Genomic DNA, 84,860 nt, shown 5'->3' with positions numbered 1-84,860 from the left:
GCAGAGCGTCTCGAATGACCTCGTTTTCCAAAAGCTGCTCGGCCAGCAGCTTCTTCAGCCGACCGTTCTCGGTCTCAAGGTCCTTCAGTCGCTTGGCCTCCGGCACGCTCATGCCACCGAACTTGCTCCGCCACAGGTAGTTAAGAGGCCTCGCTGAAACCGTGCTTGCGGCACAGGTCCTTGACCGGCATGCCGGCCTCGAACTCACGCAGGAAGCCAATGATCTGTCCTTCGGAAAAACGCTTCTTCACGTCCAATCTCCTTCTCGTGGGGGATTGGACTCGAAACCGGGCCGCTACTCAAATCTGGGGGGACGTCGACCATACGCAGGTTCACTTAGAGGCGATGGGACCAATGGTGCCGCGCGACGGGTAACGTGTCTGTAGGAGAGTTCCTGCGACGAGCTGTCAGACGTGCGATGGCTAGCCGACCTCAATGGTTTGGCGGAAGCAAAGGAACCCGTGCCTACGATGCGAACTGTGCGCTGACCGATATCACGCTACGGCCTTCCAGCTCCACCTGAAACGCGACGCCAGCGGGCGCGTCTCAGCCATCGGTCCTGCCGCCGCCGTTCCGGTAGCAACCGAAACCCGACTGTCGCTTTTTAAGCGACACAGCATCGCGGATCTCGGGGTTGGTCGGTAGACGCCAGGGGCCGATAGTCGCCGGCCTCATTCTCATGTTGGTCGCTTTCATGAAACCGAAGGAAATCGTTCCCGTCCGCGGGGGTGCAACCTCGTCCGGCGGGAGCCCACTTATCCTTGCAGCCATCTGTCTCTCGGCGTTGGTGCTCCCGCTGAGTTTCACGGGAGGAGCCGTCGCAACGCCTGCGATCGGCCGTGAGCTGGGCGGCAGCCCGACGGGCCTGACGTGGATCACGAACGCCTTCATGCTTACCTTCGGCAGCCTCCTCATGGCTGCTGGTGCTCTCGCCGATCAGTTCGGCCGCAAGCGAATGTTCGCGGCAGGTATTTCGCTCTACAGCCTGCTCTCGCTTGCGCTTGCGTTCGCGCCTACGGTCGGCTGGCTGGACATCCTGCGGGCGGTGCAGGGCATTGCCGCCGCTGCAGCGCTGGCAAGCGGCACAGCCGCACTGGCGCAGGAGTTCGATGGGCATGCGCGGACGCGCGCATTCAGCATGCTTGGCACGACGTTCGGGATCGGTCTGGCATTCGGTCCGCTCATCGCCGGCACCTTGATCGATGCATTCGGTTGGCGGTCCGTTTTTGTGCTGACGGCGGTACTTGGTGCGATTGCGATGGTGTTTGGTGTGCCGCGCATGCGCGAAACGCGCGATCCGGGCGCGAAGGGGCTCGACTGGCCAGGTGCCCTGTCGTTCACGGCGACGCTGGTCCTGTTCACGTCCGCGGTGATCCAGGCGCCGGAGAGCGGTTGGTCGAGCGCATACGTCGTCCTCATGCTCGCGGGCTCGGTCATCAGCCTCATTGCGTTCGTTGTAATCGAGAATCGCGTCGAACGACCCATGCTGGATTTGAGCCTGTTTCGCGTTCCGCGCTTCGTCGGCGTGCAGATCCTGCCGATCGGGACCTGCTACTGCTACATCGTCCTGGTGGTGATGTTGCCGCTACGCTTCATCGGCGTCGAGGGCGTGAGCGAGATCCAGGCGGGCATGCTGATGATTGCGCTCTCGGCTCCGATGCTCGTCGTTCCGATCACGGTCGCGTCGCTCACGCGCTGGATTCCCGCGGGGATCCTCTCCGGCATTGGGTTCCTCATCGCAGCCGTCGGCCTGCACTGGCTGAGCCTCTACACGGTTGGCGACTCGATGTTCTCGTTGCTGGCTCCGATGGTGCTGACAGGCATCGGTGCCGGGATGCCGTGGGGTCTGATGGACGGCCTTTCGATCAGCGTTGTTCCGAAGGAGCGCGCCGGCATGGCTGCCGGCATCTTCAACACGGCGCGAGTTGCCGGCGAAGGCATCACCCTTGCCATCGTTAGTGCCGTGCTGGCGGGCCTTGCTGCAGCTAATCTTGGCCATCTCTTGCCCGACGGTGGGCGCGACGTTGCGGAAGCCGCCCAGCGTCTGGCGACCGGCGACATCACGCGTGCCGTTGCGACGCTGCCAGCTGTAACGCATGAGCAGTTACAGAGCAGCTATGAGGAGGCATTCCGCGCCCTGCTGCATATCCTCACTGGCATAACGGTGCTCTCTGCTGTCACGGTTTTTGCCTTCCTAAGCCGAACGCCGATAGTTGAAGAAGCGGATGGCGCAAGCGTCAACGTCGCGACGTAAGCGATCGACGAAGCGTTCCATGCAGCCGAGGCCCACATGGGCCTCGGTTGCTGTCAGGCGGTTGGATCCTGACATTGTCGCCAGATCAGCTACAGACATGATCTTTTATGTTGGTTTATCTCTCAATCGGCGATCTTCAAACTGTGCTTGACGGTTCAAACAGGACCGCACCCACCCTTTCACCGTTGAGGAAAGCGCCATGTCCAAGCTTTACATTGCTAACCAGACCTGCTCGCAGGCCGTCCAGATTACGGCGAACGAGCTTGGCCTCACGCCGGAACTCATTCACTACAACGTGTTCGACAAGAGCACCTCGAACGGCGACGACTTCGGGCGCGTTAATCCGCTCGGTTACGTTCCGGTCCTCGTCCTCGACAATCCCGCCCGGGACCAGCTTTCCGAAACCATTGTGGTGGTGTCCTACCTCGCGGACCAGCACCCAGGGTCGGGCCTTATTCCGGCGCCCGGTACGTTCGAGCGCGTCCGTTTCGATCAGCTCCTGACCTTTACCGCGACCGAAATCGCGCAGAAGCACATTCCGCTCATGCGCAAGTTGATGACTACCGAAGGGACGGAGTGGACCCGTAACAAGATCGTCAGCGCCTACGCCGTTCTTGACAAGCAACTCGCCGATGGCAGGCCCTGGCTCACCGGCGACAACTTCACCGTGGCGGACGCCTACGTCTGGGCAACCATGTGGCACGAGCGCAGCGGTGCACGTATCGAGCACCTCGAGCACCTCATGGCATGGAAGGCGCGCGTCGACGCGCGGCCCTCAGTGCGCAAGGCGCTGCAGGACGAAGCTGACGTGGTGGCTCTCCACGAGTCGCTGGCGGCTGCTTAAGCACCGCGACGCGAAAGCCCCCGGCGGCTAAGGGCCGCCGGGGGCTTTTTTCGCTTGCGCAAAGGTAACGCTAGAACTGGAAATGGCGGGACAGACGCAACGCCAGCGAATCCCAAGCAAGGGCGACGCCAACGAGGATCGACGAACTCAGCAGCACATTGGCAAGCAAGAAGCGAAGCGCGTCGGCCCACGGCTGCGTTCCCGCGAGCGCGGCCACGAGCGCGATACCCGCGCCGGGTGGATGCACGGCGCGCAACAGGGTCATGACAAGGACGGCGGTGGCCAGCGCCAGAGCAACGGCGAGCATGCCCGTAGATGCCAACTGCGCAAAGAGCAAGCCCGTTAGTGCGCCGGCGGTATTTCCGACAAGCACGACATAGGGGCGTGCCGCTGGCCGACCGGGTTTTGCAAACAGGATCATCGCCGTTGCACCGAGCGGCGCGATGAGCAATGGCGAGGTGCCGGCATCGGGCCCAAGCGTCGCGGAAACGGCTCCTAGCGACGCGATGCCAACAAAGGCGCCGACAGCGGTACGCAGCGACCCAGGCAAGTGTTTGCCGAGGGCCCCCCGTAATTTCCTGCGGTTCATCGCGCGTCTTCCACGGCAACAGCGAGTAGGCGCACAGTCTGGTCGCGCGCGCTGCCGGGATAAACGGTCTGCCTCGCTACAGCGCGTCTCTGGTGGAGCGACAATCGGTGGGCGCGAATCAACAAGCCGACGCATCGCCGTTCTGCTTACCTTCTCAGACCGCTCCGATCATGTGTCGAGGCCGCGATGAAGCTCTATTACACACCTGATGCGTGCTCCCTCGCTCCGCACATCGTGCTGCGCGAACTCGGCCTCCCGTTCGCGCTGGCCAAGGTCGACCAGCCTACGAAGACAACGTCGGATGGCGAGGACTATATGGCGGTCAATCCGCATGGATACGTCGCCGCGCTGAAACTCGACAACGGTGAGGTCCTGACCGAAACCTCGGTTATCCTGGAATTTCTCGCCGACCTGAAGCCAGACGCCGGTCTCGCTCCACCCCAGGGAAGCTGGGAGCGTGTGCGCATGCGCGAAAGGTTGAGCTTCCTCTCGTGCGAACTCAACTGCGCCATGAGCCCGCTGTTCAACAAGGCCGTGCCCGAAGAAGCTAAAGCGGTCGCCCGGGCGCGTCTTTTTCGGCGCCTGGGTTCGCTCGAAGCCATCCTGAGTGTCCAGGACTATCTCGCGACCGCGGGCTATAGCGTTGCCGATGAGTACCTGTTCAACCTGCTTCGCTGGCCCCACCGGTTTGCCATCGACCTTTCGGAGTGGCCAGCCCTCCCGCGTTTCCAGGCGCGCATCGCCGAACGTCCCGCAGTCCGTGCAGCGCTGGAAGCCGAGACGGCCTAACGAAGGAACTCCGCAAGCGCTTCGAGCACGATCCGCGTGCGCGACGGCATGCGGTGGCCCAGCGGGATAAGCGCATGGACCGGCGGACCAGGAATGTCGGCTTCCGGAAGCACGTGGACGAGCGCGCCGGATGCGACAAGCGGTCGAGCGACACGATCGAACAACTGCGAGATGCCAAACCCATGAACCGTCGCATCGATGAGCGCCTGTCCGTCGGATAAGACGAGCACAGGCGCAGGCACGATGTCCCGCGTCGCGTCCCCGTCCTGCACCGTCCAGGGCCGCAAGCGACCGGACGACGCGCGGAAGATCGCGGCATCGTGGACACTGAGGTCTGCGATCGAGGCAATGGTCGGTTTGCGCGCGAGGTACCCCGGCGAGGCATAGAGCCCATTCCGCAGCGTGCACAGTTTGCGTACCGACATGTCGCTATCCGGAGGCAACTCACCGATACGCACGACTAGGTCCCATCCCTCCACGACCGGATCGGAGATGCGATCGACGAAGGCAAGCTCGAGCGCGATTTTCGGATACGTATCGCGTAGGGCAGCAAGCGTCGGCAGGAACAGCCGGCCAAAGCCTGCTGGAAGATCGATGCGCACCTTGCCGATGGGTTCGGCACGCCTGGCGGCCAGCGCCTGCTCGGCATCACGCAATCCCGCCAGGGCGGCTTGCGAAGCCTGGAGGTAGATTTCCCCGTCTTCGGTAAGGCGCACGGCGCGTGTCGTGCGCTGGAACAACTTGGTACCGAGACGGCTCTCGAGCCGTTGGACCGCCTTGCCGACGTTGGATTTGCTTGTCCCAAGGTTCTCTGCCGCCCGCGTGAAGCTGCCCGTCTGGGCAACAGCCGTGAAGGCCACGATCTCGGGTACGGATGCATCGGCGCGCTCGGTCATTGTGTCCCCCTGGGCGCCAAAGAGTATTCGCTTGCCGGATTTATCCGTCAATCGGCGCAGATCAAAATTTCTCAATGCTGACGAGAAAGCTCATTGAATCCGGTGCGTACCTTGATCACTTTCGCGGCCTCGACCCCGCGATCTGTTGGGACGACGAACGGCAGGCGCGCTCGATTGCCGAGACGATGGCAGCCGCGCCCGCGCGGGACGCCGATATCTGGGTCTTCGGCTACGGCTCGCTGATCTGGAATCCCATGCTGTGTTTCGACGAGCGCCACTGGGCCACACTGCCCGGGTGGCGCCGCAGCTTCAGCCTCGGCATGGTGGCGGGGAGGGGATCGCCGGAGCATCCGGGCCGAATGCTTGGCGTCCAGCCTGGCGGCTCCCTCCGCGGTGTCGCGCTGCGCGTATCCGGTACCCATGTCCAGGACGAGCTACGCCTGCTGTGGCGTCGCGAAATGCCGACCGGCGCCTATCTGCCTACGTGGGAGAAAGCCGTACTCGATGATGGCAGGCAGGTTACATCTCTCGTATTTGCCGCCAACGCAAACCACCCGATGCACGCGCAGGATTCCTCCGTCGCAACCGTCGCACCCCTCGTTGCAATGGCCAGCGGTCCATACGGCAGCAACGCCGAGTACGTACTCCGCCTCGATGACGAACTGGCTGCGGCCAAGGCGGCGGACGCCTATGTCCACGCGCTCGCCTCAGCCGTAAAGACGCTGCTGCGCTGAGGGGCCACGCAGGCGATTGTCGCCGGCGTGGCGCCAAAGAAACGCAATTAGCCGGATTTATTCCGCAAGCGGCGAAAGCCAATCTATGCACCGTGAGTCATGAACGTCATGCCCGCGCGCTTCCCGCGCCCCCCTCCGGCCCTGACCGACACGAGCTCCCCCCTCTTTCAAACACGCTTCAGGAGACATTTCATGACCACTACCCGCAAACGACTTTCCGTTGCGCTCGGCGCCCTGCTTGTCGTCGGCGGCGCCGCCGGCATTGCCACCTACCACGGCCACGAGGCTGTCGCTGTCGCTCACGCGGACACGGTGGCGCCGGCGACCGAGGTCGATGTTGCGCCCGTCATAGCGCGCAGCATTACTCAGTGGCAAGGCTACTCGGGCCGACTGCAGGCGGTCGACCGCGTCGACATTCGTCCCCTGGTCTCCGGCAAGATCGTTGCGGTCAACTTCCGCGATGGGTCGCTCGTAAAGAAGGGCGACAAGCTGCTTACGATCGACCCGCAGCCCTATCAGGCAGAAGTCGAGCGTGCCGCGGCGCAGGTTGCCGCCGCCGAAGCGCGGGCCGCATACGCGACGTCGGACGCGGCCCGCGCCGACCGCTTGATCGGGAGCAACGCCATTGCGCGTCGCGACTATGACGAGAAGATGAATGCGTCGCGCGAAGCACTGGCCAATCTCAAGGGGGCACGCGCCGCCTTATCGGCAGCGCGGATCAACCTCGCTTACACCGACGTCGTCGCTCCGGTGTCCGGCCGCGTATCGCGCGCCGAGTTGACGGTGGGCAACGTCGTCAATGCCGGCGCAAGCGGCCCGGTCCTTACCACGATCGTCTCCGTGTCGCCGATCTACGCGACGTTCGAAGTGGATGAGCAGACGTACCTGAGCAACCTTCGCGGCCGTGACGGCACTAAAATCCCCGTCGCGCTCGGCCTCGCCAATGAAGCGGGCTACTCGCAGCGTGGAGTGATCGATTCGATCGATAACCAGCTCGACACCACGTCCGGCACGATCCGTGTTCGCGCCCGTTTCGACAATGTCGACGGCTCGCTGGTGCCCGGCCTGTACGCGCGCCTGAAAGTCGGAGCCGGCACGCCACACGACGCTGTCCTCATCGAAGATGCCGCCATCGGCACGGACCAGTCGAAGAAGTACGTCCTGGTCGTCGGAACCGACAACAAGGTGCAGTACCGCGAAGTGAAAATCGGCGACCTGCACGACGGCCTGCGCATCGTGACCGCCGGTCTGAATGCCGGCGACCGAATCGTCGTACATGGCGTACAGCGCGTGCACCCCAGCGATGTCGTCAAGCCCACCCCCGTCGACATGGGCGCCGCACTAGCGACGGCCCAGGCTGCCGACTAACCGGAGCCTCTCCCCATGAACATCTCGAAATTTTTCATCGACCGGCCGATCTTCGCGGGCGTGCTGAGTGCGGTGATCCTGCTCGCAGGCATCATCTCGCTCACCAAGCTTCCGACGGCGGAATACCCCGAAGTGGCGCCGCCCTCCGTCGTCGTTCGCGCGCAGTACCCCGGCGCGAACCCCAAGGTCATCGCGGAGACCGTCTCCGCGCCGATCGAGGAGCAGATCAACGGCGTGGAGGACATGCTGTACATGCAGTCGCAGGCGAATGCCGACGGCAATACCGCGACCACTGTGACCTTCAAGCTGGGTACCGATCCAGACAAGGCTGCACAACTTGTCCAGAACCGCGTGGCGCAGGCATTGCCCCGCCTGCCCGAGGACGTGCAGCGCCTCGGCGTGACGACGGTGAAGTCGTCGCCCACGCTGACGATGGGCGTGAGCGTCACGTCGCCTAGCGGGAAGTACGACCTTACCTACCTCCGTAACTACGCGCTGATCAACGTCAAGGACCGCCTCGCACGCGTGCCCGGCGTCGGCGAGGTGGTGATGTGGGGTGCAGGCGACTACGCCATGCGCGTGTGGCTTGATCCGCAGAAAGTCGCCGGCAAGAACATGACGGCGTCCGACGTGGTCGCTGCCATCCGCGAGCAGAACGTGCAGGTGGCGGCGGGCATTGTCGGCGGAGCACCCATGTCGAAGGACGTGCCGCTCCAGCTCTCGGTCAACGCGCAGGGCCGCCTGAAGACCGAGCAGCAGTTCCGCGACATTATCGTCAAGAAGAACGCTGACGGCGGCATCACCCATCTATCCGACGTTGCCCGCGTTTCGCTGGAATCCTCGGAGTTCGCCCTGCGTGCGCGCCTCGATAACAAGGAAGCCGTGCAGCTGATCATCTTCCAGCAGCCCGGCGCAAATTCGCTTCAGATCTCGGATGACGTCCGTGCCGTCATGGCCGACATCAAGAAGGATATGCCTGAGGGTGTGGATTACGCAGTGAAATACGATCCCACACAGTTCGTCCGTGAGAGCATCGACGCCGTCATCCACACGCTGTTCGAGGCCATCATTCTCGTGGTACTCGTGGTGATCGTCTTCCTGCAGACCTGGCGCGCGTCGCTTATCCCCCTGCTTGCCGTACCCGTTTCCATTGTCGGCACGTTCTCGCTGATGCTCGCCTTCGGCTACACCATTAACGCGCTTTCGTTGTTCGGCATGGTGCTGGCCATTGGTATCGTCGTCGACGATGCGATCGTTGTTGTGGAAAATGTCGAGCGAAACATCGCCGCAGGTTTGAGTCCACGGGATGCCACCTACCAAGCCATGCGCGAGGTGAGCGGGCCGATCGTCGCCATTGCCTTGACCCTCGTTGCTGTTTTCGTGCCGCTGGCCTTCATGTCCGGCCTCACCGGTCAGTTCTACCAGCAGTTCGCCATGACCATCGCTATCTCGACGGTGATCTCGGCCTTTAATTCGCTGACCCTGTCGCCGGCACTTGCAGCCATTCTCCTCAAGGGCCACGACGCTCCCAAGGACTGGCTGACCCGCGGCATGGATCGCGTGTTCGGACGATTCTTCGCCAGCTTCAATCGACTCTTCAGCCGCGGCTCGGATGCCTATGGCAAGGGCGTACGTCGTGCAGTGGGCCGCAAGGCCCTCATGATCGGCGTCTATGTGGTGTTGCTCGCCGCCGCCGGCGTGCTGGGCAAGGTCGTACCGGGCGGCTTCGTTCCGGCACAAGACAAGGACTACCTGGTGAGTATTGCCCAGCTGCCCGCCGGCTCCTCGCTGGAGCGGACCGACGAAGTCATCGAACAGATGACTGCCATCGCCCTGAAGGAACCCGGTGTCGTCGCCGTCCCGTCGTTCCCCGGTCTGTCGGTGGCAGGCTTCGCGAACTCGTCATCCGCCGGCCTGGTGTTTCCAGTGCTCGCTCCGTCGAAGGAGCGTGGGGAGGCCCTCTCTGCCGACAAGATCGCCGCATCGCTGAATGCGAAGTACGCGAAGATCAAAGGCACGCAGATCGCCACCTTCCCGCCGCCGCCGGTGTCGGGCCTGGGTGCATTGGGTGGCTTCAAGCTGCAGATCGAAGACCGTGGTGCTCTCGGCTATGAGGCTCTGAACGATGCCGTGCAGGCGTTCATGAAGAGGGCATCGGAGGCTCCCGAGCTCGGCCCCATGTTCAGCAGCTACCAGATTAATGTTCCGCAGCTCGACGTCGACCTCGATCGCGTCAAGGCCAAGCAACTCGATGTGTCCGTGACGGACGTGTTCGACACGATGCAGATTTACCTTGGCTCGCTATACGTCAACGACTTCAACCAGTTCGGCCGCGTCTACCAGGTTCGTGCGCAAGCGGACGCGCCCTTCCGCATGAACGCCGATGCCATTGGCCAGCTCAAGACGCGCAACGCGAACGGCCAGATGATTCCGCTGTCGTCGTTGGTGACGGTCAAACCCACCTACGGTCCGGACACCGTCGTGCGCTACAACGGGTTCACGGCGGCTGACATCAACGGTGGTCCTGCGCCGGGGTATTCCTCTGGCCAGGCACAGGCTGCGATCGAGCGGATCGCCGCCGAAACGCTGCCGCGCGGCATTCGCTTCGAATGGACCGATCTGACCTACCAGCAGATCATTGCCGGCAACTCGGCCATGTGGGTCTTCCCGATCAGCATCCTGCTCGTGTTCCTCGTGCTGGCCGCGATGTACGAAAGCCTCACCCTGCCGCTGGCGATCCTGCTCATCGTTCCCATGAGCATCCTGTCTGCACTGTTCGGTGTGTGGCTGACCGGAGGCGACAACAACATCTTCACCCAGATCGGGTTGATGGTGCTGGTCGGGCTTTCGGCGAAGAACGCGATTCTGATCGTCGAGTTCGCCCGAGAGCTAGAGATGGATGGCCGCGGCATCGTCGAGGCAGCCATCGAAGCGAGCCGGCTGCGCCTGCGTCCGATCCTCATGACCTCGTTCGCTTTCATCATGGGTGTGATTCCCCTGGTGACCTCAAGCGGTGCCGGCGCGGAGATGCGCCACGCCATGGGTATCGCGGTGTTCTTCGGCATGCTCGGCGTCACCCTGTTCGGCCTGATGCTCACGCCCGTCTTCTACGTGCTGTTGCGCAAGCTTGCCGGTAGCAAGCCGCTGGTCGACAAGCACGGCACCCATACGCACATGCAGCTCGATGCTGCGTCAGAACATTGAGGAGTACGTCATGAAAACCGTTTTCATGGGCCGTCTGTTCAAAGGTGCCGCCGCGGTGGCAGCCACCCTGATCCTCGCTGCCTGCTCATTGGCCCCCGCATACAAGGTGCCGGCTGCTCCCGAGGATGCAGCCTTCAAAGAGGCGTCTCCCTCCTGGTCGCAGGAGACCGCCACGGCACTCGACGGAAGCACTTGGAAGGCGGCCACGCCTTCCGAGGAGTCGGCACGCGGGGAATGGTGGAAGATTTTCAACGACGCTGTCCTGGACAACTTCGAGCGCCAAGCACTCGAGGCGAACCAGGACCTGAAGGCCGCGGCAGCGCGCGTGAAGGAGGCACGCGCGCTCAACCAGGTCGCCCGGTCGGCCTTCTTCCCGAACGTCGATGCGGGTCTCGGTGCCACGCGTCAGCAGCCGTCGGCAGCTTCACAAGGCCTGCCGGACGGTGCGCGGGTCCAGCCGTCCACCGTTTACCGCGCGCAATCGAGCGTTTCCTATGAGGTCGACCTCTTTGGCCGCGTTGCTTCGGGTGTAGATGTCGCAAAGGCAAACACGCAGCGCAGTGAAGCGCTCTTTCGCTCGGTGCAGCTCGCGCTCCAGGCGGATGTCGCGCAGAACTACTTTGCCCTGCGCGAGCTGGACGCGGAGGCTGAGGTCTACGCGCATGCCGTGGCCCTGCGCGAGGACGGCCTGAAGCTGCTCAAGAGCCGATACGCCGAAGGCGACATCTCGGAAGTCGATGTACTCCGTGCCGAGACGGAGCTCTCGACGGCACGATCCGCGGCGATGACGGCACAGCGGCTGCGTGCCGCGTCCGAGCATAGCCTCGCCATCCTTCTCGGCAAGACGCCGGCGGAGTTTTCCATGCCTGCATCACCATTGCAGGCTGTCAACCTGCGAATCCCCGCCGGATTGCCGTCGTCGCTCCTCGAACGCCGGCCAGACATCGCTGCTGCGGAGCGCGCCATGGCGGCGGCCAATGCGCAGATTGGCGTGGCGCGGTCCGCATTCTTCCCGTCGCTGTCCCTGACCGGGACGGGTGGGTTCGAGTCCTCGTCATTCGGCAACCTGTTCAGGTGGAGTAGCCGATCTTTCCTGCTCGGGCCATTGACGGGAACCGCCCTCAGCCTGCCGATCTTCGACGGCGGGAAGCGCCGGGGCGACCTTGCCAACGCGAAGGCAACGCTCGAGGAGCAGGCGGCTACTTACCAGCAGCAGGTACTTTCGGCGTTCCGTGAAGTGGAAGACAACCTGTCCACGTTACGCATCCTCGAAAACCAGACGCAGACCCAGGATAAGGCGGTGGCATCTGCTTCGAAGGCTGCGTCGCTCTTGCGGATCCAGTACGACGAGGGTCAGACGAACTACCTCGACGTGCTCGACGCCCAGCGGACCGTTCTCAACGCGCGTCGTGACGCTGTGCAGTTGCAAGGGCTTCAAGCCATCGCCACGGTGAACCTGATTCGCGCACTTGGCGGCGGTTGGGACGACACGGCGAACGTCAAACCGGTCGCGACCCGTTGAGGAGCGAGTGATGGAACAATTCGCCGCGCTCGAGACGTTTGTACGGATCGTGGATTCGGGGTCGTTCTCGGCGGCCGCCAGACGTCTGGGGATGAGTCAATCTGGGGCATCCAAGGCAATGGCTCGTCTGGAAGCCGACTTGGGCGTCAGGCTCCTGCACCGGTCGACTAGGAGCCTGAGCACAACAGATGCTGGGCGGCGACTGTACGAGCACGCCAAGTCGGCGCTCGCGCAACTCGACATGGCCTTGGGCGCCGCGCGATCCGAAGCAAAACAGCTGACCGGAAAGATCAGGATTGCGGCCCCAGTTGGCTTTGCGCGCCAACACGTCGTGTCGGAGCTGCCCCGGTTCCTCGATCGACATCCTGGACTGGAAGTCGAGGTCGTCATGGACGATGCAGTCATTGATCGAGTTGAGGCCCGTATTGACCTCTGCCTCCGCCACGGTGAGCCCGTGACGAAGATCCCTGGAAGCAGGCGCATCGGTATGGCACGTCGCCTGCTTGTGGGATCTCCCGAGTACTTCGAGCGCCACGGCGAACCCGAATCACCCCGTGACATATCGGCGCACCAGGTGGTCACATGGTCTGTCGACCGGGATTCGAACGCTTGGTCGTTCCGCCAAGCTGATGCCGTGCATCGCGTCGAACTCAAGGGGCGGCTGAGAGTCGACTCGCGCGAAGGTATGCGCGATGCTTTACTCGCCCAGGCCGGGATTGCCGTTGTCTCCGAGTGGGACGTTGCACCGGAGCTGGCGAATGGATCGCTTCGTCCCACCCTTGCGGGCTGGAAGTTACCCACCGACGAGATATGGGCGGTTCCCACTGGGGGGCGCCTTGTCAGCCCGGCAGCAAGCGCGATCATGTCCTTTATCGAAGACTCGATTCAGAGGTCCACTCCGGAATCCGGCAACAGAGAGGGACGGTGATGGCCGTGAGGCATACCCCATTAGGTGGCGCTCTGTCCTCCCTCGCTGCGGGCAAGGACGACGAGGCGCGGCATGCGCTGTCGCGCATGAAGGATGAATCGGTTATGGCTCGGGCTCTTGCACTCGCTTTAAGCAGCGGCTCACTAGCCAATGCTTATGATGCGCCGTCGGCCTTCGAGGCGTTTATCCGAAGCCGCGGAAACATCGCCTTGTACGGCGCGGTTAGTTCGACGCTGGCTCGCCTGTATGACCACTATCGACCTCACAGGCTTCTGGACATTGGCACGGGTGACGGCATGGCGCTCTTGCCGGCCATAGCCGAGGCGACGCACGTACCGCGAGAGATCGATGTTATTGAGCCCAGCGAGCAGATGTTCGAAAAGCTGATTGGATCACTGTCGGTCCATGCCGGCTACACCCAAGGTTTTGAGGCCTTCGCCGAGGACCTAGCTCAGAAGAATCATTGGGATATGGCGCAATCGAGCTTCGCGTTGCAATCGATACCTCCTAGCGCCAGGACCAAAGCCCTCCGCAGGCTTGCACGCCATGTCGATAGGCTGGTTGTCATAGAGTTCGATGTGCCGGACCTCCCCCTTGGTAGTCGCGACCTCCATGAATCGCTTGCCACGAGGTACGAATGTGCCGCGAGCGAACAGGAAGAGAATGCCGACCTGGTTGCATCGGGCTTTCTTGTGCCGATGTTGCTCGGACAGCTTCGTGCCGCGACGCCGTCCAACTGGGAGCAGCCAGCAAGTGCGTGGCTTGACGAACTCACGTCAGCGGGCTTTCGTGCAGTCAAAGTCGAACACGTGCACGACTATAGTTGGGCGTCCGCGATGTGCCTCGTCGCAGATGCCTGAGAGTTTCATGGTCATCCGAAGGTATGGCCGTTCGTCAGGGCGCCATCATGGAATGTCGGCATAATAGGGGCCGATGCGAGTCTGCATAAGCGGTAGACCGGGCACCAACTATCTCGGCATTTCCAAATTGGCGCCTCTAATGGCGAAGTGTTGGCCTAAAGGGTTGGCACAGGTGCCTCTGTTTGTCACCAAAGGTTCCAAAAAGCAGGGGCGACGAATAAGCCGGACATGCCGGCCCACTCGAAAGAGGGATTAGACGCGATCGCAGCCAGCGCCGTGTCGCATGAGCGGGGCGGCGCCATCCCTGCGAATCCTTCAAATGACGGATTTTACACGCCGCTGAATGGTGCTCTGTGGCGACCCGCGTGGATTCGCTCATAGTTTGCGCATCCGTGACGAATGCATCAATTTAGTGATAGATATCAATAGTATAGATGGCTTTGTCGCCACCGGGGCGCCAAACTTCGCGCCAATTCATCCATAGTGTGGCGGCGCCGCCAAACTATGGATCAATGCATAGTTCCCGCATCGCGACGCCACAGGAAGTCGCAGGAACTTTCGAAGGCAAACTTGCAAGTTTGCCTTGTAAGTTGGTGCAAGCGCCCTTAGCGTATGGGCATGCCCAAGCCACCTTCCGATTTCCCTGGCGTCGACATCGCTGCCGCGGATCTGCTGACCGCCTGCGGCCAACTTGTTCGACGGCTCAGGGCCGAGACAAACAATCAGGAATTGAGCTGGTCGCAGATGGCCGTGCTGGCGCGCCTCGAGTCCGCCGGCCCGATGTCGATCGCGGATATGGCGCGTGCCGAGTCGGTCAAGCCGCAGTCAATGGGCGTGACGCTTTCGGTGATGGAAGATGAGGGTTTGCTCGAGCGCAGGCCGCATCCGACGGATGGCCGCCAGTTCCTCTTCGCCTTGACCGTTGCCGGCGTCGAAGCGCGTCGGCGCGTCCGTGCGGCTAAGCAGACGTGGCTGGCCGGCGCCGTTGCCACACTCACCGCGGACGAGCAGCGTGACCTTCTCACGGCCGCCGCCGTGATCCGTCGCCTTGCCGATTCGAGCACGCGCGACACCCAATGAATCATCCTTGAGGATTGCACCATGCCGCTCAGCCAACTCGATGCGAATGCCGCCCTGATCGTCGTCGACCTGCAAAAGGGCATCGTCGCGCTGCCGACGGCGCACGACACGGCGGATATCGTCGCGCGTTCCGCGGCGATCGCCCGCGCCTTCCGTGCCTCGGCTCGCCCTGTGGTTCTCGTCCATGTCACGGGCGCCGCGCCTGGTCGCACGGATGCCGGATCGCGCGCGATGCCGACCGATCCATCGTTCTTCGAATTCGTGCCCGAGATCGAGCAGGCACCCTCCGATCACGTCGTCGAGAAGAAGCGATGGGGTGCGTTTCACGGCACCGACCTCGACAGCTGGCTGCGCGGGAAAGGCGTCGAGCAGGTGGTGCTGGTCGGTGTGGCGACCAGCATCGGCGTCGAGTCCACCGCGCGCTTCGCCAGCGAGCACGGTTATCACGTCGTGATCGTGTCCGACGCGATGACCGACATGGTCGCCAGCGCCCACGACAACAGCGTCAACACGATCTTCCCGCGCATCGCCGAAACGACGACGACGGCGGACCTGCTCAAGGCGATCGGCTGACGATCAGCCTTCCTCCGCCGCCCTGTCGAGATTGGCGCTGAGCCGCTCGAGCAGGGCGACGAGGGTGTTCTTCTCCGCGTCGCTGAAACCGGCGAGTGCGACGGCCTCGCCAGAGAACAGGATCTTCTTCGCCGCCGGCATGCGTTTTTCCGCATCGGCGGTGAGGGAGATAAGCTTGCTGCGACCGTCTTGCGGATCCGCCGTGCGTACGATGTTGCCGTCGCGTTCCATGCGGGCCAGCAGTTGGGCCATGGTCGGTTGCTCCACGCGAACGAGCCGGGCGAGATCGCTCTGCGACATCGCCTTGCCGCCCTTGAGCATGACGAAAACCGGCACCTGGCCAAGGGACAACCCCTGTTCGCGTAACTTCGGCTCATACAGTCGGGCGAAGCCGCGGCTTATCCGCCCGACCAGGGCGAGCGCGCCAGTGGGTGCGCCGGACGCATCGATGGCTTGACGATTCATAGGTGGCTATGTTTAATGGATAGGCACCTATGTTAATCCATCGAGGCCATCATGAGCACCCCTCCACGCATCGCCATCGTCGGCGCCGGTCCTGGTGGGCTGACGCTGGCCCGGATCCTTCACGTGCATGGCATCCGCGCCACCGTCTACGAGCGCGAGCGGCACGCGCTCGAGCGCCCGCAGGGTGGAACGCTGGATCTTCACGCCGAGTCCGGTCAGTACGCCCTGGCGCAAGCCCGACTTGGCGAGGCCTTTCGTCGCATCGCGCGGTATGAAGACCAAGGCACCCGGGTGCTCGATCGCGATGGACGCGTGCTGTTCGAAGACGCGGACCCGACCGATGGCGATCGGCCGGAGGTCGATCGCACCGCCTTGCGTGACATGTTGCTTGGGTCGCTACCGGCCGATGCGGTTCGCTGGGGTCACGCTGTGGAGAGCGCAAGCCCACGCGACGATCTCACCTGGGACCTGCATTTCGACGATGGCTCGGTCGCCAATCACGACCTCGTCGTCGGCGCGGATGGCACATGGTCGCGCGTGCGTCCGCTGCTGTCGTCGTATCGGCCGGAGTACATCGGCCTGACCTTCATCGAATTCGGTATCGACGACATCGACCGGTCGCATCCGGCATTGGCGACGCTGGTCGGAGCGGGGAAGGTCGATATCGTGGGCGAGGGCAGGCTCATCGTCGCCCAGCGCAACGCGAATTCCCATGTTCGCGGGTACGCCATTTTCCGCGTACCGATGGACTGGGTGGAGCGGCGCTTCGACATGTCGTCGCCGGCATCGTTTCGCGATGCCCTGGTCGCAGAGTTCGCCGGGTGGAGTGAAGACGTGCTCGAGCTGATTCGCGCCGGCAACGACCGTCTCGTCGCCCGGCCGCTGTTCGCCTTGCCGGTGGGACACCGCTGGGTGCATCGACGCGGCCTGACGCTATTGGGCGATGCCGCCCATGCGATGTCGCCGTTCGGCGGCGAAGGCGTCAATACCGCCATGCGCGATGCGGCGGAACTGGCCGCTCGCCTGGTCGGCACGCTCGACTGGGATGACGCCGTCGCGGCGTTCGAGAACGACATGTTCGAACGTGTGGTCGAGGCGGCCCGTGGCGCGGCGGAAGGTGCGGCGATGCAGGGCTCGCACGATGCGCTCGCGCTGACGCTCGACCACCTGCGTAGCGTGCTGGGTGAAGTCGGCGCCTGGTAGCTGGAGGTGGTGGTCGTGAGTGTTCGGGCTATGACAAATCGGGCGCCCCGACATACACGTTGCGTCCCCGGTAAGGGAGATCCTTGTCAGTGGAATCCGACACCGGAACTCGACGTTCGCCAAGCGACCAGCACCAGTGGCAAACGGTGTTCCAAACGACACGATCGCAACGGGATCGTCCGTTAGGTTTGTTGGCCGACACATCATTGCTTAACGTAGACGTCTGACTTGCGGTGCACGTCGATCTGGCTGCGGCGTCCACTTCGGCTTGCTGGTGAGTCGTAGCGCGTTGCGCCTTGATCCGTGCATCGTTAACCCAGACAGTCAATGTATTACTACGAATCGCCTCTAGGGGAATTTCGTCTCCAGGCTTTATTGAAGCGACACGAAGGACGCTAGATGAGCGTAATATCCGAATGTTTTTGACATAAGTGATCTTGTAGGCGCCACCCTCCGCAATACCATACTCTTTTACGATATCGACGTTCTTTCTCACAGTCTCGTGCGGCTCGAGCATCAGAAATGATGACGAATCGGGCGGTCCGAAATACACGTTGCGCCCTCGATAAGGGAGATCTTTGTTGGTCGAATCCGACACCTGGAACTCGACGTTCGCCAGGCGATCACCGTCAGTAGCAAACGGTGTTTCAAACGAGACAATCGCAACGCGATCGTCGGTCGGGTTGGTTATCGACAGCGTGATGACGCCCCGTTCCGCCAGACCCGGATCCGCTGGCTTCGATAGGACGACTTGCGGTGAATCCTGAGCCGTGACGATGTGGCTATATGTCAGAACACTGGCACATAGGATGATTAGGTATTTCGCGCGTGCCTTCCGATTCATATGAAGCTCCTATGTCGAGTTCCCCTTGATTTGATCCTGAATCAGTCGCCGCGTCGACGTCGTGCCACTTGGCCCGCACACCCGTGTACGCGTCTCGCTTCGCCTGGTGATAGCGATGGCGGTCGCCGGTCGCACGAACGAGGCGGATCTTCGCCAGCGCCTTCCCGCTCACCGTCGATGGGGCCGACGACCGGGTTCCCCGCCTTCACCGTTGCGACCGCACCCCCCATCCTGCCGATCCGCTTTAACAGGGCGATATCGCTCTTGGCCTGGTCGATCTGCATGACTTCGGTCGCGGCGAGCTTCCGCGACACGCGCGGCGTCAATCCATTTTCGCTCGCAATGACGTTCACGACGTGGCCGACCGTGGTCTTGCTCCAGCAGCGTTCCTTTCGCGTGTTGCCTGCGGCCGGCGTGGGTGTGGGGCGAGGCAGGCGCGCGCACGCGCGCTCCTGCGAGGCGTGGCGCGGGTGGTCAGAAAGCGACCACTTCGGCGCCTGTCAGACGTCTGCGCGCGCGGTCGTCCCCCCACCTCGCCTACGCGCTTGTCCCCCGGTTCCTGATGCAGGTGATGCATGACCTCAAAGCCAGGCACGCCAAGGGCTATAACAAGATGACCTATGGAGCATGGCTGACGCACTTTGATGCACCCAGGCGGCCGTTCTACGGTCTTGTCGGCATGGTAGGCTCCTCGTTCCACAGGAGGGCGTCAGGGATGCTTGAACTTAACTCGCAGCCAACATCGGTCCAGTCGTTGTACGCGTGGTTTCGCGACAACAAGTTGTTCGTCAATCGTCGCTACCAGCGAAAGCTGGTTTGGACGCTTGACGAGAAACAACGGCTGATCGAATCCATATTAAACAAGTTTCCTATTCCGGCAATTATCGTGGCTGAAAGGGAAGAGTCGCCGGGAACATACGAAATAATTGACGGTCTGCAAAGACTTCATGCGATTGTTTCATTTATTGAGACGGCATTTCCTACCCTGGAGGATGAAGTGTTCGCCCTGAAGCACTATCCGTCCGCGCAGAGCCGCGCAGACGAGGGGCGTTTCATTCCACAAGAGGGGAATGCGCTCAGCCAAAAGGATGTCTCGACCTTTCTAGACTATACGTTTGCTCTCTCGATCATGCGTAATGCCTCTGAGGCGGAGGTCAACGACGTATTTAGCCGGATTAATACCTACGGGCATCGCCTCAGCGACCAGGAGCGACGCCAGGCGGGCGTGCGAAACGAATTCTCAGACATGGTTCGACGCATTGCGTGCACGGTGCGGGGCGACGTTTCGTCCGACGTGCTCGGTCTTGAGGATATGCCGTCGATCAGCATTGACCTGCCGATGTCGAAGCACGGCTACGAGGTCCAGGCAGACGAAGTGTTCTGGGTCGTAGAGGGTGTCCTTCGGTCGACGGACCTGCGCGATAGCATGGATGAGCAGTGCATAGCCGACATTGCAGCTTGCATCGTTGGAGGGACAATAATTGAGAGGTCAAAGGACGCGCTCGACTTAATTTTCAGCGATAGCGTCGAGGGCGACCGCGTGCTTGACGCCGTCGACGTATATGGCGCAACGAAGTTCGAAGAAGAATTTAAGTACTGCGTGGACGAGGTGTTACGCATTTGCGCTGGAGGCGGCAAGAAAGACAAATTGCGTTCGATTCTTTTTACAAAGAACACGACGAATCCGTTCCCGAACGTATTTACCACGGTAATGATTGCGATGCATGAGGTAGTCGTCCAGGGCACTCAGCGTGCTACCGACTACGCCGCAATTAAGAAGGCATTGACGGATCTCGATAACCATATCATCACGACGCGTCGCTCCACCAATCCCGTGGAGCGGCGAAAGAATATAGATGTCGTAAAGGGCATTGTGTCTCAGTACTACGTTGCGGACGCGACTGTGCATAAAGAGATCTACGCGAGCCACAGCACGACGGATATTGATGCTTCGATACGTCGTTCCGAAGTCGAGCTTCCCAACTTCGAGCTCAAGCAGGGCATTCTGCTGCTAGACGGTAAGCGGCGAATTGATGACGGCGTTAGAGAGAAGGTCCTAAAGACTATATGCGCCATTGCGAACAACGGCGCAGGGTGTTCCGGAAAAATTATCGTCGGTGTCACTGACAAGGACGCTGATGCCCAACGTATCAAGGAAATGTTTGCCATTGAGCCGAAGAAGGTTGGTCGTCGCTGGATTGTGGGTGTTGACCGTGAGGCAAAGGCGCTCGGTATCAGTATCGAGGACTATTACGCGAAGTGGCGCAACTGGATCAAGGACTCCAGCCTTTCGGACGAACTGAAGGCGTCGGTCCTTTCGAGCATGGACTACAGCAGCTACTTCGGGTACGGGTTGCTGGTCATTTCAATCCCGCCTCAACGCGATCTCTCTTATCTGGACGGAGTTCCCTACTGGCGTAGCGGCGACAATACCGTCGAAGCGAAGGCAGCAAGGGAAATAGCCATGTTGGCGAAGCGCTTTTAGGGGGATGCCTGGGGGCAGGTCGCGACCATCGCGCTGGCGATCCGCCGAGCTTTTCGCCGAGTTGACGAGCTGGAATATCGCGAGCGGGGTCACCACCAATGGTTGTCGCCAAGCCGTCGAAACTAGATCGAGGCTATAACGCGAACTGACACAGAGCTGGGGCCTCAGATTTTGACGTGCGCGTGCAACTGCGTCAACGTGATGAGATGATAGTTGTGGACACAGTGTCCGTTCGTAACGGTTCCCAATGACGGCTTGAGGGGCGCGTCGATAAGCCGGAGAGACAGCGTCGGGGTATCCGGAAATTTCAGCCTCGACTCACGCCCTCAACTCAGGATCACCGAGTCGTTCCGCAATGGCGAGCGCCTTATAAAGCGCGCTTTGAAGACTTTTACTCGAAGTAAGGTCGCCCACAAGTTTGCTCAGGGCTTTCATTCCGGGATCATCCTTCAGACGTCATCGAGCTCGATAGCTCTGCAAGGCCGGAAAACAGCGAGGGGCGTGATTCCATAAGCTGTCTTCGGACGACCCATCAGGTTGCGAAATTCATCGATCACCGGAGCAAGCATCGACAGCAAGCCGGAAGCTCCGACCTGCGGTTGATCATCGTCGTCGGGCTGAGCGTCCATGATAGCGATTACGTGCCATTCGCCTTGAACTGTGGAACCAAACTTCAGGCCCAATGCGTGCGTGCTGAATATAGGATCGTTTTCAACTAGTAGGCCCCAGACCTCGTCACCTTGGTCGGTATCCATGAAGAGGTGCGTAGACGGCGGCATTTGATTGATGATCTTTCCGGCAACATCGATCTGTCCCCGCTGTTCCTTCTGCTGGTTCGGCGGGAAACTGCTGATCATCGCTTTTGTCAGAGGTTCCCATAAACGCCTCGTCAGCTCTAGATCGCGGATGCTGATGCGGCCCTTGACGTGCACCAGACTTCCCAGCGGGGCTACGAGGCCCTCATGAAGCATTCCCGATTCTTGTAGAACGGTCAGAGCATTGATCGGCAACAGCCAGCTCGCATCGAAGGATCGCTCTAAGCCTTCGCTTGCGGTGTCGGTGACGCTGCCATCGGCCGTCACAACCGCGGCGGTGATCATGACTTTGCCGTTGTTTGTTCCGCTATGGGAGGATGTTCGCTTGGCTGTAGTGACAACGCCGTCGTCGCTTAACTGGGCCAGCAGAGAGCCGAGCCTAGCCCGGTCTACGTAAAGAAAATCAAATACGGAATCGACCTTTTCCTGCTCGTGCGCCACGTGCCATATCTCCCTTAACGCGATCCATTTCCCTCTCGTGGTCCGCGCTTCGCTTCGCAATAGCGCCGATGGCACGCGCAAGGTCGCCGCTCGCCGCCTTCCCTTTGAAAAGCGACTCTGCAGCGCGCGCGATCTTCTCGATGTGCTTTGCCATCGTGGTCCCGGTGGGCTCGGTTGTTACGTGTCCCATTCTGGTCCATTTCTCGCTCGCTGAGTAGCAGCAGCTCGGGTCTAGGCGGCGCCCTTGTGAGCTCGCCGGCGGTGGGCGCTTGAACCTTCCCTTGTAGGCCTAGCTGGACACGGAGCGGCCGCTGGCCGCTTGGGGTCGGGAAAAGGTAATGAAGGTAACCAATACCCCCACGGGGTCCCGAAGGCCTTGCGCCCCAACGGGCGTACCCATTTCGGGAAATGGCAATGTCGCGGTGATCTAAACTACCCATCTGAAAACATGCAGTTAAATCAGTCACCTACACGGCGAAAAATTACCTCCCCCTAGTGTAATCGAACCACCCTCGGGTTACCAATAAATTACTGTTGAAAAAACCTTATAAGTATCTGTATATATTAAAAAATCTGGCTTCGTCGCTACCCGAATTGCCAAAATTACCTCGTTCCCACGCGGCCACACATTGTGGCGGGTATACGTGCAGGAGGCGATCCTCGATCGCGCTCACTGGCTTACGCTGCTGCAGCCGCCTTCCTCGTTGCATTGCTATCAGCGCACTCGGTCTGTTGAACCGGCACGCGCCAGCCAGCAACGCGTTGGCCACGCACGCTTGTGTCGACGTCGGCCGCCGCGTCTACGTGGTCGCCCAGGTCTGCAGCGATCTTCTTCTGCAGTGCGACTAGGCTGCTGGCTTAACCGTCGAGCAGGATGGCGACGGCGTGGTGATCGATTGTTCCCACGTGTAGCGCAGCGGCAAAGCCGGTACCGAGGGAGCCAAGCGCGCCAATGCGCGAACCGAGTTCAGCGACGTCTTCGATGGTCGAGGGAAGGGGGATGGGGGGGATTGGTCATCGTGCGCTCCGTGGCGGACTTAGGGGATGGGTCTATATCGGCAGCAGGTTCTTGCGCAGCACGCTTGACATCGCGCGGATCTCGGTAGATGCCGGCCTGCCGCTACAATGGTCGAATCGCTACAGCCTGTGCGTCCCCAGTCGGAAGTGAATGGGGGTACATTTAGGGGTATTTAGCGAGAATGGTCTAAGACCTTCCTCAAAATCAACAGCTTAGGCCGTTTATGCTCTTGATGATCGACAACTACGACAGCTTTACCTTCAACCTCGTCCAGTACCTGGGCGAGCTGGGTCAGGAGGTCAAGGTGGTGCGTAACGACGCCCTCACCGTCGCGGACATCCGCGCCATGGCGCCCTCGCGCATCATGATTTCGCCGGGGCCCGGCACGCCAGACGATTCGGGCGTGTCGGTCGACATCCTTCGCGAGATGGCCGGCGAGCTGCCGATCTTCGGCGTCTGCCTCGGGCACCAGGCCATCGGCCAGGTGTTCGGCGGCAAGGTGATCCGGGCGCGCGAGATCATGCACGGCAAGACCTCGCCGGTGAAGCATCGCGGGCAGGGCGTCTTCGCCGGCCTGCCGAATCCCTTCGAGGCCACCCGTTACCACTCGCTGGTGGTCGAGAAGGATTCCGTACCCGATTGCCTCGAGGTCACCGCCTGGACGGAGCGCGAAGACGGCTCGCTCGACGAGATCATGGGCCTGCGCCATCGCACGCTGGATATCGAAGGGGTGCAGTTCCACCCGGAATCGATCCTGACCCAGCACGGTCACGACCTGCTGCGTAACTTCCTCGGCATGCCGTTGCCGCTCGCCGCGTAAGAAAGGATCCCCGTTCCATGCCGATGACTCCCTCCGAGGCGCTGCAGCGCACGATCGAGCACCGCGAGATATTCCACGACGAGATGATCGAGCTGATGCACCAGATCATGCGTGGCGACGTGAGCCCGCTGATGACGGCGGCGATCCTCACCGGCCTGCGGGTGAAGAAGGAAACCGTCGGCGAGATCACCGGTGCCGCGCGTGTCATGCGCGACCTGTCGGCCAAGGTCGAGGTCGGTCCGCACCCTCATTTCGTCGATATCGTCGGCACCGGCGGCGACGGCGCGTCGTCGTTCAACATCTCCACGGCGTCGATGTTCGTTGCCGCGGCGGCGGGCGCTCGCGTGGCCAAGCACGGTGGGCGCAGCGTGTCGTCGAAGTCGGGCAGCGCCGATGTGCTCGAGGCACTCGGTGCACGCATCGACCTGCTGCCGGCCCAGGTGGCCGTTTGCATGGACGAGACCGACATCGGCTTCATGTTTGCACCCAACCATCACCCGGCGATGAAGGTCGTCGCGCCGGTGCGCAAGGAAATGGGCGTGCGCACGCTTTTCAACATCCTCGGCCCGCTGACCAATCCGGCAGGTGCGCCGAATATCCTCATGGGCGTGTTCCATCCCGACCTCGTCGGTATCCAGGTGCGCGCCCTGCAGGCCCTGGGAGCGAAGCACGCGCTGGTGGTCTGGGGGCGCGACAACATGGACGAGATCTCGCTGGGTGCGGCCACGCTGGTGGGCGAACTGCGCGACGGCGTGGTGCGCGAATACGAGGTGGAGCCAGAGGATTTCGGCCTGCCCATGGCCTCCAGCCGCAACCTCCGCGTGGACAACGCGGACGAATCGAAAGCCATGCTGCTGGATGCGATTTCCGGCGTCCCGGGCGTTCCGCACGACATCGTCTGCCTGAACGCCGGGGCGGCGCTATACACGGCCGATGTGGCGCCCTCCATTCGGGCGGGTATCGATCTGGCACGGTCGATCATCGCAAGCGGTGCCGCTCGTGCAAAAATGGACACGTTCGTGGCCGCGACGCAGCGGCTCGGCGCCTGATATCGTCGGGGTTCCCCACCCCGTCCTTACCCAAGGAAGCGCTTCGATGCCCGACATTCTCCATCGCATTCTCCACCGCAAGGCGGAAGAAGTTGCCGAGCGCAAGCGCAAGCGGTCGCTGGACGACCTTGCCGCTCTCGTGGCGGACCTGAAGCCCACCCGCGGCTTCGTCGCCGAGATCGATGCCAGGCTGCACGCCGACCAGCCTGCGGTGATCGCGGAGATCAAGAAGGCAAGCCCGAGCAAGGGACTGATCCGCGCCGACTTCAATCCCGCCGAGATCGCCCGCAGCTACGAAAAGGGTGGCGCGACCTGCCTGTCCGTGCTGACCGATGCCGATTTCTTCCAGGGTCACGAAGACTTCCTGCGCGAAGCGCGCGAAGCCTGCTCGCTGCCGATCCTGCGCAAGGATTTCATCGTCGACGAATACCAGGTGTACGAGTCCCGCGTCATCGGGGCGGACTGCATCCTGCTGATCGTGGCGGCCTTCGCCAGCAAGCAGGGCGATGACGTCATCTATGACGACGCCGCGCTGCTGGAACTCTCCATGCTGGCCGCGGAGCTCGATCTCGACGTGCTGGTGGAAGTGCACAACGAAGACGAGCTCGAGGTTGCCCTGGATCTTCCAGCGCCGCTGATCGGCGTGAACAACCGCAACCTGCGCACGTTCGAGACATCGCTGGGAACGTCGCTCACGCTGAAAGACCGGGTCGGTCCGGAGACCGCCATCGTTGCCGAGTCCGGCATCCACACGCTCGAAGACGTACGCAAACTGCGTGCCGCGGGCATCCATACGTTCCTCGTCGGCGAAGCGTTCATGCGCGCCGCCGATCCCGGTGCCGAACTGCAGAAGCTGTTCGGTACGTCACCGCCCAGCCCGTCGCACAAACACTAGAAGCCGAATGAACCAGGGGATTGAAACGGCGGTCGTCGATGACACCGCCGCTGACGCACGACGCGTCGTCTTGTTCGATTTCGACGGTGTCATCGTCCGTCACCAGACGCTGGAGCTGTTCTTTCGCGAGCGTCTTTCCGGCCTCGGTCGCTGGCGCCTGCTGCTGGCGCTGCCGCTATGGCCGTTCATTCCGCTGCTGATCGGCACGGTGGCCGGAAACCGCTTGCTCGGGCGCGTCTTCCTTCGTGTGGTGACCTTCGGCCGCCGCGAAGCGACGTATCGACAGCAGGTTGCCGCCTATGCGCGCACTTACGCACGGCGGCCCGGGGTCTTCCTGCGCGACGCGGTGGCGGCCCTGCGCCGACACGTGGACGCCGGCGACCGGGTGATCGTCATCAGTGGCAACGACCTGACCATGGTCGAGGCCATCCTCGACGAGGTGAACCTGACCGGGTACGAGCTGATCGCCTCGCAGACGCGGGGTGGCCTGTTCGGCGTCCACTTCACCCGGCACAACGTGGATGGCGTGAAGGTCTCGACGCTCGACCGCGCGGGGGTGCCGCGGCCCTGGGCCATCGCTTACAGCGATTCGCTGTCGGACCTGCCGATGTTGCGCGCCGCCGACGAGGCGAAGCTGATCAATCCCAGCCCGAAGGTTGGCAAGAAGGCCATGCGCGCTCTCGGCGACAAGCTCGAAGTGCTTTACTGGTACTAGTGCCGCTTCGCCGCTTGCGCAGGGCATCCTGCCGCCGCTAGCCTCGTTATCCGTCCCCGTTCCCGGATCAACGATGTACCTGTCTTCCCTGCGCGAGCTCGCCCTCGGCAGTCGCCTCAAGGCGCTGAGCGACTACTTCTACCAGGCCGTGGACGAGGTCTACCGGGCCTGCGGGGCGGATATCGAGTCGCGCTGGTTTCCGGTCCTGCGCTTTCTCCGTGACGTCGGCCCGACCACGGTCACCGACATGGCGAGCGCCATCGGGCAGACCCATTCCGCCGTGAGCCAGCTTGCCGACCGGCTGGTCGAGGCGGGGATGGTGGTACGCCAGCGCGATCCCCAGGACGGCCGCCGTAGCGTGCTCGCCCTGACCGATGCGGGTGAGCGTGCCCTCGGTGCGCTCGGTCCGGTCTGGTTGGCGATTCGTCGGGGTATGGCGGAGTCGATGGGGCCGCGTGGCCTCGCTCTTCTGGACGCCATCGATGGCTGCGAGCAGGCCTTGGCGGAGCGTCCCCTGGTCGAGGCGATCCTGACCCAGCGCGCCGCGCTCTCGGCGGAGCAGGTCGAGGTGGTGCCGTTCGAGCCGGCGCTGCGCGAGCATTTTCGTCGCCTCAACCAGGCGTGGCTGGAGCGGTATTTCCGCGTCGAGGACGTGGACACGAGCCTCTTCGCGGACCCCGAGGGCATGGTGCTCGCGCGCGGTGGAGCGATCTTCTTTGCGTTGTACGCCGGCGAGGTGATCGGTACCTGCGCTCTCCTGTGCGAAGGCGAGGGGGTGTACGAGCTGTCCAAGATGGGCGTGGACGAGAACTACCGCGGGCTGGGAGCCGGCCGCAAGCTGCTCGATGCGGCGATCGGCGAATACCATCGACGCGGCGGGTCGCATCTGTTCCTCGAGTCGAACAGCAAGCTGGCCCGGGCGGTCGGCATGTACGAGCGGGCTGGCTTCGTGCGCCAGCCAGCCATCCGCCCTGGCTCACATTACGAGCGGGCGGATGTCTACATGATCTACGAGGCGCCCTGAGAACTCAGCGAGTACCGCGTACCACGATCGTCTTGCCGGCCACGTCGATCATGCGCTCTTCCTCGAGCTGCTTGAGCACGCGGCCGACCATTTCCCGCGAGCAGCCGACGATCCGGCTGACTTCCTGCCGAGAGATACGGATCTGCGTGCCATCCGGGTGAGTCATCGCGTCGGGCTCCTGGCACAGATCCAGGAGGGTGCGCGAGACGCGGTTGGTCACATCCATGAAGGCCATGCGGCTGACCTGACGGGACGTGCGCAGCAGACGCTGGGTCAGCTGGGAGCCGATCGCGAACAGTAGCTTGGGGCATTCGGCCGAGAGCGGGCCCTCCAGCAGCTGGAACAGGCGCTCGTAGCTGATCTCGGCCATTTCCACGGGCGTACGGGTGCGTACGAGCGATTCGCGCTGGGCCTGCTCGACGAACAACCCCATCTCGCCAATGAACTGGCCGCGGTTGATGTAGGCGAGGATCAGCTCGCGGCCTTCCTCGTCCTCGGTGCAGACGGCGAGCGAGCCCTCGACCACGTAATAGAGCGTGTTGGCAGGATCACCCGGTCGGATGATCGCCGTTTTCCCCGGATAGCGACGGCGGTGGCAGGCATCCAGGAAACGGCCCATCGAGGCCGGGTCGGGCGCGAAGCCCAGTGGTGCCTGGGACCGTTCGAATGCCTGTTGCAACAGATATTTAAGTTGAGCCACAGCAGATTCCGTTGAGTCTCACTGGCATGGCGTCCCCTTCACCGACTGGCCGACGGAATTCCGTCAGGTGTCGTTGACTCGCCATGTCCCCGGCGGATTATTACGTGAAAGGTGGCCGGCGTGTTCAAATTTTCGCCATCTTGCCTCATAATTTCACCCCCTCGGCGTCGGACCCCTTGTCTTACGCCGTTCATAAGGGGAAGGCAGACTTCGGGTTTGCCTGTTCTCTTTCTTCTTTGCGGGGACCCTAGCTGCTAACCCGCGTCTACTGCTGGCCGTTCATCCCCCGGCCTCGGAGAGTCGCTGTGGTCAAACCGCTTCCCCGCCTTCGCCTGCAAGGTTTCAACAACCTCACCAAGGCGCTGAGCTTCAACATCTACGATATCTGCTACGCCGTCTCGGAGCAGCAGCGTCAGAACTACATCGAGTACATCGATGAGCAGTACGACGCCGATCGCCTGACCCAGATCCTGACCGACGTCGCCGAGATCATCGGTGCGAACATCCTGAACATCGCGCGCCAGGATTACGATCCGCAGGGCGCGTCGGTCACCATCCTCATTTCCGAGGAGCCGGTGGTCGAGAAGCTCGGGCGCGACACGATTTCGGGCGCCGTCGTGGCGCACATGGACAAGAGCCACATCACCGTCCATACCTATCCGGAAACGCATCCGCACAACGGCATCGCCACGTTCCGTGCCGATATCGATGTCGCCACCTGCGGCGTCATCTCGCCGCTGAAGGCGCTGAACTACCTGATCGACAGCTTCGAGTCGGACATCGTCATCGCCGACTACCGCGTTCGCGGTTTCACGCGCGACGTGAAGGGCAAGAAGCACTTCATCGATCACAAGATCAATTCGGTGCAGGATTACCTGGCCAAGCACATCCGTCAGAAGTACGAGATGTTCGACGTGAACGTGTACCAGGAAAACATCTTCCACACGAAGATGCACATCAAGGACTTCGACCTCGATACCTATCTCTTCGAGGCCCAGGCCGACGACCTCTCGTTCAAGGAGCGTCAGCGCATCGAGTCGCTGCTCCGCCGCGAGATCGAGGAACTGTTCCACGGCCGCAACCTGATGTGACGACGAACCCCGCGAAAGCGGGGTTTTTCTTGCGGTGCTCAGGTCGCCGGGTTGGCCTTGATGAACTCGATGAAGGCGCGCAACGGCGCCGGCACGAGGCGTCTCCCCGGGTAGTAGAGGAATGGACCTGGAAAGCTCGGCCACCATGGCTCGAGTACCGGCTCGAGAACGCCCCGTTCGAAGTAAGGGCGCAGCCAGTCTTCGAACAGGTAAACGATGCCTGTTCCACCCACAGCGACATCCACGGTCAGGTCGATGCCGCCGCCGATCCGAACGATCATCGGCCCCGTCGGGTCGACGGCGACGTCTTCCCCGTCGCGTTCGAACTCCCACGGTGGTGTGCTGCCGCTCGGAAAGCGACCGCGCAGGCAGGCATGATCGAGGAGGTCGCGCGGATGGTCGGGGCGCCCACGGCGGTCGAGATAGGCGGGCGAGGCCGCCGCGGCGAAGCGTTGGACGCGCGGTCCGATCGGCACCGCGATCATGTCCTGTTCCAGGCGCTCGTCGTAACGGATGCCCGCATCGCAGCCGGCGGCGAGCACGTCGACGAAGCTCTCTTCCGTGATGATGTCCAGCCGGATGTCGGGATAGGCGGCGAGAAACGCCGGCACGATGGACGGCAGGACCAGTCGGGCTGCGCTCACCGGTACGTTCAGGCGTAGCGTGCCTGCCGGGCGGTCGCGGAATCCGTTCACTACGTCGATCGCGGCATCGACCTCGGTCAGTGCGGGCCCGAGTCGCAGGAGCAGGCCCTCACCGACTTCGGTGGGCACGACGCTGCGTGTCGTGCGGTTGAGCAACCTCACGCCAAGCTGGCTTTCCAGGCGGCGGACGGCCTCGCTCAGGGCGGACGCACTGCCGCCGCTCAGGCGGGCAGCCTCGCGGAAGCCGCGGGCGCGCGCCACGGCGACGAAGGCGCTCAGGTCCGCAAGGTCGACCATGACGATTCTCCCGGGACATTGTGCGGAAAGGCGCACGACCTGTGCCGATTGTGCACGGTTATCGTGGCATCGCCCAGCGCCTAGGATGCGTTTTCACCCCGCATCCTCCACGGAGAATCCTCATGTCCCAGATCCATGCATCCGGTACGTTCAACCTCGGCAGCCACACCGTGAAGCGGCTCGGATACGGTGCCATGCAGCTCGCCGGCAAAGGCGTCTTCGGTCCGCCGAACGACCGCGGCGCGGCCCTTGCCGTTCTCCGCGAGGCCGTGGAAAGCGGTGTCGATCACATCGATACCAGCGACTTCTACGGTCCGCACGTGACCAATCAGCTGATCCGCGAGGCCCTGCACCCGTATCGTGAGGGCCTCGTCATCGTGACCAAGGTCGGCGCGGTGCGTGGTTCCAAAGGCGAGTGGCACCCGGCGTTCTCCGCCGACGACCTGACGCGCGCCGTGCACGACAACCTGCGAAACCTGGGCAAGGACGTGCTCGACGTAGTCAATCTGCGTGCCATGTTCGATGTGCACGGGCCCGCGGAGGGTTCGATCGAGGCGCCGCTTTCAACCCTGGCCGAACTGCAGCGGCAGGGACTGATCCGTCATATCGGGCTGAGCAACGTCACCGCGACGCAGATCGCCGAGGGCCGCAGGATCACGACGATCGTGGGCGTGCAGAACCAGTACAACCTGGCGCATCGGGAAGATGACGCACTCATCGACGATCTCGCGCGCGAAGGCACGGCTTACGTGCCGTTCTTCCCGCTCGGTGGCTTCAGTCCGTTGCAATCCTCGGCGCTGTCGCAGGTCGCGCAGCGTCTCGATGCCACACCCATGCAGGTGGCGTTGGCGTGGCTGCTGCATCGTTCTCCCAACATCCTGCTCATTCCGGGCACGTCCTCGCTGGGGCATCTTCGCGAGAACCTGGCCGCGGCGTCGCTGCGGCTTCCGGACGGCGCGATCGCCGAACTCGATGGCATCGCGAGCGAGCGCGCGGGCTGATTCCGCCGCTGTCGTCAGATCCGGTACGCCACCGCTTTCATCACCGTCGATGCCGCGTGCATGAGTCGCGGGAGAGGCCACGGCAGGTCGATGCCGCCGCGTGCCTCGGCCGCATTGGCATGGCGGATCTCGTCGGCCTGCATCTGGCGCAGGATGGCGCGGCTGCGCTCGTCCTGCACGGGCAAACGCTCCAGATGCTCGGCCAGGTGCGCCTCCACCTGGCGTTCGGTCTCTACGACGAAGCCGAGACTGATCGGATCGCCCACCGCCGCCGCGGCGACGCCGATGGCATAACTGCCGGCGTACCACAGCGGGTTGAGCAGACTGGGGCGGCTGTCGAGCTGCTTGAGCCGCTCGGCGCACCAGGCAAGGTGGTCGGTTTCTTCCTGGGCGGCGTGCATGAGGTGCTCGCGTGTGTCGTCGGTGCGGGCGAGGGCGGCCTGGCCGACGTAAAGCGCCTGCGCGCAGACCTCGCCGACATGGTTGATCCGCATCAGGCCCGCCGCGTGCCGCCGTTCGGCGTCGTCCATGGGCGCATCCGGGACGGCGTCGCCCGGCGAGCGGCGAGTGGCCTCGGGCGAGCCGGCGACGGCCTCCATGGCGCGTTCCAGGCCGCTGAGGAGGCGGTCGAGGGGGCTCAGGGTGCGAACGGTCATGAAGGACTCCTTACGTACGGATACCACGCAGGTTATAATGGGCGACTCCCGAATCCAGATGAAGACGCTGCGGCCGCTTGTCGCGGTAGCCGCTCAGGAACCGGGACCGCTTGTGAACGGGCCCCGTGATCAATTATGATTGTCGGCCCGAAGCTCACCTGCACGGTGGGCTTGCGCGATGAGGGAAAAGTCCGCTATTCTCTCGCGCCTTTGCTTTCACCGATTCCGTGTTCCGCCTCATTCGGCGGCAAACCAGGTATTAGAAATGAAAACGTTCACCGCCAAGCCGGAAAGCGTCAAGCGCGATTGGTTCGTGGTTGATGCCACGAACAAGACCCTGGGTCGTCTCTCGACCGAGGTCGCGCGTCGCCTCCGCGGCAAGCACAAGCCCGAGTTCACCCCGCACGTCGACACCGGCGACTACATCGTCGTGATCAACGCCGAGAAGGTGGCCGTGACCGGTGCCAAGCTGGACGACAAGATGTACCACCGCTTCACCGGCTACGTCGGCAACCTGAAGACCACGAGTCTCAAGGATCTGCTCGCTACCCATCCGGAGCGCGTGATCGAGATCGCCGTCAAGGGCATGCTGCCGAAGAACCCGCTGGGTCGTGCCATGTACCGCAAGCTCAAGGTGTACGGCGGTGCCGAGCACCCGCACACCGCGCAGATGCCCCAGGCGTTGGAAATCTAAGGAATTCACATGGCTACCCAGCAGAATTACGGTACCGGCCGCCGCAAGACCTCCGCCGCCCGCGTGTTCCTCCGCAAGGGCACCGGTGGCATCGTGGTCAACGGCAAGCCGCTTGATCAGTTCTTCGGTCGCGAGACCTCGCGCATGATCGTGCGCCAGCCGCTCGAACTCACCGAGAACGTCGACAAGTTCGACATCATGGTGACGGTCGCCGGTGGCGGCATCACGGGCCAGGCCGGCGCCATTCGCCTCGGTATCTCCCGCGCCCTCGTCGAATACGACGAAGCGCTGAAGTCGCCGCTGCGCAAGGCCGGTTTCATGACCCGCGACGCCCGCGAAGTCGAGCGTAAGAAGGTCGGTCTGCACAAGGCCCGCCGCGCAACGCAGTTCTCGAAGCGCTAATCGCGCTTCAGAGTTCGACGCACCACGGTCAGAGCGCGTCGAACCCCGGTTTATTGGGAGATCGTCTAACGGTAGGACAACGGACTCTGACTCCGTTTATCTAGGTTCGAATCCTAGTCTCCCAGCCAAACGAAAAAGCCCTGCTCACGCAGGGCTTTTTTTTTGGTTCTTCGCGGATTACCGGACGGTCGAGTGGAAGGAGAGCCGCTGCGGGATGCTGTCGTCGGCCCCGGCCCGGCCCCGGCCGCGCCCGGAACATCCGGGCGAAGCGGACGCGGTTGCTGGTACCCGGTTGCCAATACCTTCCTCGCGCCTGTGTCGGCGTGCCTGCCGGCGATGCCGTGGCGGCTTTGGCTCGACCCACGCGAGCCTCCCGGTTCGGGAGAGTCTTCGGTGCCCACCCTCGAGGCGAGTTCCGCACCTTCCGCACCGAACGCGGAGGACCTGTCTGAGCAGCGAGGGTGGGCACCGAAGGCTCTGCGCCGCCACGTCCGAGCCCGCCGCGGCATGAGCCGTTGAACCTAGCCAACTTTTCTAGCGCAAATGAACCCCGTTTCCAGCAAAGGCAGCATTGAGCGGATTCGGCAGGCTGCCCGCGGCAGCCGCACGGATGAGGGAAAGTGAGGTGATCGACCATGGGCTGCCCGGCCCTGGACGGCCCAGGGTCGAGATGCCGGTCCGGCGCGACGGTCGCGCGGGCTCGTCAACCTCCCAAGGGACATCCGACATGCGTACTTCGACCCGCTTTCTGCTTGCCACCCTCCTCGTGCTGCCGCTGGGCGTGACCGTCGTGCATGCACAAACCGCCCTTTCTCTGGGACAAGCGACGACCACTGCCGTTGGTGACGTCAGCACTAGTTCGAACTATCACGTCTATGTGTTTACTCGCGGCGGTACCCGTTATATCCAGATCAACGACGCCAGCGGTGCCGTGCGCGGTGCCTTTGCAGTTACCGCATACAAGGCGGTCGGGTTGCCGGTCGGTTCGGATGCCAGCCGGCTCGCCACACCGGACGAGCCGCTGCCCCCACCCGCGGTGACCACGGGCGAGACGGTCTATACGGATGGATCGACGCACGTGTTCGTGGCGCCGCAGCCCAATGGCACGATGCAGATCAACCTGCTGATCGGCGACTGCAAGGATCCGAGCGAATGCAGTACGCACGGCCCCTGAGTCATGAAGAGCGCTGGGCGCTTGCCCGGCGCTCTCATCGAGTCAGCCGCGGCGGTGGGAGCCTGCGTGTGGGACCAGTGTGTGGCTGGCGGCGAGGCGGCGCGCCACCCTGACACCGAACAACAGCGAGGTCGAGATGACGAAGGCGAGGACAACCTGTGCCTGGATCATGGCGGGATCGCGAAGGACGAACGAGGTCGAGGCCAGCGCGATGCTCGCCAGCATGCCGCCGATGGCGGTGCCGTGCCAGCCGTGACGCAACGTCAGCATGACCACCGGCATCGCCATGGCCATGCGTGCGCATTGCTGCGCCGCGCCGTCCAGCACCGAAGCCATGGCCATGAGCAAGGCGAGCGCAGGGACGGCGATGAGTAGCGCGTCGCGCGTCAGTGTGCTCTGCCATATCGACTTCAAGGTCACTACGCGCCCGGGCTGCGAGGCCAGGCGCTCGCGCAGGGCGAGGATCATCGGGGTGAGCGTCAGGGCGCCGAGATAAGCGCCGAGGAACCAGGCCAGGAAGAGGGGGATCGTCACGGCGGGCGGTTCGGAACCATCGCGCATCGATACATTGGCAAGCGCGGCGCCGTTGGCAACGCCATTGATCGCGGCGCAGATCATGGTCGCGGACATGATCATGCCCATGTGGATCTGACCGTCGCCGCGGAACAGACCAAATCGACCGCGCATCCAGCCAACCACCGGCATCATCAGCGCGATCGGCGGGAACGAAACGACGAGTGCCCAGAGCGTGCCGAACGCGGAGGCGTGAAGCGCGGCCATCTCGGCAATGGGGAGGGTCTCACCCACCGCCAGGGCCACCCAGTAACGGCGTGGTACGAGGAAGAGGCACGCCATGCGCAGGCCGGCAGGCAGCATCCAGTGCGAAAACGAGACGTTGCGGGTGAGCTCGTAGCAGGCGGCATAAGCCCCGGCGACGGCGAGATACCGTCCCCAGACTGCCAGATTCCTGCTGCTTGAGCTCATGTCGCCCCTTTGCACCAAAGTGCCTAGTTTGATGGGTTAGCGACCGGGCTGCTATCGAATACAGGGTTGGCGCGGAGCTTTGCCGAATCCGCCCCCGGATCGCCGGGAGCAGCGGGACATCGCTACGACGCGTCGGCTACCACCGAAGCGCGCGGGGACCGATCAGCGCACCGACCGCCGCGGGGATGGCCATGCCGAGCAGGTACCAGGTGGACCAGAACGCCGGCGACATTTCCGGACAGTGCAGGCAATAGGCCATGGTCGCCGTGGCGCCGGCGAGCAGGCCCACGGCGGCTCCGGTGACGCGAGGTCGCACCGGCGCCATGCCGCGAACGGCCCAGAGCATGGCCGCGAAGGTCGGCGTCGAGAGCAGGGCGATGAGGATCGCGCAGACGTGCCAGGTGTGGCCGAGCAGCAAGGCCACCCGTGCGCCGGCTGGCGCCTGGGCCAGCACGATGGCCATACCGGTCCAGGCGATGGCGACCGGTGCGGCCAGCCCCGCCCAGCGAGCGCCGATGCGGACACCGGGGCGAGACAGCCGCAGCGTAAGCCACAAGGCCGCGCCGCCGATGCCGGCGGCGAAAGCCAGGCGCGCCCAGAACATCGGCAGGTGAATCGCCTCGGCCAGATCCGGGCGCACGCCCAATCCCGCTGCCATCAATAGTGTCGCCGAGGCGAAACCAAGCAGCAGCGCCAAGGCAAAGCGGCGTCCGGGCGCGCGCCGGTCCACCGGCGGAACCTCGTTTGCGAGCATGGCGATGAAGTCGTCGGTCTTCATGCGCTGCCCCGAATTCTGGCGGCCAACGCTTTCAGGCCTCGATGCACGCCTACTTTCACCGCGGATTCGGAAATGCCGCAGCGTTGCGCCGCCTCGGCCACGGACAATCCCTGCAGCTTCACGAAGACGATCGGCAGGCGGTGCCGGTCCGGCAGTGCCTCGAGCAGGCGGCCGACATCGCGGCGTGCATCGGCGGGTTCCACATCGGACTGGACGAAGAGGCTGCCATCGTCCTCGAACGGCTCGTGGAGGGACTCGCGGCGCGCATGCGCACGAAAGAAGTCCATCAGCTTGTAACGGGCGATCGCATGCACCCAGGCGGTGAGCGGCTGGTCGTCGCGGTAGGTGTGGCGAGCATTGTGCACGGCGAGCAGGGTCTCCTGGAGGATGTCCTCGACATCGGCCTGCGCGCGGGGCAGGCGACGGCGCAGGTACGCGCGAAGATGCGAGCCGAGGCCGTCGAGAAAGCGCCGGTACTGCACGGCATCGCCAGCCAGGCCGCGAATGAAACAGTCGCGCAGATGGAACTCCGGCGCCGAGAGTCCCTCCGTCGCCCGATCCATAGGGGATGTCGCTGTACTTGCCGGGCTGACCATGGACAGGGATATAGCCACGCCGGGCTCGCTATCGCAAGCGCCGCGAGCCGAGCCTGGCGATGACGACATGGGGCACATGGAGATCAGTTCGTTCGCACGCGGGATCCGGTTACAACGCGAGCGAAGAAGATTTCATCGCGGCCATGTAACCGAACCACCCGGCGTGGCGAACTCATGGGTGAAGCCGGGCATCCCGTCCGTCCCTCCCCGAAAGGAGTTTCCATGAACCATCGTCACGTCGCCTCCGTCGCCTTCACCCTCGCCGCCCTGGTCGCCGGTGTCGCCCACGCCGACGCCCAGAAGGATGCCGGCAAGCCTGCCGTCGAAAAATGCTGGGGTGTCGCCAAGGCCGGCCAGAACGATTGCGCCGCTGGCCCGGGTACCACCTGCGCCGGTACGGCCAAGGCGGACTATCAGAAAAATGCATGGAAGAACGTGCCGGCCGGAACCTGCACCGCGATCCAGACGCCCAAGGGCCACGGTTCGTTGAGCAAGATCGGCTGAGTCGACGCCATGAGCATGACGCCAGCCGCAGGGATCGGCTTCAAGCCCCCGCATTTCGACGCTGCCATGCGCAGTCGTGCGAGCGGCTTGTGGTTCGAGGTTCATCCCGAAAACTACATGGTGGATGGCGGCCCGCGGCTGGCGATGCTCGATGCGCTGGCCGAGCGCTTTCCGCTGTCCCTGCATGGCGTCTCGCTCTCCCTGGCGGCCGCCGACCTGCCCGATGCGACGCAGTTGCGGCGACTGCGCGTGCTCATCGACCGGATACGGCCCGTACTGGTCTCCGAGCACATGGCCTGGTCGGCGTGGGGCGGCCGTTATATTCCGGATCTCTTGCCCTTTCCGCGGACGCACGAGGCGCTGGAACATCTCGTGCGCAATGTGACGCACACCCAGGAGCGGCTGGGGCGGCGTATCTCGCTGGAAAACCCGTCGCACTACCTGCGGCTCGAGGGGCACGACTGGAGCGAAACCGACTTCCTCGCCGAACTGGCCCGTCGCAGTGGCTGTGGCCTCCTGCTCGACATCAACAACGTCTACGTCAGCGCGCATAACCTCGGTCACGATCCGCTCGACTACCTGGATGCCTTTCCGCTCCCGGCGGTGACCGAGATCCATCTCGCCGGCCATGCGGCGGACGATAACGACGCGACGCTGCTCATCGATTCGCACGACTCGGCGGTCGCCGACTCGGTCTGGTCGCTCTATGACCACGTGCTCTTGCGTGGCGGCGCACGACCGACACTTATCGAACGCGATGGTGACGTACCGTCCTTCGCCACCCTGCTCACGGAGCGCGATCGTGCTCACGCGCTGCTGGACGTCGAGCGGGTGGCCGCATGAGTGCGCTTGCACGATTCCAGGCCGGCTTCGCCCACGCGCTGCACGGCGACGTCGCCACCTTCGCGGCGGCGAACCAGGCCGCCTTCGCGGTCTACCGCAACACGGCCCTGCGTGCCTGCCTCGATGCGCTGGAAGCGAACTACCCCGCGGTGGCCTGTCTGGTCGGTCGCGAATGGTTTCGCGCCGCCGCGGCGATCTATGTCTCGCAGTCGCCCCCACGCGACCCGCGGCTGAGCGACTACGGCGATACGTTCGCCAGCTTCCTCGCGGCCTTCGAGCCGGCGGGCGAGCTACCGTACCTCGCGGACGTCGCGCGCCTGGACCGCCTCTGGTCCGAGAGCCTCGTGGCTGCCGATGCGGTCACGCTCACCGCGGCGACCATGGTCACCCTCGAGCCGGATGCCATCGCGTCGCTCAGGCTCCGGGTCCACCCGGCCACGCGTTCCTTTACCTCGTCACAGCCTGCTGTATCGATCTGGGAGGCGAGCCGTGCCGGCATCGCGGTCGATGCCGGCCTGGTGTGGAGAGCCGAGTCCGCCATCGTCACCCGCGTCGACCATGGCGTACGTATCGCCCCGCTTGATGTGGCAGCCGTGCATCTACTCGCCACCATCGACGCTGGCGCTTCGCTGGCCGACGCTGCGCAATCGACGCTGAGCCACTCGCCCGATGCTCGCATCGATCTTCTCCTGGCCGACCTGTTGCAGGCCGGCGCTTTCGCTACCTGAAGGATCCGCCATGGACTCGCTTGCCCAACCGCTGTCGCCTCGTCCTACCCTCGTGTCCCGCTGGAACGCTCTTGCGGATCGCCTGGGCGTATTCGTCGGCCATTCGTTCCTTGCCCTGGTGGCCCGGTGGTCCATCGCCGCGATCTTCTTCCAGTCCGGAAGAACCAAGGTCGAAGGCTTCCTGACGATTACCGCGGGTACGTACGAGTTGTTCGAAACCGAATACAAATTGCCGCTTGTTCCCCCGGAGATCGCTGCGCATATGTCGGCGTATGTCGAAACCTTCGTGCCGATGTTGCTCGTGCTCGGGCTGGCGACGCGGCTGTCGGCCTTCGTACTGCTCGGCATGACGACGATCATCGAAATCTTCGTCTATCCCGATGCGTGGCCCACCCACTTGTCGTGGGCGGCCATCCTGCTGTATCTCATCGCTCGGGGTGGTGGCCGGCTGTCGGTCGACCATGCCATCGGCGTGCGTTGAAATTGTTCGTCCCCTCGTGTAACCGATCGACCCGGTCTCACGAATCACACCATGCCACAACGGCAAATCCCATCTTCCGGAGAACGACCATGCACACCGCCACCCATAGCATCGCCGCTGCCGCCGCCATCTTCGCCGTGTCCGCCGCCGCCATCTCCGCGCCGGCCCAGGCCGCCGAGCCGGCTGCCGGCAAGACCGTTCATTGCTACGGCATCAACAGCTGTAAGGGCACATCGGACTGCAAGTCCGGCAACCATGCCTGCAAGGGCCAGAACGACTGCAAGGGCCAGGGCTTCAAGGCCGTTTCGATGAAGGAATGCTCGGCCCAGGGTGGCAGCACCACACCGCCTGCCCAGTAATCGGCCCTCGCCCGGTCGCCACGGCGACCGGGCTTCTCCTGGAGTACGCCATGCCTGTTCAGTCGCCGCCGGCATTCCATGGCTTCGGTCTTGGCCTGCGCATTCCTCACTACGCCGATTTCGTCGCCACGCAACAGCCGGTCGATTTCGTCGAAGTGGTCTCCGAGAACTTCATGGTCGAGGGCGGTCGTCCGCTCGACATCATCGACCGCGTTCGTGAACGTTACCGTGTGGCTCTTCACGGCGTGTCGATGAATCTGGGCTCGGTCGACGAGGTCGATACGCTCTACCTTCGGCGCCTTCGTCGGCTGGCCGAACGCGTCGATCCCTTGTGGGTATCCGATCACGTCAGCTGGACGGGCATCGACGGTTTCAACTCGCACGATCTGTTGCCGCTGCCTTATACGGAAGAATCGCTCGATGTGCTTGCGACGAACGTCGCGATCGCGCAGGACGTGCTCGGGCGTGCCCTGGTGCTCGAGAATCCATCGACCTACATCGCGTTCGCGGGCTCGTCGATGACCGAGGCCGGCTTTCTCGCGGCCTTGTGCGAGCGAACCGGTTGCTACCTCCTGCTGGACGTCAACAACGTCTATGTCAGTGCCACGAATCATGGACTGAATCCCGACGACTGGTTGGATGGCCTGCCGCTCGAACGCGTTCGACAGGTACACCTCGCCGGCCACAGCCAGGGGCGCGACATGTTGATCGATACCCACGATGCGCCCGTTCCCGACCCAGTCTGGCAACTGTACGCACGCTTCGCCTCCCGGCTGGGCAGGGTGGCCACCATGATCGAGCGCGACGACCATATTCCCCCGCTGGGCGAGCTGCTCACGGAGCTGCAGCACGCGCGCGCGATCGCCTCGTCGCCGGAACCGTGCCCCGCATGAAGCTCGATGCGCTGCAACGACGCTTCGCCGCCTCGCTGACCGGTCTCGGTGGGTCGGGCGAGTTCGACGAGCGTGGTATGCGTGTCTACGCGAACAACTACCGCGGTCAGCTCATCGCCGCGCTCGGCGACACCTATGCGAAGACGAGGGCATGGCTGGGCGACGACGATTTCGACGGTGTGGCGGCGCGCTACGTCGACGCGCACGCCCCATCGTCATGGACCCTGGATGACTATGGCCACGATTTCGCGGACATGCTCGAGGCCGAGTACCCGAACGACCCGGACGTCAGCGAACTGGCGTGGCTGGATGGCACGCTTCGCCGGGCCTTCAGCGGGCCCGATGCCGTGGCTCTCGAACTCGATGCCCTGGGCGCCGACGACTGGGACCGCGTCGAGTTCGTATTCGTGCCGACATTGCGATTCCGGCGGTTGCGCAGCAATGCCGTGGCCGTCTGGAAGGCCCTGGCCGACGAGTCCATGCCTCCCGGGGCAGCGCGCCTCGATGCCGACGGAGGCGTCCGCGTTTGGCGTCGGGGGCTCTCCCCCCAGTTCGCCAGCATGGATGCGCACGAATGCGCCTGCCTCGACCTGGCTTTGGCGGGCGCCACGTTTGCTGAAATCTGTGAACAGATCACTCGATGGCATGGCCACGCCTCGACGGCGCCCGAGGCCGGGAGGCTTCTCCGGGCCTGGATAGGGGACGGGCTGGTCCTGCGGCTCCGGCAGGGATAAGGGCCGTTCGAGGCGGCGGGAGGTTGACCCCGTCGGCAGGCGCAACGACAATCCGCTCACTTCCAGACCTGCACATCTCCGGCGGGGAGGTTTGCAGCATGCGCACTGTTTTCATCCTTGCCTTTACGGCGATTCTCGTCGTGGTCATCTCGCCGGCGCTGGCCTCGGGCGGTAGCTACCTGGTCGACGACGCATCCACGGCCACGCCCGGCCGTTGCCAGCTGGAAAGCTGGCTGCAGGTATTTCGCGCTGGCACGCATACAGGGTGGACCGTGCCGGCCTGCGGCGTCGGCCCGGTGGAGTTCGGGATCGGTCTGGGTGGTCAGTCCCACCCGGGACAGAACATGCAGAATCCCTCGATCAAGTGGCAGCTGCGCAATGGCGACGATGCCGGCATCGGCTTCGCTCTCGCCACGGATACGACGTTACAGAACGGTCGTCGCATCGGCACCAATGCCTATGCCGCAAGCAACTTCGGTATCGACGATGGGCGTCGGCTGATGGCCAACGTGAACCTCGGCATGACCCAGGCCAGGGATGGTGCGTGGCGTCGCCTGACGGGCGTCGGCTTCGAGTTCGCAGTGACGAAAGACCTGGCCTTGCTGGTCGAGCGCCTGTGGACGGCGCGTCTTTCGCAGACGACGCAGGCTGGCGCGCGGTTCTATTTCGGCAAGGACGATGGCGATAGCGTCGATTTCGTCGTGGGACGTGCGCGCGCACGTGCCTTGCCGACATCGCGATGGGCGACGATCGGCCTGAACCTCGCTTTCTGACACAACGGTTAGACTGCGCCGATGACTGACGATGCCCACCTCGCCCATGGTCTCGCGGGGGACGAACTACCCCCGGACTGGCCGCCACTGACGCTGGCGGAAGTCAGCGCACTGCTGCGTCGTTTCCCTTCCCTGGGCGCGGTCGAAGCATTGTCCTGGCACAGTCCGCGGCCCTTGTCGGCGGCGGCGCTCGTGCAGACGTCCGCAGGCGCGGCGTTCGTGAAGCGGCACCATCGAAGCGTGCGTTCGCCGGCGACGCTTGCCGAGGAGCATCGTCTCGGCGCGCACCTGCGCGACCGTGCCATTCCGCTGCCGCGCGTGCTGCTGGACGTCGATGGCGCATCCGCCATCGCCCTCGATGAGTGGGTCTACGAGGTACACGAGCCGGCACGGGGCACCGACGTCTATCGCGATGCCTTTTCGTGGTCGCCGATCGGGGGTGTGGCCCATGCACGGGCTGCCGGCGCGATGTTGGCAAGGTTGCACATGGCGGCCTTCGATTACGCAGCACCACAAAGGACCACGCACATTCTGGTCGCGCGTGCGGACATCCTGTCGTCGCGCGATCCGCTGGATGCGATCGCGACGTCGCTTTCCTCGCGGCAGGCGCTGGGCGTGTATCTAGGGGAGCGCGACTGGCGCGCCGACATCGGCGAGGCCATCATGCCCTGGCATGCGCGTGCCTTCGAAGGCATCGCGCGACAACCGCGCCTGTGGACCCACGGCGATTGGCACGTCTCTAACCTGTGCTGGAGCGACGCCAGCGACCATGCACGCATCACCGATGTCCTCGATCTTGGGCTCTCGGCTGCCACATTCGCGCTGTTCGACCTCGCCACGGCGATCGAACGCAACGCGATCGCGTGGCTGGACATCGCGCAAGGCGATATCGGTCGCACCGACCTGGCGCTGGCCCTGATCGACGGCTATCGCGGCATTCGCCCGCTGGCCGGGGCCGACCTCGTCCTGCTGGCCGATCTGCTGCCGATCGTGCACCTGGATTTCGCCCTGTCCGAAGTCGAGTACTTCGAGGGTGTGACCCGTCGCCGCGACCACGCCGACGTGGCTTACCACACGTTTCTGCGGGGCCACGCCGCCTGGTTCACCGGAAGGCATGGGCAGGCGTTGCTGGACGCCATCCGTCACGCCGCCGGCCAATTCGTGGTTCAATAGCGGTTCTAGAAGCGGGGGTGCCTGGCGTTGCCAGGCTGAGAGAGTCCCTTGGAACCTGACCCGGTTAGTACCGGCGTAGGGAGCTTGCAGAGCCACGGACGTTCCAGGACGGCGTGGCTCGCCGTCGCTTCGTCCGTGAACCTGAAGACGACGATGACTTTTTCCCGTACCCCGCTGGCCCTGGCCTTACTCTCGATGCTCGGCGTGGCGCATGCCGCCGACGACACGGCGGCACAGAAAGCACGCACGCTGTCGACCGTGGACGTCAACGCCACGACGGCCACCGGTTACCAGGCCGCGGATTCGCAGCTCGATACCTTCGGCAGCTTCGGCAACGCCCCGTTGCACGACACGCCGGCAGCGATCACCGTGATCACGCGTGCGCAGATCGACGACCGTCAGCCGCGCACGCTCAGCGAACTGGTGCGCGGCGATTCGGCGATCAACGACAACTACGCGCCGGCGGGCTATTACCAGGATGTCTCCATTCGCGGTTTTCCGCTGGACCTTGCCACCGGGTTTCGCTTCAACGGCATGATCATGTCGGCGGAGCAGCTGCCCGGGCTCGAAGGCAAGGAGCGCGTCGAGGTATTGAAGGGACTCGGCGGGCTGGAAGCGGGCGTGGTCGAACCGGGTGGCTTGATCAACTACGTGAGCAAGCGTCCCTCGGACGTCCATACGGTGACGATCGGAACGGACTCGCACGGCTCCAACTACGAGGCTGTGGATCTGGGTGGATGGTTCACGCCTTCGTTCGGCCTGCGCGTGAATGCCGCCAACGAAAAAACCCATGCCGCCATCGAACATACCGATGGCCGACGGAGCTTCGTATCCCTCGGGGCCGACTGGAAGATCACCGACCAGGCGACCCTGCAGCTCGATACCGACTACCAGACCAGCGGCCAGCGCTCCGCATCGGGCTATCAGTTGTTGGGCGGCACGCAGATTCCCGAGCACCCCAGTCGGACCCGGCTATTGGGCTACGAGCCGTGGCAGCGTCCGGTCGGCATCCATTCGAGCAACACGTCGCTGCGCTTCGACTACCGCTTCAACGACAGTTGGAACGCGCAGATCTCGGCCGGACACAGCCACACGGTGATCGACGACAACGTCGCCTTCGCCTATGGTTGCTTCTATGCGGCATCGTGCGCGTCCGGCGCGACGCCAGGCTACTTCTTCGCGCCCAACGGCGACTACGACGTCTACGACTTCCGTAGCCCGGACGACACGCGGCAGAACGACGAAGTGCGTGCGGTCCTCACCGGTACGTTCGCGACGGGATCGATCGACCACGAAGTCAACGTGGGTGCCAGCGCGTTCCGCCGCACCATGGACCAGCGCGCCTACGTGTATGACTATGTCGGTACGGCGAATATCGACGATCGCGTGCCGCCGTACTTCGACCCGTCGCCGAACGAGCCGGGCCCCTCGGAGCGACGCCTCACCAGCTGGCAGCGCACGCTGTTCGCGATCGACCGTATCCACCTCGGAGACACCTGGCAGGTGCTCGCCGGTGCGCGCCTGGTCAGGCTCGACGAGCGCGCCTACGACGACACGGGTACCCTCGAGCGGGCTACGCGGATGACGAAGACGCTGCCGCAGGCCGCCGTGCTGTGGCAGCCCACGGCGCCCTTGACCACCTACGTCAGCTACGGCGAAGGTCTTTCGCTCGGGCGAGAGGCACCGTACTGGACGTCCAACGGCGGCACCACGCTCGCGCCGTTGCAGTCGCGCCAGGTCGAAGCCGGCGTGAAGTATGCGGTGAGCGATGCGCTCGACCTGCAGGCGGCGGTCTACCGCATTCGCCAGGCCTATCAGTTCGCCCGCCCCGACGACACGGCGGAAGGCTTTACGTTCGTCCAGCAGGGGCAGGAGGTTCACACCGGCGTCGAGCTGAACCTGGCCGGGCGGGTCACCGACAACCTGCGCCTTACCGCCAGCGCGAATGTGATCCGCGCGCGTGCCGAGAACACCGGTGCACCGGACTACGAGGGCCACCAGGTCGTCAACGTGCCGCGTTGGCGCACGGCTGTCTATGCCGACTACACGCTGCCATTCGCCCCTCGGCTGGCCGTCCTCGGTGGCTGGCGTTACGTCGGTACCAATGTCGCGACGCCGAATGGGGAGACGCGCGTGCCGGCTTACCATGTGTTCGACGCCGGCCTGCGCTTCGTGACGGCGCTCAAGGGCCACGCGATGACCTGGCGCCTCAACGTGGACAACGTGTTCAATCACTTCTACTGGCGCGACACCGGAACCTCCGGTGGCGACAGCTATCTCTTCCCCGGCATGCCGCGACTGGCTCGCCTGTCGATGACCTATGACTTTTGAACTGTCGCTGTTCGAACTGTCCGCCGCGCTGGTCAGCGCGGCCGGCGTGTGGCTGACCGCACGACGCAGTCCATGGTGCTGGCCGGTGGGCCTGGTCTCGGTGATCGCGTACGCGTGGATCTTCGTCGATGCCAAGCTGTATTCGGACACCGTGTTGCAGGTGATCTTCGCCGTGCTGATTCTGTATGGCTGGCAGCGCTGGTCGAGGAACCTCGACGGTAGCGGGCATGTTCGGGTGGCGACGCTGGATGCACGCAGCGCGATCCAGCACCTCGCCATCGGCACGGCCGCGGCGCTGGCGCTCGGCTATGCGATGCACCGCTACACCGACGCGTCGTTGCCGTGGCTCGACGCGGCGCTCACCGCCTTCAGTCTCGTCGCCCAATGGTGGCAGGCACGCCGCCACGCTGCCGCGTGGTGGCTGTGGATCGCGGTCGACGTCATTTACGTCGGCGAGTATGTGTACAAGTCCTTGCCGATAACGGCCGTGCTTTACGCGGGCTTCGTCATCCTGGCCGGGTTCGGCTTGCGCGCGTGGCGTCGCGGAATGTCGTCCGACGGTGCACTAGCGGATGCCTGACGCCATCGCGTAAGGACCGTAACCATGGCCGATCGTGCAAAAGAGCTTGCCGGGACGGCGAGCCCTAGAGCGCACCCGCCGGCTGCACGAGTACATCGAGAAAGGCCTGGGCGAGCCGGCCCGGGGCCTTCCCGTTGGCAGCGCGGTAGCCGACCACGATTTCCCAGCACGGCTCTTCGGCTTCGGCGATATCGGCGAAGGCGATCGGTCGGGCGTGGCGATCGTCGCGGCGTATCTTCGCGATCGATTCCGGCACCAGCGCGATGCCCAGGTCCTGTGCCGCCAGTTCGAGCAGCATGCTCATGTCGTTCACCTCGAAGCGGATGCGCCGGGCCAGTCCCGCTTCCGCGAAGGCGGCGTCGATGAGTTGGCGCATCACCCAGTCGGCACGCAGGTCCACGTAGCTCTCCTCGGACAGGTCGCGCAGGGTGACATCATGGGCACCGGCCAATCGGTGCTTGGGGGGACAGACGGCGACCAGCCCCTCGCAGACCAGCAACTTCGTGACCACGTCGGCGACGGGTACCGTCGGTGGCTGGGCGAAGGCGATATCCAGATGGCCGTCGCGCACCTCCTCGAGCAGGTTGGCCGAGCCATCGAAGCGAAGCTCGATGTCGATGCCGCCGAAGGCTTCGCGGAATCGTCCGAGCGTCGCGGGAAGGTCGATGAAGGGGGCGAGGCTCTGGATGGCGCCGATGCGCAACCTTCCGCGCGCGAGGCCATGCACCTGGGTCACGGCCATGCGCGCCGAACGCGCGGCATCGAGCACGCGATGCGCCTCTTCGAGCAATACCCCGCCTGCGGCGGTGAGCGCCACGCTGCGCGTGGTGCGGACGAAGAGCGGCCCACCCAGTTCCTCTTCCAGGCTGCGGATGGTCTGCGACAGACCCGACTGGACCACGTTGAGACGCTGCGCGGCGCGCGTGAAGTGGCGCTCCTCGGCGACGGCGACGAAATACTCGAGTTGCTTGAGGTCCATGGCGATTGAGTTTGTTGGGTGCTAAATGCAATCAGAATTTTCCATTTTACAGATCAATGGTCGGAAGGCTAACGTGGGTCGGTTCACTCCCCACAAGGAATCCCCATGGAATACCGATTGCTTGGCCGCTCCGGCCTCAAAGTCTCCACCCTGACGATGGGCACGATGACCTTCGGCGGCCAGGGCAAGTTCGCCTCGGTCGGCAGCTCCGGTGTCGACGAGGCGCGCCGCCTGATCGACATGTGCATCGAGGCCGGCGTGAATCTCATCGACACGGCCAACGTTTATTCCGATGGTCGCTCGGAAGAGATCATCGGCGAGGTGCTCGCCGGCAAGCGTCCGAAGGATGTACTGATCGCCACCAAGGCGCGTTTCCCGATGGGCGATGGTCCCAACAACGGCGGCCTGTCGCGCTATCACCTCATTCGCGAGTGCGAAGCCAGCCTTAAGCGCCTGCGCACGGACGTGATCGATCTCTACCAGGTGCACCAATGGGACGGCCTGACGCCCCTGGAAGAAACCCTCGAGGCGCTCGACACCCTGGTCCGCGACGGCAAGGTGCGTTACCTCGGGTGTTCCAATTACTCCGCTTGGCACCTGATGAAGGCGTTGGGCATCAGCGAGCGCGAGCATCGCCAGCGTTTCGTCAGCCAGCAGATCCATTACACGCTGGAAGCGCGCGAGGCCGAGTACGAACTGCTGCCCATCTCGATCGACCAGGGACTGGGCGTGCTCGTGTGGAGCCCGCTTGCCGGCGGTCTGCTCTCGGGCAAGCATCGCCGGGACGCCAAGGCTCCCGAGGGCTCGCGCCAACTGGCCGGTTGGACCGAACCGCCGATCCGCGATGAAGAGCGCCTGTGGCGCATCGTCGACGTATTGGTCGAGATTGCCGAGACGCGTGGTGTGTCCGGCGCGCAGGTCGCCCTGGCCTGGCTGCTCGAGCGTCCCGCGGTGACGTCGCTGGTCATCGGTGGGCGTACGGAAGCGCAGTTCAAGGACAACCTGGCCGCCGCCGAGCTGAAGCTCACGGCCGAGGAGCGTCAGCGCCTGGACGAGGTCAGTTCGCCGCCAGTGCTTTATCCGTATTGGCACCAGTTGATGACGGCGTCGGATCGCCTCGGCCCGGCGGACATGCCCTTGCTGGCGCCCCATCTGAAATAAGGCTGTCTTTTCAGAATCCTTCCATGGGCGGAAGCGATCGGCTCCCGCATCATGCACCGGTCGCGCCTATCAGCGGGTTCCCCGTGGCATAGGCACGGCAGCGGCCGGGGCGTGGGACGCGTCCCCGGTCGTTTCTTCTCAGGGTTTGGGCGCCGCGCCCCAGTCCTCGGGCGTGAACGACAGGTGCAGCACGGTACGTGTGCCGTCTTCCAGCGGCGGATGGTAGTCGAGCGTCGTGCACCCGCCGGCCAGTTGTCGCTTGGACGCCAGCGACATCGCCTTCGCCATCTGCGCACCGTACGCCGGCGTTCCGGCGCGAGTGAGTTTGAGGGCCATGCGGAACCCGTCGGCGCTGACGCCATCGGGAAGGTCTCCCGGCAGTGCCTCGCCCGGTTGCAGGGCCAAGACTTCCATCTTGCGTCCGCAGGTTCCGGCGCTGACGATCTCGACACCGTCCAGAAGCGCGCCGACAAACGGATCGGCGTTCTCCGCAAGCGAGTCGACGGCGTCGACCGTGGTGGTGAGTCGTATCTTCACGTAATACAACTTGCGGTAGAACAGGTAGGTGCGCGAGGTCAGCATGTCCTGCTGCGCATCGAAGACGATGGGCAGGAAGCGACCCTCCGCTTTCTTACCGCCGGCCAGGGACGCGGTGTAGGCGGATTCGTCACCCCACCAGACATTGCGATAGATCTCCTGGCGTTCGGCATATGCCACCGACTCGCGGAAATCCTCCGTCGCCTGGTGCAGCATCTTCGCGCTGTCGCCTTCCCCTGCCGGATAGATGAAGACGTCCGCGATGATCCACTCCGCACGATCGACGCGGTAACGCAGCGAAACACCCGCCGCGATATCGCCTTCATCGGCGTAGTTCTTGACCGCACTGAGCGTGGCGTCGCGCAATCGTTTGGACGCGATGATCCAGGTGTCGTCCACCACGCCGCGATGGGCTCCCTCGTTTGGCAGGGCGAACGGCGGTGCCGCCGGTGCCTCCTGCGCATGCGCGCCCAGGCCTGCCGTCAGGCCGAACAGGACGGGAATCACCTTCCACCGCAACATCGTCAACGCAACCCCTGGAAAATCGAACGCGAACCCCGTGTGAGCACTATAGCCATCCGTTCGTCTCAGGGGGAGCGTCGCGATACATGGAGCCGACGACGCAGAAAAGCCAGGGTCAACGCTTCCAATTTGCGCGGGTACGACACACCGGCTCCGGGTACGCGACGGTGCAGTTCGCCGTCGAGCCAACCGGCGAACACTTCGGGGTGGATATAGGACGCACGACACACGGCTGGCGTGTTGCCGAGTATCCCGGCGACTTCCTTGACCGCTGCTGCCAGGGTCGCTTTTACGGCGCGTTCGCCGCCTTCGGCGGGCAGGGACGTCGCAGCCAGCACGGCGACCGCGTGGATGGTGCCTCCCCAGGTACGGAAGTCCTTTGCGGTGAACTCGCCCCCGGTAACCTCGCGCAGGTAATCGTTGACCATGCCGGAGTCGACGGGCTGGCGCTGGCCGTCGTCGTCCAGGTACTGGAAGAGTCGCTGGCCCGGCAGTTCCTGGACTCGGCGCACGACTTTCACCAGGCGGCGGTCGTCGAGCGTCACATCGCGCCATTGACCGCTCTTGCCGCGAAAGTGGAACTCGATGCGTCCCTGGCGCGCAGCGACATGACGCGAGCGCAGGGTGGTCAGGCCGAACGAGTTGTTCTGTTTCGCGTAGGCATCGTTACCCACGCGGATCATGGTCTCTTCCAGCAGGCTCACCACGAGGGCCAGCACCTTGTCGCGCGGCAGGCCGGGCAGGGCGAGGTCCTTGCGCAGGCGACGGCGCAACCGTGGAAGCGCTTCGCCGAACTCCAGGATGCGTTCGAACTTGTCGCGGTCGCGTACGCTGCGCCACTTTGCGTGATATCGGTATTGCTTGCGCAGCCGTGCATCGCGTCCGGTGGCCTGAAGGTGGCCGCGCTCGTTGCGGCAGATCCATACCTTCGTATAGGCCGGCGGAATGGCGAGGGCTCGAATACGCGCAAGCACGCCCTCGTCGGTGATCCGCCGACCGTCGACATCCAGGTAATGGAACGACTGCCCTCTTTTGCACCGGGTGATGCCGGCATCCGTGTCGCAGACATAGACGAGCCCTGCCGCCTTTGCGTGGGCTCGTTCTGCATCTGGCACCACGAGGGCGTCGTCTGGCGGTTTCCTGGACATGGCCGGCAGTGTGAGCCGGCCAGCGATCAAGACTCGGTGAACGCGACGTCAGTCGACGCGGCAGTAAACGGCCTTGAGGTAGCGGTTCTCGGGCACGTTGCTCGCCACCGGGTGGTCGGCACCGGCACCATCCACGTGAAGGATCTGGATGTTGCGACCGGCGTTGAGGGCGACACGCCGGATCATTTCGAGGAAATCCTCCTCGCCGACCAGACCCGTGCACGAGCAGGTCAGCAGGATGCCGCCCGGCGCGATCACGTCGAGCGCCGTGCGGTTCATGGCGAAGTATTTCTTCAGCGCGTTGACCACCTGGTTGCGGTCGCGCGTGAGCTTGGGTGGGTCGAGGACGACGGCGTCCCAGGTCTCGCCACGGGCGATCGCCGCGCGTAGCCACTCGAAGACGTCACCTTGCTCGAACGTCGCCTCGACACCGTTCAAGCGGGCGTTCTCGCGGGCGACCTCCAGGATGGCCGCGTCCGCGTCCACGCCCATGGCGTCGCGCGCACCGGCTTTCATCGCATGGACGGCGAAGCCGCCGGCGTTGCAGCAGAGGTCGAGCACACGACGCCCGCGCGCCAGTTGGGCGAAACGGCGCCGGTTGTCGCGTTGGTCGGCAAAGAAGCCGGTCTTGTGGCCGAGGCCCGGCGCGGCATGGAACGCCAGTCCGTGCTCGTGCACGTCGACTGCCGCCGGCGCGTCGTTGGAGCGCACGTCGAACGACTCCTGACGCTGCACGTGATCCTCGGCGAACCAGTAGAGCGAGGCGCCCGGGAAGTGACGCTCGAGTTCGGCGTGGATGGCGTCGCGAAAACGCCACATGCCGGCGGCGAAATACTCCACGACGAGATGATTCGCATAGCGGTCGACGACCAGGCCGGAAAGGCCGTCGCCTTCGCTGTGGACGACGCGCCAGGCGTCGCTCACCTCGTCCAGGCGGAGCAGTTCGCGCCGAAGTTCCACCGCCCTGGCGATGCGCTCGGCGATCCAGCCGTTGTCGATGGCCTGGTCCGCGTCGGTGGTGAGCAGGCGCAGCGCGACACGCGCATGACCGTTCCAGAAGCCGCGGCCGACGAAGCGACCCTTGGCATCGAGGACATCGACGACGCTCCCGGGCGGCAGGCGTTCTTCGGGCTTGACGATCTGGGCCGACCAGACCCACGGGTGGCCGGGGACGCGGTCGGTTTTCAGGCGGATGCTGGGCAGGACAGGGCTATTCATCGGCGAATGATACCGGGGCTCAGCGGCCGAAGCGCAGGATCAGCCAGGAAACCAGGGCCAGCAGGTTGATACCCAGGTGCGAGGGCGAGGGTCCGCCGAGCGCCAGCAGCCAGCCGTGGGTGGCGATGGACCAGTCGAAACCGAGTCGCGGGGCATGCTGAAGGGTGATGAAGAGATTGGCGAAGGCCCCGCTCGACAGCGCGTAGCTGAACACGGGTGTCGCGATCAGGGGCGCCTGGAGGAACTGGGCCCAGATCGACATCTGCGTGCCGCGCCCGTCGTTGCTCGCCAACAGGACGCCGGCGACGAGGATGAAGGCGAACAGCAGCACGCCAAGCACGGCGACGATCGCATCCACGCCACTGAAACGCCCGCCGAGGAGGCGGTCGAACTGATGGACCAGGCCGAACAGGCCGCCGGCGATTTCAAAGACAGCGATGACGCGGGTAAAAAAGGAATGCATGGGGTCTCCGTGGTTTAGAGGTCGTCGGCGATCTCATGGAGATCGGCGATGTGCTGCTCCCACCAGCGCGCCTCGGCGGCGAAGGGAAACGCGGTGGGGAAGGCGGGATCGTGCCAGCGCTCGGCGATCCATCCCGCGTAATGCACCTGACGCATCGCCCGCAGCACGGGAATCAGGGCCAGTTCGGTAGGATCGAAATCGCGGAACTGCCCGTAGCCTTCGAGCAGGGCTTTCATCATGGCGTCGTCGCCTGCGAGCATCCACAGATCCTGCACGGCCGGACCGGTGCGTGCATCGTCGAGATCGACGAAGTGCGGGCCGGCGTCGGTCCATAGCACGTTGCCCGGGTGGCAGTCGCCGTGCAGGCGGATGCGCTGCACGGGGCCGACCGCCTCGATACGGTCGGCGACGGCGGCATCGACGCGGCCCGCCGCGAAACGGTAAGCGTCGAACAGGTGCGCGGGCAGCAGCGCGGATCCGAGCGTCGCCCGCATCGGCGCTTCGATCATCGTCGCGCGATCGAGCGTGCCGCGGGCCTGGAAACGCTCGCGCGCACCGATGCCATGCATGCGGGCGAGAAGGCGGCCCAGCCATTCCAGCTGGTCGGGCGATTCCAGCGAGGGCGCGCGGCCGCCACGCCGCGGGTACAGCGCATAGCGATAACCGGCGTGGCGCAAAAGCGTCTGACCGTCGAAAGCGAGCGGGGCCACCATCGGTAATTCGGCGGCGGCCAGCTCGAGGGCAAAGGCGTGCTCTTCCTCGATCGCGGCGTCTGTCCATCGGCCGGGTCGATAGAACTTCGCAACGACGAAACCGCCGTCCTCGAGGCCGACCTGGAAGACCCGGTTCTCGTAGCTGTTGAGCGTCAGCAGGCGGCCGTCGCTCCAGGTGCCGGCCGCATCTACGGCGGCGAGCACCACGTCGGGCGACAGCGCCGCATACGGCGCGCCCTCACTCACGAGCGAAGATTTCCCGGAGCGCCGCCCGGAGACGGGATGACGGCCATGGTCAGGCGCGAGAGGCAGACCAGCTTGCCGGCTTCCTCTTCGATGCGGATCTCCCAGACCTGGGTGGTGCGTCCCAGGTGGATGGCCCTGGCCGTACCGGTGACGATGCCGCTACGCGCGCCGCGGATGTGATTCGCGTTGATGTCCAGGCCCACGGCGATTTCCTTTTCCACATCGAGCGTGAGCAGGGCGGCCGTGCTGCCAAGCGTCTCGGCCAGTACGACCGACGCGCCACCATGAAGCAGACCGAACGGCTGCTGCGTGCGGTGGTCGACGGGCATCGTGCCGCGAATCCAGTCGTCGCCGGCCTCGGTGAAGCGGATATCGAGCGTCTCCATCATCGTGCCGCGGCTCCAGCCGTTGATCCGCGCGAGGTCGATGGGTTGCTTCCAGATGGCCATGGCTACGTGTCGTCTAATGGGCAAGCCGTCATTGTCCTACAATGCGCGGGTGCCCACCGTAACCCTGACATCGTCCGGTAAGCGATTCGACGCCGCTGCCGACGAAACCGTGCTCGAAGCCGCTCAGCGCGCGGGAATCGCCCTCCCGTATTCGTGCCGCGGCGGCGTGTGCGGAAGTTGCAAGGCTACCCTGGTCGAAGGGGAATGCAGCTACCCACGCAACCCCCCGATGGCGCTCTCCGGCCCGGCGCGCACACGTCGCGCGATCCTGCTTTGCCAGGCCGTTCCCTGTGGCGATATCGCTATCCAGGCGCGCGAGATCGCGTCGGTGGAAGACATTCCGCACCGTCGCGCGGAGACCGTGGCGATCGAGCGCCGCATGCTCGCGCCCGATGTCGTCGGCATCTGGCTGAAGCCGGTCGGCGACGACCGACTCAACTGGCTTCCCGGCCAGTACCTCGATGTGATCCTCGACGATGGCAAGCACCGCCCGTTTTCGATCGCCAGCGGCCCACGTGCCGATGGCGCGATCGAGCTGCACGTGCGACACGTGCCCGGCGGGGGGTTCACCTCCTGGGTGTACGAATCGCTGAAGGTGGGCGACAGGCTGACCATCGAGGCGCCCTTGGGTACTTTCGTACCGCGCGAGGATTCCGAGCGGCCGATGCTGTTCATGGCGGGCGGTACCGGCTTCGCCCCGGTCAAGGCGATCGTCGAGCATTTCATCGCGCTGGGCACGCGTCGGCCCATGCATATCTACTGGGGCGCGAGGATCGCGGAAGACCTCTATCTTGCCGACCTCGCACGAGGCTGGGCGGCCGAGATTCCCACGATCACGTTCACGCCGGTGCTGTCCGACCCGGAAGCCGCACATGCCAGTGGCCTGCGCGAAGGTCTCGTCCATGAGGCCTTGCTCGAGGACCATCCGGACCTCAGTGCCTTCGACCTCTACATGAGCGGGCCACCGGCCATGATCGCAGCCGGGCGCCAGCTGTTCATCGACGCGAACCTTCCGGAAGACCGGCTGTACTTCGATTCGTTCGACGTGGCGCCCGACGTGCTGGATGCGATCCTGCGGGGACGGGCGGGAATTCACGGGTTCTGAGGGGGGTGTTTGCGCCTGCTGGGGGGATGGGGGGCGGGCTCTGACCTGGGGCGCTTTTACTGTGGGAGCCGCTTCAGCGGCGATGGGAGCTTGCCGCACCCTGGCCCGCTGCCGCGGGATCGCCGATGAATCGGCTCCCACAACATCGCCGATGAATCGGCTCCCACAACATCGTCCTCGTCCGGAAGAGTCGGCGGGTCTCACCCTCGGGGCGATTAGCGCAGGCGGGGGCTCCGACCTGGGGCGCTTTTACTGTGGGAGCCGCTTCAGCGGCGATGGGTGCTTGCCGCACCCTGGCCCGCTGCCGCGGGATCGCCGATGAATCGGCTCCCACAACATCGCCGATGAATCGGCTCCCACAACACCGTCCTTGTAACGTCTAGGGGCAGTCCCTATCGCGTCGAACGAAGACCTACCCGCCGGCTCTTGCGCCGCGCCGCGAGACGCTACTTCTTACCCTTGGCGACGGGAAGCTGTGCGGTCTGCCAGGCGTAGGTGCCGCCGTCGAGGACGAAGACCTTCTGGAAGCCGGCCTTGATCAGGCGGTTGGCGGCCTTGCCGACGCCGCGGCCGTCCTTGTCGATGAGCACGACCGGGAGATCCTTGGCCTTGCTGAGGTCCTTCTGCGTTTCCGGGTCGAACTGGCTCATGGCCACGTTCTTCGCGCCGGGCACGTGGGCCTTCTCGAAGTCGGCGCTGGCCGAGAGGTCGATGATCAGCGGCGTATCGCGGTTGATCAGCTGGGTCAGGCCGGCGGGGGTGAGGGTCTTCCATTTGCGGAAGAGGGTCATCACTTCGCCACCGATCAGGGCGACCAGGATCGCCACGAACAGCGCGACAAGCGCCAGATGGTTGCTCGCGAATTCGGGCAACTTGTGCAGTACGTCGTTCATCGGGTTCTTGCGCGTCCCAGTGGGGATAAACGGCCGATTATATAGGCTTTACTTCGGCGAGAAGTCGGGCAGGCCGGTCATTAGCCACCACTTCTTCTTTTCCCGGTCGTAGTGCCAGCGCTGGCGGTCGATCACGGTGCGCTCGGCCTGGGTGTTGATGTTGACCACGTTGATCTGGACGATCTGGACCGCGTCGTCCTCGCCATCGGCCCGCGGGCCGGCGCCGTCGTCGTAGCCGGTGACGCGAAGCTGGCCAAGGCGCCCCTGCTCGACGGAGTTGAGCGGGTGTTCGACCACGTAGTCCTTGTCGAGGAAGCTTTGCGCGCTTTCCCAGTCGTTCCAGCGGACCGACGACGCATAACCGTTGGTGGTGCGGGTCAGCGCTTCGTTACGTACATCGCTCGCGCAGCCGGACAGCAGCGTGACGAAAAGAGCGGGGGCGAGCAGGGCGATACGGCGCATGGCGGGTTCCATCGTGGCGTCGGCAGGCATTATGCCCGGCGTTTGGCGACGAAACGCGCATCCAGGCTGGCCATCGGCTTGCCGTCCGCGCCAGGCACCACGCAGGTGAAGTCGCCGCGCGCCCGTCCGCGGGCCTTCAGCATGCCGAAGAAGCCCTTCCAGTTGGCTCCCGGAGCCAGGGTGGCCTCGGCGCGGAGATCGTCCCAGATGGGGTCCAGGTAGCGCACGGTGGAATCGGCGACGAAGACGTCACAGTCCTCCCCGCGTTCGCGCAGCACCGCTTCGACCAGCGCCCAGCAGGTCAACGTCATCAGCGCGACGATGCTGCCGCCGAAGGCGCAGGCCTTGTCGTTGATGTTGGGCAGCAACGGTGCCGTCATGACCAGACGCATGCCATCGAAGCTGTCGATGCTTACCGCCATGGCCCGCGCGAGGGGAATGCCATCGAGGATGAAGCGCTCGAGATCGGCGAGGGAGATGTCGTTGGGAGTCATAAGCAGGCGAGTCTACGAGGCAAGGCAAACCGTTCGCACCCGTATGGCCGGACCACGACCTTCGGCATTGGTCCGCCGGTCGGCTTCTTCCTATTCTGGGCCCTCAGTAGCAGGATGCTTCCGTGAGCCGTAGCCACCCCCTTCGCAACGTCACCGTCGTCATTACCCGCCCCGCGGGCACCGCCGGACCGCTTTCCCGCCGGGTACGCAAGCTGGGTGGCATTCCGGTCAGCGTGCCAGGGCTGTCGCTCCGCGCCATCGAGGACGCATCGGCGGTGGACACCGCGTTGCGTGGCGCGCTGGAGGGCGACGTACTGGTCTTTACCAGCCCCGCCGCGGTGCGTTTCGCTGCCGACGTGCTGCCGCTGGCCACCCGCGCCACGGTGATCGCCGTCGGCCGCGGCACCGCGCGGGCCCTGCGCACCGCCAAACTCACCGACGTGCGCTTTCCCGAGACCTCGCAGGATAGCGAGGGTGTGCTCGGCCTGCCCGAACTGGCCGCCGTGGCGGGCAAGCGCGTCGCGCTGATCGGGGCCCCCGGCGGCCGCGGCCTGCTGCGCGAACAGCTCGTCGCGCGCGGCGCCCGCCTGGACGAGGTGCATGTCTACCACCGCGTGGCCCCGCGCATCGATCGCCGCCATATCGATCCGCTGTTGAAGCTGGGTCGTCGCTCCGCCGTACTCCTGTCCAGCGCGGAAGCCCTCGATCACCTGCATCGCGCGCTGATCGCGCCAGCCTGGCGACGGCTGGTCCAGGCGGTCGCCGTGGTCAGCAGCGAACGGCTCAGGGACATCGCCCTGGCGACCGGATTCGAGCGCGTCGTCGTGGCGCGATCGGCCCTTCCGGGGGACTTGCTCGCGGCGGCGGCCGAGGTCTCGTTCACCCGCCGTTGATGGATGTATTCCATGCGTTGGCGTATGGCCTGCTAGCATGCCTCGCATGACGACCGAGACCCCACCGACCGCACCCATCCCGGCGACGCCGGCCCCGGCCGCCGCGGCCGCTTCCGCCACCCCTCGTCGGCCTGCCGATCCGGCACCCCGCCGCGGCGGCGGAGCCCTTGCCGTGGCCATCCTCATCTCGCTGGCCGCCCTGGGTGCCGCGGGCTACACGGCGTACACCGTCTGGAGCATGCGCCAGGATCTGGGCGCGGCGAACGGTCTCCGTGGCCAGGTCGACACGCTGCAGGGCACGGTGGACGGCCTGCGCGACGACAACGCCAACCTGCGCCGCCGCGTCAGCGATGCCGATGGCGTGAACCGCTCGGCCCGCGAAGAGATGCTCGGTGTCTCCGAACGTACGAAAAATCTTGAAGACGCGGTCGCCAATCTGTCCGAACGCAGCCTCAGCGGTCATGACGCGATGCTCCTGGACGAGGCGGAATCCCTGCTGCGCATGGCCAAGGAACGTTTCGCGCTGTTCGGCGACGCCAGTGGCGCACTGTCCGCGTATGACCTTGCCGACAAGACACTGGCCGGCGTAAACGACAGCGCGTTTGCGGCCGTTCGCCAGAACCTGACCGCCGAGCGTGAAGCCCTGGCGGCCGTCGCGCCGTCCGCGCGAGCGAGCGATCTCGACACGCTGGCCGACCTGCGCGCCCAGTTGCCCACGCTGCCGCTGAAGGATCTCGACGCGCCCGCAGGCGAGAACGAATCGCGCACCTTCTGGCAGCGCGCCGGCGATGCGCTCGGCAGCATCGTCAAGGTCAGTCACGACGACGGCACGCCGATGGGCCTCGCCGACGATCGACTCGCCCGCGAACTCGCCGCGCTGGATGTCGCGCATGCCGAAGCCGCGGTGCTGGCCTACGACGACCTGGGCCGGGCCGCGGCCCTCAAGCGAGTCGATGCCACGCTGGCTGCACGTTTCAAGCCGAATGCGCCGGCCGTACAGGCCGCGCGTGCGCGCGTCGCCGCGCTGCTGGCGAGCCAGGCCAAGGGCACGGAGCCGAAGCTCGGCGCCGCGCTGACCGAACTGCGCAACCTGCGCTCGGTGCATGCGTTGCAGGCCGGTTCCGCCCCTGTCGCGCCGGCTGGGGCGCCTGTGCCGGCACCCGCTTCCACGGCTGCCTCGAAGGCCACGCCATGAAGCTCTGGCGCTGGATCGTCGGCCTCATCCTCGTCGCGGTCATCGCGGCGTTCGCCTGGCACTGGGTCGCGGACGACCCGGGCTACGTGTTGATTCACCTGCGCGGCACCACCTTGCAACTGACCGTGGTCAGCGCGGTGGTCATCCTGCTGCTTGCCTGGGCGGTGGTCGCTGCGCTCGTCACGCTTATCCGCTGGCCGTTCGGCGCATTGAACCGCCGGCATCGCCGGCTCAGCCGCCGTCGCCTCGCCGACGGTCTCGTCGCCTTGATCGAAGGTCGTCACGGTGAAGCCGAGCGCGACCTCAACCGGGCGGCGCGCTATCCGTCGGTTCGCGGTCCGGCCCTGCTCGCTGCCGCGGAGGCCGCCGAACGCCACGGCGAATCCACGCGTGCGCTGGAAACCCTCGATCTCGCCGCCCAGGAAACACCCCGCGCCGCGCGCGTGCTGCGTGCGCGCCTTCTTCGTCGCGCCGGTCGCGCCACCGAGGCGGCGGCACTGCTGGCACCGGAAGCCAACAGCGGGTCGCTTACGCCTTCGGGCTGGGTCGAGTACGCCGAGGCATCATTGGAATCTCGTGATGCCCGCAGCGCCGCGCGCGCGCTCGAGCCGCTGCAAAAAAGTGGCGAACTCGGCGCCCGTGCCTTTGCCGATCTTGAAAGCCGCACCGTCGCGGCGTACATCGCCAGTGCGCCCGATGGCGCATCGCTTTCGACGTTGTGGTCGCAGTTGCCCAAAGGCCAGCGCCGCCTGCCGGCGGCGGTCGATGCATACGCGCGTCGGGCATCCGGCTTCGGCCAGAGCATGGCGGCGATGGACGAGATCGAGACGGCGCTCCGCCGCGAATGGTCGTCGCCACTCGTCGCCACCTATGGCGGCATGGGTGCGGAAGACCTCGAGCAGCGCCTGCGTCGTGCCGAAGCCTGGGTCGATACGCATCCGAACGATCCGGCCCTGCTGACCGCGGTCGGTCGCATGTGCGTGCGTGCGCGGCTGTGGGGCAAGGCAAAACCCTTCCTCGAGCGGGCGCTCGCGATCGAGCCGAACGCCGATGCGTGGGAAGCCCTGGGGGATGTCTACGTGGGCGAAGCGCATCCCGAGCTTGCCCAGCGTTGCTATCGCAACGCGCTGGCGCTTGCCCGTGGCGAAGCGACCGAAGCACTGCCGGAGTCGCGCAACCATCGCATCGACACGCGGGTCACGGCGGTCGAGGAACGCGATCAGCACGGGGTGCCGCGGCTTTCTCCGTGACTCTATCGCCCGGACCGCCGGCGGTCATGGACAAGGCGATGCTGTCGACGTAGCCGCCTTCGTCCTGGGGCCGGCCATGGGCATCGAAACGGACGCTCCGCGTCACCGGCTGACGGTACGCGACCAGGTACGAGGCCCCCGGCGCCAGGTCGTAATAGCTGCCGAGATCGATCCGGTTCGAGAGCGTCTGTCCCGGCTCCAGCCGAAGATAGAACGTGTCCGGATCGTCCGCTTCCACCGGTTCCATCGGCACGTCGCGATGCAGGAACGACATCGGCATGCCGTGTCGATCGATCACGGTGAACAGCGGGCTGGCAAGGCGTTCTCCCGGCGTCATCGGCGGGGTTCGCGACTTTGCCAGATACACGGTGGCGTGACCGTGGTTGGTCAGCGTGACCTCGATCCAGCCCTTGCCGGTCGGCCCGGACGACTCCCTGACGACGACCGCCAGGCCGCTCGCCCGACCGGCGGCGGCGTGCAGGCTCGCGAGCGACGCCGGGCCGTCCGCCGTCGGGATCGGGGCAGCCGATTCGAGGACATAGATCAGGCCGCCGACGAGGGCGATGAATAGAAAGCCCCATGCGCGGTACATCGCGTCGCGGCTGGGCCATCGCCAGCGACGCGGCTTCGCGGGCGCCTCGAGGGCCTGCCTTTGCGCGGCAGGCAAGGCGCCGTAGCAAGCCGCCCATTCCAGTTGCCGGAGCGGTGCCAGGTACAGGCCAAGGTAGGCGGGAAAGCGCCGGAAGTCCTCGCGAACGTCGATCCAGCGCCGAGCGATCTCGTTCGGCAAATCGCCTTTCGTCGCGGCGACGCGTTCGATCAGCGAAAGGCGCCTGGAGCAGGCGTGGGACGGCAGGCCGTCCCACGCCATGCGCTGGGATTCCACGGCTTCGATCCACCTGCCTTTCGGGCCGAGCGAGGCGACATGGCCTATCTCCTGCCAATGAAAGTGCTCCGAGGCGAGGGTGAAGACCCGAGCGCGCCTTTCGATGTCGCCTTTGGCGAGACGGTCGATGAGGACTTCTTCGAACATGCCCGGCGCATCGATGTATTGCAGCCGCAGTTCGGCCGTACATGCTTCCAGTTCCGCCCGAATGTCCAGGACCATGCCCGGTCCGATGCGCTCGGCGAAGCGGTCGACAAGGCGCGCCGCCTGTTCCTGGGAGTTGACCGCCGCCATGCCCGGTTGCATGGGGGCCTGGTCGGCGACGCCATCCGTGAGCGCGGCGCCTTGCTCATCGCGAGACGTCGATGGCGAGAGTTCCTCGAGGATCGCGTGATCCTCGTCCGCCGCCCAGGCGCGCGCTGCTTCATAGGCTTCGCGCAGGCGGGCAAAACCGGCCGCATCGATAGCCGGGTCGATCGCTTTGATACGTGCCGCATAGGCGCGCCGCACCGCGCGCTCGTCGGCGTGGGGAGGAAGCGCCAACAGTTCCAGGAACCAGGGCAGGGACATGCGGGCTTCCTCAGTCCGCCAGGTCGGGGGCGAAGTGGTCGCTCGACTCGATGCTTTGCAATGCCTCGCGAAAGAGTGGGGCATCGCGTGCGATGAGGCGTGGATCCTGGGTTGCGAGCACCTGTTCGAAGCGCAGGATCATTTGCCCGAGATGGTCCCGGCCCTGGCCGAGCAACTGCTCGTAGAGGCGTTCGGCACGCGCGAGCAGCGTTCGGTTCTCGAGCGTGTCACGCGGATGCACCTTGAGCGCCGCCAGCGCGTCGAGCCGTCGGGCGACTTCCTCGGCGCCCAGGCTGCCTTCGTTGCCCTCGATGACGAGGCGACGTGTTTCCGCGGTCGCGACGACGGTCACTTCGACCTCCAGCAGACCGTTGACGTCGTAGGTGAAGCGCACATCGACACCCTCCGCGTGGCCGGGGCCTGCCGTGAGCGGAACGGTCACTTCGCCGAGCAGGATGTTGTCGCGAACCAGGCGCGATTCGCCCTGGTAGACGTCGATGCGAATCGACGACTGCCCCGGCTCGATCGGCACATAGCGCTGCACGCGGCTGACCGGCACGACGGTATTGCGCTGGATGATGGGCGAGTACAGGCCGTCCGCACGCGCGCCGCCTTCCATACGTCGCGAGATGGCCGTGCCGAGGGTGTACGGACAGACATCCGTCATCACCATGTCGTCGAGCGCCTTGTCCTTCATCTTCAGGCCGGCCTGCACCGCGGCGCCGAGTGCGACGACTTCATCCGGGTTCGGTCCCATGGCGGGGAAACGTCCAAACATGCGCGTGGCAAGCGAGCGGATCATCGGCATGCGTGTCGCTCCACCCGCGAGGACCACGTTGTCGAGGTCCGCGGCGCGGATGCGCGCATCGCGCAGGGCTCGTTCGATGGGCCGCCACAGGCGCATGAGCAGCGGCTGCGACAATTTCTCGAAAGCGTCCGTGTCCAGTACGACGCGGGCTTCGCTGCCGCGCCAGGCGATCTCGAAGGCAGCGGTGCCCTGGGTGCCGAGCTGGCGCTTGGCCGTCTCGGCACGCGCGATGAGGCGTTGCATGAAGATCTCATCCGCACGCGCCGCCGCGGGAATGCCGTGCCGGAAGGCGAGGTCGGCGATCAGCGTGACGAAGTCCTCGCCGCCCAGCATGTTGTCTCCGGCGCTGGCGCGCACTTCCATCACACCCTCGAACATCTCGAGAATCGACACGTCGAACGTGCCGCCACCGAGGTCGAAAACGAGGAACTGCGTCTCGCCAGGGGCGTCGTGCAGGCCGTAGGCCAGCGCGGCGGCGGTCGGTTCGTTGAGCAATCGTTCGACCCGCAGTCCGGCCAGTTCGCCGGCGACACGGGTGGCCTTGCGCTGTGCATCGGAAAAATAGGCGGGAACCGTGACGATCGCTTCGCTGACAGGCATGCCGAGCACGGCTTCCGCATCCGCCTTCAACGCGCGGAGCACCAGTGCCGAAAGCTCCTCGGCCCGATAGTCGCGGTCGCCAAGACGCACCGTCCTGGCGCTCCCCATGTAGCGCTTGAACAGGGAAGCGGTCTGCGCCGGGTGGGTCTGCAGGCGTTCGCGAGCGGCCTCGCCCACCAGCACACTACCGTCCTGGTCGATACCGACGCAGGAGGGCGTGAGCATCGTGCCCAGCGCGTTGGGGATGAGGCGCGGCGCGCCATCGATCCATGCCGCGACGAGGCTGTTGGTGGTGCCTAGGTCGATCCCCACGATCATCGGTCTGTTCCCTGCTGCGTTCGCGCCGCGGCTCGCAGGGCACGCCACGACGCTCCCACGGAAGGGGGAGCGTGGCGCGTTGGAGCCCCTTACAACGCGGTCAGATTCGCGTAAGCGTAAACCAACCACTTGCTCCCGGCATCCTCGAAGTTCACCTGGAGCCGCATATGGGCACCGGCACCTTCGGCACTGACCACGGTACCTTCGCCGAACTTGGGGTGGCTGACCCGCTGGCCGAGCGCGATCGGCGACGCTTCGACGAGCGAACTGCCGCCACCGCCGCCGGAGAAGCGGTCGGCATACGCAGGCCGCGACACCTGCACGCGTGGACGCAGTTCGTCGATCAACTCCGGCGGGATCTCACCCAGGAAGCGGGACGGCCGGGCGAGCATCTCGGTACCGTGCATGCGCCGCGACTCGGCATGCGAGACATACAGGCGCTCGCGGGCACGGGTGATGCCGACATAGGCCAGACGGCGCTCTTCCTCGAGGCGGTTCTCTTCCTCGGTGGAGCGCTGGCTCGGGAACAGGCCTTCTTCCATACCGACCAGGAAGACGATCGGGAACTCGAGCCCCTTGGCCGAATGCAGGGTCATGAGCTGGACACAGTCGTCCCATGCCTCGCCCTGGCCTTCACCGGCTTCCAGCGAGGCATGGGAAAGGAAGGCCGAGAGTTCGTTGAGGCCGGCATCCACATCTTCCGGGGTCATCTCGAAGCGGCTGGCGACATTGACCAGCTCGTCGAGGTTCTCGACACGCGCCTCGCCGTTGCCACGCTTGTCGTTCTCGTAGAAGTCGCGCAGGCCGGTGTGCAGGATGGCGTGTTCGATCTGCTCGGCGAGGTTGAGCGCGGTCGGCTCTTCGTCGCTGTCCAGGCGGTCGTGGCCGCCGAACGTGCGCGCGAGGTTGTCGATGAGACCGATGAAGCCCTTGAGCGCGTTCTTCGCGCGCCCGGCGAGGCCGCCGATCGAGGCTTCCGTCAGCATGGCTTCCCACATCGAACTGCTGTCCGATCGTGCGCGCCGGCGAAGCTCGTCGAGGGTGCGGTCGCCGATGCCTCGCGGAGGGGTGTTCACGGCGCGCTCGAAGGCCGCATCGTCATGCCGGTTGGACGCCAGGCGGAGATAGGCAAGGGCATCCTTGATTTCGGCGCGCTCGAAGAAGCGCAGGCCGCCATAGACGCGATACGGCAGGTCGCGCTGGATCAGCTGTTCTTCGAAGTTGCGCGATTGCGCGTTCGAGCGGTAGAGGATGGCGCAGTCGCGCGCATTGCCGGTTTCGGCGATGTGCTCGCGAATCCGTTCGATGACGAAACGCGCCTCGTCCTGTTCGTTGTAAGCGGCATACAACGCGATGCGTTCGCCTTCGCCGCCGTCGGTCCACAGTTGCTTGCCGAGACGGCCGCCGTTGCGCGAAATGACCGCGTTGGCGGCGTTGAGGATCGTCGAGGTGGAGCGATAGTTCTGCTCCAGGCGGATCGTCTTCGCGCCGGGGAAGTCGTTGAGGAACTGCTGCACGTTCTCGACCTTCGCGCCGCGCCAGCCATAAATGGCCTGGTCGTCGTCGCCGACCACGAAGGCCTGGCCGGTGCTGCCGGCGAGCACGCGGATCCACGCGTACTGAAGCGTGTTGGTGTCCTGGAATTCGTCGATCAGCAGGTAGCGCCAGCGATCCTGATAGTGCTTGAGCACCTGGGGATCCTTCAGCCAGAGCTCGTGCGCACGCAGCAGCAGTTCGGCGAAGTCGACCAGGCCGGCGCGCTGGCACTGCTGTTCGTAGGCCTTGTAGATCTCGACGAAGGTGCGCGTGACCGGATGATCGCGATGCTCGATCGCGTCGGGCCGCTTGCCCTCGTCCTTCCAGTTGTTGATCTGCCAGCTGGCCTGGCGCGGCGGGAACCGGGCTTCGTCCAGGCCGAGGCCCGCGACGATCCGCTTGATCAGCCGCTGCTGGTCGTCCGAGTCGAGAATCTGGAAACCCTCGACCAGTCCCGCCTCGCGCCAGTGACGGCGCAGGAGACGGTGGGCGATGCCATGGAAGGTGCCGACCGTGAGCCCTTGCGTCCCCCCGGGAATGATTCCGTCCAGGCGGGTACGCATCTCGCCGGCGGCCTTGTTGGTGAAGGTCACGGCGAGGATCGCCCACGGCGGGACCCGCTCGACCTGGGTCAGCCAACCGATGCGGTTGATCAGGACCCGGGTCTTGCCGGAGCCGGCACCGGCGAGGATCAGATAATGCCCGGGCGGGGCACTGACGGCCTCGCGCTGGGCGTCGTTGAGGGAATCGAGGAGATGGGAAACATCCATCCCCCCATTGTACCGGCTGGGGCTCAGTTCTTCCGGGCGATGCCGGCGACGGCGACGATGCCGCCGATGACGATGCCGGCGATGCCCACCCACTGCGGAATGGACTTGTCGTGCGTGGCCTCGATCTTGGCCGAGCCGATCGAGGCGACCGTGTCGGTCTTCTGGTAGCTGCCATTGCCCAGGGTGACCCAGAGGCCGAGCCCGATAAGGATGACGCCGACGACGATGAGACCTGCGCGCATAGTGATTCCTCCCGTTCTAAGTGGGGCTGAGAATGCGGGGGCGGATGTGCAGGTTCTGTGGGCAAAAAAAACCCCGAGAGCCAGGGGAGCTCTCGGGGCGGGGTGGAAGACCGGAACCAGGGGAAGAACCGGTCCACCTTGAGGGGGTCTCAGGGAGGCGAGACCCACCGATGGGACGCCGTTGCGTGCGTCCGAATATATAGACGTCCGGAACGACGCAAAGTTGCAACGCGGAGGCAAAAAAAATCAGCCCGTGTTCATGGGCTGATTTTTCAATCACTTGGGTGTGTCGAAATGTACGACTAAACGGAAAACTTACGTACGGGCAGCCCCGGTGCGCCGGGAATGCTTAGTCGTTACTTAGTATCCGGACCTCAGTGCGCCTCGTCCCAGTTCGCGCCGACGCCGATATCCACCTGAAGCGGCACGCTGAGCGAGGCAGCATCGGTCATGTGCCGCTCGATGCCTGCGCGGACTTCGTCGACGGCGTCGGCGCGGACCTCGAAGACCAGTTCATCGTGCACCTGCATCAGCATGCGCACGTCGTCGCGCGGCTCGATCCAGGCCGAGACGGCGATCATGGCACGCTTGATGATGTCCGCCGCCGTGCCTTGCATGGGCGCATTGATCGCGGCGCGCTCCGCGCCGGCGCGGAACGCCTGGTTACGCGAGTTGAGGTTTTCCAGATAGAGCCGGCGACCGAACAGCGTCTGCACGAAGCCGTCGCGATGGGCCTGTTCGCGCGTGCTGTCCATGAACGCGCGCACGCCTGGATAACGCGAGAAGTAGCGGCCCATGTAGTCGGACGCTTCGCCACGGTCCACGCCGAGCTGTTTGGCCAGGCCGAACGCGCTCATGCCGTACATCAGCCCGAAGTTGATCGCCTTGGCCGCGCGACGCTGGTTGGTGGTGACCTCGGCGGCCGGCACGCCGAAGACTTCCGCCGCCGTGGCGCGATGCACATCGCCGCCTTCCTTGAAGGCGCGCACGAGGCCTTCGTCGTTGGAAAGGTGGGCCATGATGCGCAGCTCGATCTGCGAATAGTCGGCGGCCACGATGCGCCAGCCCTCCGGCGCGATGAAGGCCTGGCGGATACGGCGACCCTCTTCGGTGCGTACGGGAATGTTCTGCAGGTTCGGGTCGGACGAACTGATGCGGCCTGTCGCCACGGCACCCTGGTGATAGCTGGTGTGCACGCGTCCGGTGCGCGGATTGACGATGCCCGCAAGCTTGTCGGTGTAGGTCGAACGCAGCTTCGCCAGGCCACGGTACTCGAGGATCAGGCGCGGCAGCTCGTGGGTTTCGGCAATGGCCTCGAGCGCTTCTTCGTTGGTCGACGGCTGGCCTGTCGGTGTCTTGATCTTCGCCGCGAGCCCGAGTTCGTCGAACAGTACCGCCTGCAACTGCTTGGGCGAGTCCATGTTGAACTCGTGACCGGCGGACGCGTGAGCGAGCTGCTGCAGTTCGACCATGCGCTTGCCCAACTGCTGGCTCTGCAGGCGGAGCACGCCGGCGTCGATGAGCACGCCGGTCCGTTCCATCCTGGCCAGAACCGGTACCAGCGGGATCTCGATGTTCGTATAGACCTCGCGCAGGGAAGGTTCGGCTTCCAGCTTCGGCCAGAGTGCGTGGTGCAGACGGAGTGTCACGTCGGCATCTTCCGCGGCGTAACGGCACGCCGTGTCGAGGTCCACCTGCGAGAACGAAATCTGCTTGGCGCCCTTGCCGGCGACCTGTTCGTACTTGATGGTGGTGTAGCCGAGGTAACGGGTGGCCAGCGAGTCCATGTCGTGGCGTGTCGCCGTTGCGTTGTAGATGTACGACTCCAGCATGGTGTCGTGCACCAGGCCTTTCACCTCGATACCGTAATGCGCGAGGATGTTGATGTCGTACTTGCCATGCTGGCCCACCTTCGGGCGAGCGGCATCCTCGAAGATCGGCTTCAACGCGCCCAGCACGTGGTCGCGCGGCAGCTGCACCGGGGCGCCGGGATAGTCGTGCCCCAGCGGGATGTACGCGGCCTTGCCCGGTTCGACGGCCAGGGACACACCGACGATATCGGCCATCATCGCGTCGATGCTGGTGGTCTCGGTATCGAAGGCGATCAGCGGCGCGGTTTCGAGTTTCTCCAGCCATGCGGCGAAGCGGTCTTCGGTCACGATGAGTTCGTAGTCGCCCTCGGCCGAGAACGACGCGTCCGGCGGCGTATGCGCGACGGCCGGAGTCGCGGCGGCAGGCGCGGTTGCGGCCGTCGGCGTGCCCACGCTGTCGAGATCCTTCAACGCGGCCTTGAAGTCATAGCGGGCATACAGCTCGCGCAAGGCCTCGATATCGCGCTCGCGCATGGCCAGATCGGTGGGGCGGTACTCGAGCGGGACGTCGGTGCGGATGGTGACCAGCTCACGCGACAGCGGCAGGCGCGGGATCGCCGCGCGCAGGTTCTCGCCGATCTTCCCGCCGACCTTGTCGGCGTTGGCGAGCAGGTTCTCGAGATTGTGGTACTCGCCCAGCCATTTGGCCGCCGTCTTCGGGCCGCACTTCTCCACGCCGGGGACGTTGTCGATGCTGTCGCCCATGAGGGTGAGGTAATCGACGATCTGGTCGGGGCGCACGCCGAACTTGGCGAACACGCCGTCGACGTCCATCGTGGTGTTGGTCATCGTATTGACCAGCAGCGTATGCGGGCCGACCATCTGCGCGAAATCCTTGTCGCCGGTCGAGATGACCGTGTGGATGCCTTCCTCGGCCGCCTGGCGCGAGAGGGTGCCGATCACGTCGTCGGCTTCCACGCCGGGAATGCACAGGATCGGAAAGCCGAGCGCGGCGACGATCTTCATCATCGGATCGACCTGGGCGCGGAGGTCGTCCGGCATCGACGGACGGTTGGCCTTGTAGTCGGGGTACAGGTCGTCGCGGAAGGTGCGTCCCGGCGCGTCGCAGACGAAGGCCACGTAATCGGAGCCGGCCTTCATCGTTGTCCGCAGCATGTTGACGATGCCGAACAACGCGCCGGTCGGCTCGCCGAAGGCATTGGTCAGGGGAGGCAGCGCGTGGAACGCGCGATACAGGTACGACGACCCGTCGATGAGCGTGAGCGTAGGCATACCCCCGATTCTCTCATGGCCGAAGACGGGCCGTTCGTTCACGTGGAAACCGGCATGCGCCTTGCTATCCTCGTCACCCCGCACGGAGATTCCCCATGAACCGCACGCACGCCCTCGTTGCCGCGCTCGCCCTGGCCCTGGCACTTCCCGTGGCCGCCCAGACCGCCACGAATCCGAAGCTGACGCCGTTGCCGCCGCCGCCGGCACTCAACGATCCGGGCGTCAAGGCGGGTGAGCCGGACCGCTCGGGGCTGAAGCCGATCGAGCGCCCGGTACCCTATGACGAGGCCCAGGACGGGCGCACCACGCCGGCCACCTCCGACGCCCAGGGTGCGGCGCGCTCGCCGGTCGCCTTGCCCTCGATGCAGGACAACGGTGGCACCGACGCGCGTGGCCAGGAGCCGCCCCAGGTGACCATTCGCCAGCAGGGCGACGACCAGGTCCAGGAGTATCGCTCGGGCGGCAAGCTGACCATGATCGTGGTGACGCCGAAGAACGGCGTGCCGCACACCTACATGGCCGACCCCGACGGCAAGCTCCACGACCCGAAGAACGGCCCGGTCGACCCGGTCTATTACAAGGTCTACGAGTGGGGCGCGGCGCCCAAGCCGGTCGATTCGAACTGAGGCACGATCAGCCGTCCAGTTCGGGGTAATGGCGGAAGATTCCCGAGGTATTGAACGGGATCCGCCGTTCCGAGGCCAGGTAGGCCGCGACGTTGGGGCGTGCGGCCACGCGCTGGCGCAAGTCGCGGAGCAGGGGTACCTTCTGTTTCGCCATGGCCTTGGGAAACGCATATTCCAGGCCTTCCATGATCTGGAAAAGCGACAGATCGACATACGAGTGTTCGCGTAGCGGGAACTTGCCGCCACCGCGCTCCACCGCTTTCTCGAAGTAACCGAGGAACTTGGGGATGCGATGGTCGCGGAAGTCCTTCGAGCGCTTCTTCGCCTCGGCCTTCTGGTCCTCGTAGTAGAGCTCCGAGGCGACCGGGTGATGCGTGTCGTGCACCTCGGCCACGAGGTCGGTGATGGTGAGTTCGAGCTGGTGCGCATAGAGGCGCTTCGACTCGTTCTCGGGCACCAGGTCGTGACGGGGCCCGAGGTACTGCAGAATGTTGGCCACCTGCGCCACGATCAGCCGGCCCGACGCGAGGAAGGGCGGCGCATACGGGACGGCGCCTTCGTGTTCGCCGTCGAGAAACGGCGTCATCACTTCGTCGCCTTCGATGCGCGCGACATCCGTGTATTCGGCCCCCGCGTCTTCCAGGCATAGCCGCACGAATTCGCCGCGGCCCTGCAAACCTGTCCAGTAGTACAGCCGATAGCTCATCGCATGCCTCCGTTCGGAAGGTGGCGATCATGCGTGGGCGCCACTCAAGCCAGTGTGAGTGCGATGTCGCGAAAGGCGTCCCAAACGGTCTGCGCGGGCGGCGACAGGGAGCGGGCTCGCCGCCGCAGGAGGGTGACCTCGCGATACACATCGGGGGTGACATTCAGGACGACCAGGCCGGGGCGCAAGGCGTCCAGCGACAGCGCGGGAGTCACCGTCACGCCGAGGCCGGCCTCGACCATGCGGAACGCGGTGTGGGGATGGCCCACCTCCAGCGCCACGCGCATCGAAATGCCCCGTGTGCTGAAGGCCGCGTCGATCAGCCGACGCGATCCGGAGGTGTAGTCGAGAAGGATGAGCGGTTCGTGCTCGAGGGCCTTCCAGGTGGCGTGGCGCTTCGATGCGAGCGGATGGTCGGCACGACAGACCAGACGAAACGGGTCGCGCAGGATGGTTTCCGCATCGAACTCCTCCGGCGTGGCCGGTTCCACGGTCAGTCCGAAGTCCACTTCGCCGCCGCGTACGGCATCCAGAACCTGTGCCTGGCTCTGGTCGCGCAGGATGATCTCGATCGCCGGATGCTCGCTGAGGGACCGGGCGATGCACAGGGGTACCAGGCCGGCCGACAGTGTCGGGACGGCGGCCACGCGCACGCGGCCACGCAGGGGGTCGGCCTGGGTGCGTACGTGCGTCAGCACCCCGTCCAGTTCGTCGAGTACGCGGGACGCCGCCTGCTCGAGGTAGCGCCCCGCTTCGGTGGGGACGACCTCACGCGTGTTGCGGTCGAACAGGCGCACATCGAGCTCGGCTTCGAGGTCGGCGATGAGGCGGCTGACGGCGGGTTGGGTGAGGTGAAGGGCCTCCGCCGCGCGGCGGAAATGTCGGTGGCTGGCCACGGCGAGGAAGGCGCGAAGCTGGCGCATCGAGACATTCATGCGATTAATGTATCACTGAATAAGATAAAACGAATTGTCTTATCAGTCGCCAGGCGCTGGAATAGGCGCATCCCGCTCCCATCGGTCATACGCTCATGCGTCGCTTTCTGCCTGACGGCTTCACCCTCTCGCTGGTCGGCACTGTGTTGCTGGCCAGCTTCCTGCCTTGCCGCGGCGTGTTCGCCGAGGCGTTCGGTGCATTGACGGACATCGCGATCGCCCTGCTGTTCTTCCTGCACGGGGCGAAGTTGTCGCGTGAGGCCGTGGTCGCCGGGATGACCCACTGGCGGCTTCACCTCACCGTGCTGGCGAGCACCTTCGTGTTGTTCCCTCTGTTAGGGCTGCTGCTGAAGCCAGTGCTTTCGCCGCTGGTCACGCCCGACCTGTATCTCGGCATCCTGTTCCTGTGCACCTTGCCATCGACCGTGCAGTCGTCGATCGCCTTCACGTCCATCGCCCGCGGTAACGTGCCTGCGGCGATCGTCTCGGCCTCCGCATCGAGCATGCTTGGCATCTTCATCACGCCGCTGCTGGTCGGCGCGCTGATCGCCGGCAGCGGGCAGGGCGGTCTGTCGTGGCACGCCGTCGGTGCGATCGTGTTGCAGCTGTTCGTGCCGTTTCTCGCTGGTCAGATCGCCCAGCGCTGGATCGGCGGCTGGGTACGCAAGCACGCGGCGATGCTCACCTTCGTGGACCGTGGCTCGATCCTGCTGGTGGTGTACACGGCCTTCAGTGCGGCGGTGCTGCAGGGTCTGTGGAAGCAGTTGCCGGTGCCGGTGCTCGGCGGGCTGGTGGTCGTCAACGTGGTGCTGCTGGCGTGTGCGCTGCTGGCCACGCGGTATGGTGCCCGGGCGCTCGGTTTCTCGCGCGACGACGAAATCACCATCGTCTTCTGCGGTTCGAAGAAGAGCCTCGCCTCCGGCGTGCCGATGGCGAAGGTCTTGTTCGCCGGGCATCCGCTGGGGCTGATCGTGCTTCCGATCATGCTGTTCCATCAGATCCAGCTGATGACCTGCGCGGTGCTGGCGCGGCGTTATGCGGTGAGGCGCGAGGCGGCGTCGGCGAACCTGGTCGCGAGCACCCATCGCCGCTGAAGCGGCTCCCACATGGAGCGTCGCCGCTGGAGCGGCTTCCGCATGGAGCATCGCCGCTGGAGCGGCTTCCGCATGGAGCGTCGCCGCTGAAGCGGCTCCCACATGGAGCATCGCCGCTGGAGCGGCTCCCACAGCCGCCGCTCGGTAGCCGAGGGCGGCTCTGTGTGGGAGCCGATTCATCGGCGATGCTCTGGCCTTAGTGGCGGAAGTGACGAACGCCAGTAAACACCATCGCCATATCGTGCTCATCCGCGGCAGCGATTACCTCGTTGTCGCGCATGGAACCACCCGGCTGGATCACCGCACGAATGCCGGCGGCGGCGGCCGCGTCGATGCCGTCGCGGAACGGGAAGAACGCATCGGAAGCCATCGCGCTGCCAGGAACCACGAGGCCCGCTTCCTCGGCCTTGAGGCCGGCGATCTTCGCGCTGACCACGCGGCTCATCTGCCCGGCACCGATGCCGATCGTCCGGTTGTCGCGGGCGTATACGATGGCATTGGACTTGACCATCTTGGCCACGCGCCAGGCGAACAGCAGGTCGTCGAATTCCGCGGGCGTCGGCTGGCGTTTGCTGACGACCTTGAGCTCGTCGCGCTGCACCTGGCGGTGGTCCGCGGTCTGCACCAGCAGGCCCGAACCGACACGCTTGACGTCGTGCGTGTTGCGCCCGTCACCAGGCGGAATCTCGAGCACGCGCACATTGGCTTTCTTCGCCGCTTCGTCTACCGCGCCGGCATCGACCGCCGGGGCGATCAGGACCTCGACGAACTGGCGCTTGAGGATCGCCTTTGCCGTTTCCGCGTCGAGTGGGCGATTGAAGGCGATGATGCCGCCGAACGCCGAGGTGGGGTCGGTGGCGTAGGCAAGCTCATAGGCGTCGAGCGGATTCGCGGCCACGGCCACGCCACACGGGTTCGCGTGCTTGACGATGACACAGGCAGGTGCATCGAACTGGCGCACGCATTCCCACGCCGCGTCGGCGTCGGCGATGTTGTTGAAGGAGAGTTCCTTGCCCTGCAACTGGCGGAACGTGGCCAGCGTGCCCGCCGCGGGATACAGGTCGCGATAGAACGCGCCGGCCTGGTGCGGATTCTCGCCATAGCGAAGATCCATCACCTTCACGAAACGGCCGTTCGACTGCTCGGGGAACTCGGCGCGCCCGGCGATGGCGGTGTGGCTTTCGTCGAGCGTGACGCCAGAGAGGTAGTCGCTGATCGCCGCGTCGTAATTCGACACGCGATTGAACGCGGCCACGGAGAGCTTGAATCGCGTCGCGCGCGAGAGGCCACCCTTGCCCTCGATCTCCGCCAGCGCGCTTTCGTACTGAGCCGGGTCCGTAAGGACGCCGACATCGTTCCAGTTCTTTGCCGCCGCGCGCAGCATCGCCGGGCCGCCGATGTCGATGTTCTCGATGGCGTCGTCAAGCGAACATGCCGGATCGGCGACGGTGCGCTCGAAGGGATAGAGGTTCAACACGAGCAGGTCGATCGGCACGATGCCATGGTCGGCCATCACGGCGTCGTCGATGCCCCGGCGGCCGAGCAGGCCACCATGCACACGGGGGTGCAATGTCTTCACACGGCCGTCCATGATTTCGGGGAAGCCGGTGAGATCGCCGACGTCGCGCACCGGAATACCGGCATCGCGCAGTGCTTTCGCCGAGCCGCCCGTGGAAAGGATTTCGACATGGGCCGCGACGAGGCGCCGGGCGAGTTCGGTCAGGCCCTGCTTGTCGGAAACGCTGACGAGCGCGCGGCGGACGGAAACGAGATCGGGCGTGGGCATGGGCACTTCCGGGGAGGAAAGCGCTCCATTATAGCCGCCCTTTAGGAAATGCCGTGGGCCGCCAGCTTCTTGCGCAGCGTGGCACGGTTGATGCCGAGGGCGACGGCGGCGCGGCTCTGGTTGCCTTCGTGGAAGGCCAGCACTTCACGCAGCAGGGGGCCTTCGACTTCGCGGATCACCAGGGCGTGGAGGCCTTCGCCGCCTTCCGTGTCGCCGATGTCTGCCAGGTAGCGGCGGACGGTACGGCTGACACATTCGCTGAGGGCACTCTGCATGGAGGTCTCGTTGGCGGCCTCACCGGCAGTTAGTCTCACAGCGTTCAAGGCATTCCCCTCTCGCAGGCCGGGACACGAGTTCCCGGTCGGTTCTTTCGGTATGGTCGCTTGGATTGCGACACGGCCACACCGTAGAGGGGGGTCGAGCGTCGCGAAGGGAATCGAGTGTACTCGTCCCGGGGAACGATGTGCAGGCTTGTAAAAAGAAATTTTATCGAACGGTCAGTCGAAGCTGAATGCGAAGGCGACCGCCCGCTGGCCCGGGTCTTGCACCTCGAAGACCATGGCGGTGGTCGCGCCGCCGTCCAGCCCGTGTGCGCGCACGGCGGGGTCGCCCACATAGTCGGCGGGTTCGAACCGGCGCATGGCCAGGCGCTGGCCATTGGCATCCGAAAGCACGATGGTGACGACCGGATAGGGCTGCGCGAACGACGCATCGTTTCGCACGCTCGCGGTAATGAGCAGTCCGTCACGCACGGCTGGGTGCTGCTCGACATCGCGCGCGAGCAGGCGCAGGCGTGCCGGATCGGCGACGAGTGGAAGCCGGCAGCCGAGAACGGAGCAGCCGGCCTGCAAGGCAGGGCCGATGGTCGGATCGGCGATGAGCGAATCGCGCTTGGCCCAGGCGAGCTGGGCGCCGAGGCCGAGGATGAGTGCGACGCAGACCGTGGTCCATGCGGCACCGTGCCAGGAGCGCCGCCGGGTCTTGGCGAACTTCGGCGTGAAGGTCAGTTGGGAGAAGTCGTCGGCGGTGTCGTCGACAGGGGCGGCCTCGCCGCCGGTCTCTTCGCCGGACGCATGCGGCATCGGCCGCGGCCGGAACACCGCGACGTCCGCCAGTGGGGGATCCTGGTCGAGTGCGCGTTCGGGCAGCCGCGTGAAAGGCTCGGGCGGCAGTTGCGCGGCCAGCGTGCCGAGGGCGTTGAACACGGTCGCACAATGACCGCAGCGCACGCAGCCGCAGGCCGGGACCAGCAGCTCCGCTTCCAGTTTGTAGACCGTCAGGCACTCGGGACACTGCGTATACATCGTTCGATCATAACGTGCGCGACCGGTAGAATCGTCTACCCGCTCACCGAATGGCCGTCCCGATGCCCTGGCTCGAACTCTCCCTGACGATCCGCGCCGCCGAGCAGCCGCGGGTCGAAACCGCCCTCGAAGACCTGGGCGCACTCTCGATCACCCTGCAAGATGCGGACGCCGAGACGCCCGACGAGGAAGCGATTTTCGAGCCGGGCGTGGGCGAGCTTCCCCTGTGGAACCAGATCGTTCTGAACGCCTTGTTCGACGCCGATGCCGACAAACGTGGACTCACGGAGGCCATCGCCGACGACCTGCCCTTTATCGAGCCGGCGCAGATCACCTGGCGCGTGGTCGACGACCAGGACTGGACGCGCGCCTGGATGGACCAGTTCAAGCCGATGCCGTTCGGCCGGCGCCTCTGGGTCTATCCCTGGAATATCGAGCCTCCGGTGGAGGGCGACATCGTCGTCGTGCGGCTCGACCCGGGCCTCGCGTTCGGTACGGGCACCCACCCGACCACCGCGATGTGCCTGGAGTGGCTCGATGGCCAGCAGATGGCCGGCAAGCTGGTCCTCGACTACGGCTGCGGCTCGGGCATCCTCGCGATCGCCGCGCTGAAACTGGGCGCGTCCCGCGCCGTCGGCATCGACAACGATCCGCAGGCGTTGATTTCTTCGCACGACAACGCGGAACGCAACGGCGTGCATGCGGATCTGGCGGTCTATCTGCCGGGCGAGGCACCGACCGAGCTGGCCGACGTACTCGTCGCCAATATTCTCGCCGGCCCGCTAGGTGAGCTGGCGCCGACGTTTGCAGCCGCCGTAAAGCCGGGCGCGCCGTTTGCCCTGTCGGGCATTCTGCACGGCCAGCACGAGGAGCTCCTCGTGCGCTATGCGAACTGGTTCGAAGACCTCGAAGTGCGCACGCTGGAAGACTGGGTGCGCATCAGCGGGCGTCGCCGCGCGTAGACGAGGCTATCCGCAACAAGAAAAGGCCGAAGCCACACAGCGAGATCACTGCGTAGCTCCGGCCTCGTTTCGAAACATCACACCGATCGCAACATCACGCCGCAGGCGGCGTTTCCTTCTGCTCGGCCATACGCTTCTCCAGATAGTGGATGTTCTGTCCGCCCTGCTGGAAACCGACGTCGGCCATGATGCGCTGCTGTAGCGGGATGTTGCACTTCACGCCTTCGATCACCGTCTCGTTCAACGCCATGCGCATGCGCGCGATGGCCGTGGCGCGGTCGGGACCATGCACGATGATCTTGCCGATCATCGAATCGTAGTTCGGCGGAATGCGGTAACCGTCGTACAGGTGTGTGTCGACGCGGACACCCGGGCCACCCGGTGCCTCGAAACGCTTCACCGTGCCGGGACTCGGCATGAAGGTGTCGGGATCCTCGGCATTCACGCGGCACTCGATCGCATGACCGGTGAGCACGATGTCTTCCTGGCGGAGGGAAAGCTTCTCGCCGCCGGCGATGAGCAGCTGCTCGCGAACGAGGTCGATGCCCGTCACCAGTTCGGTCACCGGGTGCTCCACCTGGATACGGGTGTTCATCTCGATGAAATAGAAACGGCCGTTTTCGAACAGGAACTCGAACGTGCCCGCGCCGCGATAACCGATACGCACACAGGCGTCGACGCAGACCTTGCCGATTTCGGCGCGCAGCTCCGGCGTAATGCCCGGCGCCGGTGCTTCCTCGACCACCTTCTGGTGGCGGCGCTGCATGGAGCAGTCGCGTTCACCGAGGTGGATGGCGTTGCCCTGGCCGTCGGCCAGCACCTGGATTTCCACGTGGCGCGGATTTTCCAGGAACTTCTCCATATAGACCTGATCGTTGCTGAAAGCGGCTTTCGCTTCCTGCTTGGTCATGACGATGGAGTTGGCAAGGTGTGCCTCGGTACGCACGACACGCATACCGCGGCCGCCGCCGCCGCCCGCCGCCTTGATGATGACCGGATAGCCGATCTCGCGGGCAATGCGCAGGTTCTCATCGTTGTCGTCGCCCAGCGGGCCACCCGAGCCGGGCACGCATGGCACGCCGGCGGCCTTCATGGCGCGGATCGCTTCGACCTTGTCGCCCATCAGGCGGATCACGTCGGCGGTAGGGCCAATGAAGACGAAGCCCGACTTCTCGACCTGCTCGGCGAAGTTCGCGTTCTCGGAGAGGAAACCGTAGCCCGGATGGATGGCCTGGGCATCGGTGATCTCGGCGGCGGCGATGATCGCTGGAATATTGAGGTAGCTTTCGGCCGAGGGACCCGGGCCGATGCACACCGATTCGTCGGCCAGGCCGACGTGCTTGAGGTTGCGGTCCACGGTGGAGTGCACCGCGACCGTCTTGATGCCGAGCGCGTGGCACGCGCGCAACACCCGCAGCGCGATTTCGCCGCGGTTGGCGATGACTACCTTCTCGAGCATGACGTGAGGCCTCAGGCGATGACGAACATGGGTTCGTCGAATTCGACCGGCTGGCCGTTCTCGACCAGGACGGCGACGACGGTGCCCGAGACGTCTGCCTCGATCTGGTTGAACATCTTCATCGCTTCGATGATGCCCAGCGTTTCACCGGCCTTGACCTGCTTGCCGACGGTCGCGAACGCCGGGGCGCCCGGCGTGGACGACGCATAGAAGGTGCCGACCATCGGCGCCTTGGTCACGTGACCGGCCGGCAGGCCGGACTCGACCGGTGCCGCGGCAGCGGCAGGGGCGGCGGGTGCGGCTGCTGCGGGAGCGGCGGCGGCCGGCGCGGCCTGCATCGGAGCGGCGTACATCTGCGGCGCGGCGGTACCCTTGGGCACGCGCGACAGGCGCACCACTTCTTCGCCTTCCTTGATTTCCAGCTCGGCGAGGTTCGATTCCTCGAGCAGGTCGATGAGCTTCTTGATCTTGCGCAGGTCCATGGGACAAACCTTCTGGTGGTGGATGCGACACGCCGGTGGGGCGGGCCGCCAATGGGGGTTCAGGCCGCGGGCACCGCGAGGCGCAGCAGGGCGGCTTCGAGTGCGAGGCGGTAGCTGTCGCCGCCGAAGCCGCAGATCACGCCCGCGGCCAGGTCGGACATATAGGAGTGATGCCGGAAGGCCTCACGCGCGTGCGGGTTGGACAGGTGGATCTCGATGAACGGGATCGACACGCCAGCCAGGGCGTCACGAATGGCGATGGAGGTATGGGTGAAGGCGGCGGGGTTGATCAGGATCCAGGCGACGCCTTCGTCGCGGGCCTGATGGATCCGCGCGATCAGTTCATGCTCGGCGTTGGACTGGAACCAGCTCAACTCATGACCGGCCGCCTGGGCGCGGGCCTGGAGCGAGACATTGATGTCGGCGAGCGTTTCATGCCCATAGAGCGACGGTTCGCGCACGCCGAGCAGATTGAGGTTGGGTCCGTGCAGGACGAGGATCCTGGCCACTGTTCACCTGTGCCTTGGGTCCGGGGTTCCGGAACGCCGCGCAGTGTGCGCCTGTCATCCCCACTTGTCCAGTTCGGTGAAGTTCGCCGTAGATCGCTGGAGATCGCGACTTTCCACACTGCAGCGTATGGTGAGGCCTCTGCCTATTCCTGCGGACTGCCTTTCCCGAGCATAGGCGGGGTGGGAGCCGATTCATCGGCGAATAGTGAATATTCCCGCGGCGCCGCTGCGCCCTCGAGGTTGCTTGTTTCGGTTCCCGCCGGAGGAAGAGCATCGCCGCTGAAGCGGCTCCCACAGTGCAGTGGGGATCTCCACAGGGGGGGATGTCCACAGGGGGATCTCCACAGGGGGAGACGCCCGCTGGCTCACCCTTGCGGAAACAATCTCTTCCAGCCCTCGATACCCAACTCGTCCAGGGTCGCCATGTTCGCCTCGAAGATTTTCGAGGCCTCCGGGAAGGCGGCCACGGCCTTGTCGATGCTGTCCTCGCGAAGGAGGTGCAAGGTCGGATAGGGCGAGCGGTTGGTGTAGTTGGTGATGTCGTCGGGGCCGGTGCCCTCGAACTGGAAAGCCGGGTGGAAACTGGCGACCTGGATCTCGCCCTCGAGCCCGAGGTCCTCGACGGCGAGGTCGGCCACCTCGAGGAATTCGTTGAAGTCTTCGAAATCGTCCAGCACGCCGGGGTGGATCAACAGCGTCGTGTCGACGGTCTCCGCGCTCACGTCACGCAGGTATTCCAGTTCGCGCTTGAGGTCGTCGAGCAGTTCGAGCGGCTGCGTGGCGGCGCTGACGACATAGCGGATCTGGCCTTTCTTGTGCACGGCCTTGGCGAAAGGGCACAAATTCAGGCCGATCACGGCTTTTTCGAGCCATTGGCGGCTGCATTCGATCGCTTCGTCGGGGGTCGGCAGACCGTCGATGGGGATGTCGTTCATTGTGCGGGGCCCAGCCATTCGTCAAGTTCCGGGCCCGTGAAGGTGCCCACTTTGCGGCGCAGGATACGCCCGTCTTCGCCGATCAGGACGCTGTACGGTAAGACCCGTCGCGTGTTTCCGAACGAAAGCGATCCACCCGCCGCGTCGGCATCGACCAGCATGACGGGATAACCGACCGGGCGCTCGGCGAGATAGCGGCGAACGCCGTCAGCGGTATCTTCGGCGAGCCCCAGCACCACGACGTGGCGGTCCCGATAGCGCGTGAAAGCGGCGTCGAGCAGGGGCATCTCGCCTCGGCAGGGCGCGCACCAACTGGCCCAGAAGTTGATCAGCACCCGCTTGCCGCGCCAGTCGGAAAGCCGGCGCGCCTTGCCGTCGATGGCGACGAAGCTGGCCGCTGGCGCGAGGTCGCCGACGTCGGCCACGGTGACACCCTGCGGCGGGGGCGGATGCAGGCGCCGATGTTCGACCCACAGTCCGGCCGTCGCTCCAAGGATCGCCAGCACGACGATCCAGAAGGTCGGGCCGCGCGTCATGGCGATGCGGCGGCCTCGAGTGCCTGCTGCACGGTGTCGTAGGTGAGTACGGTGGACAGCTTGTGCCCGTCGCCGCCACCCTTCGGATAGACCACGTAAAGCGGTACGCCCACGGAGTGGTACTGCTCGAGGAAGGTGGCGATGGTCGCGTTGACGTCGGTCCAGTCACCGCGCATGTAGACGGTGCCGGTGCGCTTGAGCAAGGCCTTGAAGGCGTCGGTGTCGAGCACGGCGTGTTCGTTGGCCTTGCAGGTGATGCACCAGTCGGCGGTCATGTCGACCAGCACCGGCGTACCGGCGGCACGCAGTTCGGCGAGCTTCTCCGGCGAATAAGGCACGATGCCCTCCGCAGTCGCCGCGGACGGGGTCTGCGCGGGCAGGCCATGCACGGTCCACAACGCGGCCACCGCACCGAGGCCGAGCGCGGCAGTGAAGATCCAGGACAGTGCGCCGCTGCGATTACGGGTGCGGCCGTACCACCACAGCGCCATGGCGAGCAACACGCCGCCGGCCAGCACCAGCGCCGTGGCATCTGCGCCGCGCTGCTTGGTCAGTACCCACAGCAGCCATACCGCCGTGAGATACATCGGAAAGGCCAGGGCCTGCTTCAGCGTTTCCATCCAGCGACCAGGACGCGGCAACAGGCGGGCAATCGCCGGGACGAAGCCGATCAGCAGGAAGGGCAGCGCGAGGCCGAGGCCGAGCGCGAGAAAGATGAGGAAGGCGATAGCCACCGGAGCGGCGAACGCGAAGGCGATCGCCGAACCCATGAAGGGTGCCGTGCACGGGCTGGCGACGACGACAGCGAGCACACCGGTGAAGAAGTCGCCCGAAGGACCGGCGCGCGACGCCAGTCCGCTGCCGACATTGCCCAGCGAGCCGCCGATCTCGAACACGCCGGACATCGACAGGCCCACGGCGAGCATCACATAGACGAGGATGCCGATCGCCAGCGGCTGCTGGAACTGGGCACCCCACTGGATGCCGTGACCGGCCGCGCGGATGCCGACGATGATGACGCCCAGGGCGGCGAAGGCCACCAGTACGCCGGCGGTGTACCAGAGCGCATGCCTGCGCGCGGCACCCTGGCTCTCGCCACTTTCCAGCACGGTGATCGCCTTGAGCGACAGTACCGGCAGCACACAGGGCATCAGGTTCAGAACGAGGCCGCCCAGCAGGGCCAGGCCGATCGCGGCGACGAAGCCGAGCGGAGCCTCGCTCGTCGGCACCAGGCCCGGAGGCGGCGGCGTCGGGGCGACTTCCTCGGTGGCGGTGGCACTGGCGGCCGCGGGTGCGGCGGTGGCCGGAGCGCCCACGGTCGCCGTACCCGCACCGAAGTCCACGCTGACATGGCGCTTCATGACCGGATAGCAGATGCCGTTCTCGAGACAGCCCTGGTAGGCGACCTCGAGTTCGGCCGTCTTGGCGTCCGCCGCACCCTTCACCGGGACCGGGACTTCCACCTGGTCGAAATAGACGATGGTGTCGCCGAAGTGTTCATCGTGATGCGCCACGCCGCTCGGCCAATCGGGTTCGCCCAGCGTCACGCCGGCAGACGAGGCGACCGTGAGCTCGGTCTTGTCGCGGTAGAGGTAGTAGTCCTTCGGCATGGTCCAGCGCAGCAGCAGCGCATCGCGGGACTTGACCAGGGCCTCGAAGCGGAAGGCCTGCTCGGCCGGGAGCGCGGTGGCTTCCGTACCGGGCACGGCAGCGGGCGCGCCCAGCAGCGAGGCGCCACCGGCGGCCGGCGTGGTGGCGGGGGCGGCCGCGGTCGGTGCCGCCGAGGTCGGAATGGTCGAGGGTCCGCCGATCGTGAGCTTCAGGTGCTCGGTGTTCGGCGGGTAGCAGATCTTCGGCTCCACCTCGTGGCAGCCCTGGTACTGCACGTCCAGGGCCAGCGTCGTCGTGCCGGCGGCGAGCAGTCGGTACGGCACGCTGGCTTCGATATCGCCGTGGTAGATCTCGACGTCGCCGAGGTACTCGTCGTGCTTCTTCAGGCCATCGGGCAGGATCGGCGCGCCAAGCGAGACCGCGGCGGCGTCGACAGCCTTGATCTTGATCCGGCCGCGATAGAGGTAATAGTCCGGCGCGATGCGCCAGTGCAGCTTGACCACGCCCGGCTGGCTGGCGTCCGTGGTGAGGTGGAACGCCTGGGTGACGGGCAGCAGATCGTCGTCGCTTTGCGCGAGAGCGGGCAGGGCGACGAGCAACAGGCCGAACGCGGCGACCAGGTTCCGCGCTAGGCGGCGAAGCGACGACATGGTGATCTCCGTGGAGCGATGCGGTGACGAGGCGCGTGGTGCGTCGATCATTATGACCGGGCGAACCCGGGTTAGCTTGCGTCGACGCTCGCTTCGAGCCAGGCCAGGTAGGCTGCGTGGCCGTCCACCATCGGCAGCGCCACGATCTCGGGCACTTCATACGGATGCCGGGACAGGACGAAGCGCTCCAGTGCCGCGAAGGTCTCGCGGGTGGTCTTGGCCACCAGCAGGTCTTCCTCGTCGGTGACCACCTCGCCTTTCCAGCGGTAGGTGGACCGCACGCCGGGCAGTCGGTTCACGCAGGCGGCCAGCCCGGCCTCGACCAGGGCGCGGGCAAGGGTATCGGCGGTGTCGCCTGTCGGGCAGGCAATGAGGACGGCAATGGGTTCGGACATGGGCCGATTGTGGGCCTTCGTCGGCTTTTTTGAACCCGGGGCCTTGAACGGTTTCGTGCCGCCGCCATCTGTCGACCATCCGTAGCTCTTCCGAATCAGGAAAGCTTAGGGCTAAAATTCTGGCACTCACCCTGACCAAGTGCTAACAGGGTGGACCTTTTTCCTTATCCGTCAAACACATGTTTGGAGAAGTCATGAGCAAACTGCGCCCGCTGCACGACCGCGTCATCGTCAAGCGCCTCGAAGAGGAGCGTGTTTCCGCCGGTGGCATCGTCATCCCGGATAGCGCCACCGAGAAGCCCACCCGCGGCAAGGTCCTCGCCGCCGGCACCGGCCTCCTCCTGGCCAGTGGCCAGCTCCGCCCGATGGGCGTGAAGGAAGGCGACGTGGTCCTGTTCGGCAAGTACGCCGGCCAGGAAATCAAGGTCGATGGCGAAGATCTGGTCTTCCTGAAGGAAGACGACATCGTGGCTGTTCTCGAAGGCTGATTCCTTCGGCGGCCTGTGAGCGCGATAAGCCGCGCTTCGTAGCTGTCCTGGGGCAAGCATTTCCCCTTTTCCTAATTCAAGAATCTTGAGGCAAAATTTTTATGGCATCGAAAGAAGTCCGCTTCGGCGAAGACGTCCGCGCCCGCATGCTGAAGGGTGTCAACACCCTCGCCAACGCGGTCAAGGTCACCCTGGGCCCGAAGGGCCGCAACGTCGTGCTCGAGAAGAGCTTCGGCGTTCCGACCGTCACCAAGGACGGCGTCTCGGTCGCGAAGGAAATCGAACTCGCCGACAAGTACGAGAACATCGGCGCGCAGATCGTGAAGGAAGCCGCCTCGAAGACCTCCGACGTGGCCGGCGACGGCACCACGACCGCGACCGTCCTCGCCCAGGCGTTCATTCAGGAAGGCCTCAAGGCCGTTGCCGCCGGCATCAACCCGATGGACCTCAAGCGCGGCATCGACCAGGCCGTCACCGCTGCGGTTGCCGAGCTGAAGAAGCTCTCCAACCCGACCGCCGACGACAAGGCGATCGCCCAGGTCGGCACGATCTCGGCCAACTCCGATTCCAACATCGGTGACATCATCGCCACGGCGATGGGCAAGGTCGGCAAGGAAGGCGTGATCACGGTCGAAGAAGGCTCGGGCCTCGAGAACGAACTCGACGTCGTCGAAGGCATGCAGTTCGATCGCGGCTACCTTTCGCCGTACTTCATCAACAACCAGCAGTCGCAGCAGGTTGAACTGGACGACCCGTTCATCCTCATCCACGACAAGAAGATCTCGAACGTCCGTGAGCTCCTGCCGGTGCTCGAGGCTGTCGCCAAGGCTGGCAAGCCGCTGCTGATCGTTGCCGAGGAAGTCGAGGGCGAAGCCCTGGCCACCCTCGTCGTCAACACGATCCGTGGCATCGTCAAGGTCGCCGCCGTCAAGGCGCCGGGCTTCGGCGATCGTCGCAAGGCCATCCTGGAAGACATCGCCGTCCTCACCGGCGGCACGGTCATCTCCGAGGAAGTCGGCCTGGCGCTCGATAAGGCCACGATCAACGACCTCGGCCATGCCAAGCGCGTCGTGATCACCAAGGAAAACACCACGATCATCGACGGTGCCGGCGATGCCGAAGGCATCCAGTCGCGCATCAAGCAGATCAAGGCGCAGATCGAAGAGACCTCGTCGGACTACGACCGCGAGAAGCTGCAGGAGCGTGTCGCCAAGCTTGCCGGCGGCGTTGCCGTCATCAAGGTCGGCGCCGCGACGGAAGTCGAGATGAAGGAAAAGAAGGCCCGCGTCGAAGACGCCCTGCACGCTACGCGCGCAGCCGTCGAAGAAGGCGTGGTCCCGGGCGGCGGCGTCGCCCTGATCCGTGCACTGAAGGCGCTCGAAGGCCTGAAGGGCAAGAACACGGACCAGGATCTCGGTATCGCGATCACCCGTCGTACGCTGGAAGCCCCGCTCCGCGCCATCGTCACCAATGCCGGTGAAGAGGCTTCGGTCATCGTCAACCAGGTCAAGGCCGGTGAAGGTAACTTCGGTTACAACGCCGCCACCGGCGAGTTCGGCGACATGATCGCCTTCGGCATCCTGGACCCGACCAAGGTCACCCGCTCGGCACTGCAGTTCGCCGCGTCGGTTGCCGGCTCGATCATCACGACCGAAGCGGCCGTGACGGAAGTGCCGAAGAAGGACGACGGCCACGGCCATGGCGCCCCCGGCGGCATGGGCGGCATGGGCGGTATGGACTTCTAAGTCCAGCCATCCGACTTGCCTGACGAAAAATCCCCGCGCAAGCGGGGATTTTTTTTGGTTCAACGCAAAATGCCGGGGACGTCGAAGGCATACCGCGGCGAGCGCTGACGTGGCGGCGCAGAGCCTTCGGTGCCCACCCTCGCTGCTCAGACAGGTCCTCCGCGTTCGGTGCGGAAGGCCGCTTCGCGGCGTGTCTTATGTGGCCTGCGGCCGCTCACTTGTGCGGAACTCGCCTCGAGGGTGG

The 84,860-nt window shown here is 64.8% G+C and carries 82 protein-coding genes, 1 tRNA gene, 1 pseudogene and 1 riboswitch; of the genes and pseudogenes, 45 read left to right on the top strand and 39 right to left on the bottom strand.

Annotated elements, in window-relative coordinates; all coding sequences use genetic code 11:
- Positions 1–251: pseudogene (locus tag VM621_RS05730) on the bottom strand (transposase); the annotation flags it as partial.
- 443 nt (positions 252–694) lie between these two features.
- Here VM621_RS05730 and VM621_RS05725 point away from each other — a divergent pair.
- Together VM621_RS05725 and VM621_RS05720 are read left to right on the top strand one after the other, a co-directional pair.
- A complete protein-coding gene (locus VM621_RS05725) occupies positions 695–2,254 on the top strand; it encodes an MFS transporter (RefSeq protein WP_325468010.1) in 1,560 nt (519 codons plus the stop codon).
- A gap of 199 nt (positions 2,255–2,453) precedes the next feature.
- Positions 2,454–3,098, top strand: a complete 645-nt coding sequence (locus VM621_RS05720) for a glutathione S-transferase family protein (protein WP_325468009.1) — start codon at positions 2,454–2,456, stop codon at positions 3,096–3,098.
- Positions 3,099–3,168: 70 nt separating this feature from the next.
- Here the strand turns inward: VM621_RS05720 and VM621_RS05715 are convergent, their stop codons facing one another.
- Positions 3,169–3,687, bottom strand: coding sequence for an HPP family protein (locus tag VM621_RS05715; RefSeq protein ID WP_325468008.1), 519 nt, complete (start codon positions 3,685–3,687; stop codon positions 3,169–3,171).
- Between the two features lie 186 nt (positions 3,688–3,873).
- Between VM621_RS05715 and gstA the strand changes: the two genes are divergently transcribed.
- The gene (gene gstA, locus VM621_RS05710; RefSeq protein ID WP_325468007.1) at positions 3,874–4,476 is read left to right on the top strand and encodes a glutathione transferase GstA; all 603 of its coding nucleotides are present in this window, start codon (positions 3,874–3,876) and stop codon (positions 4,474–4,476) included.
- Here gstA and VM621_RS05705 read toward each other — a convergent pair.
- Positions 4,473–5,372: a LysR family transcriptional regulator gene (locus VM621_RS05705; RefSeq protein WP_325468006.1), complete on the bottom strand. Its 900-nt coding sequence runs from the start codon at positions 5,370–5,372 to the stop codon at positions 4,473–4,475. The two genes, gstA and VM621_RS05705, sit on opposite strands and share 4 nt — an antisense overlap.
- Positions 5,373–5,446: 74 nt before the next feature.
- On the opposite strand from VM621_RS05705, the gene VM621_RS05700 reads away from it, so the two are divergent.
- The 8 genes from VM621_RS05700 to VM621_RS05665 all read left to right on the top strand — a co-directional run bounded on the left by VM621_RS05700 (position 5,447) and on the right by VM621_RS05665 (position 15,641).
- On the top strand, positions 5,447–6,106 hold the full coding sequence (locus VM621_RS05700) for a gamma-glutamylcyclotransferase (protein WP_325468005.1): 660 nt from the start codon (positions 5,447–5,449) through the stop codon (positions 6,104–6,106).
- A 192-nt stretch (positions 6,107–6,298) separates the two neighbouring features.
- The gene (locus tag VM621_RS05695) at positions 6,299–7,474 is read left to right on the top strand and encodes an efflux RND transporter periplasmic adaptor subunit (RefSeq protein ID WP_325468004.1); all 1,176 of its coding nucleotides are present in this window, start codon (positions 6,299–6,301) and stop codon (positions 7,472–7,474) included.
- 15 nt (positions 7,475–7,489) lie between these two features.
- On the top strand, positions 7,490–10,678 hold the full coding sequence (locus VM621_RS05690) for an efflux RND transporter permease subunit (RefSeq protein ID WP_325468003.1): 3,189 nt from the start codon (positions 7,490–7,492) through the stop codon (positions 10,676–10,678).
- A 10-nt stretch (positions 10,679–10,688) separates the two neighbouring features.
- Positions 10,689–12,200 (top strand): efflux transporter outer membrane subunit, encoded by a 1,512-nt coding sequence (locus VM621_RS05685; protein WP_325468002.1) that lies wholly within the window; start codon positions 10,689–10,691, stop codon positions 12,198–12,200.
- Positions 12,201–12,210: 10 nt separating this feature from the next.
- A complete protein-coding gene (locus VM621_RS05680; RefSeq protein ID WP_325468001.1) occupies positions 12,211–13,128 on the top strand; it encodes a LysR family transcriptional regulator in 918 nt (305 codons plus the stop codon).
- Positions 13,129–13,133: 5 nt separating this feature from the next.
- On the top strand, positions 13,134–13,988 hold the full coding sequence (locus tag VM621_RS05675) for a methyltransferase domain-containing protein (RefSeq protein ID WP_325468000.1): 855 nt from the start codon (positions 13,134–13,136) through the stop codon (positions 13,986–13,988).
- Between the two features lie 618 nt (positions 13,989–14,606).
- Positions 14,607–15,068, top strand: a complete 462-nt coding sequence (locus VM621_RS05670) for a MarR family transcriptional regulator (protein ID WP_325467999.1) — start codon at positions 14,607–14,609, stop codon at positions 15,066–15,068.
- Between the two features lie 21 nt (positions 15,069–15,089).
- On the top strand, positions 15,090–15,641 hold the full coding sequence (locus tag VM621_RS05665) for an isochorismatase family protein (RefSeq protein WP_325467998.1): 552 nt from the start codon (positions 15,090–15,092) through the stop codon (positions 15,639–15,641).
- Positions 15,642–15,644: 3 nt separating this feature from the next.
- Here VM621_RS05665 and VM621_RS05660 read toward each other — a convergent pair whose 3' ends face one another.
- Positions 15,645–16,106, bottom strand: a complete 462-nt coding sequence (locus VM621_RS05660) for a MarR family winged helix-turn-helix transcriptional regulator (RefSeq protein ID WP_325467997.1) — start codon at positions 16,104–16,106, stop codon at positions 15,645–15,647.
- A gap of 51 nt (positions 16,107–16,157) precedes the next feature.
- Here VM621_RS05660 and VM621_RS05655 point away from each other — a divergent pair, with 51 nt between their 5' ends.
- Complete coding sequence (locus VM621_RS05655; RefSeq protein WP_325467996.1) at positions 16,158–17,309, top strand: NAD(P)/FAD-dependent oxidoreductase; 1,152 nt, start codon at positions 16,158–16,160, stop codon at positions 17,307–17,309.
- Positions 17,310–17,337: 28 nt separating this feature from the next.
- On the opposite strand, the gene VM621_RS05650 is transcribed toward VM621_RS05655, so the two are convergent.
- A complete protein-coding gene (locus VM621_RS05650; RefSeq protein WP_325467995.1) occupies positions 17,338–18,153 on the bottom strand; it encodes a hypothetical protein in 816 nt (271 codons plus the stop codon).
- 571 nt (positions 18,154–18,724) lie between these two features.
- Between VM621_RS05650 and VM621_RS05645 the strand changes: the two genes are divergently transcribed.
- Positions 18,725–20,638 carry a GmrSD restriction endonuclease domain-containing protein gene (locus VM621_RS05645; RefSeq protein WP_325467994.1) on the top strand — a complete coding sequence of 638 codons (1,914 nt, stop codon included), beginning with the start codon at positions 18,725–18,727 and terminating at the stop codon, positions 20,636–20,638.
- A 449-nt stretch (positions 20,639–21,087) separates the two neighbouring features.
- Here the strand turns inward: VM621_RS05645 and VM621_RS05640 are convergent, their stop codons facing one another.
- Positions 21,088–21,894 carry a hypothetical protein gene (locus VM621_RS05640; RefSeq protein ID WP_325467993.1) on the bottom strand — a complete coding sequence of 269 codons (807 nt, stop codon included), beginning with the start codon at positions 21,892–21,894 and terminating at the stop codon, positions 21,088–21,090.
- Positions 21,895–23,135: 1,241 nt separating this feature from the next.
- Here VM621_RS05640 and VM621_RS05635 point away from each other — a divergent pair.
- The 5 genes from VM621_RS05635 to VM621_RS05615 all read left to right on the top strand — a co-directional run bounded on the left by VM621_RS05635 (position 23,136) and on the right by VM621_RS05615 (position 27,415).
- Positions 23,136–23,732 carry an aminodeoxychorismate/anthranilate synthase component II gene (locus VM621_RS05635; RefSeq protein ID WP_325467992.1) on the top strand — a complete coding sequence of 199 codons (597 nt, stop codon included), beginning with the start codon at positions 23,136–23,138 and terminating at the stop codon, positions 23,730–23,732.
- A 17-nt stretch (positions 23,733–23,749) separates the two neighbouring features.
- Positions 23,750–24,781, top strand: coding sequence for an anthranilate phosphoribosyltransferase (gene trpD, locus VM621_RS05630; RefSeq protein WP_325467991.1), 1,032 nt, complete (start codon positions 23,750–23,752; stop codon positions 24,779–24,781).
- 46 nt (positions 24,782–24,827) lie between these two features.
- Positions 24,828–25,676 (top strand): indole-3-glycerol phosphate synthase TrpC, encoded by an 849-nt coding sequence (gene trpC, locus VM621_RS05625; protein WP_325467990.1) that lies wholly within the window; start codon positions 24,828–24,830, stop codon positions 25,674–25,676.
- A 7-nt stretch (positions 25,677–25,683) separates the two neighbouring features.
- Entirely contained in the window at positions 25,684–26,391 is a 708-nt protein-coding gene (locus VM621_RS05620) for a haloacid dehalogenase-like hydrolase (RefSeq protein WP_325467989.1), read from the top strand.
- Positions 26,392–26,464: 73 nt separating this feature from the next.
- Positions 26,465–27,415 carry a bifunctional helix-turn-helix transcriptional regulator/GNAT family N-acetyltransferase gene (locus VM621_RS05615; protein ID WP_325467988.1) on the top strand — a complete coding sequence of 317 codons (951 nt, stop codon included), beginning with the start codon at positions 26,465–26,467 and terminating at the stop codon, positions 27,413–27,415.
- A gap of 4 nt (positions 27,416–27,419) precedes the next feature.
- Here VM621_RS05615 and crp read toward each other — a convergent pair whose 3' ends face one another.
- Positions 27,420–28,115 (bottom strand): cAMP-activated global transcriptional regulator CRP, encoded by a 696-nt coding sequence (crp, locus tag VM621_RS05610; RefSeq protein ID WP_046966863.1) that lies wholly within the window; start codon positions 28,113–28,115, stop codon positions 27,420–27,422.
- 305 nt (positions 28,116–28,420) lie between these two features.
- On the opposite strand from crp, the gene speD reads away from it, so the two are divergent.
- A complete protein-coding gene (gene speD, locus VM621_RS05605) occupies positions 28,421–29,206 on the top strand; it encodes an adenosylmethionine decarboxylase (protein WP_036109987.1) in 786 nt (261 codons plus the stop codon).
- A 38-nt stretch (positions 29,207–29,244) separates the two neighbouring features.
- Here the strand turns inward: speD and VM621_RS05600 are convergent, their stop codons facing one another.
- Positions 29,245–30,129, bottom strand: a complete 885-nt coding sequence (locus VM621_RS05600) for a LysR family transcriptional regulator (protein WP_325468013.1) — start codon at positions 30,127–30,129, stop codon at positions 29,245–29,247.
- 140 nt (positions 30,130–30,269) lie between these two features.
- Between VM621_RS05600 and VM621_RS05595 the strand changes: the two genes are divergently transcribed.
- Positions 30,270–31,148 carry an aldo/keto reductase family oxidoreductase gene (locus VM621_RS05595; RefSeq protein WP_325467987.1) on the top strand — a complete coding sequence of 293 codons (879 nt, stop codon included), beginning with the start codon at positions 30,270–30,272 and terminating at the stop codon, positions 31,146–31,148.
- Positions 31,149–31,162: 14 nt separating this feature from the next.
- Here the strand turns inward: VM621_RS05595 and coq7 are convergent, their stop codons facing one another.
- Positions 31,163–31,804 carry a 2-polyprenyl-3-methyl-6-methoxy-1,4-benzoquinone monooxygenase gene (gene coq7, locus VM621_RS05590; RefSeq protein WP_325467986.1) on the bottom strand — a complete coding sequence of 214 codons (642 nt, stop codon included), beginning with the start codon at positions 31,802–31,804 and terminating at the stop codon, positions 31,163–31,165.
- Positions 31,805–32,069: 265 nt separating this feature from the next.
- Here coq7 and rplM point away from each other — a divergent pair, with 265 nt between their 5' ends.
- From rplM to VM621_RS05570, 4 genes are all read left to right on the top strand, one after another.
- A complete protein-coding gene (gene rplM / locus VM621_RS05585) occupies positions 32,070–32,498 on the top strand; it encodes a 50S ribosomal protein L13 (protein ID WP_046966859.1) in 429 nt (142 codons plus the stop codon).
- Between the two features lie 9 nt (positions 32,499–32,507).
- Positions 32,508–32,900, top strand: a complete 393-nt coding sequence (gene rpsI, locus VM621_RS05580) for a 30S ribosomal protein S9 (RefSeq protein WP_036138010.1) — start codon at positions 32,508–32,510, stop codon at positions 32,898–32,900.
- A gap of 54 nt (positions 32,901–32,954) precedes the next feature.
- Positions 32,955–33,028 (top strand) — tRNA-Gln (locus VM621_RS05575).
- Between the two features lie 599 nt (positions 33,029–33,627).
- A complete protein-coding gene (locus VM621_RS05570) occupies positions 33,628–34,074 on the top strand; it encodes a hypothetical protein (protein ID WP_325467985.1) in 447 nt (148 codons plus the stop codon).
- A gap of 42 nt (positions 34,075–34,116) precedes the next feature.
- Here the strand turns inward: VM621_RS05570 and VM621_RS05565 are convergent, their stop codons facing one another.
- The 3 genes from VM621_RS05565 to VM621_RS05555 all read right to left on the bottom strand — a co-directional run bounded on the left by VM621_RS05565 (position 34,117) and on the right by VM621_RS05555 (position 36,399).
- Complete coding sequence (locus VM621_RS05565; RefSeq protein WP_325467984.1) at positions 34,117–35,058, bottom strand: MASE1 domain-containing protein; 942 nt, start codon at positions 35,056–35,058, stop codon at positions 34,117–34,119.
- A gap of 136 nt (positions 35,059–35,194) precedes the next feature.
- A complete protein-coding gene (locus VM621_RS05560; RefSeq protein WP_325467983.1) occupies positions 35,195–35,836 on the bottom strand; it encodes a DUF1109 domain-containing protein in 642 nt (213 codons plus the stop codon).
- Positions 35,833–36,399 carry a sigma-70 family RNA polymerase sigma factor gene (locus VM621_RS05555; RefSeq protein WP_325467982.1) on the bottom strand — a complete coding sequence of 189 codons (567 nt, stop codon included), beginning with the start codon at positions 36,397–36,399 and terminating at the stop codon, positions 35,833–35,835. The genes VM621_RS05560 and VM621_RS05555 overlap by 4 nt, the downstream gene beginning before the upstream one ends.
- Positions 36,400–36,654: 255 nt before the next feature.
- Here VM621_RS05555 and VM621_RS05550 point away from each other — a divergent pair, with 255 nt between their 5' ends.
- The 11 genes from VM621_RS05550 (at position 36,655) to pnuC (ending at position 45,831) form a co-directional block, all read left to right on the top strand.
- A complete protein-coding gene (locus VM621_RS05550) occupies positions 36,655–36,936 on the top strand; it encodes a DUF2282 domain-containing protein (protein WP_325467981.1) in 282 nt (93 codons plus the stop codon).
- Between the two features lie 9 nt (positions 36,937–36,945).
- On the top strand, positions 36,946–37,779 hold the full coding sequence (locus tag VM621_RS05545; RefSeq protein ID WP_325467980.1) for a DUF692 domain-containing protein: 834 nt from the start codon (positions 36,946–36,948) through the stop codon (positions 37,777–37,779).
- A complete protein-coding gene (locus VM621_RS05540; protein WP_325467979.1) occupies positions 37,776–38,507 on the top strand; it encodes a DNA-binding domain-containing protein in 732 nt (243 codons plus the stop codon). The genes VM621_RS05545 and VM621_RS05540 overlap by 4 nt, the downstream gene beginning before the upstream one ends.
- A 10-nt stretch (positions 38,508–38,517) precedes the next feature.
- Positions 38,518–38,988 (top strand): DoxX family protein, encoded by a 471-nt coding sequence (locus tag VM621_RS05535; protein ID WP_325467978.1) that lies wholly within the window; start codon positions 38,518–38,520, stop codon positions 38,986–38,988.
- An 89-nt stretch (positions 38,989–39,077) separates the two neighbouring features.
- The gene (locus tag VM621_RS05530) at positions 39,078–39,347 is read left to right on the top strand and encodes a hypothetical protein (RefSeq protein ID WP_159892425.1); all 270 of its coding nucleotides are present in this window, start codon (positions 39,078–39,080) and stop codon (positions 39,345–39,347) included.
- Between the two features lie 50 nt (positions 39,348–39,397).
- Entirely contained in the window at positions 39,398–40,240 is an 843-nt protein-coding gene (locus VM621_RS05525; RefSeq protein WP_325467977.1) for a DUF692 domain-containing protein, read from the top strand.
- Positions 40,237–40,974, top strand: a complete 738-nt coding sequence (locus VM621_RS05520; RefSeq protein ID WP_325467976.1) for a DNA-binding domain-containing protein — start codon at positions 40,237–40,239, stop codon at positions 40,972–40,974. The genes VM621_RS05525 and VM621_RS05520 overlap by 4 nt, the downstream gene beginning before the upstream one ends.
- Positions 40,975–41,072: 98 nt before the next feature.
- Positions 41,073–41,747, top strand: coding sequence for a hypothetical protein (locus VM621_RS05515; RefSeq protein WP_325467975.1), 675 nt, complete (start codon positions 41,073–41,075; stop codon positions 41,745–41,747).
- Between the two features lie 21 nt (positions 41,748–41,768).
- Positions 41,769–42,920, top strand: coding sequence for a phosphotransferase enzyme family protein (locus tag VM621_RS05510; protein WP_325467974.1), 1,152 nt, complete (start codon positions 41,769–41,771; stop codon positions 42,918–42,920).
- A 3-nt stretch (positions 42,921–42,923) separates the two neighbouring features.
- Positions 42,924–43,019: riboswitch (TPP riboswitch) on the top strand.
- Between the two features lie 54 nt (positions 43,020–43,073).
- Complete coding sequence (locus VM621_RS05505) at positions 43,074–45,251, top strand: TonB-dependent siderophore receptor (RefSeq protein WP_325467973.1); 2,178 nt, start codon at positions 43,074–43,076, stop codon at positions 45,249–45,251.
- On the top strand, positions 45,241–45,831 hold the full coding sequence (gene pnuC, locus VM621_RS05500; protein WP_414674494.1) for a nicotinamide riboside transporter PnuC: 591 nt from the start codon (positions 45,241–45,243) through the stop codon (positions 45,829–45,831). Before VM621_RS05505 ends, pnuC begins: the two co-directional genes overlap by 11 nt.
- 64 nt (positions 45,832–45,895) lie before the next feature.
- Here pnuC and VM621_RS05495 read toward each other — a convergent pair whose 3' ends face one another.
- Positions 45,896–46,810 carry a LysR family transcriptional regulator gene (locus VM621_RS05495; protein WP_325467972.1) on the bottom strand — a complete coding sequence of 305 codons (915 nt, stop codon included), beginning with the start codon at positions 46,808–46,810 and terminating at the stop codon, positions 45,896–45,898.
- Positions 46,811–46,915: 105 nt separating this feature from the next.
- Between VM621_RS05495 and VM621_RS05490 the strand changes: the two genes are divergently transcribed.
- Complete coding sequence (locus VM621_RS05490; RefSeq protein ID WP_325467971.1) at positions 46,916–47,971, top strand: aldo/keto reductase; 1,056 nt, start codon at positions 46,916–46,918, stop codon at positions 47,969–47,971.
- Between the two features lie 138 nt (positions 47,972–48,109).
- Here the strand turns inward: VM621_RS05490 and VM621_RS05485 are convergent, their stop codons facing one another.
- The 6 genes from VM621_RS05485 to VM621_RS05460 form a co-directional block, all read right to left on the bottom strand.
- On the bottom strand, positions 48,110–49,030 hold the full coding sequence (locus VM621_RS05485; RefSeq protein ID WP_325467970.1) for a hypothetical protein: 921 nt from the start codon (positions 49,028–49,030) through the stop codon (positions 48,110–48,112).
- A gap of 65 nt (positions 49,031–49,095) precedes the next feature.
- Positions 49,096–50,178 (bottom strand): DNA topoisomerase IB, encoded by a 1,083-nt coding sequence (locus tag VM621_RS05480; RefSeq protein WP_325467969.1) that lies wholly within the window; start codon positions 50,176–50,178, stop codon positions 49,096–49,098.
- A gap of 48 nt (positions 50,179–50,226) precedes the next feature.
- A complete protein-coding gene (locus VM621_RS05475; RefSeq protein WP_325467968.1) occupies positions 50,227–51,396 on the bottom strand; it encodes a class I SAM-dependent rRNA methyltransferase in 1,170 nt (389 codons plus the stop codon).
- Between the two features lie 19 nt (positions 51,397–51,415).
- Positions 51,416–51,859 (bottom strand): hypothetical protein, encoded by a 444-nt coding sequence (locus VM621_RS05470; RefSeq protein WP_325467967.1) that lies wholly within the window; start codon positions 51,857–51,859, stop codon positions 51,416–51,418.
- A 14-nt stretch (positions 51,860–51,873) separates the two neighbouring features.
- Entirely contained in the window at positions 51,874–52,818 is a 945-nt protein-coding gene (locus VM621_RS05465) for a serine/threonine protein kinase (RefSeq protein ID WP_325467966.1), read from the bottom strand.
- On the bottom strand, positions 52,815–53,267 hold the full coding sequence (locus tag VM621_RS05460; RefSeq protein WP_325467965.1) for a hotdog fold thioesterase: 453 nt from the start codon (positions 53,265–53,267) through the stop codon (positions 52,815–52,817). Before VM621_RS05460 ends, VM621_RS05465 begins: the two co-directional genes overlap by 4 nt.
- A 49-nt stretch (positions 53,268–53,316) precedes the next feature.
- Between VM621_RS05460 and VM621_RS05455 the strand changes: the two genes are divergently transcribed.
- Positions 53,317–54,372: a 2Fe-2S iron-sulfur cluster-binding protein gene (locus VM621_RS05455; RefSeq protein ID WP_325467964.1), complete on the top strand. Its 1,056-nt coding sequence runs from the start codon at positions 53,317–53,319 to the stop codon at positions 54,370–54,372.
- Between the two features lie 446 nt (positions 54,373–54,818).
- Here the strand turns inward: VM621_RS05455 and VM621_RS05450 are convergent, their stop codons facing one another.
- Genes VM621_RS05450 through VM621_RS05440 form a run of 3 tightly spaced genes read right to left on the bottom strand, consistent with a single transcriptional unit; the run spans position 54,819 to position 56,221 of the window.
- Positions 54,819–55,265: a rhodanese-like domain-containing protein gene (locus VM621_RS05450; RefSeq protein ID WP_325467963.1), complete on the bottom strand. Its 447-nt coding sequence runs from the start codon at positions 55,263–55,265 to the stop codon at positions 54,819–54,821.
- A gap of 48 nt (positions 55,266–55,313) precedes the next feature.
- Complete coding sequence (locus tag VM621_RS05445; protein WP_325467962.1) at positions 55,314–55,727, bottom strand: hypothetical protein; 414 nt, start codon at positions 55,725–55,727, stop codon at positions 55,314–55,316.
- 29 nt (positions 55,728–55,756) lie between these two features.
- Positions 55,757–56,221: a YiiD C-terminal domain-containing protein gene (locus tag VM621_RS05440; RefSeq protein ID WP_063570993.1), complete on the bottom strand. Its 465-nt coding sequence runs from the start codon at positions 56,219–56,221 to the stop codon at positions 55,757–55,759.
- A 122-nt stretch (positions 56,222–56,343) separates the two neighbouring features.
- On the opposite strand from VM621_RS05440, the gene VM621_RS05435 reads away from it, so the two are divergent.
- From VM621_RS05435 to VM621_RS05425, 3 genes are read left to right on the top strand one after another with little or no spacing between them, the layout of a single operon-like run.
- A complete protein-coding gene (locus tag VM621_RS05435) occupies positions 56,344–57,114 on the top strand; it encodes a uroporphyrinogen-III synthase (protein ID WP_325467961.1) in 771 nt (256 codons plus the stop codon).
- A gap of 46 nt (positions 57,115–57,160) precedes the next feature.
- Entirely contained in the window at positions 57,161–58,309 is a 1,149-nt protein-coding gene (locus VM621_RS05430) for a uroporphyrinogen-III C-methyltransferase (protein WP_325467960.1), read from the top strand.
- Positions 58,306–59,559, top strand: a complete 1,254-nt coding sequence (locus VM621_RS05425; protein WP_325467959.1) for a heme biosynthesis HemY N-terminal domain-containing protein — start codon at positions 58,306–58,308, stop codon at positions 59,557–59,559. The genes VM621_RS05430 and VM621_RS05425 overlap by 4 nt, the downstream gene beginning before the upstream one ends.
- On the opposite strand, the gene VM621_RS05420 is transcribed toward VM621_RS05425, so the two are convergent.
- The 5 genes from VM621_RS05420 to polA all read right to left on the bottom strand — a co-directional run bounded on the left by VM621_RS05420 (position 59,507) and on the right by polA (position 68,393).
- Positions 59,507–61,015 (bottom strand): hypothetical protein, encoded by a 1,509-nt coding sequence (locus VM621_RS05420; RefSeq protein ID WP_325467958.1) that lies wholly within the window; start codon positions 61,013–61,015, stop codon positions 59,507–59,509. The genes VM621_RS05425 and VM621_RS05420 overlap by 53 nt on opposite strands.
- A gap of 10 nt (positions 61,016–61,025) precedes the next feature.
- Positions 61,026–62,741, bottom strand: coding sequence for a molecular chaperone HscC (locus VM621_RS05415; RefSeq protein WP_325467957.1), 1,716 nt, complete (start codon positions 62,739–62,741; stop codon positions 61,026–61,028).
- A gap of 89 nt (positions 62,742–62,830) precedes the next feature.
- On the bottom strand, positions 62,831–65,047 hold the full coding sequence (gene uvrD, locus VM621_RS05410; protein WP_325467956.1) for a DNA helicase II: 2,217 nt from the start codon (positions 65,045–65,047) through the stop codon (positions 62,831–62,833).
- 23 nt (positions 65,048–65,070) lie between these two features.
- Positions 65,071–65,289, bottom strand: a complete 219-nt coding sequence (locus VM621_RS05405; protein ID WP_325467955.1) for a hypothetical protein — start codon at positions 65,287–65,289, stop codon at positions 65,071–65,073.
- 374 nt (positions 65,290–65,663) lie between these two features.
- On the bottom strand, positions 65,664–68,393 hold the full coding sequence (gene polA, locus VM621_RS05400) for a DNA polymerase I (protein WP_325467954.1): 2,730 nt from the start codon (positions 68,391–68,393) through the stop codon (positions 65,664–65,666).
- A 95-nt stretch (positions 68,394–68,488) separates the two neighbouring features.
- Here polA and VM621_RS05395 point away from each other — a divergent pair, with 95 nt between their 5' ends.
- Positions 68,489–69,019, top strand: a complete 531-nt coding sequence (locus tag VM621_RS05395; protein ID WP_325467953.1) for a DUF2782 domain-containing protein — start codon at positions 68,489–68,491, stop codon at positions 69,017–69,019.
- 7 nt (positions 69,020–69,026) lie between these two features.
- Here VM621_RS05395 and VM621_RS05390 read toward each other — a convergent pair whose 3' ends face one another.
- Positions 69,027–69,725, bottom strand: coding sequence for a glutathione S-transferase (locus tag VM621_RS05390; protein ID WP_325467952.1), 699 nt, complete (start codon positions 69,723–69,725; stop codon positions 69,027–69,029).
- Positions 69,726–69,769: 44 nt separating this feature from the next.
- Positions 69,770–70,648, bottom strand: coding sequence for a LysR family transcriptional regulator (locus tag VM621_RS05385; protein ID WP_325467951.1), 879 nt, complete (start codon positions 70,646–70,648; stop codon positions 69,770–69,772).
- A 107-nt stretch (positions 70,649–70,755) separates the two neighbouring features.
- Here VM621_RS05385 and VM621_RS05380 point away from each other — a divergent pair, with 107 nt between their 5' ends.
- Positions 70,756–71,754: a bile acid:sodium symporter family protein gene (locus VM621_RS05380; RefSeq protein ID WP_325467950.1), complete on the top strand. Its 999-nt coding sequence runs from the start codon at positions 70,756–70,758 to the stop codon at positions 71,752–71,754.
- A 196-nt stretch (positions 71,755–71,950) separates the two neighbouring features.
- Here VM621_RS05380 and purH read toward each other — a convergent pair whose 3' ends face one another.
- The 3 genes from purH to VM621_RS05365 form a co-directional block, all read right to left on the bottom strand.
- Positions 71,951–73,540, bottom strand: coding sequence for a bifunctional phosphoribosylaminoimidazolecarboxamide formyltransferase/IMP cyclohydrolase (gene purH, locus VM621_RS05375; protein ID WP_325467949.1), 1,590 nt, complete (start codon positions 73,538–73,540; stop codon positions 71,951–71,953).
- 41 nt (positions 73,541–73,581) lie between these two features.
- On the bottom strand, positions 73,582–73,815 hold the full coding sequence (locus tag VM621_RS05370) for a helix-turn-helix domain-containing protein (RefSeq protein ID WP_052767339.1): 234 nt from the start codon (positions 73,813–73,815) through the stop codon (positions 73,582–73,584).
- 222 nt (positions 73,816–74,037) lie between these two features.
- Positions 74,038–74,844, bottom strand: coding sequence for a zinc-ribbon and DUF3426 domain-containing protein (locus VM621_RS05365; protein ID WP_325467948.1), 807 nt, complete (start codon positions 74,842–74,844; stop codon positions 74,038–74,040).
- Between the two features lie 62 nt (positions 74,845–74,906).
- On the opposite strand from VM621_RS05365, the gene prmA reads away from it, so the two are divergent.
- The gene (gene prmA / locus VM621_RS05360; protein ID WP_325467947.1) at positions 74,907–75,806 is read left to right on the top strand and encodes a 50S ribosomal protein L11 methyltransferase; all 900 of its coding nucleotides are present in this window, start codon (positions 74,907–74,909) and stop codon (positions 75,804–75,806) included.
- 94 nt (positions 75,807–75,900) lie between these two features.
- Here the strand turns inward: prmA and accC are convergent, their stop codons facing one another.
- From accC to cutA, 7 genes are all read right to left on the bottom strand, one after another.
- Entirely contained in the window at positions 75,901–77,265 is a 1,365-nt protein-coding gene (gene accC, locus VM621_RS05355; RefSeq protein WP_325467946.1) for an acetyl-CoA carboxylase biotin carboxylase subunit, read from the bottom strand.
- 11 nt (positions 77,266–77,276) lie between these two features.
- The gene (gene accB, locus VM621_RS05350) at positions 77,277–77,747 is read right to left on the bottom strand and encodes an acetyl-CoA carboxylase biotin carboxyl carrier protein (protein WP_325467945.1); all 471 of its coding nucleotides are present in this window, start codon (positions 77,745–77,747) and stop codon (positions 77,277–77,279) included.
- A gap of 59 nt (positions 77,748–77,806) precedes the next feature.
- Positions 77,807–78,256, bottom strand: a complete 450-nt coding sequence (gene aroQ / locus VM621_RS05345) for a type II 3-dehydroquinate dehydratase (protein ID WP_325467944.1) — start codon at positions 78,254–78,256, stop codon at positions 77,807–77,809.
- Between the two features lie 365 nt (positions 78,257–78,621).
- Positions 78,622–79,176: a DUF1415 domain-containing protein gene (locus tag VM621_RS05340; protein ID WP_325468011.1), complete on the bottom strand. Its 555-nt coding sequence runs from the start codon at positions 79,174–79,176 to the stop codon at positions 78,622–78,624.
- A gap of 11 nt (positions 79,177–79,187) precedes the next feature.
- Positions 79,188–79,727 (bottom strand): TlpA disulfide reductase family protein, encoded by a 540-nt coding sequence (locus tag VM621_RS05335; RefSeq protein ID WP_325467943.1) that lies wholly within the window; start codon positions 79,725–79,727, stop codon positions 79,188–79,190.
- Positions 79,724–81,988 (bottom strand): protein-disulfide reductase DsbD, encoded by a 2,265-nt coding sequence (locus VM621_RS05330; protein WP_325467942.1) that lies wholly within the window; start codon positions 81,986–81,988, stop codon positions 79,724–79,726. The genes VM621_RS05335 and VM621_RS05330 overlap by 4 nt, the downstream gene beginning before the upstream one ends.
- A 71-nt stretch (positions 81,989–82,059) precedes the next feature.
- On the bottom strand, positions 82,060–82,383 hold the full coding sequence (cutA, locus tag VM621_RS05325; protein ID WP_325467941.1) for a divalent-cation tolerance protein CutA: 324 nt from the start codon (positions 82,381–82,383) through the stop codon (positions 82,060–82,062).
- A gap of 194 nt (positions 82,384–82,577) precedes the next feature.
- Between cutA and VM621_RS05320 the strand changes: the two genes are divergently transcribed.
- Together VM621_RS05320 and groL are read left to right on the top strand one after the other, a co-directional pair.
- Positions 82,578–82,871 carry a co-chaperone GroES gene (locus VM621_RS05320; protein WP_046968171.1) on the top strand — a complete coding sequence of 98 codons (294 nt, stop codon included), beginning with the start codon at positions 82,578–82,580 and terminating at the stop codon, positions 82,869–82,871.
- Positions 82,872–82,972: 101 nt separating this feature from the next.
- The gene (gene groL, locus VM621_RS05315; protein ID WP_325467940.1) at positions 82,973–84,616 is read left to right on the top strand and encodes a chaperonin GroEL; all 1,644 of its coding nucleotides are present in this window, start codon (positions 82,973–82,975) and stop codon (positions 84,614–84,616) included.
- Positions 84,617–84,860 lie beyond the last annotated feature (244 nt).

Source organism: Luteibacter sp. (assembly GCF_035539195.1).
In the GTDB taxonomy this organism is placed as follows: Bacteria; Pseudomonadota; Gammaproteobacteria; order Xanthomonadales; family Rhodanobacteraceae; genus Luteibacter.
The sequence above is the reverse complement of the archived record's forward strand: the minus strand, read 5'-3'. Positions and strand labels throughout refer to the sequence as shown.

What these genes read in the sequence shown, in the direction of transcription:
- VM621_RS05365 (WP_325467948.1), bottom strand. Translation starts at nt 74,844, where the DNA reads ATGTATACGCAGTGTCCCGAGTGCCTGACGGTCTACAAACTGGAAGCG.
- VM621_RS05615 (WP_325467988.1), top strand. Translation starts at nt 26,465, where the DNA reads ATGTACCTGTCTTCCCTGCGCGAGCTCGCCCTCGGCAGTCGCCTCAAG.
- VM621_RS05395 (WP_325467953.1), top strand. Translation starts at nt 68,489, where the DNA reads ATGAACCGCACGCACGCCCTCGTTGCCGCGCTCGCCCTGGCCCTGGCA.
- VM621_RS05415 (WP_325467957.1), bottom strand. Translation starts at nt 62,741, where the DNA reads ATGATCGTGGGGATCGACCTAGGCACCACCAACAGCCTCGTCGCGGCA.
- VM621_RS05660 (WP_325467997.1), bottom strand. Translation starts at nt 16,106, where the DNA reads ATGAATCGTCAAGCCATCGATGCGTCCGGCGCACCCACTGGCGCGCTC.
- accB (WP_325467945.1), bottom strand. Translation starts at nt 77,747, where the DNA reads ATGGACCTGCGCAAGATCAAGAAGCTCATCGACCTGCTCGAGGAATCG.
- VM621_RS05680 (WP_325468001.1), top strand. Translation starts at nt 12,211, where the DNA reads ATGGAACAATTCGCCGCGCTCGAGACGTTTGTACGGATCGTGGATTCG.
- VM621_RS05330 (WP_325467942.1), bottom strand. Translation starts at nt 81,988, where the DNA reads ATGTCGTCGCTTCGCCGCCTAGCGCGGAACCTGGTCGCCGCGTTCGGC.
- gstA (WP_325468007.1), top strand. Translation starts at nt 3,874, where the DNA reads ATGAAGCTCTATTACACACCTGATGCGTGCTCCCTCGCTCCGCACATC.
- VM621_RS05650 (WP_325467995.1), bottom strand. Translation starts at nt 18,153, where the DNA reads ATGAATCGGAAGGCACGCGCGAAATACCTAATCATCCTATGTGCCAGT.
- VM621_RS05665 (WP_325467998.1), top strand. Translation starts at nt 15,090, where the DNA reads ATGCCGCTCAGCCAACTCGATGCGAATGCCGCCCTGATCGTCGTCGAC.
- VM621_RS05390 (WP_325467952.1), bottom strand. Translation starts at nt 69,725, where the DNA reads ATGAGCTATCGGCTGTACTACTGGACAGGTTTGCAGGGCCGCGGCGAA.
- VM621_RS05380 (WP_325467950.1), top strand. Translation starts at nt 70,756, where the DNA reads ATGCGTCGCTTTCTGCCTGACGGCTTCACCCTCTCGCTGGTCGGCACT.
- polA (WP_325467954.1), bottom strand. Translation starts at nt 68,393, where the DNA reads ATGCCTACGCTCACGCTCATCGACGGGTCGTCGTACCTGTATCGCGCG.
- uvrD (WP_325467956.1), bottom strand. Translation starts at nt 65,047, where the DNA reads ATGGATGTTTCCCATCTCCTCGATTCCCTCAACGACGCCCAGCGCGAG.
- VM621_RS05490 (WP_325467971.1), top strand. Translation starts at nt 46,916, where the DNA reads ATGGAATACCGATTGCTTGGCCGCTCCGGCCTCAAAGTCTCCACCCTG.
- VM621_RS05565 (WP_325467984.1), bottom strand. Translation starts at nt 35,058, where the DNA reads ATGAGCTCAAGCAGCAGGAATCTGGCAGTCTGGGGACGGTATCTCGCC.
- purH (WP_325467949.1), bottom strand. Translation starts at nt 73,540, where the DNA reads ATGCCCACGCCCGATCTCGTTTCCGTCCGCCGCGCGCTCGTCAGCGTT.
- VM621_RS05370 (WP_052767339.1), bottom strand. Translation starts at nt 73,815, where the DNA reads ATGCAGAGTGCCCTCAGCGAATGTGTCAGCCGTACCGTCCGCCGCTAC.
- VM621_RS05320 (WP_046968171.1), top strand. Translation starts at nt 82,578, where the DNA reads ATGAGCAAACTGCGCCCGCTGCACGACCGCGTCATCGTCAAGCGCCTC.
- VM621_RS05690 (WP_325468003.1), top strand. Translation starts at nt 7,490, where the DNA reads ATGAACATCTCGAAATTTTTCATCGACCGGCCGATCTTCGCGGGCGTG.
- VM621_RS05705 (WP_325468006.1), bottom strand. Translation starts at nt 5,372, where the DNA reads ATGACCGAGCGCGCCGATGCATCCGTACCCGAGATCGTGGCCTTCACG.
- VM621_RS05560 (WP_325467983.1), bottom strand. Translation starts at nt 35,836, where the DNA reads ATGAAGACCGACGACTTCATCGCCATGCTCGCAAACGAGGTTCCGCCG.
- VM621_RS05555 (WP_325467982.1), bottom strand. Translation starts at nt 36,399, where the DNA reads ATGGATCGGGCGACGGAGGGACTCTCGGCGCCGGAGTTCCATCTGCGC.
- VM621_RS05385 (WP_325467951.1), bottom strand. Translation starts at nt 70,648, where the DNA reads ATGCGCCAGCTTCGCGCCTTCCTCGCCGTGGCCAGCCACCGACATTTC.
- coq7 (WP_325467986.1), bottom strand. Translation starts at nt 31,804, where the DNA reads ATGACCGTTCGCACCCTGAGCCCCCTCGACCGCCTCCTCAGCGGCCTG.
- VM621_RS05715 (WP_325468008.1), bottom strand. Translation starts at nt 3,687, where the DNA reads ATGAACCGCAGGAAATTACGGGGGGCCCTCGGCAAACACTTGCCTGGG.
- VM621_RS05720 (WP_325468009.1), top strand. Translation starts at nt 2,454, where the DNA reads ATGTCCAAGCTTTACATTGCTAACCAGACCTGCTCGCAGGCCGTCCAG.
- VM621_RS05645 (WP_325467994.1), top strand. Translation starts at nt 18,725, where the DNA reads ATGCATGACCTCAAAGCCAGGCACGCCAAGGGCTATAACAAGATGACC.
- VM621_RS05510 (WP_325467974.1), top strand. Translation starts at nt 41,769, where the DNA reads ATGACTGACGATGCCCACCTCGCCCATGGTCTCGCGGGGGACGAACTA.
- VM621_RS05450 (WP_325467963.1), bottom strand. Translation starts at nt 55,265, where the DNA reads ATGAACGACGTACTGCACAAGTTGCCCGAATTCGCGAGCAACCATCTG.
- VM621_RS05485 (WP_325467970.1), bottom strand. Translation starts at nt 49,030, where the DNA reads ATGTTGCGGTGGAAGGTGATTCCCGTCCTGTTCGGCCTGACGGCAGGC.
- rpsI (WP_036138010.1), top strand. Translation starts at nt 32,508, where the DNA reads ATGGCTACCCAGCAGAATTACGGTACCGGCCGCCGCAAGACCTCCGCC.
- VM621_RS05685 (WP_325468002.1), top strand. Translation starts at nt 10,689, where the DNA reads ATGAAAACCGTTTTCATGGGCCGTCTGTTCAAAGGTGCCGCCGCGGTG.
- trpC (WP_325467990.1), top strand. Translation starts at nt 24,828, where the DNA reads ATGCCCGACATTCTCCATCGCATTCTCCACCGCAAGGCGGAAGAAGTT.
- VM621_RS05595 (WP_325467987.1), top strand. Translation starts at nt 30,270, where the DNA reads ATGTCCCAGATCCATGCATCCGGTACGTTCAACCTCGGCAGCCACACC.
- groL (WP_325467940.1), top strand. Translation starts at nt 82,973, where the DNA reads ATGGCATCGAAAGAAGTCCGCTTCGGCGAAGACGTCCGCGCCCGCATG.
- VM621_RS05495 (WP_325467972.1), bottom strand. Translation starts at nt 46,810, where the DNA reads ATGGACCTCAAGCAACTCGAGTATTTCGTCGCCGTCGCCGAGGAGCGC.
- VM621_RS05475 (WP_325467968.1), bottom strand. Translation starts at nt 51,396, where the DNA reads ATGAATAGCCCTGTCCTGCCCAGCATCCGCCTGAAAACCGACCGCGTC.
- VM621_RS05550 (WP_325467981.1), top strand. Translation starts at nt 36,655, where the DNA reads ATGAACCATCGTCACGTCGCCTCCGTCGCCTTCACCCTCGCCGCCCTG.
- VM621_RS05430 (WP_325467960.1), top strand. Translation starts at nt 57,161, where the DNA reads ATGACGACCGAGACCCCACCGACCGCACCCATCCCGGCGACGCCGGCC.
- VM621_RS05545 (WP_325467980.1), top strand. Translation starts at nt 36,946, where the DNA reads ATGAGCATGACGCCAGCCGCAGGGATCGGCTTCAAGCCCCCGCATTTC.
- VM621_RS05405 (WP_325467955.1), bottom strand. Translation starts at nt 65,289, where the DNA reads ATGCGCGCAGGTCTCATCGTCGTCGGCGTCATCCTTATCGGGCTCGGC.
- VM621_RS05570 (WP_325467985.1), top strand. Translation starts at nt 33,628, where the DNA reads ATGCGTACTTCGACCCGCTTTCTGCTTGCCACCCTCCTCGTGCTGCCG.
- VM621_RS05420 (WP_325467958.1), bottom strand. Translation starts at nt 61,015, where the DNA reads ATGTCCCTGCCCTGGTTCCTGGAACTGTTGGCGCTTCCTCCCCACGCC.
- VM621_RS05425 (WP_325467959.1), top strand. Translation starts at nt 58,306, where the DNA reads ATGAAGCTCTGGCGCTGGATCGTCGGCCTCATCCTCGTCGCGGTCATC.
- VM621_RS05335 (WP_325467943.1), bottom strand. Translation starts at nt 79,727, where the DNA reads ATGACGCGCGGCCCGACCTTCTGGATCGTCGTGCTGGCGATCCTTGGA.
- VM621_RS05480 (WP_325467969.1), bottom strand. Translation starts at nt 50,178, where the DNA reads ATGTCCAGGAAACCGCCAGACGACGCCCTCGTGGTGCCAGATGCAGAA.
- VM621_RS05700 (WP_325468005.1), top strand. Translation starts at nt 5,447, where the DNA reads ATGCTGACGAGAAAGCTCATTGAATCCGGTGCGTACCTTGATCACTTT.
- VM621_RS05535 (WP_325467978.1), top strand. Translation starts at nt 38,518, where the DNA reads ATGGACTCGCTTGCCCAACCGCTGTCGCCTCGTCCTACCCTCGTGTCC.
- VM621_RS05635 (WP_325467992.1), top strand. Translation starts at nt 23,136, where the DNA reads ATGCTCTTGATGATCGACAACTACGACAGCTTTACCTTCAACCTCGTC.
- VM621_RS05670 (WP_325467999.1), top strand. Translation starts at nt 14,607, where the DNA reads ATGCCCAAGCCACCTTCCGATTTCCCTGGCGTCGACATCGCTGCCGCG.
- VM621_RS05725 (WP_325468010.1), top strand. Translation starts at nt 695, where the DNA reads ATGAAACCGAAGGAAATCGTTCCCGTCCGCGGGGGTGCAACCTCGTCC.
- VM621_RS05445 (WP_325467962.1), bottom strand. Translation starts at nt 55,727, where the DNA reads ATGCGCCGTATCGCCCTGCTCGCCCCCGCTCTTTTCGTCACGCTGCTG.
- prmA (WP_325467947.1), top strand. Translation starts at nt 74,907, where the DNA reads ATGCCCTGGCTCGAACTCTCCCTGACGATCCGCGCCGCCGAGCAGCCG.
- VM621_RS05695 (WP_325468004.1), top strand. Translation starts at nt 6,299, where the DNA reads ATGACCACTACCCGCAAACGACTTTCCGTTGCGCTCGGCGCCCTGCTT.
- VM621_RS05440 (WP_063570993.1), bottom strand. Translation starts at nt 56,221, where the DNA reads ATGACTCCCAACGACATCTCCCTCGCCGATCTCGAGCGCTTCATCCTC.
- VM621_RS05520 (WP_325467976.1), top strand. Translation starts at nt 40,237, where the DNA reads ATGAAGCTCGATGCGCTGCAACGACGCTTCGCCGCCTCGCTGACCGGT.
- cutA (WP_325467941.1), bottom strand. Translation starts at nt 82,383, where the DNA reads ATGTCCGAACCCATTGCCGTCCTCATTGCCTGCCCGACAGGCGACACC.
- accC (WP_325467946.1), bottom strand. Translation starts at nt 77,265, where the DNA reads ATGCTCGAGAAGGTAGTCATCGCCAACCGCGGCGAAATCGCGCTGCGG.
- VM621_RS05620 (WP_325467989.1), top strand. Translation starts at nt 25,684, where the DNA reads ATGAACCAGGGGATTGAAACGGCGGTCGTCGATGACACCGCCGCTGAC.
- VM621_RS05460 (WP_325467965.1), bottom strand. Translation starts at nt 53,267, where the DNA reads ATGGCCATCTGGAAGCAACCCATCGACCTCGCGCGGATCAACGGCTGG.
- pnuC (WP_414674494.1), top strand. Translation starts at nt 45,241, where the DNA reads ATGACTTTTGAACTGTCGCTGTTCGAACTGTCCGCCGCGCTGGTCAGC.
- VM621_RS05515 (WP_325467975.1), top strand. Translation starts at nt 41,073, where the DNA reads ATGCGCACTGTTTTCATCCTTGCCTTTACGGCGATTCTCGTCGTGGTC.
- VM621_RS05530 (WP_159892425.1), top strand. Translation starts at nt 39,078, where the DNA reads ATGCACACCGCCACCCATAGCATCGCCGCTGCCGCCGCCATCTTCGCC.
- trpD (WP_325467991.1), top strand. Translation starts at nt 23,750, where the DNA reads ATGCCGATGACTCCCTCCGAGGCGCTGCAGCGCACGATCGAGCACCGC.
- rplM (WP_046966859.1), top strand. Translation starts at nt 32,070, where the DNA reads ATGAAAACGTTCACCGCCAAGCCGGAAAGCGTCAAGCGCGATTGGTTC.
- VM621_RS05540 (WP_325467979.1), top strand. Translation starts at nt 37,776, where the DNA reads ATGAGTGCGCTTGCACGATTCCAGGCCGGCTTCGCCCACGCGCTGCAC.
- VM621_RS05655 (WP_325467996.1), top strand. Translation starts at nt 16,158, where the DNA reads ATGAGCACCCCTCCACGCATCGCCATCGTCGGCGCCGGTCCTGGTGGG.
- VM621_RS05470 (WP_325467967.1), bottom strand. Translation starts at nt 51,859, where the DNA reads ATGCATTCCTTTTTTACCCGCGTCATCGCTGTCTTTGAAATCGCCGGC.
- VM621_RS05505 (WP_325467973.1), top strand. Translation starts at nt 43,074, where the DNA reads ATGACTTTTTCCCGTACCCCGCTGGCCCTGGCCTTACTCTCGATGCTC.
- VM621_RS05525 (WP_325467977.1), top strand. Translation starts at nt 39,398, where the DNA reads ATGCCTGTTCAGTCGCCGCCGGCATTCCATGGCTTCGGTCTTGGCCTG.